Annotated in this window: 111 protein-coding genes, 1 tRNA gene and 1 riboswitch (2 of these 113 running past the window's edge); of the genes, 60 read left to right on the top strand and 52 right to left on the bottom strand. The window is 69.3% G+C overall.

The window, feature by feature from the left end; translation table 11 throughout:
• Both DDE23_RS14390 and DDE23_RS14385 read right to left on the bottom strand, forming a co-directional pair.
• On the bottom strand, positions 1–651 hold the 5' end (the start) of the coding sequence (locus DDE23_RS14390) for a cation:proton antiporter domain-containing protein (protein ID WP_107752440.1). Its footprint begins 1,266 nt before the window's first position; only the first 651 of its 1,917 coding nucleotides appear in the window; the start codon lies at positions 649–651; its stop codon lies beyond the left edge, outside the window.
• A complete protein-coding gene (locus tag DDE23_RS14385) occupies positions 651–1,247 on the bottom strand; it encodes an NAD(P)H-dependent oxidoreductase (RefSeq protein WP_107752439.1) in 597 nt (198 codons plus the stop codon). The genes DDE23_RS14390 and DDE23_RS14385 overlap by 1 nt, the downstream gene beginning before the upstream one ends.
• A 204-nt stretch (positions 1,248–1,451) precedes the next feature.
• On the opposite strand from DDE23_RS14385, the gene DDE23_RS14380 reads away from it, so the two are divergent.
• The 10 genes from DDE23_RS14380 to DDE23_RS14340 all read left to right on the top strand — a co-directional run bounded on the left by DDE23_RS14380 (position 1,452) and on the right by DDE23_RS14340 (position 11,499).
• On the top strand, positions 1,452–2,999 hold the full coding sequence (locus DDE23_RS14380) for a benzoate-CoA ligase family protein (RefSeq protein ID WP_107752438.1): 1,548 nt from the start codon (positions 1,452–1,454) through the stop codon (positions 2,997–2,999).
• A complete protein-coding gene (locus DDE23_RS14375) occupies positions 2,996–3,808 on the top strand; it encodes an alpha/beta fold hydrolase (RefSeq protein WP_107752437.1) in 813 nt (270 codons plus the stop codon). The genes DDE23_RS14380 and DDE23_RS14375 overlap by 4 nt, the downstream gene beginning before the upstream one ends.
• Positions 3,805–4,236, top strand: coding sequence for a DUF309 domain-containing protein (locus DDE23_RS14370; protein WP_107752436.1), 432 nt, complete (start codon positions 3,805–3,807; stop codon positions 4,234–4,236). Before DDE23_RS14375 ends, DDE23_RS14370 begins: the two co-directional genes overlap by 4 nt.
• Positions 4,237–4,375: 139 nt before the next feature.
• Positions 4,376–6,034: a 2,3-epoxybenzoyl-CoA dihydrolase gene (gene boxC / locus DDE23_RS14365; RefSeq protein ID WP_107752435.1), complete on the top strand. Its 1,659-nt coding sequence runs from the start codon at positions 4,376–4,378 to the stop codon at positions 6,032–6,034.
• A gap of 87 nt (positions 6,035–6,121) precedes the next feature.
• Positions 6,122–7,573, top strand: coding sequence for a benzoyl-CoA 2,3-epoxidase subunit BoxB (boxB, locus tag DDE23_RS14360; protein ID WP_107752434.1), 1,452 nt, complete (start codon positions 6,122–6,124; stop codon positions 7,571–7,573).
• A gap of 126 nt (positions 7,574–7,699) precedes the next feature.
• The gene (locus DDE23_RS25130) at positions 7,700–7,855 is read left to right on the top strand and encodes a hypothetical protein (RefSeq protein WP_157958038.1); all 156 of its coding nucleotides are present in this window, start codon (positions 7,700–7,702) and stop codon (positions 7,853–7,855) included.
• A complete protein-coding gene (boxA, locus tag DDE23_RS14355) occupies positions 7,852–9,033 on the top strand; it encodes a benzoyl-CoA 2,3-epoxidase subunit BoxA (protein WP_107752433.1) in 1,182 nt (393 codons plus the stop codon). The genes DDE23_RS25130 and boxA overlap by 4 nt, the downstream gene beginning before the upstream one ends.
• Complete coding sequence (locus DDE23_RS14350) at positions 9,033–9,452, top strand: acyl-CoA thioesterase (RefSeq protein WP_107752432.1); 420 nt, start codon at positions 9,033–9,035, stop codon at positions 9,450–9,452. The genes boxA and DDE23_RS14350 overlap by 1 nt, the downstream gene beginning before the upstream one ends.
• Before the next feature lie 62 nt (positions 9,453–9,514).
• Entirely contained in the window at positions 9,515–10,468 is a 954-nt protein-coding gene (locus DDE23_RS14345) for a helix-turn-helix transcriptional regulator (protein ID WP_337589836.1), read from the top strand.
• A complete protein-coding gene (locus tag DDE23_RS14340) occupies positions 10,465–11,499 on the top strand; it encodes a 3-hydroxyacyl-CoA dehydrogenase family protein (RefSeq protein ID WP_107752431.1) in 1,035 nt (344 codons plus the stop codon). Before DDE23_RS14345 ends, DDE23_RS14340 begins: the two co-directional genes overlap by 4 nt.
• Positions 11,500–11,592: 93 nt before the next feature.
• On the opposite strand, the gene DDE23_RS14335 is transcribed toward DDE23_RS14340, so the two are convergent.
• Entirely contained in the window at positions 11,593–12,291 is a 699-nt protein-coding gene (locus tag DDE23_RS14335; RefSeq protein ID WP_157958037.1) for a helix-turn-helix transcriptional regulator, read from the bottom strand.
• Between the two features lie 95 nt (positions 12,292–12,386).
• Between DDE23_RS14335 and DDE23_RS14330 the strand changes: the two genes are divergently transcribed.
• From DDE23_RS14330 to DDE23_RS14305, 7 genes are all read left to right on the top strand, one after another.
• Positions 12,387–13,958, top strand: a complete 1,572-nt coding sequence (locus DDE23_RS14330; protein ID WP_107752429.1) for an FAD-dependent monooxygenase — start codon at positions 12,387–12,389, stop codon at positions 13,956–13,958.
• Entirely contained in the window at positions 13,955–14,122 is a 168-nt protein-coding gene (locus tag DDE23_RS25325) for a hypothetical protein (RefSeq protein ID WP_170121868.1), read from the top strand. Before DDE23_RS14330 ends, DDE23_RS25325 begins: the two co-directional genes overlap by 4 nt.
• Positions 14,122–15,264, top strand: a complete 1,143-nt coding sequence (locus DDE23_RS14325) for an amidohydrolase (RefSeq protein ID WP_107752428.1) — start codon at positions 14,122–14,124, stop codon at positions 15,262–15,264. Before DDE23_RS25325 ends, DDE23_RS14325 begins: the two co-directional genes overlap by 1 nt.
• 329 nt (positions 15,265–15,593) lie before the next feature.
• Complete coding sequence (gene tsaD, locus DDE23_RS14320) at positions 15,594–16,679, top strand: tRNA (adenosine(37)-N6)-threonylcarbamoyltransferase complex transferase subunit TsaD (protein WP_107752427.1); 1,086 nt, start codon at positions 15,594–15,596, stop codon at positions 16,677–16,679.
• Between the two features lie 30 nt (positions 16,680–16,709).
• Positions 16,710–16,982 (top strand): YciI family protein, encoded by a 273-nt coding sequence (locus DDE23_RS14315; protein WP_107752426.1) that lies wholly within the window; start codon positions 16,710–16,712, stop codon positions 16,980–16,982.
• Complete coding sequence (locus tag DDE23_RS14310) at positions 16,982–17,395, top strand: EVE domain-containing protein (RefSeq protein ID WP_107752425.1); 414 nt, start codon at positions 16,982–16,984, stop codon at positions 17,393–17,395. The genes DDE23_RS14315 and DDE23_RS14310 overlap by 1 nt, the downstream gene beginning before the upstream one ends.
• A 108-nt stretch (positions 17,396–17,503) precedes the next feature.
• Complete coding sequence (locus tag DDE23_RS14305; RefSeq protein ID WP_107752424.1) at positions 17,504–17,899, top strand: DUF1761 domain-containing protein; 396 nt, start codon at positions 17,504–17,506, stop codon at positions 17,897–17,899.
• Between the two features lie 46 nt (positions 17,900–17,945).
• Here the strand turns inward: DDE23_RS14305 and DDE23_RS14300 are convergent, their stop codons facing one another.
• The 5 genes from DDE23_RS14300 to DDE23_RS25125 all read right to left on the bottom strand — a co-directional run bounded on the left by DDE23_RS14300 (position 17,946) and on the right by DDE23_RS25125 (position 22,069).
• Positions 17,946–18,665 (bottom strand): hypothetical protein, encoded by a 720-nt coding sequence (locus tag DDE23_RS14300; RefSeq protein WP_107752423.1) that lies wholly within the window; start codon positions 18,663–18,665, stop codon positions 17,946–17,948.
• A 95-nt stretch (positions 18,666–18,760) separates the two neighbouring features.
• Positions 18,761–19,186, bottom strand: coding sequence for a PaaI family thioesterase (locus DDE23_RS14295; RefSeq protein ID WP_107752422.1), 426 nt, complete (start codon positions 19,184–19,186; stop codon positions 18,761–18,763).
• An 84-nt stretch (positions 19,187–19,270) separates the two neighbouring features.
• The gene (locus DDE23_RS14290) at positions 19,271–20,245 is read right to left on the bottom strand and encodes a ketopantoate reductase family protein (protein ID WP_107752421.1); all 975 of its coding nucleotides are present in this window, start codon (positions 20,243–20,245) and stop codon (positions 19,271–19,273) included.
• Between the two features lie 118 nt (positions 20,246–20,363).
• Complete coding sequence (gene ahcY / locus DDE23_RS14285) at positions 20,364–21,764, bottom strand: adenosylhomocysteinase (protein ID WP_107752420.1); 1,401 nt, start codon at positions 21,762–21,764, stop codon at positions 20,364–20,366.
• A 128-nt stretch (positions 21,765–21,892) separates the two neighbouring features.
• The gene (locus DDE23_RS25125; RefSeq protein WP_157958035.1) at positions 21,893–22,069 is read right to left on the bottom strand and encodes a hypothetical protein; all 177 of its coding nucleotides are present in this window, start codon (positions 22,067–22,069) and stop codon (positions 21,893–21,895) included.
• Positions 22,070–22,169: 100 nt separating this feature from the next.
• On the opposite strand from DDE23_RS25125, the gene DDE23_RS14280 reads away from it, so the two are divergent.
• On the top strand, positions 22,170–23,042 hold the full coding sequence (locus tag DDE23_RS14280; protein ID WP_107752419.1) for a LysR family transcriptional regulator: 873 nt from the start codon (positions 22,170–22,172) through the stop codon (positions 23,040–23,042).
• Here the strand turns inward: DDE23_RS14280 and DDE23_RS14275 are convergent.
• Complete coding sequence (locus DDE23_RS14275; protein WP_107752418.1) at positions 23,039–24,268, bottom strand: MFS transporter; 1,230 nt, start codon at positions 24,266–24,268, stop codon at positions 23,039–23,041. The two genes, DDE23_RS14280 and DDE23_RS14275, sit on opposite strands and share 4 nt — an antisense overlap.
• Positions 24,269–24,613: 345 nt before the next feature.
• On the opposite strand from DDE23_RS14275, the gene DDE23_RS14270 reads away from it, so the two are divergent.
• Positions 24,614–26,338: an autotransporter assembly complex protein TamA gene (locus tag DDE23_RS14270; protein WP_170121867.1), complete on the top strand. Its 1,725-nt coding sequence runs from the start codon at positions 24,614–24,616 to the stop codon at positions 26,336–26,338.
• A gap of 86 nt (positions 26,339–26,424) precedes the next feature.
• Positions 26,425–30,282 carry a translocation/assembly module TamB domain-containing protein gene (locus DDE23_RS14265; protein ID WP_133239575.1) on the top strand — a complete coding sequence of 1,286 codons (3,858 nt, stop codon included), beginning with the start codon at positions 26,425–26,427 and terminating at the stop codon, positions 30,280–30,282.
• 7 nt (positions 30,283–30,289) lie between these two features.
• On the opposite strand, the gene DDE23_RS14260 is transcribed toward DDE23_RS14265, so the two are convergent.
• From DDE23_RS14260 to DDE23_RS14235, 6 genes are all read right to left on the bottom strand, one after another.
• The gene (locus DDE23_RS14260) at positions 30,290–30,886 is read right to left on the bottom strand and encodes a glutathione S-transferase family protein (protein WP_107752415.1); all 597 of its coding nucleotides are present in this window, start codon (positions 30,884–30,886) and stop codon (positions 30,290–30,292) included.
• Positions 30,887–30,943: 57 nt separating this feature from the next.
• Positions 30,944–31,543, bottom strand: a complete 600-nt coding sequence (locus DDE23_RS14255) for a nucleotidyltransferase family protein (RefSeq protein WP_202863266.1) — start codon at positions 31,541–31,543, stop codon at positions 30,944–30,946.
• Entirely contained in the window at positions 31,540–32,565 is a 1,026-nt protein-coding gene (gene holA / locus DDE23_RS14250) for a DNA polymerase III subunit delta (protein WP_107752414.1), read from the bottom strand. The genes DDE23_RS14255 and holA overlap by 4 nt, the downstream gene beginning before the upstream one ends.
• The gene (locus DDE23_RS14245; protein ID WP_157958034.1) at positions 32,562–33,026 is read right to left on the bottom strand and encodes a hypothetical protein; all 465 of its coding nucleotides are present in this window, start codon (positions 33,024–33,026) and stop codon (positions 32,562–32,564) included. The genes holA and DDE23_RS14245 overlap by 4 nt, the downstream gene beginning before the upstream one ends.
• 31 nt (positions 33,027–33,057) lie before the next feature.
• Positions 33,058–35,616 carry a leucine--tRNA ligase gene (gene leuS, locus DDE23_RS14240; protein ID WP_107752412.1) on the bottom strand — a complete coding sequence of 853 codons (2,559 nt, stop codon included), beginning with the start codon at positions 35,614–35,616 and terminating at the stop codon, positions 33,058–33,060.
• Positions 35,617–35,720: 104 nt separating this feature from the next.
• The gene (locus DDE23_RS14235; protein ID WP_107752411.1) at positions 35,721–36,227 is read right to left on the bottom strand and encodes a DUF3576 domain-containing protein; all 507 of its coding nucleotides are present in this window, start codon (positions 36,225–36,227) and stop codon (positions 35,721–35,723) included.
• 349 nt (positions 36,228–36,576) lie between these two features.
• Here DDE23_RS14235 and DDE23_RS14230 point away from each other — a divergent pair, with 349 nt between their 5' ends.
• From DDE23_RS14230 to DDE23_RS14220, 3 genes are all read left to right on the top strand, one after another.
• Complete coding sequence (locus DDE23_RS14230) at positions 36,577–37,503, top strand: porin (RefSeq protein WP_107752410.1); 927 nt, start codon at positions 36,577–36,579, stop codon at positions 37,501–37,503.
• A gap of 195 nt (positions 37,504–37,698) precedes the next feature.
• Complete coding sequence (locus DDE23_RS14225; RefSeq protein WP_107752409.1) at positions 37,699–38,007, top strand: hypothetical protein; 309 nt, start codon at positions 37,699–37,701, stop codon at positions 38,005–38,007.
• A 74-nt stretch (positions 38,008–38,081) separates the two neighbouring features.
• Positions 38,082–38,738 (top strand): YggS family pyridoxal phosphate-dependent enzyme, encoded by a 657-nt coding sequence (locus DDE23_RS14220; RefSeq protein WP_107752408.1) that lies wholly within the window; start codon positions 38,082–38,084, stop codon positions 38,736–38,738.
• Between the two features lie 173 nt (positions 38,739–38,911).
• On the opposite strand, the gene DDE23_RS14215 is transcribed toward DDE23_RS14220, so the two are convergent.
• The 3 genes from DDE23_RS14215 to ribA are packed head-to-tail and all read right to left on the bottom strand — an operon-like array spanning position 38,912 to position 41,186.
• Complete coding sequence (locus tag DDE23_RS14215; RefSeq protein ID WP_107752407.1) at positions 38,912–39,415, bottom strand: L,D-transpeptidase family protein; 504 nt, start codon at positions 39,413–39,415, stop codon at positions 38,912–38,914.
• A complete protein-coding gene (locus DDE23_RS14210) occupies positions 39,412–40,125 on the bottom strand; it encodes a hypothetical protein (RefSeq protein WP_107752406.1) in 714 nt (237 codons plus the stop codon). The genes DDE23_RS14215 and DDE23_RS14210 overlap by 4 nt, the downstream gene beginning before the upstream one ends.
• Positions 40,122–41,186: a GTP cyclohydrolase II gene (gene ribA, locus DDE23_RS14205; protein ID WP_107752405.1), complete on the bottom strand. Its 1,065-nt coding sequence runs from the start codon at positions 41,184–41,186 to the stop codon at positions 40,122–40,124. The genes DDE23_RS14210 and ribA overlap by 4 nt, the downstream gene beginning before the upstream one ends.
• A gap of 174 nt (positions 41,187–41,360) precedes the next feature.
• Between ribA and DDE23_RS14200 the strand changes: the two genes are divergently transcribed.
• Positions 41,361–42,047, top strand: a complete 687-nt coding sequence (locus DDE23_RS14200; RefSeq protein WP_107752404.1) for a response regulator transcription factor — start codon at positions 41,361–41,363, stop codon at positions 42,045–42,047.
• A 303-nt stretch (positions 42,048–42,350) separates the two neighbouring features.
• Here the strand turns inward: DDE23_RS14200 and DDE23_RS14195 are convergent, their stop codons facing one another.
• Positions 42,351–42,857 (bottom strand): hypothetical protein, encoded by a 507-nt coding sequence (locus tag DDE23_RS14195; RefSeq protein ID WP_107752403.1) that lies wholly within the window; start codon positions 42,855–42,857, stop codon positions 42,351–42,353.
• Positions 42,858–42,908: 51 nt separating this feature from the next.
• On the opposite strand from DDE23_RS14195, the gene DDE23_RS14190 reads away from it, so the two are divergent.
• The 3 genes from DDE23_RS14190 to DDE23_RS14180 all read left to right on the top strand — a co-directional run bounded on the left by DDE23_RS14190 (position 42,909) and on the right by DDE23_RS14180 (position 44,935).
• Entirely contained in the window at positions 42,909–43,697 is a 789-nt protein-coding gene (locus DDE23_RS14190) for an exodeoxyribonuclease III (RefSeq protein ID WP_107752402.1), read from the top strand.
• A gap of 94 nt (positions 43,698–43,791) precedes the next feature.
• Positions 43,792–44,505, top strand: a complete 714-nt coding sequence (gene phnF / locus DDE23_RS14185) for a phosphonate metabolism transcriptional regulator PhnF (RefSeq protein WP_107752401.1) — start codon at positions 43,792–43,794, stop codon at positions 44,503–44,505.
• A gap of 25 nt (positions 44,506–44,530) precedes the next feature.
• Positions 44,531–44,935: a VOC family protein gene (locus DDE23_RS14180; protein ID WP_107752400.1), complete on the top strand. Its 405-nt coding sequence runs from the start codon at positions 44,531–44,533 to the stop codon at positions 44,933–44,935.
• Between the two features lie 4 nt (positions 44,936–44,939).
• On the opposite strand, the gene msrA is transcribed toward DDE23_RS14180, so the two are convergent.
• Positions 44,940–45,446, bottom strand: coding sequence for a peptide-methionine (S)-S-oxide reductase MsrA (msrA, locus tag DDE23_RS14175; RefSeq protein ID WP_107752399.1), 507 nt, complete (start codon positions 45,444–45,446; stop codon positions 44,940–44,942).
• Between the two features lie 180 nt (positions 45,447–45,626).
• Here msrA and DDE23_RS14170 point away from each other — a divergent pair, with 180 nt between their 5' ends.
• The gene (locus DDE23_RS14170) at positions 45,627–46,661 is read left to right on the top strand and encodes an MBL fold metallo-hydrolase (protein ID WP_107752398.1); all 1,035 of its coding nucleotides are present in this window, start codon (positions 45,627–45,629) and stop codon (positions 46,659–46,661) included.
• A 9-nt stretch (positions 46,662–46,670) separates the two neighbouring features.
• On the opposite strand, the gene DDE23_RS14165 is transcribed toward DDE23_RS14170, so the two are convergent.
• The gene (locus DDE23_RS14165) at positions 46,671–47,609 is read right to left on the bottom strand and encodes a LysR family transcriptional regulator (protein WP_202863265.1); all 939 of its coding nucleotides are present in this window, start codon (positions 47,607–47,609) and stop codon (positions 46,671–46,673) included.
• Positions 47,610–47,699: 90 nt separating this feature from the next.
• On the opposite strand from DDE23_RS14165, the gene DDE23_RS14160 reads away from it, so the two are divergent.
• Together DDE23_RS14160 and DDE23_RS14155 are read left to right on the top strand one after the other, a co-directional pair.
• On the top strand, positions 47,700–49,175 hold the full coding sequence (locus tag DDE23_RS14160) for a carboxylesterase/lipase family protein (RefSeq protein ID WP_107752396.1): 1,476 nt from the start codon (positions 47,700–47,702) through the stop codon (positions 49,173–49,175).
• Between the two features lie 76 nt (positions 49,176–49,251).
• Positions 49,252–50,478 carry an MFS transporter gene (locus DDE23_RS14155; protein ID WP_202863264.1) on the top strand — a complete coding sequence of 409 codons (1,227 nt, stop codon included), beginning with the start codon at positions 49,252–49,254 and terminating at the stop codon, positions 50,476–50,478.
• Positions 50,479–50,601: 123 nt separating this feature from the next.
• Here DDE23_RS14155 and DDE23_RS14150 read toward each other — a convergent pair whose 3' ends face one another.
• Positions 50,602–52,080 (bottom strand): NAD-dependent succinate-semialdehyde dehydrogenase, encoded by a 1,479-nt coding sequence (locus DDE23_RS14150; RefSeq protein ID WP_107752395.1) that lies wholly within the window; start codon positions 52,078–52,080, stop codon positions 50,602–50,604.
• Positions 52,081–52,159: 79 nt separating this feature from the next.
• Between DDE23_RS14150 and DDE23_RS14145 the strand changes: the two genes are divergently transcribed.
• Positions 52,160–52,948: an alpha/beta hydrolase gene (locus DDE23_RS14145; protein WP_107752394.1), complete on the top strand. Its 789-nt coding sequence runs from the start codon at positions 52,160–52,162 to the stop codon at positions 52,946–52,948.
• Here DDE23_RS14145 and DDE23_RS14140 read toward each other — a convergent pair.
• Positions 52,945–53,373, bottom strand: coding sequence for an organic hydroperoxide resistance protein (locus tag DDE23_RS14140; protein ID WP_107752393.1), 429 nt, complete (start codon positions 53,371–53,373; stop codon positions 52,945–52,947). The genes DDE23_RS14145 and DDE23_RS14140 overlap by 4 nt on opposite strands.
• A gap of 107 nt (positions 53,374–53,480) precedes the next feature.
• Between DDE23_RS14140 and DDE23_RS14135 the strand changes: the two genes are divergently transcribed.
• Positions 53,481–53,915 carry a MarR family winged helix-turn-helix transcriptional regulator gene (locus tag DDE23_RS14135; RefSeq protein ID WP_107752392.1) on the top strand — a complete coding sequence of 145 codons (435 nt, stop codon included), beginning with the start codon at positions 53,481–53,483 and terminating at the stop codon, positions 53,913–53,915.
• Here DDE23_RS14135 and DDE23_RS14130 read toward each other — a convergent pair.
• The 3 genes from DDE23_RS14130 to rlmB all read right to left on the bottom strand — a co-directional run bounded on the left by DDE23_RS14130 (position 53,899) and on the right by rlmB (position 56,352).
• Positions 53,899–54,378, bottom strand: coding sequence for a CoA-binding protein (locus DDE23_RS14130; protein ID WP_107752391.1), 480 nt, complete (start codon positions 54,376–54,378; stop codon positions 53,899–53,901). The two genes, DDE23_RS14135 and DDE23_RS14130, sit on opposite strands and share 17 nt — an antisense overlap.
• Positions 54,379–54,575: 197 nt before the next feature.
• Positions 54,576–55,325, bottom strand: coding sequence for a type I methionyl aminopeptidase (map, locus tag DDE23_RS14125; protein WP_107752390.1), 750 nt, complete (start codon positions 55,323–55,325; stop codon positions 54,576–54,578).
• Between the two features lie 238 nt (positions 55,326–55,563).
• The gene (gene rlmB, locus DDE23_RS14120; RefSeq protein ID WP_107752389.1) at positions 55,564–56,352 is read right to left on the bottom strand and encodes a 23S rRNA (guanosine(2251)-2'-O)-methyltransferase RlmB; all 789 of its coding nucleotides are present in this window, start codon (positions 56,350–56,352) and stop codon (positions 55,564–55,566) included.
• 169 nt (positions 56,353–56,521) lie between these two features.
• On the opposite strand from rlmB, the gene DDE23_RS25120 reads away from it, so the two are divergent.
• Together DDE23_RS25120 and DDE23_RS14115 are read left to right on the top strand one after the other, a co-directional pair.
• Positions 56,522–56,605, top strand: a tRNA-Tyr gene (locus DDE23_RS25120).
• A gap of 217 nt (positions 56,606–56,822) precedes the next feature.
• On the top strand, positions 56,823–57,368 hold the full coding sequence (locus DDE23_RS14115) for a GNAT family N-acetyltransferase (protein ID WP_107752388.1): 546 nt from the start codon (positions 56,823–56,825) through the stop codon (positions 57,366–57,368).
• 72 nt (positions 57,369–57,440) lie between these two features.
• On the opposite strand, the gene DDE23_RS14110 is transcribed toward DDE23_RS14115, so the two are convergent.
• Positions 57,441–58,922: a LysR family transcriptional regulator gene (locus DDE23_RS14110; RefSeq protein ID WP_107752387.1), complete on the bottom strand. Its 1,482-nt coding sequence runs from the start codon at positions 58,920–58,922 to the stop codon at positions 57,441–57,443.
• A 142-nt stretch (positions 58,923–59,064) separates the two neighbouring features.
• Here DDE23_RS14110 and DDE23_RS14105 point away from each other — a divergent pair, with 142 nt between their 5' ends.
• From DDE23_RS14105 to DDE23_RS14075, 7 genes are all read left to right on the top strand, one after another.
• The gene (locus DDE23_RS14105) at positions 59,065–61,212 is read left to right on the top strand and encodes a TonB-dependent receptor domain-containing protein (RefSeq protein WP_272947880.1); all 2,148 of its coding nucleotides are present in this window, start codon (positions 59,065–59,067) and stop codon (positions 61,210–61,212) included.
• Between the two features lie 34 nt (positions 61,213–61,246).
• The gene (locus DDE23_RS14100) at positions 61,247–62,146 is read left to right on the top strand and encodes a siderophore ABC transporter substrate-binding protein (protein WP_202863263.1); all 900 of its coding nucleotides are present in this window, start codon (positions 61,247–61,249) and stop codon (positions 62,144–62,146) included.
• A gap of 69 nt (positions 62,147–62,215) precedes the next feature.
• Complete coding sequence (locus DDE23_RS14095; protein ID WP_202863271.1) at positions 62,216–63,175, top strand: ABC transporter permease; 960 nt, start codon at positions 62,216–62,218, stop codon at positions 63,173–63,175.
• On the top strand, positions 63,165–64,133 hold the full coding sequence (locus DDE23_RS14090) for an iron chelate uptake ABC transporter family permease subunit (protein WP_107752383.1): 969 nt from the start codon (positions 63,165–63,167) through the stop codon (positions 64,131–64,133). The genes DDE23_RS14095 and DDE23_RS14090 overlap by 11 nt, the downstream gene beginning before the upstream one ends.
• A complete protein-coding gene (locus DDE23_RS14085) occupies positions 64,130–64,882 on the top strand; it encodes an iron ABC transporter ATP-binding protein (protein WP_107752382.1) in 753 nt (250 codons plus the stop codon). Before DDE23_RS14090 ends, DDE23_RS14085 begins: the two co-directional genes overlap by 4 nt.
• Before the next feature lie 95 nt (positions 64,883–64,977).
• On the top strand, positions 64,978–66,015 hold the full coding sequence (locus tag DDE23_RS14080; RefSeq protein ID WP_107752381.1) for a zinc-dependent alcohol dehydrogenase family protein: 1,038 nt from the start codon (positions 64,978–64,980) through the stop codon (positions 66,013–66,015).
• 3 nt (positions 66,016–66,018) lie between these two features.
• A complete protein-coding gene (locus DDE23_RS14075) occupies positions 66,019–67,203 on the top strand; it encodes an aromatic amino acid transaminase (protein WP_107752380.1) in 1,185 nt (394 codons plus the stop codon).
• Positions 67,204–67,248: 45 nt separating this feature from the next.
• Here DDE23_RS14075 and tsdA read toward each other — a convergent pair whose 3' ends face one another.
• The 5 genes from tsdA to DDE23_RS14050 form a co-directional block, all read right to left on the bottom strand.
• Positions 67,249–68,235 carry a gamma-resorcylate decarboxylase gene (gene tsdA / locus DDE23_RS14070; protein WP_107752379.1) on the bottom strand — a complete coding sequence of 329 codons (987 nt, stop codon included), beginning with the start codon at positions 68,233–68,235 and terminating at the stop codon, positions 67,249–67,251.
• Between the two features lie 28 nt (positions 68,236–68,263).
• Positions 68,264–69,805: a bifunctional 3-(3-hydroxy-phenyl)propionate/3-hydroxycinnamic acid hydroxylase MhpA gene (gene mhpA / locus DDE23_RS14065; RefSeq protein ID WP_107752378.1), complete on the bottom strand. Its 1,542-nt coding sequence runs from the start codon at positions 69,803–69,805 to the stop codon at positions 68,264–68,266.
• A 98-nt stretch (positions 69,806–69,903) separates the two neighbouring features.
• On the bottom strand, positions 69,904–71,187 hold the full coding sequence (locus DDE23_RS14060) for a TRAP transporter large permease (protein ID WP_238149989.1): 1,284 nt from the start codon (positions 71,185–71,187) through the stop codon (positions 69,904–69,906).
• A gap of 1 nt (position 71,188) precedes the next feature.
• Complete coding sequence (locus DDE23_RS14055; protein ID WP_107752377.1) at positions 71,189–71,680, bottom strand: TRAP transporter small permease; 492 nt, start codon at positions 71,678–71,680, stop codon at positions 71,189–71,191.
• A 55-nt stretch (positions 71,681–71,735) separates the two neighbouring features.
• Entirely contained in the window at positions 71,736–72,743 is a 1,008-nt protein-coding gene (locus DDE23_RS14050; protein WP_107752376.1) for a TRAP transporter substrate-binding protein, read from the bottom strand.
• A 249-nt stretch (positions 72,744–72,992) separates the two neighbouring features.
• Here DDE23_RS14050 and DDE23_RS14045 point away from each other — a divergent pair, with 249 nt between their 5' ends.
• Entirely contained in the window at positions 72,993–73,424 is a 432-nt protein-coding gene (locus DDE23_RS14045; RefSeq protein ID WP_107752375.1) for a MarR family winged helix-turn-helix transcriptional regulator, read from the top strand.
• 53 nt (positions 73,425–73,477) lie between these two features.
• Here the strand turns inward: DDE23_RS14045 and DDE23_RS14040 are convergent, their stop codons facing one another.
• Positions 73,478–74,698 (bottom strand): metallochaperone AztD, encoded by a 1,221-nt coding sequence (locus tag DDE23_RS14040; protein WP_107752374.1) that lies wholly within the window; start codon positions 74,696–74,698, stop codon positions 73,478–73,480.
• A gap of 221 nt (positions 74,699–74,919) precedes the next feature.
• On the opposite strand from DDE23_RS14040, the gene DDE23_RS14035 reads away from it, so the two are divergent.
• Positions 74,920–75,582: a DUF1007 family protein gene (locus tag DDE23_RS14035; protein ID WP_107752373.1), complete on the top strand. Its 663-nt coding sequence runs from the start codon at positions 74,920–74,922 to the stop codon at positions 75,580–75,582.
• Complete coding sequence (locus tag DDE23_RS14030) at positions 75,570–76,484, top strand: nickel/cobalt transporter (protein ID WP_170121866.1); 915 nt, start codon at positions 75,570–75,572, stop codon at positions 76,482–76,484. Before DDE23_RS14035 ends, DDE23_RS14030 begins: the two co-directional genes overlap by 13 nt.
• Positions 76,485–76,491: 7 nt before the next feature.
• Here DDE23_RS14030 and DDE23_RS14025 read toward each other — a convergent pair whose 3' ends face one another.
• From DDE23_RS14025 to DDE23_RS14010, 4 genes are all read right to left on the bottom strand, one after another.
• On the bottom strand, positions 76,492–78,048 hold the full coding sequence (locus DDE23_RS14025; RefSeq protein ID WP_107752372.1) for a copper resistance CopC/CopD family protein: 1,557 nt from the start codon (positions 78,046–78,048) through the stop codon (positions 76,492–76,494).
• Positions 78,049–78,186: 138 nt separating this feature from the next.
• Positions 78,187–78,642, bottom strand: a complete 456-nt coding sequence (locus DDE23_RS14020) for a copper uptake system-associated protein (protein ID WP_107752371.1) — start codon at positions 78,640–78,642, stop codon at positions 78,187–78,189.
• Between the two features lie 61 nt (positions 78,643–78,703).
• Complete coding sequence (locus tag DDE23_RS14015; protein ID WP_107752370.1) at positions 78,704–79,234, bottom strand: YcnI family copper-binding membrane protein; 531 nt, start codon at positions 79,232–79,234, stop codon at positions 78,704–78,706.
• 255 nt (positions 79,235–79,489) lie between these two features.
• Positions 79,490–79,843 carry a hypothetical protein gene (locus tag DDE23_RS14010; protein WP_107752369.1) on the bottom strand — a complete coding sequence of 118 codons (354 nt, stop codon included), beginning with the start codon at positions 79,841–79,843 and terminating at the stop codon, positions 79,490–79,492.
• 129 nt (positions 79,844–79,972) lie between these two features.
• Positions 79,973–80,173, top strand: a riboswitch (cobalamin riboswitch).
• A 183-nt stretch (positions 80,174–80,356) separates the two neighbouring features.
• On the opposite strand from DDE23_RS14010, the gene DDE23_RS14005 reads away from it, so the two are divergent.
• Genes DDE23_RS14005 through DDE23_RS13985 form a run of 5 tightly spaced genes read left to right on the top strand, consistent with a single transcriptional unit; the run spans position 80,357 to position 84,357 of the window.
• Entirely contained in the window at positions 80,357–81,388 is a 1,032-nt protein-coding gene (locus tag DDE23_RS14005) for an ABC transporter substrate-binding protein (protein ID WP_170121865.1), read from the top strand.
• Positions 81,385–82,425 carry a FecCD family ABC transporter permease gene (locus tag DDE23_RS14000; RefSeq protein ID WP_107752368.1) on the top strand — a complete coding sequence of 347 codons (1,041 nt, stop codon included), beginning with the start codon at positions 81,385–81,387 and terminating at the stop codon, positions 82,423–82,425. The genes DDE23_RS14005 and DDE23_RS14000 overlap by 4 nt, the downstream gene beginning before the upstream one ends.
• Entirely contained in the window at positions 82,422–83,183 is a 762-nt protein-coding gene (locus tag DDE23_RS13995) for an ABC transporter ATP-binding protein (RefSeq protein WP_107752367.1), read from the top strand. Before DDE23_RS14000 ends, DDE23_RS13995 begins: the two co-directional genes overlap by 4 nt.
• Positions 83,180–83,596 carry a pseudoazurin gene (locus DDE23_RS13990; protein WP_107752366.1) on the top strand — a complete coding sequence of 139 codons (417 nt, stop codon included), beginning with the start codon at positions 83,180–83,182 and terminating at the stop codon, positions 83,594–83,596. Before DDE23_RS13995 ends, DDE23_RS13990 begins: the two co-directional genes overlap by 4 nt.
• Complete coding sequence (locus DDE23_RS13985; protein ID WP_107752365.1) at positions 83,593–84,357, top strand: class I SAM-dependent methyltransferase; 765 nt, start codon at positions 83,593–83,595, stop codon at positions 84,355–84,357. Before DDE23_RS13990 ends, DDE23_RS13985 begins: the two co-directional genes overlap by 4 nt.
• On the opposite strand, the gene DDE23_RS13980 is transcribed toward DDE23_RS13985, so the two are convergent.
• The 13 genes from DDE23_RS13980 to mdeB all read right to left on the bottom strand — a co-directional run bounded on the left by DDE23_RS13980 (position 84,358) and on the right by mdeB (position 99,573).
• Positions 84,358–84,777, bottom strand: coding sequence for a PaaI family thioesterase (locus DDE23_RS13980; RefSeq protein WP_107752364.1), 420 nt, complete (start codon positions 84,775–84,777; stop codon positions 84,358–84,360).
• A 19-nt stretch (positions 84,778–84,796) separates the two neighbouring features.
• A complete protein-coding gene (locus DDE23_RS13975) occupies positions 84,797–86,098 on the bottom strand; it encodes a TRAP transporter large permease (protein WP_107752363.1) in 1,302 nt (433 codons plus the stop codon).
• Entirely contained in the window at positions 86,085–86,570 is a 486-nt protein-coding gene (locus DDE23_RS13970) for a TRAP transporter small permease (RefSeq protein WP_107752362.1), read from the bottom strand. The genes DDE23_RS13975 and DDE23_RS13970 overlap by 14 nt, the downstream gene beginning before the upstream one ends.
• Positions 86,563–87,414, bottom strand: a complete 852-nt coding sequence (locus DDE23_RS13965) for a VOC family protein (RefSeq protein WP_107752361.1) — start codon at positions 87,412–87,414, stop codon at positions 86,563–86,565. The genes DDE23_RS13970 and DDE23_RS13965 overlap by 8 nt, the downstream gene beginning before the upstream one ends.
• A complete protein-coding gene (locus tag DDE23_RS13960; protein WP_107752360.1) occupies positions 87,411–89,213 on the bottom strand; it encodes an AMP-binding protein in 1,803 nt (600 codons plus the stop codon). The genes DDE23_RS13965 and DDE23_RS13960 overlap by 4 nt, the downstream gene beginning before the upstream one ends.
• On the bottom strand, positions 89,210–90,238 hold the full coding sequence (locus DDE23_RS13955; RefSeq protein ID WP_107752359.1) for a zinc-binding dehydrogenase: 1,029 nt from the start codon (positions 90,236–90,238) through the stop codon (positions 89,210–89,212). The genes DDE23_RS13960 and DDE23_RS13955 overlap by 4 nt, the downstream gene beginning before the upstream one ends.
• Positions 90,235–90,912, bottom strand: coding sequence for an aspartate/glutamate racemase family protein (locus DDE23_RS13950; RefSeq protein ID WP_272947882.1), 678 nt, complete (start codon positions 90,910–90,912; stop codon positions 90,235–90,237). Before DDE23_RS13950 ends, DDE23_RS13955 begins: the two co-directional genes overlap by 4 nt.
• 29 nt (positions 90,913–90,941) lie before the next feature.
• Positions 90,942–92,084 (bottom strand): type 2 periplasmic-binding domain-containing protein, encoded by a 1,143-nt coding sequence (locus tag DDE23_RS13945; protein ID WP_107752357.1) that lies wholly within the window; start codon positions 92,082–92,084, stop codon positions 90,942–90,944.
• 68 nt (positions 92,085–92,152) lie between these two features.
• A complete protein-coding gene (locus tag DDE23_RS13940) occupies positions 92,153–92,701 on the bottom strand; it encodes a MarR family winged helix-turn-helix transcriptional regulator (RefSeq protein ID WP_107752356.1) in 549 nt (182 codons plus the stop codon).
• On the bottom strand, positions 92,698–93,870 hold the full coding sequence (locus tag DDE23_RS13935) for an amidohydrolase (protein WP_107752355.1): 1,173 nt from the start codon (positions 93,868–93,870) through the stop codon (positions 92,698–92,700). The genes DDE23_RS13940 and DDE23_RS13935 overlap by 4 nt, the downstream gene beginning before the upstream one ends.
• Before the next feature lie 90 nt (positions 93,871–93,960).
• Positions 93,961–95,610: a dihydrolipoyl dehydrogenase gene (gene lpdA, locus DDE23_RS13930; protein WP_107752354.1), complete on the bottom strand. Its 1,650-nt coding sequence runs from the start codon at positions 95,608–95,610 to the stop codon at positions 93,961–93,963.
• A gap of 8 nt (positions 95,611–95,618) precedes the next feature.
• Entirely contained in the window at positions 95,619–96,878 is a 1,260-nt protein-coding gene (locus DDE23_RS13925) for a 2-oxo acid dehydrogenase subunit E2 (protein WP_107752353.1), read from the bottom strand.
• A 13-nt stretch (positions 96,879–96,891) separates the two neighbouring features.
• On the bottom strand, positions 96,892–99,573 hold the full coding sequence (gene mdeB / locus DDE23_RS13920; protein ID WP_107752352.1) for an alpha-ketoglutarate dehydrogenase: 2,682 nt from the start codon (positions 99,571–99,573) through the stop codon (positions 96,892–96,894).
• A gap of 122 nt (positions 99,574–99,695) precedes the next feature.
• On the opposite strand from mdeB, the gene DDE23_RS13915 reads away from it, so the two are divergent.
• Positions 99,696–100,163 (top strand): Lrp/AsnC family transcriptional regulator, encoded by a 468-nt coding sequence (locus tag DDE23_RS13915; RefSeq protein WP_107752351.1) that lies wholly within the window; start codon positions 99,696–99,698, stop codon positions 100,161–100,163.
• 5 nt (positions 100,164–100,168) lie between these two features.
• On the opposite strand, the gene DDE23_RS13910 is transcribed toward DDE23_RS13915, so the two are convergent.
• Positions 100,169–100,438, bottom strand: a complete 270-nt coding sequence (locus DDE23_RS13910) for a DksA/TraR family C4-type zinc finger protein (RefSeq protein WP_107752350.1) — start codon at positions 100,436–100,438, stop codon at positions 100,169–100,171.
• Positions 100,439–100,492: 54 nt separating this feature from the next.
• On the opposite strand from DDE23_RS13910, the gene DDE23_RS13905 reads away from it, so the two are divergent.
• The 9 genes from DDE23_RS13905 to DDE23_RS13870 all read left to right on the top strand — a co-directional run bounded on the left by DDE23_RS13905 (position 100,493) and on the right by DDE23_RS13870 (position 108,616).
• Positions 100,493–101,173: a DUF4336 domain-containing protein gene (locus DDE23_RS13905; protein WP_107752349.1), complete on the top strand. Its 681-nt coding sequence runs from the start codon at positions 100,493–100,495 to the stop codon at positions 101,171–101,173.
• A 406-nt stretch (positions 101,174–101,579) separates the two neighbouring features.
• Complete coding sequence (locus DDE23_RS13900; RefSeq protein ID WP_107752348.1) at positions 101,580–103,010, top strand: 1-acyl-sn-glycerol-3-phosphate acyltransferase; 1,431 nt, start codon at positions 101,580–101,582, stop codon at positions 103,008–103,010.
• A gap of 108 nt (positions 103,011–103,118) precedes the next feature.
• Positions 103,119–104,408 carry a crotonyl-CoA carboxylase/reductase gene (ccrA, locus tag DDE23_RS13895; protein WP_107752347.1) on the top strand — a complete coding sequence of 430 codons (1,290 nt, stop codon included), beginning with the start codon at positions 103,119–103,121 and terminating at the stop codon, positions 104,406–104,408.
• Between the two features lie 141 nt (positions 104,409–104,549).
• Entirely contained in the window at positions 104,550–104,714 is a 165-nt protein-coding gene (locus DDE23_RS25110) for a hypothetical protein (RefSeq protein WP_157958032.1), read from the top strand.
• A gap of 84 nt (positions 104,715–104,798) precedes the next feature.
• Positions 104,799–106,058: an NAD(P)/FAD-dependent oxidoreductase gene (locus tag DDE23_RS13890; RefSeq protein WP_238149988.1), complete on the top strand. Its 1,260-nt coding sequence runs from the start codon at positions 104,799–104,801 to the stop codon at positions 106,056–106,058.
• 82 nt (positions 106,059–106,140) lie between these two features.
• Entirely contained in the window at positions 106,141–106,992 is an 852-nt protein-coding gene (locus tag DDE23_RS13885; protein WP_107752346.1) for an isocitrate lyase/PEP mutase family protein, read from the top strand.
• Between the two features lie 132 nt (positions 106,993–107,124).
• Complete coding sequence (locus tag DDE23_RS13880; RefSeq protein WP_107752345.1) at positions 107,125–107,436, top strand: hypothetical protein; 312 nt, start codon at positions 107,125–107,127, stop codon at positions 107,434–107,436.
• Positions 107,437–107,527: 91 nt separating this feature from the next.
• Positions 107,528–108,136, top strand: coding sequence for a LysE/ArgO family amino acid transporter (locus tag DDE23_RS13875; RefSeq protein ID WP_420330167.1), 609 nt, complete (start codon positions 107,528–107,530; stop codon positions 108,134–108,136).
• 9 nt (positions 108,137–108,145) lie between these two features.
• The gene (locus DDE23_RS13870) at positions 108,146–108,616 is read left to right on the top strand and encodes an OsmC family protein (protein WP_107752344.1); all 471 of its coding nucleotides are present in this window, start codon (positions 108,146–108,148) and stop codon (positions 108,614–108,616) included.
• Between the two features lie 131 nt (positions 108,617–108,747).
• On the opposite strand, the gene DDE23_RS13865 is transcribed toward DDE23_RS13870, so the two are convergent.
• Positions 108,748–109,185 (bottom strand): MarR family winged helix-turn-helix transcriptional regulator, encoded by a 438-nt coding sequence (locus DDE23_RS13865; RefSeq protein ID WP_107752343.1) that lies wholly within the window; start codon positions 109,183–109,185, stop codon positions 108,748–108,750.
• 141 nt (positions 109,186–109,326) lie between these two features.
• On the opposite strand from DDE23_RS13865, the gene DDE23_RS13860 reads away from it, so the two are divergent.
• Positions 109,327–110,568: the 5' portion of an FAD-dependent monooxygenase gene (locus DDE23_RS13860; RefSeq protein WP_107752342.1), read on the top strand. 651 nt of this gene lie beyond the right edge of the window; 1,242 of the gene's 1,893 nt are visible here — the first part of the coding sequence; its start codon is at positions 109,327–109,329; the stop codon falls past the right edge of the window.

Below are 110,568 nucleotides of genomic sequence, written 5' to 3'. Positions count from 1 at the left end.
ACGGGTCAGGAACATGCCGCCGGCGATGACCAGCGCAATCGCCCCGGCCGTGACCAGCGCCGCCTGCCAGCCCGCCAGATCCGCGACCAGCGACATTCCCGCGCCGTGCCCGTCCTCGGCCCCGGCGTGATGCGCCCCGGGCATCGCCAGCAGCGGCACCAGCGCCAGAATCGGGATCACGGCGATGTCCTGAAACAGCAGGACCGAGAAACTCGCCTGCCCGCCGTCGCCCCTGAGGAGCCCCTTCTCGGCCAGCGTCTGCAACACGATGGCGGTCGAGGACATGGCCAGGATCAGCCCGACCGCCACGGCGATCCGCCAATCCATCTGAAAGGCGATCAGCACGCCCGCGATCAGCGCGGCCGTCAGCCCCACCTGCAATCCGCCCAGCCCCAGCAGGCGGTTGCGCATTTCCCACAGGCGTTTCGGCTCCAGTTCCAGCCCGACGAGGAACAGCATCATCACCACGCCGAATTCGGCGAAATGCTGGATCGAGACGACATCCACCTCCAGCAGCAGCAGGATCGGGCTCAGCGCGATCCCGGCGATCAGGTAGCCCAGGACCGAGCCCAGCCCCAGCGCGGTGGCGATGGGGACCGCGGCGACCCCGGCGATCAGGAACAGGAAGGCGAGCAGCAGGAAATCCGACATCAGTTGATCCCCATCAGCGGCAGCGTGTCATGGGTGAGAATATCGGCGCTCTCCGCCGCGCGCAGGTCCAGCCGTTCGTCCCTGAGCGCCGTCATCAGCCTGAGGAAGCCCAGCGCATGCGCCTCGGGCTCGGTCTTGAGGGCGCCGTGCAGGACATAGGGTGCCAGAAAGCGCATCTGCGCCAGCCGCGCCGCCTGTTCGAAGGGCGTCAGGAAGGTCCGCAGTTCGTAATGCTGGTAACCCTCGGCGCCGTAGGCCTCCTGCGGGCCGCCGGTGGTCACCGCCAGCATCAGCAGCTTGCCCTTCAGCCGGTCGCCGCCCCGCCCATAGGCGAAGCCATGCTCCCAGACCAGATCCAGCCATTCCTTGACCAGCGCCGGGCAGGAATACCAGAACAGCGGGAATTGCAGGACGATCACGTCATGGGCTAGCAGCCGCTGCTGTTCGTCCTCGATGTCGATATCGTAGCGGGGATATTCCGCATAGAGGTCCAGCGAGGTGATCCCTTCCAGCCCGCGGACCCGCTTCAGCATGGCGCTGTTGGCGCTCGAGGTTCCGGGGCTGGGATGGGCGGCGTAATGCAGCAGACGGGCCATGGCGGCTCCTTGCGGGGAATGCCCTAATCTGAGGCGGATTGCCGGCGGCGGCAATGGCGTCCTTGTGGGGCGCTTGTGCAGGAAAGTGCATCAGCAGAACAAACAACTTGCACATCAGGCGCATATTTGCACTATATCGCACAGCGGCGGCGCGAGTCTGCGCCCCGGCCCGGGAGGGGGCCGTGCCCGCGCGGGAGGATTTTGATGAACGAGAACGCAGCCGTCTATTTCGTAGACCGCCACGTGACCGAAGGACGCGCCGCCAGGACCGCCTTTCGCGAGGCCGATGGCGCGAAGCGCAGCCTGAGCTATGGCGATCTGGCCGCGCAATCGGCGGTCTTCGCCGGGGCGCTGGGCCGCCACGGCGTGCGGCGCGAGGAACGGATCGCGATGATCGTCCGCGACCAGATCGAATTTCCGGTGGTCTTCTGGGGCGCGCTGAAGGCGGGCGCCATCCCGGTGCCGCTGAACACGCTCCTTTCGGCCTCGGTCTACGAGGCGATCCTGAACGACAGCCGCGCCTCGATCCTCGTGGTATCCGAACAGCTGTGGGAAACGGTGAAACCCGCCGTGGACGGCAACCGCTTCCTGCGGGCCGTGGTGGTGATCGGCGCCAAGCAGGAATGCGGCACCGAATGCGTCAGCTACACCGATTTCGTCGCCGGGGCCGAGCCGGTCGAAACGGTCGAGACCCATGGCGATGAGCTGGCCTTCTGGCTCTATTCCTCGGGCTCGACCGGCGTGCCGAAGGGCGTGCGCCACATCCATTCCAGCCTGAAGGCCACGGTCGATACCTTCGGCAATCAGGTGCTGGGCATCCGCGAGGATGATACGGTGTTCAGCGCGGCGAAGATGTTCTTCGCCTATGGGCTGGGCAATGCCATGTCCTTCCCGATGTCGGCGGGCGCGACCACGGTGATCTTCGCCGGACGCCCCACCCCGGACGCGGTGTTCGAGATCCTCGCACAGGAAAAGCCGACGATCTTCTGCGGCGTGCCGACCCTCTATGCCGCGCTGGTGGCCGAGCAGGAGAAGATGGGCACGCCGCCCGTCCATTCCCTGCGGCTCTGCACCTCGGCCGGCGAGGCCCTGCCGCGCGACATCGGCGAGCGCTGGGAAAAGCTCTGGGCGGCCGAGATCGTCGATGGCGTGGGCTCGACCGAGATGCTGCACATCTTCCTGTCGAACCGCCCGGGCGACATCGTCTATGGCACCTCGGGCGTGGCGGTGCCGGGCTATGAGGTGCGGCTGGTCGACGAACACGATCAGGACGTGCCCGAGGGCGAGGTCGGCGAGCTGCTGGTCCGCGGTCCGTCCAGTGCCGAGGGCTACTGGAACCGGCGATCGAAGAGCATGAGCACCTTTCAGGGGCACTGGACCCGCACCGGCGACAAATACGAGCGCACCCGGGACGGCCGCTTCGTCTATTGCGGGCGCACGGATGACATGTTCAAGGTCTCGGGCATCTGGGTCGGCCCGTTCGAGGTCGAACAGGCGCTGGTCGAATATCCCGGCATTCTGGAGGCCGCCGTCGTCGCCCGCGCCGATGACAAGGACCTCGTCAAGCCCGCCGCTTTCGTCGTGCTGAAAGAGGGCGCCACGCTCGATCCCGAGGCGCTCAAGGACCACATCAAGGGAAAGATCGGCATGTGGAAATATCCCCGTTGGGTCACCGTGGTGGACGAATTGCCCAAGACCGCGACCGGCAAGATCCAGCGCTTCAAGCTGCGGGATGCGGAGGTTGTGGCATGATCGACTGGAACGCGGGCAAAGGCTGGCTGACGGCAGGCGGCAAGCGGCTGGAATGGGCCTGCTGGGGTCAGCGCGACGCGGGCCCGGTGATCGTTCTGCTGCACGAGGGGCTGGGGTGTCTGGCGCTCTGGCGGGACTTTCCTGAAGCGCTGGCACGGGCCACCGGCCTCGGCGTCTTTGCCTTCTCCCGCGCCAATTACGGCCAGTCCGATGCGGGCGATCTGCCTTTCCCCATCGACTACATGACCCGGCAGGCCAGGGACGTCCTGCCCGAGGTTCTGGACCAGATCGGCGCGGCCCATTACCTGCTGATGGGCCATTCCGACGGCGCCACCATCGCCGCCGAATACGCCGGCCGGGTCGAGGATTTCCGCGTCCGCGGCATCGTCCTGATGGCGCCGCATGTCTTCACGGAACCCATGGGTCTGGCGGAGATCGCCCGCGCCGGTGCGGCCTTCGGGCCCGAGATGGCGGCCAGGATGGGCAAGTACCATCGCGACCCGGAAGCCACCTTCCGCGGCTGGAACGACGCCTGGCTGAACCCCGATTTCGCCGCCTGGGACGTGAGCGAGGTCATCGACTACCTGCGCGTGCCGGCGTTGGTCATTCAGGGTGTGGACGACCAATACGGCACCATGAAGCAGGTGGCGGAATTCGAGACGCGCTCTTACGCGCCGGTCGACGTGCTGGCGCTGGAGGATTGCCGCCACTCGCCGCAATTCGACCAGCCCGGGGCGGTGCTGGACGCGGTGCGCTTCTTCACCGCCCGCCTGATGGCGCATGAGGCCGCGCAGCCCGAGGGCGTGTGACCCCGCTGCCCCCCGCGCCGCATCTGCCGGGCCGCAACCCGCGCCCGGATCCGGCAATCTTTGCCCATGCCCTCGCGGGTCTTGAGGCGCTCTCGCCCGAGGCTCTGGCCCTCAGCCCCGCCTTTCAGGGCGGGCTTTCGGCCTTTCGCGCTGGCTATTACTGGGAAGCGCATGAATTCTGGGAAGGGATCTGGTCCGCCCTGCCGCAGGCTTCCGCCGAGCGGGAACTCATGCGGGGCCTGATCCAGCTGGCCAACGCCGGGTTGAAGCGCCGCATGGGTCGCGAGGCAGCCGCTGTCCGCATCCTGCCGCTGGCCGAGGCTGCCCTGCGCGAAGGGTTCCGGCGCGGCGGTGAGTCGGTCATGGGGCTGGATCGGCGGCAGGTTGCCGAGCTTGAGGCTCGCATTCGGGCGGAAAATGCACTATAGTGCAAAAATACGGCTGATGGCGGTGGAAATATTTTGCACTTCGGCCGCCGAATCGGCAAAATAGGTATTTACCGCTTACCATGTCGGCATTATTGTGCATCGCAACCAAGGCTGCCGACGGACCCCAGGGAGGATTCCAGTGACCAAGCGCATCAACTTCCAGACCGAGCCGTCCCAGTACCGCCATTGGCGCGTGGACTATGACGGCGCCGTGGCCAACCTGACCATGGACGTGGACGAGAACGGCGGGCTCTTCGACGGCTACCAGCTGAAGCTGAACAGCTACGATCTGGGCGTCGACATCGAACTGGCCGACGTGGTGCAGCGGATGCGCTTCGAACACCCCGAGGTGAAGGTGGTGGTCATGCGCTCGGGCAAGGACAAGGTGTTCTGCGCCGGGGCCAACATCCGCATGCTGGGCGGCGCGACCCATGCGCACAAGGTCAACTTCTGCAAATTCACCAACGAGACCCGCAACACCTTCGAGGCGGCCGAGGCCGACTCGGGCCAGAAATACGTCGCCGCCGTGAAGGGCGCCTGCGCGGGCGGCGGCTATGAGCTGGCGCTGGCCTGCAACCACATCATGCTGGTCGATGACAGCGCCTCGTCCGTGTCGCTGCCGGAGGTGCCGCTGCTGGCGGTGCTGCCCGGCACCGGCGGCCTGACCCGCGTCACCGACAAGCGCAAGGTGCGCCGCGATCTCGCCGATATCTTCTGCTCGCTGGAAGAAGGCATCAAGGGCAAGCGCGCCAAGGACTGGCGGCTGGTGGACGAGGTGGTCGCCACCTCGAAATTCGACGAAACCGTCGCCCAGCGCGCGCAGGAATTCGCCGCGGCCTCGGACAAGGCGACGGGTCAGGGCATCGCGCTGACCCCGCTGAAAAAGACCGTCGATGAGAATGGCTCGATCCATTATTCGCTGGTCGAGGTCGAAGTGGACCGCGAGGGCCGCAAGGCGACGATCACCCTGAACGGCCCCGACCGCGACGTGCCCGCCTCGGTCGAGGCGCTGGTGGCCGAGGGCGACCAGTCGTGGATGCTGCGCCTCGCCCGGGAATTCGACGACGCGATCCTGGAGCTGCGCCTCAACGAGATGGAGCTGGGTCTGGTCGTGTTCCGCACGCAAGGCGACGCCGAGGCCGTGCTGGCGCATGAAGCCTTCCTGCTGGAACACAAGGACCACTGGCTGGGCCGCGAGATCCTGCAATACTGGAAGCGCGTGCTGAAGCGGGTCGACGTGACCTCGCGCTCGCTGGTCGCGCTGGTCGAGAACGGCTCTTGCTATGCCGGTTTCCTGGCGGAACTGCTCTGGGCCTCGGACCGCAGCTACATGATGGAAGGCGAGTTCGAGGGCGACAACCGCCCGGTCGCCACCGTCACCCTGTCCGAAGGCAACTTCGGCCCCTTCCCGATGGGCAATGACCTGACCCGCCTGCAAACCCGCTTCCTGGGCGAGCCCGAGGCGGTCGGCGCGCTGCAGGCCCGGATCGGCGAGGCGATGGAATCGGACGACGCGATGGAGGCGGGCCTTGTCACCGAAGCCTTCGACGACATCGACTGGGACGACGAGATCCGCATCTTCATGGAAGAGCGCGCCTCGTTCAGCCCGGATGCGATGACCGGCATGGAAGCCAACCTGCGCTTCGCCGGCCCCGAGACGATGGAGACCCGGATCTTCGGTCGCCTGACCGCCTGGCAGAACTGGATCTTCAACCGCCCCAACGCCACCGGCAAGGACGGTGCGCTGCAGCGCTACGGCACCGGCGTGCGCGGCGATTACAACATGCAGCGCGTGTGACCGGCATGGTGCGTGCGAGCACGCACCCTACAGACGCAACATCGTAGGGTGCGTGCTTGCACGCACCACCCCCTCGGAGGAGAACCCATGATCGACCTCATCAACGTCAGCTACGACACCCAGATCCCCAACAACGTGGGTCTCTCGAACGACAAGCGCGTGCTCAAGGCGCTGGAGAAATGGCACCCCGGGTACATCAACTGGTGGAATGACCTGATCCCGCAGAACTTCCAGAAGTCGATGGTCTACCTGCGCACCGCCGTGTCGGTCGACCCCAAGGGCTGGGCCAAGTTCGACTATGTGAAGATGCCGGAATACCGCTGGGGCATCCTGCTGGCCCCGCAGGTCGAGGGGCGCGTGATCCCCTGTGGCGAACACGCGGGCCAGCCCGCCTGGCAGGAAGTCCCCGGCGAATACCGCAACATGCTCAAGCGCCTCATCGTCATCCAGGGCGATACCGAGCCCGGCTCGGTCGAGCAGCAGCGCTTCCTCGGCCTGACCGCGCCGTCCCTCTATGACATGCGCAACCTGTTCCAGGTGAACGTCGAGGAGGGCCGCCACCTCTGGGCCATGGTCTATCTGCTGCAGAAATACTTCGGCAAGGACGGCCGGGAAGAGGCTGATGACCTGCTGGTCCGCTCCTCGGGCTCGGAAGAAGCGCCGCGCATGCTGGGCGCCTTCAACGAAGAAACGCCGGACTGGCTGTCCTTCTTCATGTTCACCTATTTCACCGACCGCGACGGCAAGATGCAGCTGGAATCGCTCGCACAATCGGGCTTCGACCCGCTGTCGCGCACCTGCCGCTTCATGCTGACCGAGGAAGCGCACCACATGTTCGTGGGCGAGACCGGGGTCGGCCGGGTGATCGAACGCACTTGTCAGGTGATGGCCGAGAACGGCATCGACGACCCCTTCGAGATCGACCGCATCCGGGCCCTCGGCGTGATCGACCTGCCGACGATCCAGAAGAAGCTGAACCTGCACTATACGCTGTCCCTGGATCTGTTCGGCCAGGAAGTCTCGACCAACGCCGCCAACGCGTTCAACGCCGGGGTCAAGGGCCGCTACATGGAGCACCGCCTGACCGACGACCACCAGCTGAAGGGCGACACCTATCCGGTCTGGGATTTCGTCGACGGCAAGCTGATCCGCCACGAGGTTCCGGCCCTGACTGCGATCAACATGCGCCTGCGCGACGATTACACCCGCGACGCGGCGGGCGGGGTCGGCCGCTGGAACAAGATCATCGAGAAATCGGGGATCCAGTTCGAGCTGAAGCTGCCGCACGAGAGCTTCCACCGCCAGATCGGTGTCTTCAAGGGCAAGGCCTTCGACCCGGACGGGAACCTGCTGTCGGGCGCCGAGTACGACGCGCAGCGCGACAACTGGCTGCCGACCCGCGCCGATGGCGATTTCATCCAGTCGCTGATGAAGCCCTGCTACGAGCCCGGCAAATTCGCCGGCTGGATCGCGCCGCCGAAAGTGGGGATCGACAACAAGCCCGGCGACTTCGAATATGTGAAGCTGCACATGGCGTGAGCCGCGGCGCGGGCGATGGTGGGGTGAAACTCCACCCTACGCCTGCCGCGCTGCTCGCCCGCGACGACGAAGGGCGGGGGCCCTCGGCCCCTGCCTGCCAGCCCGGCAAACGGAAGGGAGGTCCCGATGCCCGTTGAACGTTCCGCCCTGCAAGCCCCGCGCCCACCCCGCAGCGATGCCGCCTGCCTCGGCTGCGCCGATTGCGCCGGCCTGTGCTGGAGCCTTCTCGAACTGAGCCGTCTGCCCGAGACGGTGCTGCATCCCCGGACACACCGCGCATGAACAAGCCCCTGAAACAGCATCTGATCGACCCGGAAATCTGCATCCGCTGCTACACCTGCGAGATGACCTGCCCGGTCGAGGCGATCACCCATGACGACAACAACGTCGTGGTCGATGCCGAAAAATGCGATTTCTGCATGGATTGCATTCCGGTCTGCCCAACGGGGTCCATCGACGAATGGCGCGTGGTCGAAACCCCCTATTCGCTGGACGAGCAATTCGGCTGGCAGGAATTGCCCGCGCAGGCGGAGATCGGCAGCTCGTCGGGCGTCGAGGCGCTGGACGACGCGATGGAGGCCTTGCTGGCCGAGGCCCACAAGGGCGCGGGCGGCAAGTCGAAGGCTCCGGCGACGGCCACCAAGCCCACCGTGAACCTCTATAACCTCGGCAAGCCCGCCACCGCCAAGGTCACCGGCAATTTCCGCCTGACCAGCGGCGAATCCGGCTCGGACGTGCGCCATATCATCCTCGATTTCGGCGCCCAGCCGATGCCGGTGCTCGAAGGCCAGTCCATCGGCATCATCCCGCCCGGCACGGATGCCGAGGGCAAGCCGCACCTGCCGCGGCTCTATTCCGTCAGCTCGCCGCGCGATGGCGAGCGGCCGAATTTCAACAACCTCTCGCTCACCGTGAAGCGCGAGGTGCAGGGGCTTTGTTCCAACTATGTCTGCGATCTGAAGATCGGCGACGAGGTGAAGGTCACCGGCCCCTTTGGCGCCACCTTCCTCATGCCCGAGGACAGCGCGGCGCGGATGCTGATGATCTGCACCGGCACCGGATCGGCCCCGTTCCGCGCCTTCACCATGCGCCGCCAGCGGGCGCAAGCGGGCGGCAGCGGCGACATGATCATGTTCTTCGGCGCCCGCACCCCCGATTCGCTGCCCTATTTCGGCCCGCTCAACAAAGTGCCCGAGCGGCTGCTGAAGAAGCATCTGGTCTTCAGCCGGATCCCGGGGGTCGACAAGGAATACGTGCAGGACCGCATGATGGTCGAACAGGAGGCCGTCGCCAACCTGCTGGCCGATCCGCAGACGCATATCTACATCTGCGGGCTGCGCGGGATGGAGCAGGGCGTCGAGCTGGCCTTCAAGAACATCGCCGAATCCACGGGCCTGGCCTGGGAAGCCACCCGCGACGCGATGCGCGATGAAGGCCGCTACCACGTCGAGACCTATTGATGCCCTACCGGCACGAGATCCGCATCGCCTGGGGCGATTGCGACCCGGCAAAGATCGTCTACACCGCGCGCATTCCGGGTTTCGCGCTCGATGCGATCAACGGCTGGTGGGAGCATCACCTGGGCGGCGGCTGGTTCCAGATGGATCTGGACCGCGACCTGGGCACGCCCTTCGTGCATATGGCGCTCGATTTCCTGGCCCCGATGACGCCGCGCCACCGGCTGATCTGCGAGGTGGCGCCGACAAGGCTGGGCGAGACCTCGATCGACTGGCGCGTCGGCGGGTATCAGGACGGGGTGCATTGCTTCGAGGGGCGCTTCACCTGCGTCTTCGTCAAGGCCAGCGTCTTTGCCAAGGAACCGCCCCCGGCCGAGATCCGCGCGCTGATCCTCGGCCAGATCGAAGCCCCGGCAGGATAATGCACTGACCGGCCGCGATCATCGGATGCCTATTGTTCGGGCTTCCGGCATCGCCTAGGGTTATGCACTATTGTTCCGAAATGATCGCCGATCCCGAGATGTCCGAGATCACCAACTTCCGCGGCGAGACGCTCGCCCCCGATCCCGACAGCCGCGGCGAAGCGGCGGTGCGGGCGCTGATCCTGCGCGTCGGCGAACGGGTGCGCAAGGCGCGCGAGCTGAAGGGCATTCCCCGCCGCGTCCTGTCCGAGGTCTCGGGCGTCTCGCCGCGCTATCTGGCGCTGCTGGAGGCGGGCGAAGGCAATATTTCCATCGGCCTGTTGCAGCGGGTGGCGGATGCGCTGGACCACCGCATCGAATGGCTGGTGGGCGAGGATGACCCCTGGACCTCGGAAGCGCTCAGGGTCGCCGAACTCTACCGCGCCGCCCCGGCCGAGGTCCGGGCGCAGGTCCTCGACCACCTGCTGCCGCAGCCCGAAGCCACCGCGCGGCGCCACCGGATCGCGCTGATCGGCCTGCGCGGGGCGGGGAAATCCACGCTGGGCGCCCGGGCCGGCGCGGCGCTGGGCCTGCCCTTTGTCGAGCTCAACCGCGAGATCGAGGATCAGGCCGGCATGCCGGTGAACGAGGTCATGGCCTTCTACGGGCAGGAAGGCTACCGCCGGCTGGAGGCGCAGGCGCTGGGCCGCGTCATCGCCACGCATGAGGCGATGATCCTGGCCGTGGCGGGCGGCATCGTGTCCGAGCCCGAGACCTTCAAGACGCTTCTGGGGAACTTCCACACCATCTGGGTCAAGGCCGCGCCCGCCGAGCATATGAACCGGGTCCGCGCGCAGGGCGACATGCGGCCGATGGCCGGCAACCCCGAGGCGATGGACCAGCTCAAGTTCATCCTCACCAGCCGCGAGACGCTTTACGATCAGGCCCGCGCCAAGCTCGACACCACCGGCCGCAGCGTCGAGGATTCGCTCGCCGATCTGCTGGCCCTGATCCGCGAGCGCGGTTTTCTTTCGTGACGCCAGAGGCGCATCTGGCAAAGCTGCGCGCCCGCCTGTCGCAGGGCGCCCCCCTTGCCGTGACCCGCGCCGCCGTGGCCGGGGGCAGCCCGCAGGCGCTGGGGCTGGCGGTGGCGCTGATCGACACCGGCGCCGCCGTGACCCTGATCGAGGCTGACGACTGGGACGCGGCCCGCGCCCGCGATGCGCTGAAGCGCAGCGGCCGGGGCGCCGGGATCCGGCTGGCGACCACTATGGCCGAGGCGGAGGGCGCCGATCTGCTGGTCGAGGCCTCGGGCGGGGCGGCGGCGGAGCGGATCGGCTTGTTGAGGGCGCTCCTGGCCGCGGCACCGGGGGCACTGGCTGTCAGCCTCGGCCCCGGGGTGACGCTGGGCGCGCTGCGCGAGAGCCTCGGCGCGCCGGTCGCGCTGATCGACACCGACGCGCCGCCGCCCGCCATCGGCCTGATGGAGATCGTCAAGGGTTCTGACATCCGCGCGCTGGGGCTGGCCTGGCGGCTGGGGGCGCTGCCGGTGGTGGTGCCCGGCTTCAAGGGCGCGCGGCTGGTGGCGGCGCTGGAGGACGAGGCCGAGGCGCTGGTCTTCCAGGGCTCCACCCCCTGGGAGGTCGATGCCGCGGCCGAAGGCTTCGGCTTCACCCTCGGCCCCTGCGCGGCGCAGGATCTGCGCGGGCTGGATCGCGCCTTTGCCCGCCATCGGGCACAGGGTCACCCGCTGCCCCTGATCGACCGGATGGTGCCCGAGGGGCGGCTCGGGCGGAAGGGCGGCGTCGGCTGGTATCGCTATCCGGGCGGCGGCGGGCGGGTCATCGACCCGCTGATCGAGGATCTGGCCCGCGAGGAAGCCCATTTCGCCGGGGTCTCCACCCGGCCGATTGCCGAGGCCGAGATCGTCGAACGGTTGCTGAGGGCGCTGGTCCGGTCGGCGCTGTCGCTGAGGATCGAGGCGGGGATCGTCGACCTGATATCGGTCATGGCCTGCGGTTTTCCCGAGGCAAAGGGCGGCGTCCTCTTCCATCACTACCACCCGTAGGGTGCGTGCTCGCACGCACCTTGGGCGGGATGGTGCGTGCGAGCACGCACCCTACGGCATGGCACGAGCCAACGCGCCGCGCAGGGTGGGATTTCATCCCGCCCCCGGCCCATCGCCCCGGCATAACCCGAACAACGCCCCGCGCGAGGCGATGCCCAGCTTGTGATAGGCCCGCCGCCGATAGGTGATGACCGTCCCGGGGGACAGCCCCAACCCGCCCGCGATGGCCTCGGTCTTCTGCCCGGCCAGAATGCCCAGACAGACCGCCCGCTCCCGCTCGCTCAGCGCCGACAGCGCCGGGGGATAGGGCGCCTCGCCCGCTGCTTCGGCCTGCATCAGGATCAGCTGGCCCACCAGCTCGGCCAGCGCCGCATCGACCGGCGCCCCGGCCTCGTAGAGGTTCACCACCAGCCGCCGCCGCGGCCCGGCCAGCAGGACCGAGGTCTTGCCGCTGAGCCCGGGCCGGGTGAAGAAAAGCTCGCGGTAAGCGTCCTCCATCCCCTCGGCCGTGACCCGCAGCAGTCGCCGCTGCCCGGGCTGCAGCCGCCGCAAGGCCGGGCGCAGCGGGTCGTGCAGATGCCAGCCGTCGAGGTAATCGCCCGCCAGCGCCTCGCCCAACCCCTGCCGCGCGTAGTTCCGCGACAGCAGGCAGCGCGCGCTGTCCGGCCCCAGCTCGAAGACCATCACCTGCCGTGCCCCGGTCCGCTCGGCCAGTTCCAGCAGCCTGAGCGGGAAACCGGGCTGACCGATGGCGTCGAGGCAGGCGCCGATCTGGCGGAAGGCCTCTGTCATGCCGTGCCCTCCCATCCTTGCGTCCCCTGAAAAAGGGGACATATCGAAAGCCGGGACCCGGGTAAACGAGGGCCGGACCCCGGACGGAGCATCGCATGAGACCCCAAGGCCGCGGCGAGCATGACTCGCTCTATTTCACCTATCCCCATTTCGACGCCCCGCCGCCCGGCCTGGACCGGACCAGCCCGGTCCCCGTGGCCATCGTCGGCGCCGGTCCCGTGGGCATGGTCGCGGCGCTGGAACTGGCACGGCACGGCCAGCGCTCGGTCCTGATCGAGGCCCGTGACACCTTCAACGACGGCAGCCGCGCCATTTGCCTGTCGCGCTCCAGCTTCCAGATCCTCGACCGGATCGGCGCCCTGCCGCCCTTCCTGGCCAAGGCGCTGCCCTGGACCACCGGGCGCAGCTTCTTCCGCGGCCGGCAGATCCTCGAATTCACCATGCCCGACAGCGCGGACGAGCGCTTTCGGCCGATGTACAACCTGCAACAGCAATATATCGAGCAATTCCTCTGGCAGGCCATCGAAGCCCAGCCGCTGATCGAGACCCGCTGGCAGACCCGCCTCACCGGGATCGAAACCGGCAGGGAGGGCGCGGTGCTGCACCTGACCGACCCCTCCGGCGCCTATGATCTGCCCGCGCGCTGGGTGCTGGCCGCCGATGGCGCGCGCTCCACCGTGCGGCAGGCGCTGGGCCTGCGCCTCAAGGGCGAGAATTTCGAGGGGCGCTACGTCATCGCCGACATCCGCATGCCGCATGATTATCCGACCATCCGCCGCGCCCTGTTCGATCCCGCCTGCCGCCCCGGCGGGACGGTGCTGATCCACCGCCAGCCCGACGACATCTGGCGCATCGACTACCAGCTGGCCGAGGGCGAAAGCGCCGAGGAGGCGACGCGGGAGGAGAATGTCCGCGCCGGCGTGCAGGGCGTGCTGGACGAGATCGGCGAGGCGGGCGCGTGGGATCTGGAATGGTGGTCGGTCTATTCCGCCAACACCCTGGCGCTGGACGAGTACCGCCACGGCCCCGTGGTCTTCATCGGTGACAGCGCCCATATCGTGCCGATCTTCGGGGTGCGGGGGCTGAACAACGGTCTGGCCGACGCCCAGAACATCGGCTGGAAACTGGCGCTGGTGCTGAACGGGCAGGCGGGCGAGGGGCTCCTTGACAGCTACACGCCCGAACGGCGCGGCGCCACGCTCGACGTCTTCGCCAATGCCTCGAAAAGCGCGCGCTTCATGACGCCGCCCAGCTTCGGCACAAGGCTGATGCGCGACGCCGCCCTGTCGCTGGCGCTGCGCTTTCCCTGGGCGGGCGAGCTGGCCAACCCCCGTCAGATGGCGCCCTATACCTATGCCGAAAGCCCGCTGACCCGGCCCGGCGACCCCGGCCCCGGCCCGGCCCCCGGCGCGCTGATCCCGGATGCCAATCTTGGCGACGGGTTCCTGTCGCAACGGATGGGACCGGGCTTCACCCTCGTGACCCTCGGCCCCGCGCCCGAGGTCACGCATCCCCTGCTCACCACCCTCTCCCTGCCCGCCCTCTGGGGCGCCCCCGAAGGCAGCGCCTTCCTGATCCGCCCCGACCTGCATCTCGCCGCCCGCTGGACCTCGGCCGATGCGCAGGTCATCCTGTCCACCCTGACCGCGATGCTGGAGCGCCCATGAACCCCGCCGAACCCCTTTACGAGGCCCTCGCCGCCCATCTCGACCAATTGGGCGAGGCTCAGGCGCCGCTCTTCCTGGCCAAGGCGGCGCTGGCCCTGGCCGAGGCGCTGGGCGATGGCGAGCGCGCGCTGGGCATATTTCGGGATTGTGCGAAGGATCTGTGATGCGCCTGACCAACACCGATATCGTCGAACTCACCGCCTTCCGTCAGGCGCTGCACCGCCAGCCCGAGGTTTCGGGGCAGGAACGCGAAACCGCCGCCGCCATCGCCCGGGCACTACCCGCCCCGGATGCGCTGGTGACGGGGCTCGGCGGTCATGGGGTGGCGGCGGTCTATGACAGCGGCCGGCCGGGGCCGACGGTGATGATCCGCAGCGAACTGGACGCGCTGCCGATTCTGGAACTGACCGGCCTGCCGCATGCCAGCCAGAGCCCCGGCAAAGGCCATCTTTGCGGCCATGACGGGCATTCGACGATCCTGCTGGGGCTGGCCCGGCTGCTGGCCCGGCGGCGTCCCGCAAGCGGTCGCGCCGTGCTGCTGTTCCAACCGGCGGAAGAGGACGGATCGGGCGCCGCCGCGGTGCTGGCCGATCCCCGTTTCGCCGATTTGCAGCCCGATTGGGCGCTCTCCCTGCACAACATGCCGGGCGTGCCGCTGGGCCGCGCCTGGCTGGCGCCCGGTCCCGCCAATTGCGCTTCGCTGGGGCTGAAGGTCACGCTGACCGGCAGCACCGCCCATGCCGCAACCCCGGAAACCGGCCGCGCGCCCACCGCCGCGCTGGCCCGGCTGATCGACGGGTTGCGCGCCCTCGGCCCGGGCGGCGCCCTGGCGCCGGGCTTCCGGCTGGCCACGATCACCCATATCAGGATGGGCGAACCCGCGTTCGGGATCGCCCCCGGCGCGGCCGAGCTCTGGGTGACGCTTCGGGGCCTGACCGACGAGGATCTGGCGACGCTGCTGACCCGCGCCGAGGCCCTGGTCGAGACCGAAGCCGCCGCCGCCGGGCTGGCCGCAAGGTGCGAGATCCACGACGCCTTCGCCGCCTGCCGCAATGACCCCGACGCCACGGCAATCCTGGCCCGCGCGCTGGACGCCCAGGGCATCGGCCATGACCCCGGCGACCTGCCGATGCGCGCCTCCGAGGATTTCGGCCGCTTCGGGACAGGGGCAAAAAGCGCCATGCTGTTCCTCGGCGCCGGATCCGACCACCCGGCGCTGCATGACCAGTATTACGACTTCCCCGACGCGCTGATCGGCCCCGGTGTCGGCCTCTTTGCCCATGCCCTGGGGGAGCTGCTGGGGTAGGCGACGGAAGCCCGGGGGGCCAGCCCCCTCGACTCCCGGCCGCGCCACGGGCGCGGCGTTCGCGGCTGAAACACGCCACTGGCGCGTTTCCGAGACGCCGCTCACCCCCCGCCAAAGGGGACCCTCGGCCCCCTTTGGAAACCCCCGAGGATATTTTCAGAACAAAGATGAAGGTTAAGAGGTCGCTAACCTGCCATCTTTGTTCTCCAAATATCCTCGGGGGTGAATTGGCCGTCAGGCCAAGAGGGGGCAGAAGGCCCCCTGCCTTCCTTGCCAGCCCGCGCCGCCGATGCTACCCCGCAAGGGACGCCCGCTGCCTTCTGGACCCCATGACCCTCACCGTTCTCGGCATCGAATCGAGCTGTGACGACACCGGCGCCGCGCTGGTCAGGGCGGGCGAGGGCGCGCCCGAGGTGCTGGCCCCCGAGATTCTGGCAAATGTCGTCGCGGGCCAGACCGAGCTGCACGCGGCCTTCGGCGGAGTCGTGCCGGAGATCGCCGCCCGCGCCCATGCCGAGAGGCTGGATCTGGTGGTCGAGCAGGCGCTGGCCCGGGCCGGTCTGACGCTCGGCGACCTCGACGCCATCGCCGTGACCGCCGGGCCGGGGCTGATCGGCGGGGTGCTGTCGGGGGTGATGATGGCCAAGGGGCTCAGCGCCGCGACCGGCCTGCCGCTGGTGGGCGTCAACCATCTGGCAGGCCATGCGCTGACCCCGCGGCTGACGGACGGGATCGAATTCCCCTATCTCATGCTGCTCGTCTCGGGCGGGCATTGCCAGTTCCTGCGCGTCGAGGGGCCCGAGAGTTTCACCCGTCTCGGCGGCACCATCGACGATGCGCCGGGCGAGGCCTTCGACAAATGCGCCAAGCTTCTGGGCTTGCCGCAGCCCGGAGGCCCGGCGGTCGAGGCCGAGGCCAGGCAGGGCGACCCGAAGCGGTTCGCCTTTCCCCGACCGCTGCTGGACCGGCCCGGCTGCGACCTCAGCTTTTCCGGCCTCAAGACTGCGCTGATGCGGGCGCGGGATGCGCTGGTCGCCGAACAGGGCGGGCTGACCCGGCAGGACCGCGCCGACCTCTGCGCCGGGTTCCAAGCCGCCATCGCCGACACGCTGGCCGAGAAATCGCGCCGGGCGCTGACCGCCAGCCCCGGCGTCACCGCCTTTGCGGTGGCCGGGGGCGTCGCCGCCAATGCCACGCTGCGCGCCCGGCTGACCGAGGTGGCGGGCGATCTGCCCTTCGTGGCGCCGCCCCTGTCGCTGTGCACCGACAATGCGGCGATGATCGCCTGGGCCGGGATCGAGCGACTGCGCCTTGGCCATGCCGACGACCTGACCCTCGGCGCCCGGCCTCGCTGGCCGCTCGATCCCTCGGCCGTGCCCCTGATCGGATCGGGCAAGCGCGGCGCCAAAGCCTGACCCCAGACAGCCCGTAACCCCGGAGGAACCATGCCCCTTTTCGCCCTCATCTGCACCGACAAGGCCGAATGCGAACCGCTGCGCAAGGCCAACCGCGAGGCGCATCTGGCCTATCTCAACACCTCGGGCGTCACGCTGATGGCCGGGCCCTTCCTGGACGGCGGCGCCATGACCGGCTCGCTGGTGGTGATCGACGTGGCCGACCGCGCCGCGGCCGAGGCCTGGGCCAAGGATGACCCCTATGCCAAGGCCGGGCTCTTCGCCAAGGTCCGCGTCGAGGAATGGAAGAAGGTGATCGGCTGATGGCCTTCTGGCTGATGAAATCCGAGCCCGATGTCTTTTCCTGGGACGATCTGGTCGCCGTGGGCGAGACGGGCGAGGAATGGAACGGGGTCCGCAACTACCTCGCGCGCAACAACATGCGGGCGATGCAATTGGGCGAGAAGGTGTTCTTCTACCATTCCAACATCGGGCTGGAGATCGTCGGCATCGCCGAGGTCTGCGCGTTGTCGCATCCCGACAGCACCACCGAGGATCCCCGCTGGGATTGCGTCGATATCCGTGCGGTTCAGAAACTGCCGCGGCCGGTGACGCTGAAAGAGGTCAAGGCGACGCCCGAACTGACCGAGATGTCGCTGGTGACCTCGATGCGGCTGTCGGTGCAGCCGGTGACCGAGGCGGAATGGGACCTCGTCTGCCGCATGGGCGGGCTCTGAGCCATGGCCGGTCCCCGGGGCGCGGTCAAATCCGCCCCGGACTTACCGCTTCCCAGCGGCAGAATGTCGCGCTAGCCTGCCGGAAAATGCGGCAAGGGAGCGCAACCTATGGATTTTCTGGCGGTCTTCGTGACGGCGGCGGTGGGTTTTGGCATCGGCGCGCTGTGGTATGGCGTGTTCTCGCGCCGCTGGGTCGCGGCCTCGGGCGTGCCGACGGATGACAAGGGCGCGCCGCGCGACGGCGGCAATCCGGTGACCTATGCCCTCGCCTATCTCTGCATCCTGCTGGTGGCGGGGATGATGCGGCATGTCTTTGCCATGTCGGCCATCACCACGGTCAATCTGGGGGTGATGGGGGGGCTCGGGATCGGCCTCTTCCTGATCGCGCCCTGGATTGCGCTGAACATCCTCTTTTCCCAGCGGCCGAAGATCTTGATCCTGATCGACGGCGGCTATGCCGCCATCGCCTGCGCCATCATGGGGGGCGTGCTGCTGCTGTTCTGACGGCTAGCGGGCCGCCCTCCGGGGGGAGGGGGACGGCCCGGTTCCCTCAGGCGCCCTTGCGGCGCTGCCGCCGGCCGAGGGCCAGCATGACGACGAAGGCCACAACGCCCAGCAGCGCCAGACCCAGCACCGGCATGTTCAGCGGGCTGGAATTGTTCACCGCGACACCGATCAGGGCCCAGATCAGCGCGAGACCCAGACCCGGGGCGCGCAGCACTTTCCATTGCACCGTCAGGCCCAGCACCAGCGCCAGCGCCAGCGCCACCAGCGCGGCGGGTGTGGCCTCCATCACGCCCCATCCCGCGAGGATCAGCCCGACCGAGACCGAGGAGGCAGCCAGCAGCCAGCCGGCATAGGTGGCGACGGGAGCCTGGAACCACCAGCGGTCATGGCGCCGGGTGCGGAAGAGCGCGACCAGCGCCAGTGCCAGCATCGCCCAGATCAGCACCGTGGCAGCGATCACGCTGCGTTCGGCCACCGGCAGCCAGAAGATGCCGAGGCCGAGGCTGGCCAGCAGCCAGGGCCGGGCCGGTTGCCAGGCCGGATCCCCGGCCCGTTTCCACAGGCCGAAAGCCGAGGAGACGATCAGCCAGGTATAGAGCAGGCCCCAGATGGCGAAGGTATAGGGCGCGGGCTGCACCGGGGGATTGTCCTGCGGCACCGGGAACAGCGCCGGGTCGAAGCCCGCGAAACTGGTGACGAAGAGGGGCGAAGCGGCGAAGAGGATCGCGGCGAGCAGCAGCAGGGCGGGTATCAGTCGGGTCATCGGGGTTCTCCCTGGGGTCGCAAGGGGCGGGTGCCCCGGCGTGAGATCATGGTGGCGATGGGCCAACCCGCGCGTGCCGCGCGGAACGGCCCATCCTACGGGGTGCCCGGGCGCTCGGGCGCGACGGCGATGGTGCCCTGCGCGGCGGCGACCAGCTTTTCGACGCCCCCGTCCACGGCGACGATATCGCAGCGGCACACGGCTTGCGAGCGTCCTGCACCGATCGCCTCGGCCCGGGCGATCAGGCGCTCGCCCAGACCCGGGCGCAGGTAATTGATCTTCATCTCCAGCGTCACGATCCGCCCGTCCAGCATGGTGCCCCCGGCGAAAGTCAGCGCGTTATCCGCCAGATAGGCCAGCACGCCGCCATGGGCGAAACCGTATTGCTGGCGCAGATCCTCGCGCAGGGGCAGCGACAGCTCGGCCCGCCCCGGGGACAGCGAGACCAGCTCGGTCCCCAGCAAGCGGCTGAAAGGCTGCGCCTCGAGAATGCGGCGGCCCCGGTCCAGGTGTTCGCTCATCGCCCCCTCCTTCGGCTACCGGAGATACTGCCCGGCGGCGCCCGTGGATCAACCCTGCCGTAGCGGCAGAAGCCTAACCAGAGCTTAACGCCCGTCGAGCCCCAGCGCCGCCATGGTCTGCTCCAGCGCCACGCCGCCGGGTTCGATCCCCTCGCGCAGCATCCGCGTTGCCAGATCCATCATCGCGTCGTTCAGCGGCGTCGGCACGCCATGCAGACGCCCCAGCAGGCAGATCTCGCCGTTCAGGTAATCCGTCTCGATCCCGCCGCCGCGCTTCAGGCTTTGCAGCGTCGAATTGCTCATCGGCAGCTGGCCCGGCACCGGCTTGATGTTGACATAGAGCGCGCGGCGCGGGTCGGCCTGGCTCACATCGGCGAAGGGGATGCCCGCGGCGTGCAGCACCGCCTCGGCCTCGGCCTGCAGGGCCTGGCGCAGCGCCTTGTCGTCGGTCGCGACACCATGCGCGGCGCCCGAGATATTGCCGAGGTTCAGCAAGAGCTTGCCGTGTTTCGACCGCATCACCTCGCGGTCGGCGAAGGCCGCGAAACCCGCCGTGGTCAGCAAGGCCGCCAGATCCTCGTCCGCCTGATCGGCGCCCTCGGGATAGCGCCCGATGTCGAACATGCCGAATTTCGGCGAGCAATAGGAGATGACCTCGCCCGGCGTCAGATAGGTCGCGGGCAGCATCACCGTGATGCCATGGACATTGGGCAGGACCCGCAGCGCCAACCGTTCGTTGGCAACCGAGTTCTGCATGCAGAAGACCGGCTGGTCGCGCACCCCGGCCAGCCGCAGCGCCTCGAGCGCGGGGAGCGTGTCCTGAGTCTTCATGCACAGGAGGATCGCGTCATCCGGGCGAAAGGCGATGTCCCCGGGCGCGGCCACCACCGGCACCGGGACCGTCACATCGACATCGGGGCTTATCAGGCGGAGGCCCTTGCCCCGCACCGCCTCCAGCATCCGGCCGCGGGCGATGCCGATCACTTCGGCGCCCGAACGCGCCAGTGCCGCGGCGACGATCCCGCCGATGGCCCCCATCCCGTAGACGATCACCCGCATGCCAGACTCCCTTTCCCGTTGCGCGGATCAGACCCGATCACGCGCCGGGATTCAACCGCCGTTTCAAACGCATACGGGGGCCCGAAGGCCCCCGTGTCCGATCCCGATGCAGGCGGGGTCAGTAGCGGTAGTGATCGGACTTGAAAGGCCCCTCGACCGTCACGCCGATATACTCGGCCTGTTCCGGCTTCAGCTCGGTCAGTTTCACGCCGATCCGGGCGAGGTGCAGGCGCGCGACCTTCTCGTCCAGATGCTTGGGCAGGATATAGACGCCGGGCGCGTACTCACCCTGCTTGGTGTAAAGCTCGATCTGCGCCAGCACCTGGTTGGTGAAGGACGCCGACATCACGAAGCTGGGGTGCCCGGTCGCGTTGCCGAGGTTCAGCAGCCGCCCCTCGGACAGCAGGATGATCCGGCTGCCCGAGGGCATCTCGATCATGTCCACCTGGTCCTTGATGTTGGTCCATTTGTGGTTCTTCAGCTGGGCGACCTGAATCTCGTTGTCGAAGTGGCCGATGTTGCCGACGATCGCCATGTCCTTCATCGCGCGCATATGCTCGATGCGGATCACGTCCTTGTTGCCGGTGGTGGTGATGAAGATATCGGCCGAGCCGGCCACATCCTCCAGCGTCACCACCTCGTAGCCGTCCATGGCGGCCTGCAGGGCGCAGATCGGGTCGATCTCGGTCACTTTCACCCGGGCACCGGCGCCGCGCAGCGAGGCGGCCGAGCCCTTGCCCACGTCGCCATAGCCGCAGACCACGGCGACCTTGCCGGCCATCATCGTGTCGGTGGCGCGGCGGATGCCGTCGACCAGCGATTCCTTGCAGCCGTATTTGTTGTCGAATTTCGACTTGGTGACGCTGTCGTTGACGTTGATCGCCGGGAAGGGCAGCTGGCCCTTCTTGTGCAGGTCATAGAGGCGGTGAACGCCGGTGGTGGTTTCCTCGGAGACGCCCTTGATTTCGGCGCGCTGCTTGGTGAACCAGCCGGGGCTGGCGGCGAGGCGCTTCTTGATCTGCGCGAACAGCGCCTCTTCCTCTTCCGAAGTGGGCACGTCGATCAGGCCGGTTTCACCGGCTTCGACGCGGGCACCCAGCAGGATGTAGAGTGTCGCGTCCCCGCCATCGTCGAGGATCATGTTGCAGGTGCCGCCCTCGCCGCCGAACTGGAAGATGCGGTCGGTGTATTCCCAGTATTCCACCAGCGTCTCGCCCTTGATGGCGAAGACCGGCGTGCCGCTTGCCGCGATGGCCGCGGCGGCGTGGTCCTGGGTCGAGAAGATGTTGCACGACGCCCAGCGCACATCGGCGCCCAGCGCTTTCAGCGTCTCGATCAGCACGGCGGTCTGGATCGTCATGTGCAGGGAGCCGGCGATCTTGGCGCCCTTCAGCGGCTGCGACGCGCCGAATTCCTCACGGCAGGCCATCAGGCCCGGCATTTCGGTTTCGGCGATATCCAGCTCTTTGCGGCCGAAATCGGCGAGCTTGATGTCCTTGACGATGTAATCCGCGGCCATGCCCGGCTCCTGTTCATACCCTGAATTTGCTGCCGAGATAACACTCGGGCCATTCCGCGGCAATGCCAGCCCGGAGTCAGGGTTTGCAGGGGGAAAACGCGGCGCCGGGCAGGGTTTTGGCACCCGGATCAGAACCTGTCAGTCCAGCTTTCACCCGGCCTGAGCCCGGTGCGCGGGTTGCACGGGGTCTCGTCGAACCAGGGCAGCAGCGGGCGGCTCGCGCGCTTGACCGGCGGCTTCTCCGCATCCGGCCAGGAATCAGAGCGGGTGGCGACGCGGAGGGTGGCGTTGAGGATGCCGAACATGGGAAACTCCTTTCGGTTTCTGGCCTCCACTCTGCCAGAAACGCCGCCCCGACCGAAGTTCGGATGGTTTTTTGCCTGTTACCTGTGCTAACATCCGGGGATGGATTGGAAGGAGATCCCCTCGCTGGCCTCGCTCCGCGCGTTCGAGGCGCTGGCGCGTCACGGCAGCCTTTCGGCCGCGGCGCGGGAGCTGAATGTCACCCATGCCGCCGTCTCGCAGCACCTGCGCCAGCTGGAAGCGGATTTCGCCGAACCGCTGGCGCTGCGCGAGGGGCAGGGGATGGCGCTGACCGAGGCCGGGCACGAACTGGCCGCCGCGCTGGGCGAGGGGTTCGCGATGATCGCCGAGGGTGTGGCGCGGATGCGGGCGAGGCGCGAACAGCGCCCCGTCGTGGTGGCGCTGACCCCCTCGTTTGCCGAAAGTTGGCTGATGCCCCGCATGGGCGGCTTCTGGGCCGCGCATCCCGAGGTGGAGGTGCGGCTGGTGCCCGGCATCGCGCTCTCGGACCTGCGCCGTGACGGTATCGACCTGGCGATCCGTTTCGGCGGCGGCACCTGGCCCGGGGTGGAGGCCGAGATGCTGACCGCCAACCGCTTCGCCGTGGTGGCGGCGCCCGGCTATACCAAGGCGCGCTCGCTCGAGGATCTGGGCAAGCTCACCGCGCATGACTGGTTCTTCTCTACCGGCGCCAGCGAGCAGCGGCTCTGGGGCGCGGTGGTCGGCGTCGATTTCCAGACGGTCGGCGCGCGCGAGATGGCCAGCAACGGCATGGTGGTGAGCGCGGTGCGCGCGGGCCTCGGCCTGTCGATCCAGGCCCTGGCGCTGATCGAGCCCGATCTGCAATCGGGCCAGTTGATCGCCCTGCACGAAGGCGACGCGGCGGGGCTGGGATACTACATCGTCACCCGGCCCGAACCGCTGTCACCCGGCGCGCAGATCTTCCGCCGCTGGCTGCGGCGCGCCGCGGGTTAGGCCGGATCCTGCCCCAGCCGGGGCAGGAAGGCGGCCAGGATCCCCAGCGCCGGCAGGAAGGCGCAGAGGTGATAGACGAACTCGATGCTGGTCGCATCGGCCACCAGACCCAGCGCCGCCGCCGCGATCCCGCCGATCCCGAAGGAAAGGCCGAAGAACACGCCCGCGATCAGGCCGACCCGGCCCGGCACCAGCTCTTGCGCGAAGACCACGATGGCCGGGAAGGCCGAGGACAGGATCAGCCCGATGAAGACGGTCAGCACCCCGGTCCAGAAGAGGTTGGCATAGGGCAGCGCCAGCGTGAAGGGCAGCACGCCCAGGATCGACACCCAGATCACCGCCCGCGTGCCGATCTTGTCGCCGATCGGCCCGCCGAAGATCACCCCCGCGGCCGAGGCGGCGAGGAAGATGAACAGCATCATCTGCGCTTCCTGCGTGCTCAGCTCGAACCGCTCGATCAGGAAGAAGGTGTAATACGAGCTGATCGAGGCGATATAGGCGTTCTTGGTGAAGACGAGGAAGGCCAGCAGGGTGATGGTGATGACCACCGTCCGCTTCGGCAGCCCATGGGCGCGGGCAGGGGCCACGGCCTTTTTCGTCCGCCGATGGTTGGCGTGCCAGCGCCCGACCTGGCTGAGGATCGCCATGCCGACCAGCGCCAGCAGCGCGAACCAGGCGACCGAGGCCCGGCCCGAGGGCACGACGATGAACGCGGCCAGCAAGGGCCCCGCGGCATGGCCCGCGTTGCCGCCGACCTGGAAGAAGCTCTGCGCGGTGCCGAACTTGCGTCCCGCGGCGGCGCGGGCGACGCGGCTGGCCTCAGGATGGAAGACGGCCGAGCCGATGCCGATCAGCGAGGCGCCCATCAGCAGGAAGCCGTAGCTCGGCGCATTGGCCAGCAGCAGAAGGCCCAGCATGGTCGAGCCCATGCCCAGCGTCAGCGATTGCGCGAAGGGGTAGCGGTCGGTGATCGTGCCGACCAGCGGCTGCAGGACCGAGGCCGTGCCCATGAAAGCCAGCGACATCAGGCCGATTTGTGTGAAGCTCAACGAGAATTCGTCATGAAGCAGCGGATAGCTTGCCGAAAGCACCGACTGCATCACATCGTTGATAAAATGGCACACAGCAATCGACAGGATCACCAGATACTGGGTCTGAACCACCGCCTGCGCCGATTGCGGGGACGGGGTGCCGATGGTGGGCTGAGGGACGGTCGAGTCGGCCATCGCAGCTTCCTTCACATGTTCACGGGTGAACTGAACCTCGGCGCCCTTTCTGTCAAGCGTCTGGCAGGCGAATCCGGCAAGGCGCCTTTCCGCCACGGCAGGCGCCGGGCCGCCAAACCGGGGCAATCGGGTGTTGTCCGCTGGGGGGCTTTGTGCGACATCTTGAAAAAAGGCGGTACGACAAGAGGACAGCGCGTGGGCAACGCGACGGCAGGACGGCGGGGAAACCCGGGCGCCGCCGGGGTGGCAGGGACTCCGGGATTCCGGGTCGGTGGCTCCCGGTTGTCTTGGTTTTTTGCCGTCGGACTGATCGCTTTGCTGCCGCTGAGCACGCCTGCCAAAGCCTTGGAATCCCTTGATCTCAACGTCCCGGGCGCCTCGGACGCGCTGCGCGAGACGCTGGAAGCCAGCTCGCTGCTGATGACCGCGCAGGCGGCCGAGCGGACCGCGCCGCTGGACCTGATGGCGGCGGCACGGGCGGAATACGGGCGGCTCATCAACCTGCTCTACGAGGAAGCCTATTACGCCCCGGTGATCCATGTGCTGGTCGACGGGCGCGAGGCGGCGGATATCTCGCCCCTCTCGAACCCGTCGCGGATCGACCGGATCGTCATCAACATCGAGCTCGGGCCCGAATTCACCTTCGGCACGGTCTCCATCGCGCCGCTGGCCCCGGGCACCGACTTGCCCGAAGAATTCGCCGCCGGCCAGCCGGCGCGTTCGACCGTCGTGCGCGCGGCGCTGGGCGCGGCGATGGATGCCTGGCGCGATCAGGGCTACGCGCTGATCGAGCCGACCGGCCAGCAGGTGGTGGCCAACCACGCCGCGCAGCGCCTCGATGTGCGGTTGTCGCTGGCGCCGGGGCCGCAGCTGCATGTCGGCAGCGTCATCCCGGCCGGGAACGAGCGCACGCGGGGCGAGCGGGTCGTCGATATCGCCGGGCTTGACCGCGGCGAGCTGCACACGCCCGAGGCCATCTCCGAGGCCGAGACGCGGCTGCGCCAGACCGGCACCTTCTCCTCGGTGGTGCTGGAAACCGCCGAACGCGCCAATCCCGACGGCACCATCGACGTGACCGCCCGGGTGGACGAGGCCCTGCCGCGCCGCATCGGCTTCGGGGTCGAGGTGGACAGCGAATCCGGCGTGCGGCTCAGCGGTTTCTGGCTGCACCGCAACCTGTTGCGCGGGGCCGAGCGGCTGCGGCTTGAGGCGGCGATCGACGGGATCGGCGCCCGGGTCGGCGGCATCGGCTTCACGCTGGACGCGCGCTATACCCGGCCCGCGACCTTCAACCGCGACACCGATCTGGAACTCGGCCTCAACGCCGTGCGGCTGAACGAGCGCGACTACGAGGCCGACGCCTACGAGGCCTCGGCCCAGCTGGTGCGCCGTTTCGGCGAGGCGTTCAGGATCAGCGGCGGAGCGGTGCTGCGCTTCGAGAACGCGGCATTTTCCGGCGTGGACCGCAATTTCGGCACTTTCGGCCTGCCGGTCGCCGTGACCCGGGACACCCGCGACGAGGCGCTCGACGCCACGCGCGGCCATTACCTCTGGGCCGAGGCGATGCCCTATTTCGGTTTCGCCGGTGCGGACAGCGGATTGCGGCTGCGCTTTGACGGCCGGGTCTATCTGGGGCTGGGCAGCGAGAACCGGATCGTGCTGGCCGGGCGCGGGCAATTGGGCGCGGTGATCGGCCCCGATATCGACGCCACGCCCCGCGGCTTCCTGTTCTATTCCGGCGGCGGCGGCAGCGTGCGCGGCCTGCCCTATCAATCGCTGGGCGTGGCCGGGCCGCCGCCCTCGGGCGGGCGGGGTTTCGCCGCGCTCTCGGGCGAGGTGCGGGTGCGGGTCAACGAAAGCTGGCAGGTGGTGGGTTTCGCCGATGCCGGCGCGGTTTCGTCCGAGGTCTTCTCCGGCGCCACCGGCTGGCACGCGGGCGCGGGCTTCGGCATCCGCTACGCCACGCCGATCGGCCCCCTGCGGCTGGATCTGGCCGTGCCGGTGCGCCGCAACGCGGGGGTCACCGGCAACAATCTGCAGATCTATCTCGGCATCGGCCAGGCGTTCTGATGCGGGAACGGCGCGCTTTCTCCCGGGCTGCGGAGCGCCCCCTCCGCCGTCATCGCTGGCTGCTTGCCGGGCTTGTGGCGCTGCTGATGCTGATCGCCGCCCCCCTGCCGATGGCCGCGCAGGACACCAGCGAGGATGTCGGCATCCTGGCCGGCACGCTGCAGGACCTGTTGTCCGATGCCGGGCGCGACGTGCGGATCCGCGGCTTCGAGGGGGCGCTGTCCTCGCGCGCCACGGTGCGCGAGATTTCCATCGCCGACGATCAGGGCATCTGGATCACGCTCACCGATGTGGTGATCGACTGGAACCGCTCGGCGCTGCTCAACCGCCGGGTCGAGATCAACGAACTCAGCGCCGGGCGCATCGACATCGCCCGCCTGCCCAATACCGCGCCCGCCGACAACAACCTGCCCAGCCCCACCGCGCGCGAGGATTTCTCGCTGCCGGAACTGCCGGTGGCGCTGCTGATCGGCGAGGTGCGCGCGGGGCTTGTGCATCTGGAACCGCCGGTGATCGGGCAGGTGGCCGAGTTCACGCTGACCGGATCGGCGCAATTGCAGGGCGGGCAGGGCGTGGCCCGGTTCGACGCCCACCGCACCGACGGGCAGGAGGGCGCCTTCCGCTTCGCCGGGGATTTCGACAACGAAAGCCGCAACCTGACGCTGGATCTGGAACTGACCGAGGGCGGCGGCGGCATCGTCGCCACGCTGCTCAACATCCCCGAGCGTCCGGCGCTGGGCATGCGGGTGCAGGGCGCGGGACCGATCAGCACCTTCGGCGCCGACATCACCCTCTCGACCGATGGCGAGGAGCGCGTGACCGGCCGTTTCGCCGTGGTCGACGATTCGCCGGAAACCGGCGTGCTGTCGGGCGGTGGCTTCTCGCTGGATATCGAGGGCGATTTGCGGCCGCTGCTGGTTGCCGACCTGCATCCGTTTTTCGGCGCAAGCTCCCGCCTGCGCGCCACCGGCACCCGCTCGGACGAGGGCGAGATCGACCTGCCGGAACTGACCATCTCGACCCGGGCGATGCGGGTGAACGGCAGCGCCGCCTTCAGCGCCCAGGGCGTGCCGCGCATGGTGCAGCTGACCGCCGGCATCTCGCGCGAGGATGGCGAGCCGGTGCTCTTGCCCGGCACCTCGGGCGCGGGGCATCTGCGCAGCGCCAACCTGACCATTGCCTATGACGAAAGCCAGTCGCGCGACTGGCAGGTCCGGGCCGAGATGGACCGGCTGGACCTGACCGACCTGACCATCGCCACCGCCACGCTCAACGGGCGCGGGCGGCTCAACGCCACCGAACAGGCGCCCCTGCCCGGTGACGCGCAGGTGCCGCTGTTCGAGGGCGTCTTCGAATTCCAGGCGCAGGGCGTCGATGCCGCCGATCCTGCTTTGCAACAGGCCATCGGCAGCAGCTTTTTCGGCCTTGCCAGCCTCAACTGGCCCGGCGCCGACAGCCCCATCGAACTGACCGGCCTTGCCTTCGAGGGGCAGACCGTCTCGCTCACCGCCTATGGCCAGCTGACCGGGCTGAATTTCGACGGCTATGTCGAATTCGAGGCGCCGGATCTGTCGGCCTTCAGCGCGCTGGCCGGGCGGCCCTTGGGCGGGCATGCGCTGGCCAACATGCAGGGCAGCGTCAACCCGCTGACCGGCGCGCTGGACCTGACGTCCAACCTGACCACGCGCGACCTTTCGGTCGGTATTGCCGAGGCAGACGCGCTGCTGGCCGGTCAGGCCGGGATCGAGCTGTCGATCCGCCGCGATACCGAGGGCACGACGCTGCGCTCGCTCAGCCTGACGGCGGGCACGCTGCAGCTTTCGGCCGAGGGCTCGCTGGAACCCGGCGCCGCCGATGTCAGCGCGCGGCTTGTCGCCTCGGATCTCTCGCGGCTGGGCGCGGGCTATGGCGGGCAGGCGGCGCTCGATGCACGGCTCTCGACCACCGCCAGCGCCACGCGGGTCCAGCTGGACGGCACCGTCTCGGATCTGGCACTGGCCGATCTGCCCGCGGCCGGGATCCTGGGCGGGATCTTCACCGGCACCAACCGGCTGCTGGCCGATCTGGTCATCGCCGATGGTGTCACGCAGGTGGTCCAGGCCTCGCTTCAGGGCCCGCGGCTGGAGATGGAGGCCGAGGGCGCCTATTCCGCCACCGCCCCCGACCTGACGCTGAGGATGCTCAGGCTCGATCTGGCGGCACTGACCCCGGGCGGGCGGGGCGCGATCAGCGGCCGGGCCGAGATGAACGGCGCCGCAGGCACCACCCGCTACGCGCTGGCGGTCGAGGGTGAGGGGCCGCTCGCCACCGGCATCGCCCAGGTCGATGCGCTGATCGGCAGCGGCCTGTCGCTGATGGCCCGGGCCACGGCGACCGATAGCGGCGCCATCGCCATCGACAGCGTGCAGCTGACCGCCGACGGGCTGCGCGCCAGCGTGAGCGGCGTGCAGCAGGCCACCGGCGCCGCCCGCTTCACCATCGACGCGGCGATCGAGAACATCGGCCGTCTGGTGCCCGGCATCGGCGGGCGGGTGACGCTGGGCGGCGACGTGACGCGCGGCGCGGGGGCCACGGCCTATGGCGTCGATCTGCGGCTGGCGGGGCCCTCGGGGCTGAACGCCACCACCACCGGGCGGATCAACGACGATTTCACCGTGGCGCTGGCTTTCAACGGTCAGGCCGACAGCGTGCTCCTGAACCCGATGCTGGAACCTGCCAGCGTCTCGGGCGTGGTGCGGTTCGACGGGTCGATGAACGGTCGCCCGGGGCTCGAGGCGCTGCGGCTCACCGCCAGCCTGGGCGGCGGGCGCTATTCGCTGCCCGCGGTCGGCGTCGCCTTCCAGGATATCGAGGCCAGCGCCCGGCTGAACGGTGCCAGCGCGCAGATCGAGCTGTCGGGCAATTCGCTGTCGGGCGGGCGGGCGACGATCTCGGGCGGGATCCGGCTGGACCGGGGCAGCAGCGCCGACCTCAGCATCCGGGTCGACGATCTGATGGTGCAGCAGCCGCGGCTCTTCGATGCGCGGGTGTCCGGCACCTTCCGGCTGAACGGCCCGCTCAGTGCCGGGGCGCTGGTCTCGGGCGATGTCACGGTGAACGAGGCCGAGATCCGCATCCCCAATTCGCCCCTCGGCCGGGCCGGGATCGGCCTGCAGGGCCTGACCCATGTCGCCGAGGACGCCGCCAGCCGCCAGACCCGCATCAACGCGGGCATCGCCACGGGCACCCGGGTCGGCGCGGCGCCGGTGCCGCTCAGGCTGGACCTGCGGCTCAATGCGCCGGGGCGGGTCTTCGTGCGGGGCCGGGGGCTGGACGCGGAACTGGGCGGCACGCTGACCCTGGGCGGCAACACCCGGACCGTGGTGCCCGCGGGCAATTTCACCCTGATCCGTGGCCGTCTGGACCTCTTGGGCAACCGTTTCACCCTGACCGACGGCTCGGCCAGCATGGTCGGCAGCTTCATGCCCTTCATCCGCCTGACCGCCACCACCGAAAGCGACGGCGTGCTGACCTCGGTCACGCTGTCGGGGCAGGCGGACAGTCCTGAGATCAGCTTCTCCTCGGTCCCCGAACTGCCCGAGGACGAGGTGATGGCGCGGCTGATCTTCCGCCGCTCGCTGACCTCGCTCAGCCCGTTCCAGGCGGCGCAGCTGGCCATGTCGGTGGCCACCCTGACCGGGCGCGCGGACAATTCCATCCTGTCCCGCACGCGTGAGGCGATGGGCCTCGACGACCTCGATTTCACGGTGAATGACGCGGGCAATACCCAGCTCAGGGCCGGGCGGCATATCGGCGACCGGCTCTATACCGATGTCAGCGTCGATTCGACCGGGCAGGGCCAGGTGACGATCAACCTGGACCTGATGCCCAATGTCACGCTCCGGGGCCGCGCCGATACCTCGGGCGGCTCCGGCGTCGGCCTGTTCTACGAACGCGACTATTGAGGCGGGCTCAGCCCTTCATGAACACCCGCCGGAAGGCCGGACGCTCGGCAATGCGCCTGGCATAGTCCTGCAGCGCCGGTTCGGTGATCTCGAATTTCGCCGCCCGCGCCCAGATCAGGCAATGCGCCAGCACGATATCGGCCACGGTGAAATCGTCGCCCGTGACATAGGGCCGCTCACCCATCCGCCGCACCAGCGAGGCCTGGTTGACCGAGAATTCCCAACGCAGCGAATCCTTCACCTCGGGCACCCGGCGCTCGGCGGGCAGGATGAAGCTGTGCCGGGCCGAGGTCCAGAGCACCGCGTCGAATTCGTCCAGCAGCAGGTGCAGCATCGCATCCTGCCGCGCCCGGTCCAGCGTTCCGGCGGCGGCGGTGAAGCGGCCATGCGCATCGGCCAGATACTGGATGATCGCCGTCGAATCGGTCAGCGGCTCGCCATCGACCAGCAGGACCGGAACCTTGCCGCGCGGGTAGTGGCGGGTGACTTCCTCGGCATGCGGCTTCACGCCGACATGCTCATAGGGCACGCCCAGTTCTTCCAGCATCCACAGCGCGCGGCCGGCGCGGGTGCTGGCGGCACCGATCAGCGTGTATTGGGTCATCTTGCGTCCTCCCTTGGCGTTGCCGCATCAAGACACGCGCCCCGGGTGCCCGCAAGCCTATGGCCAGGGAATCACCGTCAGTTCCGGCCAGTGACGTTGCTGTCGCTCGGCCTTGGCCGCATGCGTGGCGCGGTTGTCGAGCCGCGTGTTCGGCTCCAGCCGGAAGGCGAAGATCGGCTCCAGCCCGTAGGGCGCGTACAGGGTCAGGCTGTCGTCCGCTTCCAGCCTGAGCCCCACGCAATGGGTGGTGCAGGCGAAAAGGTCGATGGCCCCGGCCGAGGTCCGGATCGCCGGATAGGTCCTGCCGAAATGCGCCGGATACCAGAGCGGCACGCGCGCCTGATTGCGCAGCTCCACCGGCGGGGCGGGCGGGAAGAGGGCGGCGGCGCGGCGGATCTGCCGGTCCTCGGCCGCGTAGCTGGTGTCGGGGTCGAAATAGAAGAGGTCGATGTCCTTGACCCCGTGCATTTCGGGTCGATCCGTCAGGGCGTTCCAGACCTGCCCGTAGATCGCCCCCGAGACCAGCCACCAATCGGGCAGCGCCATGTCCCGGGCCAGATGCAGGGTCCGCATCAAGACCGGGCTGTCGCCCACGATCCCGAGGAGCGCGGCGCGCTGGACCTCGGGGTCCGCGCCCTTCAGCCGCAGATGGCTCACCGCCGCGCCGCCATCCGCGCCAGCCTGAGAAGCGCGCGTTCGGCCACCGCCTGCAACGGCGCCCGCGTGGTGGAGCGCAGCGTCAGGTCGGTGGTGGTCAGATCCTTCAGCGCCTCTTCGACCCGGGGCAGGGTCCAGCGCTGCGCCTGCCTGAGCAGCTTGTCGCGGCGGGGGCCGAAGACCGGCGGCTTCAGCGTGCCGATCCCCTGCGACGGCCCCCCCGGCGCGCTGAGCAGCGCGTGCAGAAGCCGCATGTGGCGGGTGGCGGCGATGCAGATCGTGACCGGCGTCACCCCCTGCGCCGCCAGCCGCGACAGGATCGGCGCGAGGTCGGCAACGCGTCCCTCGGCCAGCGCCTCGATGATGTCGTCAACGTCCGCCTCGCTGCTTTGCGGGGCCAGCAGGGCGACCTCGGCCGGGGTCAGCGGCTGCGGATCGTTCAGCTTGTAAAGCGCGATGCGGGTCAGGGTCTGGCGGAAATCGCCGGGCTCCAGCAGCTGCCCCAGCGCCACCAGATCTCCCAGCGTCTGCGGCGGCACATCGCCCAGCCCCTCGGCGCGGAGCATCCCTTCGATCTCGGCCCTTCCCGGGGGATCGTCGTAAACGGCAAGGCAGAGCGCCCGCTTGTCCCCCTCGAAGAGCTTGCGCAGTTTCGAGCCCGGCGTCAGCGCCCCCGCCGTCACCACCAGCAGCGCGTCGCCCTCGGCCCATTCGGCCAGCGCCGCCTTCAGCGCCTCGGCCGCGGTATCGGTCGCGTCATCCACCACCACGGCGCGCGGCCCGGGGAAGAAGCCCTGCGCTTTCAGCGCATCGACTGCGGCGGCGGCGTCGCGGCGCAGATCGCTGCCGGGCATCCGCGTCAGCCGCATCTCGGTGTCCGCGTTCGGGCCGACATGGGCGCTGACCACCGTCACCCGCCGTTCGCTGACCCGCATCGCATCGGCGCCGTAGATCAGCAGTCCCGGGACCCTGGGATCGGGGCGGTTCAGAAAACCCGCCGCATCGCGGGGCGAGAGTTTCATGCCGCGGGAAGGCCCGGCTCGGTGTAAAGCCGCGTCACCAGCGAGTCGGCCAGCATCCGCATCAGCCGCAATTCGGCATCCTCGGCGGCGGTGGAGCTGGCGAATTGCGTGCCGGTGGTGGAATAGGCGGTGTTGCCCTCGACCTGGCCCTCGGCCAGCGTGGCGCCGGTGGCGATCTCGGTCAGGGTGAAATGCAGCGTGCCGAAGACCTGGATCCGGGTGTCGCCGAAGTCCTTCACCGCGCCGCCGCCGTCCTCGCGCGTCTCGATCCGGTAGGACAGCGCGAATCGCGGGGCGGCGGGACGGCCCAGCCGTTCCTCGAAGGCGTGCAGGAACTGGAAATCGGCACGGGTGACGGGATCGTCGGCGCGCACCGCGTTCTGCAGCACCCGGCCCGCGCCGCCTTCGCCATAGACCGGGCGGAAGCCGCAACCGGCCAGCGCCATGAGGCCCCCTGCCATCAGGAAGCCCCGCCGGTTCAAGCCCTTGGTCTCAGACCACCACATTCACGATCCGCCCCGGCACCACGATCACCTTCTTGGGCGTGGCACCTGCCAGACCCCGGATGACAGCTTCGTCGGCCAGCGCGGCTTTTTCAACCTCTTCCTTGCTGGCGTCCTTGGGCACGGTGATCTCGGTCCGGCGCTTGCCGTTGAACTGGACGGCCAGCGTGACCATGTCGTCGACCAGCAGCGCCGGGTCCGCCTTGGGCCAGGGAGCCAGCATCACCAGCCCCGCGCCGCCGAGGCGATGCCACAGATCCTCGGCCAGATGCGGCGTCATCGGCGACATCAGCTGCGCCAGCACCCGCGCCGCCTGTTTCTGCACCGCGCCCGAGGCCTTGGAGCGGCTCAGGATATTGGTGAATTCATAGAGCTTGGCGATGGCCTTGTTGAAGGCGAAGCCCTCGATCATCCGCGTCACGTCGTCGATGGCCCGATGCGTGGCCCGCAGCAGGTCGTCGTCGCCCTCGCCCGGCGCCGCCGCGTCCATCGCCCCGATCCGCTCGCCCAGCGACCAGACCCGGCCGAGGTGCTTGTGCGTGGCCTCGGCCCCGGCAGCGGTCCATTCCACGTCCCGCTCGGGCGGGCTGTCCGACATCACGAACCAGCGCGCGGTATCGGCGCCGAATTGTTCGATGATGGCGATGGGATCGACCACGTTGCGCTTCGACTTCGACATCTTGGCCGAGGGGATGATCTCGACCTCGCGCCCGTCTTTCAGGAAGCCCTTGCCGTCCCGCAAGTCGACTTCCTCGGGGAAGTGATAGACCGGGCGGCCCTTCGCGTCGCGGGTCTGGAAAATGGCATGGGTGACCATGCCTTGCGTGAACAGCGCGTTGAACGGCTCGATCGACTTGACCGGCAGGTGGCCGGTCTTGTTCATCGCCCGGGCGAAGAAGCGCGAATACAGAAGGTGCAGGATCGCGTGTTCGATGCCGCCGATATACTGGTCGACGTTCATCCAGTACTCGGCCTCGGCCATGTCGGTGGGCGTCGAGGCATGGGGCGCGGTGAAGCGCGCGAAATACCACGACGAATCGACGAAGGTGTCCATCGTGTCGGTTTCGCGTTTGGCGGGCGCGCCACAGGTCGGGCAGGTGCAATCGCGCCAGGTCGGGTGACGGTCCAGCGGGTTGCCGGGCTTGTCGAAGGTCACGTCATCGGGCAGGCGGACCGGCAGGTTTTCCTTTTTCTCCGGCACCACGCCGCAGGCGTCGCAATGGATCACCGGAATCGGGCAACCCCAATAGCGCTGGCGGCTGAGGCCCCAGTCGCGCAGGCGGAACTTGGTCACGCCCTGGCCGATGCCCTTTTCCTCGCAGAGCGCGATGGCGGCATCGACCGCCGCCTCGCCGGTCTGCACCGCGTCCCCGGCCAGCAGGCGGACATAGCGCACGGGCTCGGTCTTGGCGGGCACGAAGGCCTCGGTCAGCGGGGCTTCCCCCGCGTCCTTTTCCACAAAGACCGGCGGGATCGGCAGCGCGTATTTGGTGGCGAACTCGAAATCCCGCTGGTCATGCGCCGGGCAACCGAAGATGGCGCCGGTGCCGTAATCCATCAGGATGAAGTTGGCGACCCAGACCGGCAGCTGCCAATCGGGATCGAAGGGATGGGTCACCGTGAGGCCGGTGTCGAAGCCCTTCTTCTCGGCGGTTTCCAGTTCTTCCGCCGTGGTGCCGCCCTTGGCGCATTCCTCGCGGAAGGCCTGCAGGGCGGGATTGCCCGCCGCCAGCTCCTTGGCCAGCGGGTGGTCGGGCGAGATGCCGACAAAGCTCGCGCCCATCAGCGTGTCGGGGCGGGTGGTATAGACCTCGATCTGGCCCTTGCCATCGGTGCGGTCGAAGGCGAATTGCAGCCCGCGCGACTTGCCGATCCAGTTGGCCTGCATCAGGCGCACCTTTTCCGGCCAGTCCTTCAGCCCGTCGATGGCATCGAGCAATTCCTCGGAATAATCCGAGATCTTGAAGAACCATTGCGTGAGTTCGCGCCGCTCGACCTCGGCGCCAGAACGCCAGCCCTTGCCGTCGATGACCTGCTCGTTGGCCAGAACCGTCATGTCCACCGGGTCCCAGTTGACCACCGCATTCTTGCGATAGACGAGGCCCGCCTTCAGCATGTCGAGGAACAGCGCCTGCTGCTGGCCGTAATATTCGGGGTCACAGGTGGCGAATTCGCGCGACCAGTCGATCGACAGGCCGAGGGGCTTCATCTGCCCCTTCATCACCGTGATGTTGTTGTAGGTCCAGGTGCCCGGATGCCCGCCCTCGGCCATCGCCGCATTCTCGGCCGGCATCCCGAAGGCGTCCCAGCCCATCGGATGCAGCACGCTGAAGCCCTGCGCCTTCTTGTAGCGCGCCACCACATCGCCCATCGTGTAGTTGCGCACATGCCCGATATGGATGCGCCCCGAGGGATAGGGGAACATCTCCAGCACGTAATATTTCGGGCGCGCCGGGTCGGCCTTGGCGGCGAAGCAGCCCTCGGCATCCCAGGCGGCTTGCCAACGGGGCTCGATCTCTTGCGGCGAATAGCGGGCGTCAGCGGACATGCGCGTTTCCTGAAATGAAAAGGCCGGGCTTTCGGGGCCCGGCCGTGTCTTACTCTGCTGCGGGCGGGGATTCCAGCCCGCCGAATCGGTCCGGGCCTAGGGGATCAGAGCCCAAGCTCGCGGATGCGGATCTGCCGGGCGCGGGTCAGGATGGCGTTTTCCACCGCGCGCACCGTCTCGGCGCTGGCCGGGCCGTTGCGGGTCATCAGCGCCACGTTGAGCGAGCGCGCGTCGAGCGCGGCATCGGTCACGGCGATGGTGGCGCGGTAAGGGCGCCCGCCGCCGGGGGGCGTGCCGAAGCCGGTGGTAATCACGCCCGAGAAGGGATCAACCTGCTCGACCGGCAGGAAATCCAGCGTCTCCAGCGCGGCGGTCCAGATATAGCGGTTCACCGTCAGGACGGTCGAGGGGTCCTCGCGATTCGAAAAGAGGTTCCAGATCGAATCCGTGGTGCCGGTCTCGGTCTGGCGCTGCCGGAGGGATTCGCGCTCTGCCGCTGCGCGGTCGCCCGAGTTGTCGCCGCCGAACAGCCCGCCGCCGCCGCAGCCAGCCAGCGCGCCCGCCATGCCCAGCGCCAGCAGCGACCGTCGTGTCACCCGTGTTTCCACCATCCGTCGCTCCTGATCCTCGCGCGGTCTTTCTGAACGGCGGGCCCCTTGTTGCCCGGCGTCCGGTCGGGCCGTGTCTAGCCGAGCGGCGCGATCCGAACAAGCGCTTTGCTCCCCGCGCACCGGGCCGTGACCTCCGTTCGGCGTGCCTGCGCCCGCGCGCGCGAGAAGGAGGGGAGTTTTGGGCCGGTCCCGGGGGCGTCCCGGGGTGTCGTGGCAAATCTGCACCACAAAACGGCAGAGTTTGGACGGGCTTGGCGGTGAACTTGCATTGAGCCAACGAAAAAACGAAACAGAGCAAGACCCAGCTTGTTGGCAAGGTGGGCAAGATTTTACGTCAACGAGGGAAACCATGAAAAAGCTTCTTCTTGCTACGACCGCCCTGGCCCTGTCGGCTGGTCTGGCCCACGCTCAAGGCGTGACCATCAACGGTAACGGCCGTATGGGTCTCGTCTACACCCGTACCGCTGCTGGCGTTTCGACCACCGTGATGGAAAACCGTCTGCGTCTGCAGTTCAACGTCGCGATCGAAGCTGACCACGGCCTGACCTTCGGCGCCTTCGTTCGTACCCAGTCGGGCATGAACAACGGCCTGGCCTACGCTGGTGCGCTGGCTTCGTCGCGCGTCTGGGTCGAATCGAACGGCCTGCGCCTGACCTTCGGCAACCAGGACGGTGCGATCCAGACCCGCCTCGTCGGCGCCCAGACCGTTGGCTACACCGGCGGCACCTTCGTCGGCAGCTCGGCTGGCATGTTCGCGATCCCGCAAGGCCAGACCTCGAACGGTCTGCCCGGGCCGGCCGGTCCGAACCAGCGCGTTGCGGTCCAGTACCAGGCCAACGGCTACTACGTGCACGTGTCGCATGACCGCGCTTGGCTCGGTGCCAACGCCGGTACCGAAATCGCCGTCGGCGGCACCTTCGGTCAGTTCAGCGTCATGGCTGGCTACGCCAACGCCTCGGGCGCCGGCTACGCCGCTGGCACCTCGATCAGCACCATCGCCGGCGCCTACAATGGCGGCAGCTGGGGCGTGAGCGCCATCGTCGCCCGTGTTGAAAACACCGGCACCAACTGGATCATCGGCGGTAACGTCGCTCTGGGCGGTGGCACTCTGAACGGCTACGTCGGCCGCTATGTCGACGGCGTTGTTGCGACCAACGACAACACCTACGGCCTCGGCTACTCGTACGGCCTGGGTGGTGGTGCTCGCGTTGCCGCCGGCATCGAGCGCACCAACGACGCGACCCGCGCCGAAGTCGGTGTTGCGTTCAACTTCTGATACGGTTCCTACCGGATCGGCAAAGAGCGGGCTCAGGCCCGCTCTTTGTTTTTTGGCCAAGCCTCCCAGGTTTCCGGGGTAGGGCCACAGCGTGCGGTTGTCACCGGATCGGCAAGACTCCGCCCATCACGGCCGCGTGCCTTCCCGGCCGGGTGCCCGCGTGATAGCGTTTTCAAAACAAACGCGATTTCACTGATGAAACCCTCTTTCTCCGGCCTCCTGTCCGCGCTTTTGCCTCTGGCCCTTTCAGGGCCTGCGCTGGCTGATGTCTCGCATTCGATCCAGGGGCGCTTCGGCGTCGCCTATACGCAGGGTCCGGGGGCGAGCCGGGGTCAGGCCGAGCCGCTGTTCGAGGGGCGGTATACGACGACGATCGACCACCAGGCCGACAACGGGATGCGCTTTCGCTTCGAACTGGGCGTGATGTTCGGCAATCTCGATCCCGACCGTCGCCCCCTCTCGCCCTTCGAATCGCGCGCCAGCGCTGCCGACCGGCGGAACTGACTTTCCTTTTCCGGCCTGCTGTGGCTCTTTCGGCCCGAACCGCCCGTTGATCCTGGCGCGGAGGAGGTAAGGCCATGTCCCTGCAATCCATCACCGAACGGCTGCACGCCGCCGAAGCCCGCGCCGGGCGCGCGCCGGGTTCGGTCACGCTGATCGCCGTGTCCAAGGTGCAGCCGCCCGAGCGGGTCGAGGCCGTGCTGGCGGCGGGTCAGCGGATCTTCGGCGAAAACCGGGTGCAGGAGGCGCAGGGCCGCTGGCCGGATTTCCAGGCGCGCTACGAGGGGATTTCGCTGCACCTGATCGGGCCGTTGCAATCCAACAAGGCCCGGGCGGCGATGGGCATGGTCGACGCGATCCATTCCGTGGACCGGGTGAAACTGGCCGAGACGCTGGCGCGCCTTGCCGACGAGATCGGCCGCTGCCCCGAGCTTTTCCTGCAGGTCAACACCGGCGAGGAGCCGCAGAAAGCGGGCGTCCTGCCCGGCGAGGCCGATGCGCTGGTCGCCCGGTGCCGCGCCCTGTCACTGCCGGTGGCGGGGCTGATGTGCATCCCCCCGGCGGACGAGGACCCGGCCCCGCATTTCCGCCTGCTGGGCGAGATCGCGGCGCGGAACGGGCTGAGCGGCCTGTCGATGGGCATGTCCGAGGATTTCGAGACGGCGGTGGCGCTGGGGGCCACGCATGTGCGCGTGGGCTCGGCGATCTTCGGGACCCGGGTGGCGCCGGTCTGAGGGCCGCAGGGGGCGCGGCTCGGGGGCATCGAGCCCCCTCGCCGCGCCGGGGGGCCGTCGGCCCCCCGCCGGCCCTCCGCTTTCGCTCCGGGCGTTCGGGCCTGACGACGCGCCACAGGCGCCTCGTCCGGGCGGCCCTCACGCCCGCGGATATTTCCAGCGCAAAGAAGAGCTCAGGGGCGGATCAGGATCCGGGCGCCCGGCGTCACGCGCTGCGCGATCCAGAGAAGATCCGACCGTGCGAAGGCGAGGCAGCCCGCCGTCGGGTAGCCGGGGCGGCGCCAGCTATGGAGGAAGATGGCCGAGCCCCTGCCGGGGATGGCCTCGGGGAAGTTCCAGTCGGTGGTCAGGATCAGGTCATAGAGCGGATCGGCCCGGCGCAGGCTTTCATGGCTGGGTTTGAACGGGGCGCGGACCGGCAGGTTGTAGGCCGGATGCGCCGGGTCGTCGCACCACAGGTCCCGCAGGCCGATCGGCTGTGCCCAGCCGGGCAGGGCGCGGGCGTTCAGCCGGTCGGGGCGGTAGAGCATCCCCGTCACATGCAGGATCCCGGCGGGCGTGGCGCCGTCGCCCTCATGCTTGTCACGGGTGATGCCGCCGCGGCCCAGCGTGCAGGGGATCAGGCGGCGCCGGAAGCGCAGGCCGAGGCGGGTGAGAAGCAGGTCGTCGGGGCTCAGCGCAGGATCTCCTTCGCCAGGGACAGCCAGGTCGTGTCGAGCGCGTCGAGTTCGGTCAGGTCGACGCGCCGGGCCACGTGATCGTAGCGCCCGGTCGGGGTGTCGTAGCCGAGCCGCGCCTCGGTGGCCAGAGGGGCGGCGAGGTCGGGCGGGGCGAGGGGTCTTTCGTTGGCGAGCGCGGCCAGCGTGCTGCGGGGAAAGACCAGACGGCTTTCCCCCGCCGAGAGGTTCACGCAGGCGCAGCCCCGGGCGGCGGCCAGCAGCAGCAGGCGGGCGGATTTCGCCTCGAGATTGCGCAATGAGAGATCGGCGCGCAGCGGGTCGGGCTGGCCGGTGCCATAGAAATGCGTGGGGCCGGTGGCGGGATAGACCAGATCGCAGCCGAACCAGGCCAGAACCCGGGGCTCCAGCGCCCCCAGCGCCCAGTAACCGGCGGTAAAGGCCATGGTCGCCCCGGCAAGGAGGAAGCCGCCGTAGCGGTTCTGCACCGGCACATACTCGGCGGCGGTGACGATGCGCTGGCCGGGATCCAGCCTGCCGGGCAGACGGTCCGGCGGCAGGTCCTCGGGGTGGATCAGCACCTGCCAGTCGGGGCAGATCCGCCAGGCGTTGTTGATCGCCAGCAGCGTTCCGGGCAGGGGGCGGGGCCAGTCGACAGCCTGCACCGCGGCGGGTGCGCTGCCGAGGATGACCACCACCCCGCCGGTCACAAGAGGTGCCCCGACTTGGCGGCCTTGGTCGCCAGATAGGCGGCGTTCTCGTCCGTGAGGCCGACCTGCAGCGGCACCCGCGCGACCACCTCGATGCCGCCTTTTTGCAGCATCGCCACCTTGCGGGGATTGTTGGTCAGCAGCCGCACCTGTGAAAAGCCCATCTTGCGCAGGAGTTCGGCGCCGAGGCGGAAATCGCGCTCGTCATCCTCGAAACCGAGGCGATGGTTGGCCTCGACCGTATCAAAGCCCTGATCCTGCAGCGAATAGGCGCGCATCTTGTTGGCAAGGCCGATGCCGCGCCCCTCCTGGTTGAGGTAGAGCAGCACGCCCGATCCGGCCTCGTGCATCGCCGAAAGGGCCGCGTGCAACTGCGGGCCGCAATCGCATTTCAGGGAGCCCAGCACGTCGCCGGTGAAACAGGCCGAATGCAGCCGCGCCAGCACCGGGGTGTCGCGCATCGGGCGGCCGACCTCGACCGCGTAATGCTCGATCCCGCCATCCTCGGGGCGGAAGACATGCAGCCGCCCGGCGCCGGCCAGCCGCATCGGCAGCCGGGCGGCGATCACCGGGGTGAGGCGGGTCTCGGGCGTCGCCGTCTCGGCGGCGGAAAGCTGCGTCAGCCCCTCGGGCGCCGTCACACCGGTCACCACCAGCGCCGCGGGCAGAAGCTGCGCCGATTTCACCAGCCGGAGCGCGGCGCGGTGCAGGTCGGCGCGGCCCTCACGCTGGCTGAGGAGCGGGCCCTTCATCGGATGGGTCAGGTCGTCGGCCGGATCGGCGAGGGCCTCTATCCAGGCGACGCCCTCGCCCTTGGGCAGCAGGATCCGCGCCAGATCGCCGTCATAGGCCCGCGCCTTCAGCGTCGCCGCCCGATGCGCGGTCAGCGCCACCACCGGCTGGCCCAGCGCCCGGATCGCGGCCAGCCGGTCGGCATCCAGCGTCTCGGCCGCGGCGACCAGCGCCACCTCGGCGCCATCGGTCAGGACCACGGGCAGGCCCACGCGTAGGTCGGCGCGGGCACGGTTCAGGCGTTCGAGAGGGCCGGGAGTGAGCGACATATCCGCCTGCGGTCTGAAACAATTCACCCGAGGATGTAAGACACCCGGGGGGAAATTGAAACATAACCCGGTATGGCGACACGTCCGCGTGAGAAAACCCGCCCTTGCTTGAACCTTTCGCTGCGCTGCAACACCTTATCCGTGAAGACCCCGTGAACGACGAGGACCCGAGTGATGGGAAAACTGAACAAGATCCTGCTGGTGGACGATGACGAGGACCTGCGCGAGGCGCTGGCCGAGCAGCTGGTCGCGACCGAGGATTTCGACACGTTCGAGGCCGGCGATGGCGCCTCGGGCATGGAGCGCGTGCGCGAGGAACAATACGACCTGGTGATCCTGGACGTGGGCCTGCCCGCTACCGACGGGCGCGAGCTGTGCAAGCGGATGCGCAAGGCGGGCGTGAAATGCCCGATCATCATGCTGACCGGGCAGGATTCGGACGCGGACATGATCCTGGGCCTCGATTCGGGCGCCAATGATTACGTGACCAAGCCCTTCAAATTCCCGGTGCTGCTGGCCCGCATCCGGGCGCAGCTGCGTCAGCACGAGCAATCGGAAAACGCCGTCTTCCAGCTGGGCGAGTACCAGTTCAAGCCGGCGCAGAAGATGCTGGTCGATCCGAAAGAGCGCAAGATCCGCCTGACGGAGAAGGAGACCAACATCCTGAAGTTTCTCTACCGGGCGCCGGATGGGCTGGCCCCGCGCGAGGTGCTGCTGCACGAGGTCTGGGGCTACAACGCAGGGGTGACCACCCACACGCTGGAGACGCATATCTACCGCCTGCGGCAGAAGATCGAATCGGACCCCTCGAACGCCCGGCTGCTGGTGACGGAACCGGGGGGCTACCGGCTGGTCCCGTGACTGTTTCCCGGCCGGGGTCGGATTGTTGCCGGATTTACCCGGTATAAAGATTCTTCTGGCAGGCTGTGACTGTCAGAGGTTTTCCCTCCCCTGCGTGTCGGGGTCATGACACGCTCCTCCCTGTTGGACTGGCCCGGGCTTTGCCCGGGCCTTTTTTCGCCCGCCGCGCATGACCCTGCCGCCCGGGCTTGATCTGCATCAAAGCCACATCCGGCAGGCAGGTTTATCTGATGATCTCTCCCTGTTGGACTTGGGCCCCGACGCAGATCCTGCGCGGGGCCTCTCTTTTCCCGGGGGCGGGCCTCAGTCCAGCGGGCCGGTCGAGGGCGCGGGCGTGGGGGCGAAGTTCAGGGGCGCCAGCGTCACGTCGAAATCGACGCGGATCCCGGCCTCGGCGCTTTCCGCCACGCCCCTCAGCCGCAGGTTCGACCCCCTGAGCAGCAGCCGCGACAGCCGCAGCGTCACGCCCGGCGCATTGCCCAGCCCCGGCAGCCCCGGCGCGAAGAGAAAGCCGTCCCCGGCCTGCCCGTCCTCGACCGTGCCCGAGACGCTGTAGGTGCCGTCCGGCCCCTCGGCGTCGATGTTGAAGCGATAGCTCCCGTCGCCGCCGTCCCAGCTGGTGCGGAAGCCGCGGGTGGCGGGGTCGATGGTCAGCTCGTGCCTCTCACCGTTGCGGGTCAGCGTGACGCTTTCCGAGGCGGCGGGCGCGGCGAGGGGCGCAAGCCCCAGAGCCAGGCCGCCCAGAAGGCCAGAACCTCCCAGAAGAAGACCTCCCATAAGGATCGTGCGGCGGGTCGGACGGTCGGTCACGGGTTTCTCCGAAACGAGGGGCGGTGTAGAGGGAAGGGGAAAGGAAACCCCATGAGCTTCACCCTCGCTACCTGGAACATCAATTCTGTCCGTTTGCGGAGCCCTCTGGTTCAAAAGTTCCTCATCGACCACGCGCCGGACGTGCTGTGCCTGCAGGAATGCAAGAGCCCGGTCGACAAGATCCCGCTCGCCGATTTCGCGGCGCTGGGCTACGGCCACATGGTTGCCCGCGGGCAGAAGGGCTACAACGGCGTGGCGATCCTGTCGCGCCTGCCGATCGAGGATGCGGGCCATATCGACTGGTGCCAGAAGGGCGATGCGCGCCATGTCGCGGCAAAGCTGTCGAACGGCGTGACGGTCCACAATTGCTATGTCCCCGCCGGCGGCGACATCCCCGACCGCACGCTCAACGACAAATTCGGCCACAAGCTGGATTACGTCGAAGAGATGCGCACCCTCTTCCGCGATTCCCGCCCCGAGAAGGCGATCCTGGTGGGCGATCTGAACATCGCCCCGCGCGAGGATGACGTCTGGAACCACAAGGCGCTGCTGAAAGTCGTCAGCCACACGCCGGTCGAGGTCGAGGCCTTCGAGGCCGCGCGCGAGGCCGGTGGCTGGGTCGACGTGACCCGCCAGGACATTCCGCAAGGCCAGCTCTATTCCTGGTGGTCCTATCGCTCGCCCGACTGGGACGCGGCCGACAAGGGGCGCAGGCTGGACCACATCTGGGCCTCGGCCGATATCGGCAATGCCGGGCATTCCTCGACCGTGCTGCGCCATGTGCGGGGCTGGGAGCAGCCCAGCGACCACGCCCCGGTGCTGGCGAGCTTCGACCTCTGAGCCCCCGCCGGGCCTGCCGGGCAGCGCCTTGGCAGGCCCGGCCCCGGCGCCTATAACCGGGAAACCCCACCCCAACAGCGGCGCGCGGCATTCCATGGCAGGGACGGACAGGGCCCTCTGGCAGCAGATCGAAGGGCGGCTCCGGCAGGAGATCGCCGAAGGGCACCGCCCCGGCGATCGCCTGCCGACCGAGGCCCAGCTTGCCGCCCGCTTCGGCGTGAACCGCCACACCGTGCGCCGGGCGCTGGCCGCGCTGGCCGAGGAAGGCCTTCTGCATTCGCGTCGCGGCGCCGGGGTCTTCGTCGCCGCCCGTCCCACCGAATACCCGCTCACCCGCCGGATGCGGTTCCATAACGCCCTCTCGGCCACCGGACGGGTGCCGGGGCGCCGCGTGCTCAGCATCGACCGCGCCGCCGCCAGCCCGGCCGAGGCCGAGGCGCTGGCCCTTGCCCCCGGCGCGCCGGTGCTGCGGGTCGAGGGGCTGACGCTGTCCGACGGGACGGTGATCGGCCATTTCCGCTCGGCCTTTCCGGGCGAGCGGCTGGCGGGGCTGGAGGCGCCCCTGCGCGCCGGCGAGGGCGTCACCGCCTCGCTTGCGCTCTGCGGCGTGCCGGACCACCTCAGGGCCTGGACGCGGCTGACCGCGGCGGCGGCGGATGCGCTGCTGGCCGGGCATCTGCAGATCCGTCAGGGTGCCCCGGTGATGCGGGCGGAATCGGTCAACACCGACCCCGAGGGCGTGCCGGTCGAATACGGCATCATCCATTTCGCGGGCGAGCGCGTGACGCTCAGCGTGATCCCCGAATGATCCTGTTCTGACGAAAGGACGGCTGATGCTGCTTTACACCACCCTCGGCACCAACGACCTGCCCCGCGCGGCCCGCTTCTATGACGCGATCATGGGGGTGCTGGGGCAACCCCGCCTCGATACCGGCAGCGAGGATTGGGTGGCCTGGGGCCGGGATTACGATCAGGGCTTCGGCCTGTGGCTGACAGCGCCCTTCGATGGGGCGCCCGCCACGCCCGGCAACGGCGCCATGCAGGCCTTCAAGGCCGAGAGCGCGGCGCAGGTCCGCGACTGGCACGCCGCGGGCCTGACGGCAGGCGGGCGGGACGAGGGTGCGCCGGGCACCCGCCCCGCCTATGGCCCGGGCTTCTATGTCGCCTATCTGCGCGACCCGGACGGCAACAAGCTGGCCTGCGTCTTTCACCGCCACGACCCGGCCGTCGCCGCCTGAGGCCCTATTCGGCGGCGTTGCGCCGGGGCAGGACCCAGTTCGGGCGCGGGAAATGGCAGGTATAGCCGTTCGGGATCCGCTCCAGATAATCCTGATGCTCGGGCTCGGCTTCCCAGAAATCGCCCACCGGCTCGACCTCGGTCACCACCTTGCCGGGCCAGAGGCCCGAGGCCTCGACATCGGCGATGGTGTCCCGCGCCACCTGCGCCTGCTCCGCCGAGGTATAATAGATCGCCGAACGATAGCTCATGCCGCGGTCGTTGCCCTGCCGGTTCGGGGTGGTCGGGTCATGGATCTGGAAGAAGAATTCCAGAAGCCGCCGGTAGCTGATGACCGAGGGATCGAACAGGATCTCGATCCCTTCGGCATGGGTGCCGTGGTTGCGGTAGGTGGCGTTCTTCACATCGCCCCCGGTATAGCCCACGCGGGTGGCGGTGACGCCGGGCAGCTTGCGGATCAGATCCTGCATGCCCCAGAAACAGCCCCCCGCCAGTACGGCGCGTTCGCTCATCGCTGATCCTCCTGTTGATCGCGGCGGCCCGGTATCCGGGCCGCGATGCCCCTCAATGTGGGGTCTCGCAGGGCGCTTGGCCAGAGGGGCGATGACGGGAGGATGACCGGACGTCCGGGCTTCATTGTCCCCGGGGACGGGTCTATAGCTCGGTCAATCCCGCCGAACGCGAGCCCTCCGATGCCCGATATCGCCCTCGATTTTCCCTTCGCCGACCCGCCCGCGCCCGGCGCCGTGATCGAGGTCGCGCCCGGCATCCTCTGGGCCCGGCTGCCGCTGCCCTACCGGCTGGATCATGTGAACGTCTATTTCATCGAGGACGGCGGCGCCTGGGCCATCGTCGACACCGGCATCGGCGACGAGGATTGCCGCGCCGCCTGGGAGGCGCTGCTGGCGGGCCCGCTGGCAGGTGCGCGCTTCAGCCGCCTGATCGTCACCCACCACCATCCCGACCATATCGGGCTGGCCGGATGGCTCTGCGACCGGCTGGGCGTGCCCTTGCAGACCAGCCTCAGCTCGTATCTGGGCTGCGTCAACATCTCGCTCAGCCCCGGCGCGATGGAGGCGCAGACCTATCGCGATTTCTACCGCAGCCATGGCATGAGCCGCGATGTGGCCGATGCCGTGCTGACCCTGGGCCACGGCTATCTGCGCATGGTGACGCCGCTGCCCGCCAGTTTCCGGCGGCTGGTGCAGGGCGACAGGCTGACCATGGGCGGGCGCGATTTCGAGGTGATGACCTCGGAAGGCCATGCGCAGGAACAGGTCATGCTGCATTGCCGGGCCGCCAACATCTTCCTGCCCGCGGACGAGGTTCTGGCCCGCATCACCCCCAATGTCAGCGTCTGGGCCGTGGATCCCGATGGCGACCCGCTGGGCCTGTTCCTGCGCTCGCTGGCGATGATCGAGCGCGAGGTCGACGCGGAGGCGCTGGTCCTGCCCGGGCATCACCTGCCGTTCCGCGGCCTGCACAAACGCACCCGCGAACTGGCCGCGCATCATGTCGAGCGCTGCGCCCGGATCGCCGAGGCCTGCACGGCAAAGCCGCAAAGCGTGGCCGATCTGGTGCCGCTCCTGTTCCCCAAGGTGCAGGACGTGCACCAGCTGGGTTTCACCTTCAACGAGGTCCACGCCCACGTCAATTACATGATCTACCGTGGCGACCTGCATCAGCGCAGCCACAACGGCATCGAACGGGTCGAGGCGGCGCGCTGACCCCGCCCCTCAGCCGAGGAACAGCAGGCTCTCGGGCCGTTCGCGCAGCACCTCGGGCAGGCGCTTGACCAGAAGGTCGAGGAAATTGCGCGTCGCCGCGGTCAGCGAGCCGCTGCTGGGATAGATCGCATAGAATTTCACCGGCGTCGGTTTCCACTCGGGCAGGACCGGCGCCAGCCGTCCGGCCCGCAGTTCCGCGGCACAGAGGTAGACCGGCAGCGAGGCCACGCCGAATCCCCGCTGCACCGCCTGCAGCAGCCCGGTCGGCAGGGTGCTGGAAAACACCGGATCGAAGCGATGGGTGACCTGCTCGCGCCCCCGTTTCAGCACCCAGCGCCATTCCGACCCGCGCCCGCCCAGCCCCAGGCAACGGACGGATTTCAGATCCTCGGGCGTCTCGATGGGCCGGGCGCGCAGGAGGTCGGGATGCGCCACAAGCTGATAGGGCGAGGTGAAGAGCTTGCGCGCCACCAAGGAGGAATCGGGCAGGTCGCCGAAAGCCGGGTAGATCACCAGATCGGCCCGCACCGTGCGCGGGTCGTAGATCGAGGCGGTTTCCTCCAGATGCAGCCGCACCTCGGGCGAGGCTTCGGCGAACTCGACCGCGATCCCGTCGAGCAGCATCGCCGCCAGCACCGGCGGGCAGACCACATGCAGCGTGCCCACCGGGGTCTTCCGCGCCCGCTCGGCCATGGCCAGCACCCGGTCGGCCTGCACCGCCATCCGGGCGCAATGCGTGTAGCACTCGGCGCCGAAATTGGTCAGCGTGAACTCCCGCGCATTGCGCAGGAAAAGCTGCGCGCCCAGTCGCTTCTCCAGATCGGCGATGCGCCGCGAGACGGTCGAGCGCGGGATCGACAGCTGCCGCGCGGCGCCGCTCAGCCCGTTGCAATCGACGATGCTGCGAAACAGGTACATGTCGTCCAGACCCAGCATTTGACCGTCCATATTCGGGCATCTCGTTGCCCGATCATAACCGGTATCCGCGGGAAATGAATCGCTATCGTCAGGGGATCGACCACAGACCGGACGCCAGCGATGCCAGACCAGATTCTCCGCCAGACCCCTTTCGGCAGCCTCGGCGGCGTCGCCGCCGAGGGCGTCACAAGCTTTCACCGGGTCCCCTATTCGGAGCCGCGTCTGGGCGTCGAGCGTTTCGCGCGCCCGACCGAGCCTCCGGTCTGGCCCGGCATCCGCGACGCAACCCGGCCCGGCCCGGTGCCGCCCCAACTGCCCTCGCGGCTGGACGGCGTCATGGGGGTCTACGACTGCGCGCAGGACGAGGATTGCCTGCATCTCGACATCTGGCAGCCCGAGGGGCTGAGCGCCCCCGCCCCGGTGCTCGCCTTCATCCACGGCGGCGCCTTCATGACCGGCGGCGGCTCGATGCCCTGTTACGACGGCGCGGCGCTGGCCCGGGCGACCGGCTGTGTCGTGGTGACGATCAGCTACCGGCTGGGCATCTTCGGCTTCCTGCCGGTCGAGGAAGAGGGCGCGCTCAATCCCGGCCTGCACGACCAGATCGCCGCGCTGCGCTGGATCCGGCGGGCGATCGGCGCCTTCGGGGGGGACGCGGGCAATGTCACGGCGATCGGTCAATCGGCCGGGGCCTTTTCCATCGCCGCCTTCATGGCCCTGCCGCTGGGGCCGTCGCTGTTCGACAAGGCGGTGCTGATGAGCGCGCCGCTGGGCATCCGCCTCAGGATCCCGGCCGAGGCCGCCGGGATCCGTCACGCCCTGCTGCGGGAACTGGGCGGCGCGCCCGGGGATCTGGCGCCGCTGCGCCGGGCGCCGGTCGGCGATCTGCTGGCGGCGCTCGAGGCGCTGGGCCGCAAGGCCCCGCCGCCCGCCGAGCCCGGCACTATCACGCCGCCCTTCATGCCGGTGCTGGACCCCGAGCTGATCCCCCGCGACCCGCTCGAGGCGCTGGCCGAGGGCGCCGGTGCCTGGTGTCCGGTGGTGATCGGCGTCACGCGGGAGGAACACGCGTCCTTCCACATGGCGGGCAGCCCGCTCGACACGCTGACCGAGGCCGATCTTGTCGCCCTCTTCACCCGCGAATACGGAGCCGAGGCGCCGCAGCGGCTGGCACGGGCCCGCGCCCGTCGCAGCCCGGCCACGCCGCGCACGCTGGTCATCGACCTGCGCGGCGAGCTGGATTTCGGCGCCGCCGCCTGGACAGTCGCCGCCGCGCAGGTGCGGCACGGGCAGGGCGCCAGCCACGCCTATCGCTTCGACTGGCAATCGCCGATGCCGGGGCTGGGGGCGGGGCATTGTCTGGACCTGCCCTTCCTCTTCGGCACCCCGGCGCTCTGGCAGGCCATGCCGATGGTCCGCGGCGCCGACAGGGCCGAAGTCGAGGGCCTCTCGACCCTTTTTCAGGGCGCCATCGCCGCCTTTGCCCGCAGCGGCAGCCCCTGCGGTCCGGCCCTGCCGCCCTGGCCCGCCTTCGGGCCGGACCGCACCATCCTGCAGATCGACCGGCTGACCACGGCCACCCGCCTCTGCGACTGACGCCGCCCGCCTGCGGGGGGCCAAGACGAGACCGCGCCCGAACGCGGCACCCACATCAACCAGCAACGGGGAACCCATGACCGACATCGCCTCGCCACCCGGCAGCGCCAGCGCGCGCCTTGCCATCATCGTCACCTGCTTCATCCTCGTCGTGCTCGACGGGCTGGACACGATTTCCATCACCTTCGTGGCGCCCCGTCTGGCCGCGCTCTGGGGGCTGCATCCCTCGGCCATGGCGCCCGCCTTCCTCGCCACCAGCCTCGGCGCGGTGGTCGGCTACCTGATCGCCGGCCGCGTCTCGGCCCAGCTGGGCGAGCGGATGGCCATGATCCTCGCCGCCGCCCTCTTCGGCCTCGGCACGCTGGCGACGGCGTGGTCGGGCGGGATCGTCATGCTGTCGGTGCTGCGCTTCGTCACCTCCATCGGGCTGGGGGCGGCGCTGCCGGTGGCGGTGGCGGTCGCCTCGTCGGTGGTGGCGCAACGCCACCGCACCGGCATCGCCATGCTGGTCGCGCTGGGCCTGTCGACGGGCGGTGTGCTGGCGGGCATCCTGGGCGGGCCGCTGATCGCCGCCTATGGCTGGGAGGCGGTGTTCCATGTCGGCGGAGTGCTGCCGCTGCTGATGATCCCGGTGATCCTGGCCCTGATCCCGGGCCGCATCGCCGCCGCGGCGCCCGGTGCCGGGACCAGCCTGGTGAAGGCGCTGTTCGGTCCGGGTCTGGCGTTGCCGACGGTTCTGCTCTGGACCTTCGCCTTCGTGATCTTCGTCAATGCCTATGCGCTGCTGTTCTGGATCCCGACGCTGCTGCAAGGCATCGGCCTGCCGCCCGAACAGGTCCCGGCCAGCGCCGCCGCCTTTGCGATGGGCGGCCTTGTCGGCGGGATCGTCATGATCTTCTTCGTGGCGAAATGGGGCATCGCCCGCACGCTGATCGGCTACGCGCTGTTCACCATCGCCGCCGTGCTGGTCTTCTCGCTGGGTCATTTCGCGCCCGCGCAATTGCTGCCGCTGGTCTTCGGACTGGGGCTGGGGCTGCTGCCCTGCCTCAGCGGGCAATCGGGGATCTCGGTGGCGATCTACCCGCCGGCCCTGCGCACCACCGGCATCGGCTATGCCGCCGCGGCCGGGCGTATCGGCTCCATCGCCGGACCGGCGGTCGGGGGGATCATGGTAGGGCTCGGCTGGACGCCGCAGAGCTTCGTCCTGATGACCGCGCTGCCGACGGCGCTGTCGCTGGTGCTGTTGTTGGTGATCTACCGCGTCTCGGCCACCACCCGCAGCGGAGCAACCGCCACGGCCTGAACCGACCCCGCGAGGGTGGTGAAAGGCCCGCATCGCTGTCAGGCGCGAACGGCCGGAAAACCAACGCAGGGCCGCAGGGAAAAGGGGGGCGAGACAGCCCCCCTTTGTCGGTTCGTCCGATCCTCAGATGCTGAGGCAGACGTATTTCAGCTCCAGGAAATCCTCGATCCCGTGGTGCGAGCCCTCACGGCCAAGGCCCGATTGCTTGACCCCGCCGAAAGGCGCCACCTCGGTCGAGATGATCCCGGTGTTCACGCCGACGATGCCGTATTCCAGCGCCTCCTGCACCCGGGTCACGCGGCCGACGTTTTGCGCGTAGAAATAGCAGGCCAGACCGAAGATCGTGTCGTTGGCATACTGGATCGCCTCCTCTTCCGTCTCGAACCGGAAGAGCGGCGCGAGGGGCCCGAAGGTCTCTTCCTGCGCGACCTTCATGTCCTGGGTGACGCCGGTCACCACGGTCGGCTGGAAGAAGGTCCCGCCCAGCGCGTGCCGCTTGCCGCCGGTCATCAGCGCGCCGCCGTGGTCGAGCACGTCCTTGATATGCTCCTCGACCTTCTCGACCGCCTTGGCGTTGATGAGGGGGCCGGTGGTCACGCCATTCTCCAGCCCGTCGCCGACGTTCAGCTTCTCGACCGCCGCGCGCAGCTTTTCGGCAAAGGCATCATAGACCCCGGCCTGCACATAGATCCGGTTGGCGCAGACGCAGGTCTGGCCGTTGTTGCGGAACTTCGACATCATCGCGCCCTCGACCGCCGCATCCAGATCGGCGTCGTCGAAGACGATGAAGGGCGCGTTGCCGCCCAGTTCCATCGAGCATTTCATCACCTGATCGGCGGCCTGTTTCAGCAGGATGCGCCCCACTTCCGTGCTGCCGGTAAAGGTCAGTTTCCGCACCGCCGGATTCTCGCAGAATTCCTTGCCCACCTCCGAGGACCGCGACGAGGTCACCACCGACAGCAGCCCCTTCGGCACGCCCGCGCGTTCGGCCAGCACCGCCATCGACAGCGCCGAGAGCGGCGTTTCCGCCGCAGGACGCGCCACGAACCCGCAGCCCGCGGCCAGCGCCGGGGCGACCTTGCGGGCGATCATCGCATTGGGGAAGTTCCAGGGCGTGATCGAGCCCACCACGCCGACCGGCTGCTTCAGCACGGTGATGCGCTTGTCGCGCAGATGGCCGGGGATCGTTTCGCCATAGATGCGTTTGGCCTCTTCGCCGAACCATTCGACGAAGGCCGCGCCATAGAGGATCTCACCCTTGGCCTCGGCCAGCGGCTTGCCCATCTCGGCGGTCAGGATCGTGGCCAGATCGTCGGCATTCTCGACCATCAGATCGTACCATTTGCGCAGCACCGCCGCGCGTTCCTTGCCGGTGCGCTTCGCCCAGTCCTTCATCGCCGCCTCGGCCGCGGCGATGGCGCGGGCGACTTCGCCGCGGCTCAGGTCCGTCACCTCGGCGATGACGTCGCCGCGGGCGGGGTTGGTCACCGCGAAGGTCTTGCCGTCATCGGCCGCGACCCATTCGCCCGCCACGAAGGCGCGGGTTTCCAATAGCGATGGGTCCTTGAGAAGGCTGCGCAGGTCGGTAGTCTGGTCCAGCATGGTCTTGTCCTCCTTCGGCCGGTCCGGGGGCGGAGCGACCTGAGCATGAATTACTTAACAACGCAAGGAATGAGGCAAAGTGCACGACGACCTGAGCTTGGCCTATGCTAACGCCGATTTCATTCCCGACGCCGGGTCGTTCCCGCCGCGCTGGGCGGCCGAGGCCGGGGCCTTCCGCGCCGCGCTGGGGGACCGCGCAAGGCTGGGTGTAGCCTATGGGCCCGCGCCGCGCCAGACTTTCGACCTGTTCCTGCCCGAGGGTGCGGTGGCCGGGCTCATGGTTTTCGTCCACGGCGGCTATTGGATGGCCTTTGACCCGTCGGTGTGGTCGCATCTGGCGGCAGGCGCGCTCGCCCGCGACTGGGCGGTGGCGATGCCGGGCTACACGCTGGCGCCCGAGGGGCGGATCCACCAGATGACCGATGAGGTCGAGGCGGCGATCGGTGCCGCAGCGGCCATCGTCGACGGGCCGATCGTGGTGACCGGCCATTCGGCGGGCGGGCATCTGTCGGCGCGGATGGCCTGCACCGACCGCCGGGCAGACTGGGGCGACCGGCTGGCCCGGGTGGTGCCGATCTCGCCGCTGGCGGATCTGAACCCGCTCAGGCAGACCGGGATGAACGCCAAGCTTGCCCTCGACGCGGCCGAAGCGGAACGCGAAAGCCCCGCGCTTCTGGCGAAACGCGGGGATGTCGATTGCACGGTGTGGGTCGGCGGGCAGGAGCGGCCCAGCTTCCTGTGGCAGGCCCGGACGCTCAGCGAGGCATGGGCCTGCCCCTGGCATGTCGCACCGGGGCGGCACCATTTCGACGTGATCGACGAACTGGCCGATCCCGAAAGCCTGCTGATCCAGACCCTGCTGGATTAGACCAGCGTCAGGGTCACGTCGATATTGCCCTTGGTCGCGTGCGAATAGGGGCAGACGAAATGCCCGGCATCGACCATCTTCTGCGCCAGCTCGGGCTCGACCCCCGGCAGGGCGATCTTCAGCTCGACCGCGATGCCGAAGCCGCCATCGCCGCGCGGGCCGATGCCGACATCGGCGGTCACGGTCGCATTGTCCGGGACCGTGCCCAGCTTCTGCATGCTGGCCGCGGCGCGCATGGCGCCGAGGAAACAGGCGGCATAGCCCAGGGCGAACAGCTCTTCCGGGTTGTGGCCCTTGCCGGAACCGCCCAGCTCTTTCGGGGTTGCCATGGTCATGGTCAGCATGCCGCTGGCGAGGCTGGCGCTGCCGTTGCGGCCGCCGCCGGTGGCCGTGGCTTCGGTGCGGTATTTGACGTCGACGCTCATCATGCTCTCCTATCGTTTCCGATTATGTCGTGTGCGATATAACTACCGCGAGTCGGGCCGGCTGTCAATCGCTTGCGTTTCTATCGTGCGCGACTTATCTCTGAGGCATGCCCATCGCCCCCGTCGACATGCTCTGCTTCTCGCTCTACTCCGCCCAGCACGCGATGCAGGCGGCCTACAAGCCGCTGCTGGATCCGCTGGGGCTGACCTATCCGCAATACCTCGTGCTCTCGGCTCTCTGGGTGCAGGACGACCAGACCGTCGGCGCCCTCGGCCTGCAGCTGGCGCTGGAGACCAATACGCTGACACCGCTGCTCAAGCGGATGGAGGCGGCCGGGCTGATCGCCCGCCGCCGCGACAGGGCCGACGAGCGGCAGGTGCGCATCACGCTGGCGCCCGGGGGCGAGGCGCTGCGCCAGAAGGCGGCGCATGTCCCGGCCTGTTTCCTTGAGGCGACCGGCATGAGCCTGCCCGAGGTCGTGGCGCTGCGCGATCAGGTGAAGGGGCTCAGGGACCGGCTGAAGCTCAGAGCTTCGAGCTGATGACCCCGGTGTTGAACCCGCCCATGCGCAACTCGCCGAACAGGCGCTGATACTCGATCTTGGGGCAACGGTTCTGCACGAAGGCCACGCCGCGCTCGGCGCACATCGCCCGCGCCTCGTCGCTGGTGACGCCGATCTGCAGCCAGACCAGTTTCAGCCCCGGCAGATGGTCCAGCGCCTCGCGCACGATGGGCGCGACATGCTCGGACCGGCGGAAGACATCGAGCGTATCCACCTCGGCCGGCAGGTCGCGCACACCGGCCACCACCGTGGCGCCCAGCAAGGGCTCGCCGGCATGGCCCGGGTTGACCGGGATCACCCGCATGCCACGCAGCCCCAGATAGCGGGCCACGAAATAGCTGGGCCGCACCGGGTTGGGCGAGACGCCGACAACGCCGACGACACGCATCCCCTGCAGCAGGCGGCGCAACTCGGTATCGTCGGGGGCATCGGCAGGCGTCATGCGGGTCTCCTTCGCTCCGGCAAGACTTAGCGTCGTGCAAAATGCAAACAAGGGAAAAGAAAAGGCGCCCGGCACGGGGCCGGGCGCAGAGGGACGAGGGGGACAGTATCGGCCGCGGGTCTCCGGGACAGGCGCGGCCCCGGCCATCCTGCCAGCGCGAGGCGACGATTCGGTGTCAGCCCCCATCTGGCCGTTCTTCAACCCGGCAGCGTCAGCACCAAGGGCCCGCGATCCGTCGCCACCACGGTATGTTCGTATTGCACCACCGCCGCGCGCGGCTCGCTGTAAAGCGTCCAGCCGTCCCGCCCCTCACTGGCCCAGAGGCCGCCGCGCGACAGGAAGGGTTCCACCGTCAGCACCAGCCCGCGGTTGATCCGCCGCCGCTCGTTGCTGACCGGCCAGGTCGGGATCTCGCCCGGTTCCTCGTGCAACGACCGACCGACGCCATGGCTGGCAAGGTTGCGGATCAGCGTGTAGCCGTTGCGCTCGGCGAAGCGGCCGATGGCCTGACCGATCCCGGCCAGCGGCCGCCCGCTCGCCACCTGCGCCACGCCGATCTGCATCGCCTTGCGCCCGTCACGGCACAGCTTCTCCAGCGAGGGCGCGACCCGCCCGACCCGGAAACTGGCGCCGGTATCGGCGAAATACCCGTCCTTCGAGGCCGAGACGTCGATATTCACCAGATCCCCGGCCCGGATCACCCGCGCGCCCGGGATGCCATGGGCGATTTCCTCATTGACGCTGATGCAGGTGGCGCCGGGGAAATCATAGACCGCCTCGGGCGCGGGCAGGGCGCCCTCGCGCTCCAGCAGCGCGCGGCCGATGGCGTCCAGTTCGGCGGTGGTCATGCCGGGCTCCAGCGCCCGGCCCATAGCCTGGAGGGTATCGGCAACGATCCGGCCGATGATCCTCAGCGCCTCCAGTTCCTCGTCCCGCGTGATGGTCATGGCGTCTCCGTCCGGCTGGTCCCGTGGCGCGCCGACGCTATCTGCGGGGCAGCGCGCGGCGGGGACCATAGGCGAAAAGGGCTTGAAGAAAAAGCGCCCGGTCGTCTGGACCGGGCGCAAGGTGGGAACGAGGGACAGTGGAGGAAACGCGAGAGTTCCGGCTCAACGCTTCATGTGACAATATGAGCGCATTTCCGGGAAAAAAAAGACCTGTCGCGATTTCGTGATAATGGAACGGTTAACGCGCGAAGCGTCCCGTGGTCGCGGCATAGAGCGACACCGCCGCCGCGTTCGACACGTTCAGCGAGCCGAACCCGCCGCCGAAGGGGATCCGCACCAGCGCGTCGCATGTCTCGCGCGTTTTCTCGCGCAGGCCCGGGCCCTCGGCCCCCAGTACCAGCGCGACCGGCCGCGTCCCGGCCTGTTCAAGCCCGGCCTCCAGCGTCAGTTCCGCGTCGCCGTCCAGGCCAAGGATATGGAATCCCATGCGTTTGAGGCTGTCCATCGCCTCGGCCAGATTGGTCACCCGCAGATAGGGCTGCCGCTCCAGCGCGCCCGAGGCGGTCTTGGCCAGCGCCCCGGTTTCCGGCGCCGAATGGTGGCGCGGCGCGATCACCGCGCGGGCGCCGAACACCTCGGCCGAGCGCAGGATGGCCCCCACGTTGTGCGGATCGGTCACCCGGTCCAGCAGCACGACCACCGGCGCCCCGGCCCCGGCGGCGCAGACATCCTCGAACCGGCCCCAGTCCAGCGCCTTGACTTCCAGCGCCGCGCCCTGGTGCACCGAATCGCTGGCGATGGGCGCCGAGAACTTGCGCGCATCCTCGATCTCGGGCGTCATGCCGCTTTCGGCGATCGCCTCGGCCAGCTTGTCGGCGGCGTTCCGGGTCACCAGAAGCCGCAGCTTGACCCGCGCCGGGTTCACCAGCGCATCGCGCACCGCGTGCAGGCCGAACAGCCACACGGTTTCCGCCGCCGACGCCCGCTTGGCGCGTTCCTTGTCGATCACCCAGGTCGGTTTCTTCATGGCCAGCCCCTCGTTTTCCCCTCTCTGCGCTGGCGCGGCGCCTGACGCAACCCGCCCCCCTTCATTCTGCCCAAAATACGCCCTTGCGACATTGCCCCCAAGCGGGCGATTTCCTGTTGCGACAGCCCTTGACGCCCCCCCGCCCCTTCGATATTCCCCGCCCAGCGTCGGGCGACGAGCTGCAAGGTGCGGCAGCGGACTGTAACTCCGCCGGGGAGACCCACGCCTGGTTCGATTCCAGGGTCGCCCACCATCCCCCTCTCTCCTCCGGGAAGACACGGTGATGGTGTCCCGCCTCCGACGCAGCGGTCTTATCTCACGGTCAACAGGGCAGTGCGACGGGCATCAGTGCTCAGCGCGGGCGCGTCGCCGAAAACCCGCCGGTCGGTGACCGGATCGTCCTGCCCGGCTGGTTGCCGGGTCCCGGCTGGGGTATCGCTGGGGCGACCTCTGACAACCGCCTTCCCTCCATGACCTCTGACCTTCCCACCCGGACACTCACCACGCGCCGCTTCCTTCTGCGGGCCTTGCGGCGCCCGGATGCCGCGGCGCTTTACGGCACGCTGTCGGACGAGGGCCAGTGCCGCTATCTGTCCCGCCCACATTTTACCTCGGTCGAGGAACTGGCGGACTGGCTGACCGATCCTGACTGGCCGGGCCGGACCTGGGTTGCCATCGACAGGTCGGACGGCACCCTGGCGGGGCGCTATGTCGCCTATCCCGGGCGGGATGAGGGGGTGCTGGAACTGGGCTACATCACCGTTGCCGGGTATCAGGGGCAGGGGGTTGCGGCGGAATGCATGAAGGCGCTGATCGATCACCTCGTCGCGGAAGGCGCCCATCGCCGCCTTTACGTCGAGATCGACGCCGAAAACCTCGCCTCCGTGCGGCTGGCCGAGCGTCTGGGCTTCACCCGCGAAGGGTGCCTGCGGCAGCATGAGACGACCCACAAGGGCCTGTGCGATCTGCTGGTCTATGGCCTGCTGCGCGGCGAATGGCCGGGGGCGGCGGGCTAGACCCGGGGCCGGCTGGGCCCGGCGCGCACCGGGCCCTCGCCGGGTCCGCGCCCGGGACCGCCGCGCCCGGCCTCACGCCCTTTCGTCCCAAAGCCGCGCGGCCTCGGTCTGATGCGTGGCGAAGGGCTGGTCCGGGCGCAGCGCCAGCAGGCCCAGCGCGGCCGAGTCGCGGATGATCGTGGTGATCGCCGGATCGCGCTCGCGCCCCTGCCAGAGGGCGGTCAGCATGGCGTCCGGGCCATAACCCGGCGGCAGGCCCTCGGGCGCGCTGGTCAGGCTGGGGGGCACATGGGTCAGCGTCTCGCCCTCGGGACCCGACAGGGCCAGCGTCATCCAGCGATGCGGCGTCGCCTGGGCCACGTCGCGCTGGCTGAGCACGCTGAGCAGATGCCCGTCCCTCAGATGCGTGAGCGCCGAGGTCATCAGCCCGCCGCCGCCGCTGAACGGCACCCCGCCCAGCGTCAGCCCGAAGCGCAGCGGATCGAGCAGCCGCAGGCCGATCTGGGCCACGGTCCGCATGCCCAGCACGGCATAGAGGCTGCAAAGCGCGGCCATCTGCGGTGCGACCGCCTCGATGCGCAGATAGGCGATGCGGCCCCGGTTCAGCGCTGTCAGCGCCTCGGGCAGCGATTCGACCTGCGGGATCTGCAGCGCGTTCAGCAGCATGGCCACCGGGCCGGGCTGCGGGGTGAAGCCGTGCAGCAGGATCGGCGTCCCGGCATCGGCCAGCAGCTTGGCCCCGGCCAGGAACCAGGCCGGGCGGCGTTGCCGGGGCGAGGGATAGACCGGCCAGTCGAGCCCCGGCGCATTGCCCTGCCAGCCCTGACCCGGCCGCAGGGCCCGCGCCGCCGCCACCAGCCCGGCCAGTTCGGGACCGGCGATGCCGCGTTGCTGGATCCCGGCCAGCAGGGCGCCGATCTGCACCGCATCGGCCTCGCCCCGCAGCACGATGTCGAAAGCGTCCCGCGCCTGGCTGGCGCTGAGCGAGGCCGAGGGACCGCCCCCTCCCGAGAGCCGGGCGATATGCGCCGCCAGCCGGTGCCGCGGGCGGTCGCTGTCGCCCGCCCCGTCCAGCCGCAGCAACAGGGTATCGGCGCCGGGCTCGCCCTCGGCCCGCTCTGGATCGCTGACGCGCAGCGGCAGTCGCGGCGCCTCGGGGAAGGGCAGCAGCGCGGAGGGCGCCTCGGGCAGGGGGGCGGCCTCCTGCGCCGAAAGCAGCAGCCGTGCCTCGCGGCTCAGTGCCGCGACACGGCGCCGCAGGGTGGCAGCAAGGGGCGAGGGCACCATGCGCCGCCCCTCGCGGATCAGGATCGGATCGTCGTAATGCGCGCGCAGCTGTGCCAGCAGGCGGCTGGCGGCCGGGACCGACATTTCCAGCTCGGCCGCGGCACCGGAAACCGAGCCCGCCCTGAGCAGCGCGTCCAGCGCGATCAGCAGGCGCAGTTGCGACAGCGTGACGGCGGCGCTGTCCGGGCGGCTTTTCGGTTCCTCTTCAGCGGCTTGCGGGGCGCCCTGGCCCAGGCTTCGGTCCAGGTTCCGGTCCAGGCGGGTCATCGCTTCTGCCCCCGTCGGCCCGCCGCAACCACCGGGCTTTTCACTTTCCTGAATTTGGAATCGTTCTCAATCATCGCGGTTGTCCCTGTCCGCCCCTCGTATAGCTGATCGAAATAGTCAGAATTACCTGAGGGACAAGGAAATGTCGCAGCTTCGTCGCACAACGCCGGATCACGGGCCCCGCATGTCGCGCCGGGCCGGGCGCCCGGGCCTTTCGGCGGGCTGCGCCGTTGCGGCGCTGGCTGTGGCCTTTCCGGCGGCTCTGGGGGCGCAGACCCCGGCGGGCACCACCGGGTCGGTCGTCGATCTGGGCCGCATCGTGGTCACCGCCGCGGGGGTCGAGCAGAACATCGCCGACGCGCCCGCCTCGATCACCGTGATCTCGCGCGAGGAGCTGGAATCGGGCGCCTATCGCGACCTGTCCGATGCCCTGCGCGAGGTTCAGGGGCTGGTCACCACCGGCGTCGCCAACGAGCAGGACATCCAGATCCGCGGCCTTCCCGGCGAATACACGCTGATGCTGATCGACGGCCGCCGCGTCTCGACCCGCGAATCGCGGCCCAACGGCAGTTCGGGTTTCGAGCAGCGCCATTTCCCGCCGCTCAACATGATCGAGCGGATCGAGGTGGTGCGCGGGCCGATGTCCTCGCTCTATGGCGCCGATGCGATGGGGGGCGTCATCAACGTCATCACCCGCCCGGTCGCCGCCACCTGGTCGGGCAGCGTGACGACCGAGGGCACGGTGCAGCAGCACAGCGACTACGGCAATTCCGCCGCGCTGTCGTTCGAGGCGAGCGGGCCGATCATCGCCGACCGGCTGGGCGTACAGCTCTGGGGGCGCCTCTACCGGCGGACCGAGGACAGCCTTCTGGGCGGGATCCAGGGGGCCGAGGACAGCAATCTGGGCGTCCGTTTCAGCTTCACGCCGAGCGACGACCATGAATTCACCGTCGAGGCCGGGCGCTCGCGCCTGAGTTCCCGCGGGACCGCCGACCGCACGCTGGCCCCGGGCAGCGACGGCAGCGAGCGCGAGAATGACCGCGATTACGTGGCGCTGGGCCATACCGGGCAATTCGGCGAGATCGAGACGCAGCTGACCCTCCAGCACGAGGAAGCGGCGCGCTTCACCTATGGCGAGCCCTTCGGCACCGGCACCCGGGTGCTGAACGACCGGGTGCCGCGGCTGGCCAATACCACGCTCGACGGGCAGATCACCGTGCCCTGGGAACTGGGTGGCGCCCATCGCACCGTGGCCGGGTTCCAGTTCAGCCAGGCCCGGCTGACCGACCGCGGCCATACCACCACCGACCAGACCATGGAGATCCGGCAATGGGCCCTCTTTGCCGAGGATGAATGGCGCATCACCGACAGTTTCGCGCTGACCGGCGGGCTGCGCTTTGACCGGCATTCGATCTATGGCGGCCATTTCAGCCCGCGGCTCTATGGCGTCTGGCATGTGAGCGAGGCGCTGACGCTGAAGGGGGGCGTCTCGACCGGGTTCACCGCACCGACCATCCGGCTGGTCGCGCCGGGCTATTACTACCCGACGCAGCGCGGCGCCGGGCTGATCGCGCCGAACCCCGCCCTCAGGCCCGAGACCAGCACCAGCTTCGAGCTGGGCGCGGTCTGGGAACAGGGGCCGCTCAGCTTCAGCGCCACCGCCTTCCGCACCGAGTTCGAGGACAAGATCTCGAACATGAACACCGGGATGCTGGTGAACCCCGATACCGGCAGCATCATCGACCCCTTGGGCGGCGCGGCCTGTAACGCCGCGGCGATCGGCGCCTATCCGGGCTATTCCTGCCTGTGGCAGGCCTTCAACATCGACGATGCGGTGATCCAGGGGCTGGAACTGGCCGGGTCCTGGCAGATCGACGACACCTGGTCGATGCGCGGCACCTATGCCTTCACCGACAGCGAGCAGCGCACCGGCGATTACGCGGGCTTCCCGCTCCAGCGCACGCCGCGCCACCGCGCCACGCTGCGCCTCGACTGGGAGTCGGTGGACAGTTCGCTCGCGCTCTGGGCCGCGGCCACCTATCATGGCGAGGAGATCGCCGCCGGGCCGCGGATCGGCACCAACGGGCGGCCGGTCCTCATCAACGGTGTCGAGGGGCGCGCCTATGACCCCTACACCACCGTGGATATCGGCGGCTCCTACGCCATCAACCGCACCGTCAGCCTGAACGCCGCGGTCTACAACCTCTTCGACCAGATCGTGGATTCCACCGACAACAACGCCGCTGGCGAGGGCCGCAGGCTCTGGCTCGGCCTGACCGCGACTTTCTGATCCTTCCCGTTTCCCTGTCTGAAAGGACGATATGATGGCGATCCGCCTTCTTTGCACCGCCGCCGCGCTGGCGCTGACCCTGGCCCCCGCGCCCGCCATGGCCGAGACCGTGACCCATGCCCAGGGCCAGACCGAGGTTACCGGCACGCCCGGGACCGTGCTGGTCTACGACATCGCCACGCTCGACAACCTCGACGCGCTGGGCGTGCCGGTGGCGGGTGCCCCGGGCCAGGCGCTGCCGCCGCATCTGGCGCAATACGCCGCCCCGATCGGAACGCTCTTCGAGCCGGATTTCGAGGCGGTCAATGCCGCGGCGCCCGACCTCGTGCTGGTCGGCGGCCGTTCGGCCGCGCAATACGCCGCGCTGTCCGCCATGGTGCCGACGCTGGACCTGACCGTGGCGCGTGAGGGCTATATCGACAACGTGGCCGCCAATCTGCGGCTTCTGGGCGGCCTCTTCGACCGCGAGGCCGAGGCCGAGGCGCTGGTCGACGCCCTGCGCGCCGATGTCGCCGCGCTGCACGAGGAGGCCGCCGGAGCGGGCCGGGTGCTGGTCGTGCTGACCACCGGCGGACGGATGAGCGCGCATGGTCCGGGCTCGCGCTTTGCCGTGGTCTATGACGATTACGGTTTCACCCCGGCGGTCGAGGGGCTGGATACCGGCACCCATGGCCAGGCGATCTCGTTCGAATTCATCCGCGAGACCAACCCCGACTGGCTGTTCGTCGTCGACCGTGACGCGGCCATCGGGCGCGAGGGGCAGGCGGCGGCCGAATACCTCGACAACCCGCTGGTGCAATCCACCACCGCCTGGCAGCAGGGGCAGGTCGTCTATCTGGACGCGCAGGCCTGGTATCTGACCGGCGCCGGTGTGCAGGCCCTGCGGTCCAGCATCGCCCAGCTGCGCGACGCCCTCGCCGCGGCGCGGAACTGACGGATCGCACCCTTGCCTGAGCCGCAGACGCCAAGGCCATCCTCCCGGCAGCCGGGCCCCGCCGCCCGGCTGCTGTTTCCGCTTGCGCTGGGACTGACGCTGGCGATGGGGCTGGCCAGCCTTTTCGTCGGGGTCAGCAGCGTCAGCCCCGGGCTTCTCTGGGCCGAGGGCGGCACGGGTCCGGCAACCGAGGTGCTGCTCACCTCGCGCCTGCCGCGGACGCTGGCGCTGGCGCTGGCGGGCACGGGGCTGGCGCTGGCCGGGCTGGTCTTGCAGGTGCTGGTCCGCAACCGCTTTGTCGAGCCCTCGACCGTGGGGACGACTGAGTCCGCCTCGCTCGGTATCCTGCTGGTCATGCTGCTGGCGCCCGGCCTGCCGGTGCCGGCGCGGATGGCGGTGGCGGCGGGGTTCGGGCTGGCCGGGACCGGGCTGTTCCTTCTGGTCCTGCGCCGGGTGCCCCAACGCTCGCCCTTGATGGTGCCGCTGATCGGGCTGCTCTTGTCGGGCGTGATCGGTGCCGTCACCACCTTCATCGCCTATCGCACCGACATGCTGCAAAGCCTCGGCGCCTGGAGCACCGGCGATTTCTCGATTGTCCTTCAGGGCCGTTACGAGCTGCTGTGGATCGTCGCCGGTCTGACCCTGGTCACCGCCGTCTTCGCCGATCAGATCACGCTGGCGGGGCTCGGCCGTGACATGGCCATCGGGCTTGGCGTCAATCACGGGGCGATCCGGGCGCTGGGGCTGGTGCTGGTGGCGCTGCTCAGCGCGGCGGTGATCGTCACCGTCGGGATCGTGCCCTTCCTCGGCCTCGTGGTGCCGAATGTCGTGAGCCTCATCATGGGCGACAACCTGCGCCGCACCCTGCCGGTGGTCTGCCTGTCGGGCGCTGCGCTGGTCATGGCCTGCGACATCGTCGGGCGGCTGGTCGTGCGCCCCTACGAGATGCCGATCGGCCTGACCATGGGCATCGTCGGCAGCGCCGCCTTCCTGTGGCTGCTGACCCGGAGGCGCGGCCATGGCGCCTGAGATCCGCAAGCGGCAGATCGCCCGGCGCCTGGCGCTGCTGACGCTTCTGGCCGTGCTGGCCGCCGCTGCCTTCCTGCTGCTGAACGCGCGGGGCAGCTGGGACTTCCTGCTGCCCTTCCGCGGCCGGAAACTGGCGGCGCTGGCGGTGGTGGCGGTGGCCATCGCCCTGTCCACGGTGGTCTTCCAGACCGTCACGCAGAACCGCATCCTGACCCCCGCCATCATGGGCTTCGACGCGCTCTATGTGCTGATCCAGACCGGGCTGGTCTTCGGCCTCGGCGCCGGGCGGGTCTCGGCGCTCGATGCGCGGCTGGTCTTCGGGCTGGAACTGGGGGCGATGGTGCTTTTCGCGCTGCTGCTGTTTCGCTGGATGTTCGGCCCCGCTGCCCGCAACCTGCACCTGCTGATGCTGGTGGGGATCGTGCTGGGGACGCTGTTCCGCTCGATCTCGGGCTTTTTGCAGCGGATCATCGACCCCGACAGCTTCACCGTGCTGCAAGACCGGCTCTTCGCCAGCTTCAACGCGGTCGATCCCGGTTTGCTGACCCTCTCGGCGCTGATCGTCGCGGGGCTGGCGCTGGTTCTGTGGCGGCTGGTGCCCGAACTCGACGTGCTGGCCCTGGGGCGCGAGGCGGCCATCGGCCTTGGCGTCCCGCAAGAGCGGCTGGTGCTGGGTCTGCTGGTCATCGTCACCATGCTGGTCGCGCTGTCGACGGCGCTGGTCGGGCCGGTCACCTTCCTGGGGCTGCTGGTCGCCAACCTCGCCTATCTGCTGATGCCGACCGCGCGGCATGCCGTGCTTCTGCCCGCCGCGGCGCTGATCGCGCTGATTACCCTGATCGGCGGGCAGACGCTGCTGGAGCGCGTCCTGCATTACGACACGGCGCTGGCCGTGGTGGTCGAATTCGCCGGGGGGCTGGTCTTCATCCTTCTGGTCATCAGAGGAGTTGCGCGATGATCGAGGTCGAAGGCGTCGAGCGGCGCTATGACGGGCTTGCCGTCCTGTCCGAGGTCACGCTGAGCCTGCCCCGGGGCGGTCTTACCGCGATCATCGGGCCGAATGGTGCGGGCAAGTCGACGCTGCTGTCGGTGATGGGACGCTTGCAGAAACCCGACGCCGGGCGCGTGACGCTGGAGGGGATGGACCTGGCCCAGGCCTCGGGGCGGCTGGTGGCGAGGAAGCTGGCGCTTCTGCGGCAGGACAACCACACGGCGGCGCGGCTGACGGTGCGCGACCTCGTGGCCTTTGGCCGCTACCCGCATTCGCGCGGCAATCCGGGCCCCGAGGATCACGCCCAGGTCGCCAGGGCGCTGGCCATTCTGGGGCTGGAGCCGCTGGCCGACCGTTTCCTCGACCAGCTCTCGGGCGGGCAACGGCAGCGGGCGCATATCGCCATGGTGCTGGCCCAGGATACCGAGTGCATCCTGCTGGACGAGCCGCTCAACAACCTCGACATCAGCCATGCGGTGCGGATCATCACCCTGGTGCGCGAGGCAGCGCAGGCGCTGGGCAAGACGGTGGTCGTGGTGCTGCATGACATCAACATGGCCGCCGCGCATTGCGACCGGATCGTGGTGATGAAGGGCGGTCGCATCCTGCGCCACGGCCCCCCGGCCGAGCTGATGCAGGCCGAGTTCCTGTCCGCGGTCTACGAGACCCCGATCAGCGTGCACGAACTCGCCGGGCGGCTGGTCGCGGTCTACTGACCGGCCGGGCCACGGATCGCATTGCGACGCCGCGCGGAATCGGTCACCTTGCGCGCGACTGCCCCCTCGGCCCGCCCCAGCATCCGGAAGACCTCATGAAAGCCGTCCTGTTCGAGAAATTTCAGGAAACCCCGAAATTGGTCACCCTGCCCGATCCGACGCCCGCCCCGCATGGCGTGGTGCTGAGGGTCGCCGCGACCGGCGTCTGCCGCAGCGACTGGCATGGCTGGATGGGCCATGACAGCGATATCGAGCTGCCGCATGTGCCGGGGCACGAACTGGCCGGCGTGGTCGAGGCCGTGGGCCGCGACGTCACCCGCTGGAAGGTCGGCGACAAGGTGACCGTGCCCTTCATCTGCGGCTGCGGCGCCTGCCCGGAATGCCATGCGGGCCATCAGCAGGTCTGCCTGCATCAGGAGCAGCCGGGCTTCACGCATTGGGGCTCGTTCGCCGAATATGTCGCGCTGCATCAGGCGGACCTCAACCTCGTGGCGCTGCCCGAGGGGATGGATTTCGCCACCGCCGCCAGCCTCGGCTGCCGCTTCGCCACCTCGTTCCGGGCGGTGATTGACCAGGGGCAGGTGCGCGCCGGGCAATGGGTGGCGGTGCATGGCTGTGGCGGCGTGGGGTTGTCGGCGGTGATGATCGCCGCGGCCGCCGGGGCCAATGTGATCGGCGTCGACCTCGACCCGGCCAAGCTGCAACTCGCCCGGGATCTCGGCGCCAGCGCGGTTATCAACGGGCGCGAGGCCGATGTGCCGGGCGCGATCCGCGAGATCACGCGGGGCGGGGCGCATGTCTCGCTCGATGCGCTTGGCCATCCGGTGACGATGACCAATTCCATCCTCTGCCTGCGGCCGCGCGGCAAGCATGTCCAGGTCGGCCTGATGCTGGGCGAGCACGCCGCCCCCGCCATTCCGATGCCCAAGATCGTGGGCCAGGAGATCGAGATCCTCGGTTCGCACGGGATGCAGGCGCATCGCTACGGTGCGATGCTGGACATGGTGGCCAGCGGCAAGGTCGATCCCTCGCGGCTGGTCGGCCAGCAGATCAGCCTGGCCGAGGCGCCCGAGGCGCTGATGGCCATGGACCGCTTCCAGTCGGTCGGCGCCACCGTCATCACCCGGTTCTGAGCCATGTTCGAGCGTGTCGAGGACTATCCCGTCGACCCGATCATGATCGGCGCCGAATATTTCGCCCGTGACCCGCGTCAGGACAAGCTGAACCTGACCGTGGGCATCTATCAGGACGCCCAGGGCCGGACCCCGGTTCTGGAGGCTGTGAAGCGGGCCGAGGCGCGGCTGGTCGAGACGCAGGCGACGAAATCCTACCTCGCGCTGACCGGCGACGCGGATTATGGCCGGCTGCTGGGGGCCGAGATCCTGGGCCCCGCGCACGGGCCGGGCTGGGTCACGGCCCAGACCTCGGGCGGGGCGGTGGCGCTGAGGGTCATGGCCGAGCTGCTGGCCCAGATGCCGGAGCCGCCGACGATCTGGTTGCAGACCCCGACCTACGGCAATTACGTGCCGATCCTGACCGCCGCCCGCGCCCGCTTTGCCACGGTGCCCTATTACGACCCGCTCAGGCGCGAGATCACGTTCGAGCGGATGCTCGACGGGCTGAAGGCGGCGCGGCGGGGCGATGTCTTTCTGTTCCAGGGCGTCTGCCACAACCCGACCGGCGCCGACCTGAGCCCGGACCAGCTGGCGGCGCTGCTCGACGTGCTGGAAGAGCGCGGCATCGTGCCCTGGCTCGACCTCGCCTATCTGGGCTTCGCCGAGGGGTTCGAGGCCGATTGCGCCGTCGCCCGGCAGATCGCCGAGCGGTTCGACGAAGCCGTGGTCTGCGTCACGCTGTCCAAGTCCTTCGGCATCTACCGCGACCGGGCCGGGGCGCTGTTCGTCAAGGCCCGCGCGGCGGATCGCGAGCGGATGCACCGCGCCGTCTCGGCCATCGTCCGGGCGGGGTCGTCCCATGCGCCGGACCATGGCGCCTCGGTGGTGCGGGTGATCCTGGGCGATCCCGCGCTGAAGGCGCTGTGGCTCGCGGAACTGGAGGCGATGCGGGCCCGAGTCGCCGGGGTCCGCGCCCGGATCGTGGCGGTCGAGGAGGCGGAATTCGGCACCGGCAGCCTCGGCTATCTGGCGGGCCAGCGGGGCATGTTCTCGCTGCTGCCGCTGACGGAAGCGCAGGAGGATGCGCTGACGCGCGACCACGGCATCCATGTGGTGAAGGGCGGGCGGGTCAATGTGGCGCGGCTGGGCGACGGGGATATCCCCTGGCTGATCCGGGCGGTGCGGGATGTGACCCGCGCCCCCTGATCGACGCCCCGCCCGGATCGCCTCCGGGCGGGGTTGTCGTGTGGCTCAGCCCAGCTTGAACAGCTTCTGCGCGTTGGTGCGGCCGATCTTGCGGCGGTCGGCCTCGGCGATGCTGGTGGCGTTGAACCAGTCGCTGGCGTGATCCACGTTCTCGAACGGCCAGTCGGTCGAGAACAGGATCCGGTCCGCGCCCAGTTCCAGGATCGCGTCGATCAGCGTCTGGGTGCGGAAATTCCCCGAGGTGGTGATGTGGAAATTCTCGGTGAAATACTCCGCGAATTTGCGCTTGGCCGGGTATTTCGGCGGGGTCTTGACCCAGGCGTTGCGATGGTCGAGCCGCCACAGCATGTAGGGAATGCCCTCGCCCATATGGCCCAGCACGATCTGCAGCGAGGGGTGGTCGTCGAACAGCCCCGAGGCCATCAGCCGCAGCGCGTGGACGGCGGTTTCCTGCGCGAAGGCCCAGGTCGGGCCCAAGAGCCAGGGGTGTCCGTCATAGATCCGCGCATCACGGGGCAGCGGGTTGCGGGGGTGCAGGTAGAAGGGCACGTCCAGCTTGGCGACCTCGGCCCAGAACGGGCGGTATTGCGGCAGGTCGTAATAGAGCAATTCCTCGCCGCCGCCCTGTTCGGCATCCTGCGAGAAGCCGTTGATAAGCGCGCCGACGAAACCGAGGTCCGTGACGCAGCGGTTCAGTTCCGCCGCCGCCGCCTCGGGGTCCTGCAACGGCAGGGCGGCGAAGGCGCGGAAGCGGTCGGGCCGCTTGGCGCATTCCTCGGCCAGCACGTCATTGGCGCGGCGCGCGATCTCGATGGCGCGCTTGCGGTCGGTGATCGCCTGCACCGCCGGGGCGTTCAGCGACAGGATCATCGTCTCGATCCCGTGCTTGTCCATTTCCTTCAGCCGGGTGTCCTGGATGTCCAGCAGCCGGTGTTCCAGCTCCTTCCAATAGGAGGGCGGCACGAAACCCGCCGAATCCATCAGGGTTTCGGGGATGGCGAAATGCTCTTCGAGCGCGATCTTGCCTTGCATGGTCTCTCTCCGGTCTCGGTCTGTGGGGTCAGGCGGTGGGGGCGAGCGCGCCGAGGGCGGCGAGCACTTGGGTGAGCAGCGCGGGCAACTCCCCGGCCGTGGCGGCCAGGCCGTAGACATGGCTGTCGGGGCGGACGATGGCGGCCTGGGCGCCGGTCGCGTCGAACCAGCGCTTGTAGACGCCGTTGGTGTCCGAAACGGGCGCGCCGCCGACCATCTGGCCGATGGCGAAATGCAGGCAGCGGCCGCCCAGCGCCTCGAAGGCGCGGCGCTCGGCCTCGCCCAATGCCGCCAGCGCCGCCTCGTTGCGGGCCACGATCAGCCAGCCGGTGCCGGCGATCTCGTCAAAGAGCGCGGTGCGCTCGGCGGTCGACACCAGGCCCTGCGGCAGCAGCGCGCCGTGATTGGCGATCAGCCCGCCGGTCAGCGCCGGATAGACCAGCTTGTCGGGCTTCTGGTTGGCCTTGCGCGCGGCGATCATCGCCGCGTCGCGTTCGCGCGCCATCTCGGGGTCGCGCATGGTCTGGGCGCGGCCCAGTTCGATGGCGCGGCCGGTGATGAAGCGCACATGCGGCTCGCGCTCGGGCTGGTAGCTGTCCAGCAGCGAGTCCGGCGCGCCGTCCAGTACCATGCCCAGCTTCCACGCCAGATTGCGCGCGTCGCGGATGCCCGAGACCATGCCCTGCGCCAGGAACGGCGGCATCTCATGCGCGGCATCGCCCGCCAGCAACACCCGGCCCTTGCGCCATTCACCGACGATGCGCGAGCGGAAGGTGTAATTGGCGACGCGGATCAGATCGGCATCCTCGGGGGTGAGGAAGGCCGCGACCCGGCGCCAGACGGTTTCCGCCGCGGTGACGGAATCGCGGGTGTCGCCCGCCTCCAGCCGGAACGAGAAGCGGTGGTGATGCGGCCCGATATTGACGATGGAGACCGGCTGCTCCGGCCGGCAGACCTGCCGGAACGAGGGCAGGGTCGGCACCTCGCGCTTCATCTCGAAATCGCAGACCAGCCAGTTCTCGTGGAAGCCGAGGTCTTCTAGCGTGCCCCCCAGATGGCCGCGCACGAAGCCGTTGCCGCCGTCGCAGCCGATGACATAGCGCGCCTTGACCTCGACCGGGGCGCCGCCCTCGGTTTCATGGCCTGTGACGGTCACGCCGTCGCCGCTGTCGTCAATGCCGGTGACGGTGACGCCGTGGCGCAGCTCAACCCCCGGCGTGCGGCGGACCAGCGCGTCCAGCGTATCCTCCAGATGCGGCTGGTACATCATGTATTGCGCGGGCCAGCCGCAGGGGCCGGGGTTGTCGTATTCGATGTCGAGCAGCACCTCGTCCTGGCCGTTCACCCAGACATAGCCCGCCTGGATGTTGGTCCCGGGCAGCACCGTCTCGGCGATGCCCAGCTTCTGGAAGGTGCGCATCGTCTCATCGTCGAAAGCGGCGGCGCGCGGCAGGTTGTAGAGCCCGGCGTAGCGCTCCAGCACCACGACCTTGCGCCCGGCCTGCCCCAGCAGCGCCGCCAGCACCATCCCCGTGGGGCCATAGCCCACGATGGCTGCATCGAATGTCATGAGGTCCTCCTCCGTCCCGGTTATCTTGCGTTGGCAAGTTTTGAAAATGCAAATGTTGGTTCGTGCGCGGGCCCTGAGCGGGCCCGTGCGGTGGCCCCTCAGGGGCCGATGAGCAGGCGCACGCCCGAGAGCGAAATCGCCGGAATATAGGTGATGAGCAGCAGCGCGATCAGATAGATCGCCAGGAACGGCACGATCCCGCGGTAGATCTGCTTCAGCGGGATCCCCGACATGGTCTGCATGACGAAGAGGTTGATGCCGAAGGGCGGGGTGAACAGCCCGATGGCCAGATTGACCGTGACGATGATGCCGAAATGCACCGGATCGACGCCGATCGCGCCCGCCAGCGGCACCAGCAGCGGGGTCAGCAGCAGGATGGCCGACAGCGGGTCGATCAGGCAGCCGACCAGCAGCAACAGCAGGTTGATCGCCAGCAACAGCAGCCAGCCGGGCAGGGCCATCGCCTCGATCAGCGCGACCAGCTGGACCGAGACCTGGTTGACCGTGATGAGCCACGAGAAGACGCCGGCGCAGGCCATCACCACCAGGATCTGCGCGGTGAAGGACACGGTGCTGCCGGCAGCGGCCATGAGGTCGCGCAAGGTCATCTCGCGCATCACCGCCCAGGAGACGATGAAGGCGTAAAGGCAGGCGACGGCCGCGGCCTCGGTCGGCGAGAAGACGCCGCCATAGATCCCGCCCAGGATCAGCACCGGCACGCCCGCCGCCCAGACGCCCCGGCGGAAGGCCGTGCCGAAGCCGCGCAGGGTGAAGCGGTCGGCCTCGGACCCGCGGTTGCCGCGCCCGACCCAGAGCGCGTGCAGCGCCATCATGCCGACGATCAGCAGCCCCGGCACGATCCCGGCCGCGTAAAGGCGCGGGATCGATTCGTCGGCCGCCGCGGCATAGACGATCATCGGGATCGACGGCGGCAGGATCACCCCCACCGCGCCGACCGAGACCATGAGCCCGCCGGAATAGCGGTCGGCAAAGCCCTCGTCGCGCATGGCGGGCAGCATGACCTTGCTGATCGTCGCGACCGAGGCCGCGCCGACGCCGGTGATCGCGCCGAAGACCGCGCCCGCGCCGATGGCGGTCAGCGGCACCTTGCCCGGCACGCGGCCCATGCTGGCCCGCATCAGCCCGACCAGCCGCCCGGCCACGCCACCCCGGTCCATGATCTCGCCCGCGAAGATGAAGAAGGGCAGCGCCAGCAGGGCATAGGCGTTGATCGAGGAGAACAGGTACTGGTGCAGCGCCATCAGCGGCACCTGCATGGTCAGCGCCATGGTCGCGGCCGCGGCGGCGAGCAGGATCAGATAGATCGGGAACCCGGCCAGCATCAGCAGCAGCGGCAGGCCCACAAGGGTCAGGATCATCATGTTACTTGCGTCCCTGCATCAGATGTCCGGCCAGCTGCGCCAGCGCGACCAGCGCCATGCCGGTCAGCCCGACCAGCACCGCGCCGTTGATCAGCCACAGCGGCACCTCGGCCATGTTGCTCAGCGTGCCCCGGGTCCAGAGCCGCTGCGTGACGGCCAGCGAATACCAGGCGGTGAAGCCCAGCACGCCCGCGGTCAGCGCCAGCTCGATCAGCCGCAGCGCCCAGGCCGAGCGGCCCGACAGCGCGCGGGTCAGCAATTCCATGCGCAGGTGGCGGTTCTGGATCGAGACGGTGATCGTGCCCAGAAAGGCCAGCACGATCATGCCGAAGACAAGCGTCTCATCGGCCCAGAGGAGCGAGACCTGCCAGATGTAGCGCAGCGCGACATTGACGCAGGCCAGCAGCACCATGGCGATCAGCGCCAGCGACAGCAGCAGCGTGAACCCCGCGGCGAGGCGCGAGACGAGGGGGGAGGCTTTGGCGGTGTTCATGGGTCAAGGGGGGCGGGGCAGGGGCCCGGGGGCCGCCTGTCCCGCCCCGTCTCCGTCACTCGGCGGCGTGGCGCTGGGCGACGCCGCGCAGGAAGGCGAGTTCCCCGGCCAGCGCGGGGTTCTGCGCCTCGGCCTCGGGCAGGACGGCGGCGACGGCGTCGAGATAGGCCTGCGCATCGGCTTCGGGCAGGGTGACGAGGCGCCCGCCGTTTTCTTCCCAGATACCCTGCACCGCCTCGACCGCGCCGAGGTTCCAGCTGTTGGTATCCTCAAGCGCGCCGCGCGCGGCGGTGCGGACGGCCTCGGCCAGATCCGCGCCGATCGTGTCGAGGAAGGCGCTGGAGGCCACGGCGGTGACGATCAGATAGCTTTCCGGCACCACGGTCAGATCCAGCGCCACGTCATAATAGCGCCCGGTGGTGAAGACCGGCAGACCGGCGATCAGCCCGTCGACGACGCCGTTCTGCATGGCCGGCAGCACTTCGCCCAACGGCAGCGAGATGGGCGAGGCCCCCAGCGCCGAGAGCGGCCCGGTGGCCAGCACGGTCGGCCCGGCCACGCGGATCCGCTGGCCCTGCAACGCGGTGGCGCTGTCGAAGGCCCGGACGCTAACGATGCCGAGGGGGCCATGCGGGAAGGCGGCGATGGTCTCCAGCCCCTGATCCTGGGCATAGCTGGCCAGACGGTCCAGCACCTCGGGGTCGGCCAGCGTCGCCTGGGCATGGGCCAGGTTCTGGAACAGGCCCGGCACGTCCAGCACCTCGAACCGGCGGTCGTATTGCACGAAGAAGCTCGACGCGGGCGCCGTCACCTCGATGGTGCCCATCGCCGCGCCTTCGATGGTGGCGGGGATCTGGCCCAGCTGGTTGGCGGGGAAAAGCTGCACGTCGATGGCGCCGTCGGTCGCGGCCTCGAGCCGGGTCTCGAAGCCCTGCATCCAGCGCAGGATCGCGTCGTTGTTGGTGGGCGACGACACTTTGAGCGTGAAATCGGCAGCCAGCAGCGGCGTGGCAACGGCACAGGGCAGCGCAAGGCACAGGGCCGCGAAAGTCGGTCTGAACATCCAATCCTCCCAGATGATGTGGCGCGGGGCAGCGCGACTCGGACCGTATCAGACGACTTTTGCAAATACAAATGTTTCGTAAACATCTTTTGTGAGAGAAAAGTTTGGCCTGGAAAACATCGCGATCTGCTGCCCCGACCGGCCGCCGGCCCTTGCGCCCCGCGCCTCATCCGCCGTAGATACTTGCAACTGAAACATTTGCGCGCCGACAAATCCCGCCGTCGCGCAAGGCGCCATCCCTGGGGACGCATGGACTATTGGTTCACCGATTCGCTGCCCTATCTGCTCAACCGGGCGGGTGTCGCCCTGGGCGAGACCTTTTCCAGGCGCATCGCGCGCTATGACGTGACGCTGCCGATGTACCGGGTGCTGGCCATCCTGCGCCAGACCGGGCCCAAGTCGCTGGGCGAGCTGTCCTCGCTGGTCTCGGTCGAGATGTCCACCCTGTCGCGGATGATCGGCACGATGGCCAAGGCCGGGCAGGTCACGCGCATCCGCCCGCCGGAGAACGGCCGCGTCGTCTCGATCGAGATCACGGCCAAGGGCGCGGCGCTGGCCGATGAGCTGATGCAGATCGCCATGCAGTTCGAGCGCGGGATTCTGGGGGACATGGACGCCGCCGCGGCCGAGGAGCTGAAGACCCTGCTGCGGCAGATCAGCCAGCGGATCGACAGGCTCTAGCGTCCGGTCAGTCCCGCGCGCGCTGGCGCGCGGGATGCCGTTTCTTCGGTCATTCAGTGGCTGTGGCCGCTCGCTGCCACCACGGCGATGGTGTAGGGCGCGCCGCCAACCGTGACATTGCCGCGATCCTCCAACGTGGCGGCGTCGATCCGGCGCACCAGCCCCTCGCGCGGGTCGGTAATCAGCACCTCGTCCCCCGCCATGGCCAGCCGGGGCCGCGGATCGTTCCAATGACCGTCCATCGAATAGGGCTGCGTCACCGGGGCGCTGCCATCAAGGCTGGCGGCCAGCAGGTCGATCCGGTGCAGCGTACCGTCCTCGGTCAGCACGAAGCCGCGGGCCGGTTGCATCAGGTCCAGCACGAAATCGACACGGCGGAAGGGCAGGGCGATCAGGCGGAAATGCGGCGCCTCGGCCGGATCGACCACCACCAGCCCGTCGCGGCCGTAATTGCCGAGGAAGACCTGCATTCCGGTCGCGCCCAGAAGCGTCCCGGTGGTGTTCCCGGCGGGCAGATCGGCCGGATAGGGGAGCATGGCATAGACGATACCCTCGTCACCGCTGCGGGCGGTCAGCACCCCCTCGGCGCAGCCCGCGGCGAGATAGAGGCCCGAGAAAGCCTCGCCGTGGATGCCGGTGCAGGTGGCAAGATCACTGGCCGGGGTGCCCTCGGCGGTGAAGGCCTGCAGGCCCAGCCGGGGCTGCGGCTCGGCCCCCTCGGCGGGGGGCGGCGGCGCGACACTGCTCAGCCAGAGCGATCCCATCGGCGTGACGAAGCCATGATGCGGGACCGATTGCGGGAAGCGGCTGGTCTCCAGCGCCCCCCGGGCCAGCGCCGCGCCGTCGATGATCTCGGCATAGCCGCCCTGATCGAGGTTGATGGCGATCCGCTGCCCGTGGTCGATCAGATGGAAGGGGCGGGGGCCGTCCAGCCGGTGCGGCAGGGCCGAGGGCTCGGTGACCTCGATATCCTGATGATCGCCGTGATCCTCCAGCCGGATGCCGCTGGACAGGAACTGCACCGTGTTGGCATCGGATTGCACGGCCACGACCGCGCTGCCCTCGGCCACCGCATAGAGCCTGGCCTGGCCGATGGTGTCGAAAAGCCAGGGGCGATCCGGCGCGGAGAGGTCGAACGCGGTGATCCGCGGCGCGGCATGGTCGCCGACGAAGACGCGGAACACCGTCTCGCCGCCGGAAGTGTCCGCCTGCGCCAGCGCGGCGGGTGCCAGAAGCAGGGCCAGCGCGGTGGCGCCGGTGAGGGGTTTCAGCATGACAGGGTCTCCTTGATGGGAAGCGTTTCTGCATCCGGGCCAAAGGTTTGCGCGGCGAACCGCTGGCGCCGGCGGTCCGGGCTTGCAGATTGTTATGATATTACATATCAAGATTGGCAGGGCAACCGCGCCCCCGCAAAAACCGCGGCGCTCGCCCCCACCTTGCGCGGAACACCATGATGTGATTGGATTTAATCCCCGTCCTGACCCAAGCGAAGACCATGTCTCGCGCGCTTTCCCTTGTGATGGCTCTGGCCCTGCTGGTGCTACTGCCGCTTCGCGCGGGGGCGCATCCGCATGAATTCGTCGATGCCGGCCTCACCTTCGAGATGGACGCCGAAGGGCGGCTCGCCATGGTCCATGTCGTCTGGCACTGGGACGAGCTGATGTCGCTGCTGACGCTCGAGGATCTGGGCCTCGACCCCGACCGTGACGGCGCGCTCTCGGCCGGGGAACGCGCCACCCTGTCGCAGCGCTTCAGCGCCTGGCCCGAGGATTTCGCCGGGGACATGCAGTTGCAACACGCGGGGCGGGATGTGGCCCTGAGCCGCCCTCAGGGCATGGATGTCGATCTGCGCGAGGGGCGCTTCGTGCTGGATTTCCGCCGGGCGCTGACCGAGCCGATCCCGATGGCGGGGGCTTCGGTCCGGGCGCAGGCCTTCGACCCGACCTATTTCATCTATTACGAGGTGCCGGATCAGCCGGGCATCACCGGCGCCGACACGTGCGAGGTGACGCGGATCGAGGCCGATCTCGGCGCCGCGCGCAGCCTCTACGAGCGGCTTCTGGGCGATCTGACCGAGGAACAACTCATGGAGCCGGGGCAGGAGCCGCTGGTTGGCAGCGCCTTCGCCGATACGTTCGTGCTGTCATGCCCCGGATAGTCCGCTGGGTGCTGCTCCTGCTGGCGCTGATCGCTCTGGGGCTGGCGCTGGCCGGCCTGCAGGGCTGGATGGCCGAGGCGGCGCTCGGCTTCCAGCGGCAGGCGCAGGACGCGCTGGCCGGGGCGCTGCGCGCCCTGCGCAATGGCGAGCCGGGGGCGGTGGCGGGGTTCCTGACGATCTGCTTCCTGCACGGCTTCCTGCATGCGCTGGGTCCGGGCCACGGCAAGGGGGTGATCGCCGCCTATGCCGTGGCGGCCCCGGTCGCGCCCTCGCGCCTTGTCGTCATCGCCGGGCTGTCGAGCCTGGCGCAGGCGGTGACCGCGATCCTCGTGGTCTATGCCGGGGTCTGGCTGCTGGAGGGCGCCCGCGAGGGCGTCGAGGGGCTGGCCGCGGCGATCGAGCCCCTGTCCTTCGGTTTCGTGGCGCTTCTGGGCCTGATGCTCTGCATCCGGGCCTGGCGCCATTTCCCGCGTGAGGGGGCGGGGCACGGGCATCACCACGACCACGACCACGACCACAACCATGACCACGGGCCGGAATGCGGCTGCGGCCACAGCCACGCCCCGGACCCCGAGGCGCTTGCCAAGGCGGGCTCGGCGCGCGAGGTCGCGGCGCTGGTCGCGGGCGTGGCGCTGCGGCCCTGCACCAGCGCGCTGTTCCTCCTGATCCTGACCTGGCGGCTGGGACTGGATGCGCTGGGCATCCTCGGCGCGCTGGTCATGGGGGTGGGGACGATGGCGGTGACGCTCTCGTCCGGCCTGGTGGCCGGGATGGCGCGGCGCGGGCTGATCGGTATCGCCCGGGAGGGCGGAGCGCTGGCCCGGGGGCTGGTTGCGGCCGAATTCCTGCTGGGCGCCGCGATCCTGATCTTTGCCGGATCGGCGGCGCTGCGGCTGCTCTGACCGGGGCTCACTCGCGCAGGGTCAGGGTCTCCCGCAGTGTCACGCTGTCGAAATCGCTGACCAGCACCCGCAGGCTCAGCGCCCAATCGCCGCCGAAGGGCAGGACCGCCGGTTCGGTGCGCCAGATGCCGTCCTCCCCGGCCCGGGCCCGCAGGCGCAGGGGTTCCAGCCGTCCGTCGGCGGGGGCCAGCGCCAGCGTCACCTCGCGTGGTTCCAGCGGTGAGAAATCGCCGGTCTGAAAGGCCAGTTCCAGCACCACCGGCCCCGCGGCGCCGGGGCTGAGGCGCAGGTCGGCCATCACGCGGTCGCTATGCAGATGCGCCAGGATCGGCGGGGCGGTGTCGATCATCGCCCGGGGCGGCGGTGTCAGGCGGAAGAGCGCGGCGATCAGCAGGACACCCAGACCCAGCAGGATCTCGGCCCGGATCGACACCGCAAGCGGTGCCACCCGTCCCCGGGCCAGAGCGGGCGTCAGCCGCAGGCGGTTCAGCCCCGCCAGCGCCAGCAGCCCGGCAACCAGCGCCAGTTTCACCAGCAGCAGCTGGCCCCAGCCGGTTTCGGTCAGGCGCGACAGCACGCCGCCGCTCTGCGCCCAGGTCAGCCAGGCGCCGCTCAGCACCAGCAGGGCGACCAGACCCAGGGCGGGCGTCGAGAACCGCTGCAGCCGCAGCATGGCCTCGGGATGGCGCAGATCCGCCAGAAGGGGCGGCAACAGACCCATCCACCAGACCAGCGCCACGCCGTGAACCGCGACGGCGAAGGTGGAAAGCGCGGCGGGCGGGGCGGTGACCGCATGGCCAGACCCCGCGAAGGAGAGCCCGGCGCAAAGCCAGGCGAGAAGGGCGAGGCCGCGCGGCGGACGCGGTTGCCGCAATGCCAGCGCCGCCAGCAGCAGCGCCAGACCGCTCAGCGCGATGGTCCGCGCCAGCGGCGCCATCAGCGCCGCGCGGAACGGGGCGGCGCTCAGCCCTTCGCCCGGGGCAAGGCCCAGAAGGTCGAGGCCGTGGCTCCAAAGAAAGACCCCGGCGAGGCCCAGACCGGCGAGCGCGGCGCCAAGCCCGAGGCGCCGCCGCCCCAAGGGCGCGGCGGTCCGGGCAATGAAGGCCGCATGCAGGGCGAGGCCGAGGGCGCCCAGCATCGCCAGCGTCAGGCCAAAGCGCGCGGCGGCGGCAAGCCGGGCACCGGTGGCCGCAGGCGGGGCCGCGCTGTGCATCGACGGGGCGCCCAGATGCAGCGTCAGCACCCCGCCAACCGGGTGACCGTCGCCGGACATGACCCGCCAGGACAACAGATAACTCCCCCGTGCCCGGCCTTGGGGGGCCGGAACCGCGAGGCCGGTGTCGCGCGCCTCGCCCTGCACCTCTTCGGCGCTGCCGTCCGGGGCGACCCAGCGCAGCACCAGCGGCGCCACGGCCTCGCTGAAGGTCAGGGTGACCGACGGCGGGAAAGCCTCGACGATGCTGCCGTCGTCCGGGGTCGCGGCCACCAGCTGCGCATGGCCGAAAGCGGCCAGAGGCGACAGGATCAGAAGCAGGGACAGGCACAGCGCGTGAAGACGGGGCATCCGGGTTCTCTCGAAGTCAGGGCAGGCACCCGGGTGGTCCGGGTGCGGCATCAGAGGGTGAGGATCAGGCGCCGTGCCCGGCAACGGCTCTGCCTCTCCTCGTGCAGAGCGACGCCGCCGGGCAGGCGGTCCGGTCTGTCAATGGCCAGCCGGGGCGTGGTGCCCCTCGCCGGGACCGATCAGGACCACGCCCTCGAAAGCATCGAGGCGGGCGATCAGCGCGGCGCCCAGGCCGGTTTCCGCCCCGCGCGCGGCCTCGGTCAGGCTTTGAGCGGCCGGGCCGTCGACACCGTGATGCGCCAGGAATTGCGGATCGAGCACTTCCTCCCCGGCGCAGAGAACGATCACCCAGCCCTCGGGCCCCTGCCGCAGCAGCGCGCGGCCCGCCATGTCGCCCTGCCGCCATCCGGCGATCGCGCTGTCGCCGCTGATGGTGATGGGCTCGACGGTCAGGGGGGCCTCGGGACGGTCGAACTGGGCCATCATCAGATGGGTGATCGCGCCGGTTTCGGCGCTGGACATCGGGCCATGGGCCAGAACGGGCGTGGCAAGGCTCAGCGCGGCAACCAGCGCGAGGCGGGACAGGAAGGGCATGGGCTTTCTCCGAGGCAAAAGGGAAGGCGCCACCGCCGCAAGGGGCGGTGGCGCGGAAGGATCAGTGGCCGTGGCCGGCCGAGGGCGCGACGACCATCACGCCCGGCGCCGGGCCTTCCAGATCATGGGCATCCTGCCCCTCGGCCGGGATCTCGATCCAGCGTTCGGCGCCGTTCGCGCATTCCTGCACCACGGGGATGTACAGCATCTGGTCCAGCGGCACGGTGTCGGTGACGCGGGCGCGGAACACGAATTCGTCGTAATGGGCGTTGGGCAGCTCGCCCGACCAGACGATCTCGCGCACGCCTTCGGTCAGGGTCCGGCCGTAATACTCGTAGGGCTGGGCATAGGCGCCCGTCACCGTTTCGAGCTCCCATCCGGCGTGGACCATGGGCTGGGCCGCGATCAGGCCTTCGGGGACCTGCACGCGGACGCGCTGGGTCGCCTCGCCTTCGCAGCCATGGCCGATGCGGATGGTCAGGCGGGCGGTCTCGCCCTGGACGACCTGGGTTTCGGCGAAGGTCGCGTGGGCCGCGGCCTGGGTGGCGAGCGACAGGGTCAGGGCGGCGGCGGCGGTCATCAGGAGTTTCATTCGTTGGTCCTTGTTGCTGTGCGGAAGCGGGCGCCCGGGATCGGGCCACGCCGTTGAGGTGGGAAAGGGCCCGCCCGACGCTGCGGCGCAGCCGTGCCCGGGCGGGCGAGTGACAGCGGATCGAAGGGAACGCAGAAAGATCCGCCGTGACGGCACGGTCCCCGCAACGCGGGAAGGCGCCGGCATGCCACTGCTGCCGAAGGATGTCGGCAGCGTCTCCGCCACCGGAAAACCGGTGGGGAGGGATAGACGGGATCAGACGGAGGGTGGCCCGCGCGAGGGGGGCGGTGCGGCCTCGGTCGAGGCCAGAAGATGGCGCGCCGCGACCGGGGGCCGCACGCGCAAGGTCAGATTGGCCGGGGCGACGGCGCCCTCGATTGCCGCTGCCAGATAGAGCCCGGCGACCAGATGGCAGACCGGGCACGAGGTGGCGGCCCGAGGCGCGCCCTCGTCATCGGTGACGCAGAATTCGGCGCCATAGAGCTGGGCGAATTGCGCCCGCTCAAGGTCGCTGGCCGAGGCGAAGCGATGCCCGAACCCCGCCATGGCCAAGGCCATCGCGAAGACAAGAACCAGCCCACGGGCCAGAAGGGGGGCACCACGCTTCATCCCTTCTTGTTATCCGCTTCACGAAGCCGTGCAAGTCGGGAAATGCCGCCTGCGCGCTGTTGTCGCCCCGGGGTCGCCGCGCCGGCCCGGAGGCCCGGCAGCCAAGGTCTTGCCAAGTCCGCCCCTGACCGCTACGCAGGCCCGGTCGGTTCCCGCAAGGGATCAAAAGGGAATTCGCCGCCGGTCCGCCGGCGAACCGAAACTGCCCCCGCAACTGTAGGCGGTGAGCGCGCAGCAACCAGCCACTGTGATCCGGTCCGCCGGGACATGGGAAGGCGCTGCAGGCCACGACCCGCCAGTCAGGAGACCTGCCGACATCGTCAGCAACGCGGCCCGGGCGGGGTGTCCGGGGAGGTGTCTCATGGTGTTTTCCCCAGCGCGCGCAGCCCTGCGCGCCATCGCCAGCCCCCGATCCGTTGCCCCTGCGGCCGGGGCCGGGGTCAGCCATGGGGCGGGCCAGGTGCTCTGCCCTTCCCGTCCCCCTCCGGCCCTTTTCCCAACCGGAGACCTTCGATGCCGAACCTTCCCCTGATCCCCCGCCGCGGCCTGCGCGCGGCCCTGATCGCGGCGCCCCTCGTTGCGGCGATGCCCGCTTTGGCGCAGACATCCTATCCGCTGCACCTGTCGAATTGCGGCGTCGACCTGACCTTCGAGGCGGCGCCCCAGAGCGTGGTGAGCGTGGGCCAGGCCGCGACCGAGATCCTCTATGCGCTCGATCTGGGCGACAGGGTGCTGGGGACCTCGGTCTGGTTCTCGTCCGTGCTGCCGCAGTTCGAGGCGGTGAATGCCGGGGTGCCGCGCCTGGCGGACAACGATCCCAGCTTCGAAAGCGTGGTCGCGCTGCGTCCGGGGCTGGTGGCGGTGCAATACGAATGGCACATCGGCCCGCAAGGCATCGTCGCCACCCGTGAGCAATTCGCCGATCTCGGCATCCCGACCTATACCCTGCCCTCGGATTGCGTCGGCAAGGACAATTCCACGGGATCCGACGGGACGCGGCTGGACATGTACACCATGGACAGCCTCTATCAGGGGGTCGAGGAACTGGCGCAGATCTTCGACGTGCCCGAGCGCGGCACGGCCATGGTCGCCGCCCTGCGCGAGCGCGAGGCGGCGGCCATCGCCACGGCCGGGGCGCTGGCGCTCGACGACGCGTCGGCGGTTTTCTGGTTCTCCTCGGCCGAGATGGATATCGACCCCTATGTCGCCGGGCAGGGTGGCGCGCCCGCCTACATGATGCAGGCGCTGGGCCTGCGCAATGTGGTGGAAAGCAACGAGGAATGGCCGGTGGTCGCCTGGGAGACCATCGCCCGCGCCAACCCCTCGGTCATCGTGCTGGCCCGCATGGACCGCCGCCGGTTCGAGGCCGATGACATCGAGCGCAAGCTCGAGTTCCTGCGCACCGACCCGGTGGTGAGCCAGATGGAGGCCGTGCGCGAAGGCCGCATCGTCATCCTCGATGCGCATGGCATGGACCCCTCGATCCGCAACATCGACGCGCTGGAAACCCTCTCTGCCGCGCTGGCCGGGTTCGACCTGCAATGACCCGGCGGGCCGCCCTCTCGGCGCTGGCTGTCCCCGTGCTGTCGCGCGCGGGGCTGGGGGCGGTCCTGCTGGCGCTAGCGGTGCTCGCCGGCGTCACCATCGGCGAGGTGGCACTGCCCCTGGGGCTGGTCGGCGACCTGCTGGCCGTCAAGCTGCTGGGGATCGAGCGCGCGCTCGATCCCATCGAGGCGGGCATCCTGTGGAGCTACCGCCTGCCCCGCACGCTGGTCGCCGCCGCCTGCGGCGCCGGGCTGGCACTGTCGGGCGTGGTGCTGCAGGCGCTGGTCCGCAACGCGCTGGCCGATCCCTATCTGCTGGGTGTCTCGGCCGGGGCCGGCGCGGGGGCGGTGGCGGTCACGCTGCTGGGCCTCGGCGGCGGGGCCATCGGCCTGTCCGCCGGGGCCTTCGGCGGCGCGGCTTCGGCCTTCCTGATCGTGGCGCTGCTGGCAAAGGCGGCGGGCGGCGGACCGGCGCAGCTGGTGCTGGCCGGGATCGCCGGATCGCAGCTTTTCAACGCGCTGACCTCGTTCTTCATCGCCAAATCGGCCAATGCCGAACAGGCCCGGGGGTTGATGTTCTGGCTGCTGGGCAACCTCTCGGGCGTGCGCTGGCCCGATGTGTCGCTGGCGCTGCCAGTGGTGGGGCTGGGGTTCCTCGTCTGCCTCGCCCATGTCCGGCCGCTCGATGCCTTTTCCTTCGGGTCGGGCGCCGCGGCCTCGCTGGGGATCGCCGTGCGCCGGGTGCAACTGGTGCTGATCGCCGCGGTCACGTTGATGACGGCGACGCTGGTCAGTCTGGTCGGCTCCATCGGCTTCGTCGGGCTGGTGATCCCGCATGCGATGCGCTTTCTCGTCGGCCCGCGGCATGCGCGGCTGATCCCGGCCTCGGCGCTGGCGGGGGCCGTCTTTCTGATCGCCGCCGACATCGCCGCGCGCGTGCTGATCCCGGGGCAGGTCGTGCCCATCGGCGTGGTCACCGCGCTGGTCGGTGCGCCGGGCTTCGCGCTGATCCTGATCCGCAACCGGAGGCGATCATGAGGATCGAGGCCCGCAACCTCGGCTGGCGCGAGATCGTGCGCGGCGTTTCGGTCGAGATCCGCAAGGGCGAGACCTTCGGTCTGGTCGGCCCCAACGGCTCGGGCAAGTCGACGCTGCTGAGGCTGCTGGCCGGGCTGATGCCGCGCGCGGCGGGCGAGGTGTGGCTCGATGGCGCGCCGCTGGCGCAGCTGAGCCGCCGCCAGATCGCCCAGCGCCTCGCTTTGGTCGAGCAATTCGCCGACACGGGCGAGGCGCTCAGCGTCCGCGACGCGGTGGACCTGGGCCGCACGCCCTGGCTGTCGCCGCTCTCGCCCTTCGGCCCCGAGGACAGGCAGATCGTTGACCGGGCGCTGGCGGCCGTGGGCATGGAGGGGATGGCGGCGCGCGCCTGGGCCACGCTGTCTGGCGGCGAGCGGCAGCGGGTGCATATCGCCCGGGCGCTGGCGCAGGAGCCGCGGGTGCTGATCCTCGACGAGCCGACCAATCACCTCGACATCCACCACCAGCTGGCGCTGCTGGGGCTGGTGGCGGCGCTGCCGGTGACGGTGGTGATGGCGCTGCATGACCTCAATCAGGCGATGATGTGCGACCGGCTGGGCGTCATGTCGGACGGGCGGATGGTCGCCTGCGGCAAGCCCGCCGAGGTACTGACACCCGACAACCTCGCCCGGATCTTCCGCGTCCGGGCCCAGCCGATGATCGACCCGAGCGATGGCTCGACCCTGTTCCGCTTTCTGCCGATGGAGACCTCGACATGATCCGCCTTGCCCTGCTGCTGTCCGCCCTCGCCACGCCCCTGCTGGCCGAGACGCATGAGGTGCGGATGTATTCCCGTTCGGACTCCGGGCCGATGGTCTATGAACCCTCGTTCCTGCGCATCGAACCGGGCGACAGCGTGCGCTTCCTGCCCACCCAGCCCGGTCACAACGCGGCGACCATCGACGGCATGCTGCCCGAGGGGGCCGAGCCCTTCCGCAGCCAGATCAACGAGGATGTCACCGTCACCCTGTCGGTGCCGGGGCTCTATGGCATCAAGTGCAGCCCGCATTACGCCATGGGCATGGTCATGGTGATCGAGGTCGGCGAGGGCGCCGCGCGCGACCTGCCGGACGACCTGCCGCCCCGCGCCCGCCAGCGGTTCGAGGCGATCCTGGAAGCGGCGGCGCCGTGAGCGCGAACCACGATCTGGTCGAGGATATCCGCGCCTATTGGTCGGAACGCTCGCGCAGTTTCGACGCGGATTTCGGCCATGGCATCGCCCCGGGGGCCGAGGCCCGGGCCTGGGCCGCGCCGATGCGCGCCCATCTGCCCCCGGCCCCGGCCGAGGTTCTGGAACTGGCCTGCGGCACGGGCGAGGTGACGCGGCTGGTGCATGACCTCGGCCATCATGTGACCGCGCTCGACTTCTCCGAGGCGATGCTGCGGGTCGCGCGGGCCAAGCACGCGGGCAAGCCGCGGCTCAGGTTCCTGATGGCCGATGCCGGGCGGACGATGGAGCCCGACGCGCGCTATGACGCGATCCTCTGCCGGCATCTGGTCTGGACCCTGACCGAGCCCGAGGCGGCCTTTGCCGATTGGCACCGGATCCTGAAACCGGGCGGGCGGCTGCTGATCTATGACGGCAACTGGGCGGCGCCGAGGCCCGGCGGGCGCTGGGCGGCGGCGGCTCTCAGGCTGTGGGAGCGGCTGGCCGGGGGCTCGCTGGTCGATCCGCAGATGGCGGCGGCGCATGAGGATATCATGCGCCGCCTGCCCTTCGGCGCGGGGCTGACCTATGACCGGCTCGCCCCGATGCTGGAGGCCGCCGGGTTCCGCGACCTGCAACGCCTGTCGCACGACCCGATCGCCCGCGCCCAACGCCGGGGCTGCGGGCTGCGCAACAGCCTGAAGACCCGGGTCTATGACCGTTTCATCCTGCTGGCGCGCAAGTAATCACGCCTTCACGGGCTCGGGCGCCGCGGTGTTGAACGTGCCGCGCCCCAGCGCGTAGGCCGTGCCCTCGGCGTCGCGGATTGTGACATCGGCCACGCCCAGCGTGCGGCCGATGCGCCGCGCCTCGGCCTCGGCATAGAGGTCGCAGCGCGCGGGGGATTTCAGGTAATCCACCCGCAGATTGGCGGTCGGCGTCGGCTGACCCTTGACCACCGAACAGGCCATGGTCCCGGCCACGTCGATCAGGCTGGCGATGATCCCGCCATGATAGGTGCCCGCCTTGGCGAAGATCGTATAGGCCTCGCGATACGGCAGTTTCAGGGTGAGGCGGCCGTCCGGCTCGACGCTCACCACCTCCATCTCCAGGAATTTGTGGAATTCGGCCCGGGCCAGCAGCGCCCGCAATTGATCGGCGTTCATGGGATCTCTCTTTCGGTTTTCAGTTGGACAGGGTTTGCGGCAGCCACAGCACCACGCCGGGGAACAGGATCAGCACCGCCATCACCCCGACCTCGGCCAGCAGGAACCAGCTGACGCCCCGGAAGATGGTGGTCAGGGCGATACCCGGCGGCGCCACCGATTTGGCGGCAAAGACATTGAGGCCCACGGGCGGGGTCAGCAGCCCGATCTCGATCAGCTTGACGATGATGATGCCCAGCCAGATCAGGTCGAAGCCCTGCTGCTCGAAGGTGGGCAGCAGCACCGCGACCGACAGCAGCATCACCCCGAACGGATCCAGCACCATCCCCATGACGACGAAGAGCAGGGTCGAGCCCAGGATCAGCGTCAGCGGCGAGACGGACCAGCTGTCGACCAGAACCGCCAGCGCGTCGGGCATCCCGGTCAGCGCCATGGTTCTTGTCAGCAGGAAGGCGGCCATGGCGACGGTGATGATCGCCGCGGTCTGCCGCGTGGCCTCGGCCAGCGCGTCGACAAGGCCGCGCCAGCCGAAGCCCTTCTGCGGCAGGGCGAGCACCAGCGCGCAGAGCATGCCGACCGCCCCCGCCTCGTTCGGCGAGAAGAGGCCGCGGTAGATCCCCAGCAGGATCACCAGCGCCAGCAGCGGCAGGGCCAGCACCCGCCAGCTCAGCGGCGGGCGTGGCTGGTCGCGCGGCGGGGGCGGCGCGAGGCTGGGGTTCAGATGGCAGCGGATCATGATCATCGCCGCATAGGCGAAGGCAGTCAGCAGCCCCGGCACGATCCCGGCGAAAAAGAGCTTCGCCACCGAGGTCTCCGACAGGATCCCGTAGACGATCAGCGGGATCGAGGGCGGGATCAGCGCCGCCAGCGTCCCGGCCGAGGCGACGGTCGCCGTGGCCAGCCCCGGGTCGTAGCCGCTGCGCAGCATCTGCGGCACGGCCATCCGGCCCAGGGCCACGGTCGAGGCCATGCTCGACCCCGAAACCGCGCCGAAGCCCGCGCCGGTGAGGTTCGTGGCCACCGCCAGCCCGCCCGGCGCCCGGCGCAGCCAATGCTCGGCCAGCGCCATGATCTCCTCGGCCAGTCCCGAGCGGGTGATGACCGCGCCCATGGCCAGGAAGAGGGGCACGGCGGCGAATTCCCAGCTGGCGGCGAATTCGAAGGGCAGCCGCGCGGTGAGCGACAGCGCCGCGGGCAGGGGCAGGATCGACGCCGCGCCGGCGAAAGCGGCCAGTCCCAGCGCCAGCGCGACGGGCAGGCGCAGCAGCGTCAGCGCCACGGCGCCCAGCAGGACGGCGACACCGATTTCAACGGGGGACATGGCGGCCTCCGCGGAAAAGCCGGATCAGCGCGGCCAGCGCCAGCAGGGCGAAACCCGCCGTCACCGCCATCTTGCCGGGCCAGCCGGGGACCGCCAGCGTGCCGATCTCGATCCGCTCGCCAATGCGCAGGGCACGGGCGGCGAGGCCCGCGGTCTTCCAGGCCTGCGCCCCGGCGGTCAGCGCCAGAACCAGCTCGATCAGCCGGTCGAGCAGCCGCAGCGCCCCGGGCGGCAGCCAATGCGCGATCAGATCGACGCGGATCTCGGCGCCCGCGTGGTAATGGCCCGCCAGCGCGCCGAAGACGATCAGCGGCATGTAGAGCTTGGCCACCATCTCGGCCGCGCCGCTGATGCCGATCCCGGCCAGTTCGCGCAGCACGATCGTGGCGCCGACCTGCAGGATCATCGCCGTCAGCGCCAGGATCGCCACCCCGTCGGCGGCGCGGATCAGCCCGTCCCCCAGCTTATGCATCGGTGCCCTCCGAATAGAGCAGGAAGCACCCGGCCGCCTGCGGGGCGGGGATCAGCGTGCCGCCGGGCGTCTCGACGGGCGTGAACCCCGCCGCCCGGGCGATTGCCACCGCGCGCTGCGCCTGCGCGACACGGATCGTCATGCCCTTGATCCCCGGCGCCGCGCTGCTGTCGCTGCCGGGCAGCGCCGCCTCCAGCACCTCGGGCGTCAGCAGGCGCAGGGCGGGGCCGTGGCCCAGCCGGATGTCGCTGCCATCCCAGTCCGCGCCCCAATAGTCGACGTAATGGCGGGCGGCGGCTTCGGGGTCGGGGTCGGTGGCCCAGACCCGGGTGATGGCCAGTGCCCCGTTCGCATGGGCGGTGAATTCGGGCCGCACGTAAAGCTCGGGCGTCTTGTGCTGGCAGAAGTTCCAATAGACCGGCGCCTGGCCGATCTCGGGGATGGCGACGCGAAAGCTGGGGGTGATCGTGGTGCCATCGGGCAGGTGCCAGTCGCGCGCCAGATCCAGCGCCGGGCCCAGCCGCAGGCCCTGCCCGCGCAGCCGATCGACCATCGCCGCGGCGTCGGTGACGCTGAGCACGGTCGAAACGGCGCCCATCGCGACCAGCAGCTGCGGCATCGGCGGCGGGGCGCGCAGCGGATCTTCCAGCTGCATCAGCTCGACGTAATTGCACACGCCCGCGCCGGTGTCGGTCCGGGGGAAGCAGAGCAGGCGGTTCGACAGGCCCGGCATGCCGCTTTTCGGCGTGGCGACGAAGCCCAGCCGTTCGAAAAGGGCGCCTGCGGCCTCGGCATCGGGAACATGGACCATCACATGGTCGAGGGCGAGCATTCGGTCGGTCATTCTGTGGCTTTCGTGTCAGCAAGAAGATCAAGGCCGAGGCCGGCCAGCACCAGCGCGGCCTCGGGCGGAAGCGGAGAGAGGGCGACGGCGATACGCCCGCCCGCGCGGGTCTCGGCCCGCATCTGATGGCCGGGATAGACCTCGCGCAGGACGCCGAGCGCGGCGTCCCGGCGCAGCGCCAGCTTGTCGACCTTGCCCACCGCGGTGAGGGGCATCCGCGCCAGCACCCTGACCACCCGCGGCCGGGCGGCGCGTTCGGCGATGGCGGGCAGGGCGCGGGCCGCCAGAGCCTCGGGCGTGGCCCGGGCGCCGGGGACCAGCGCGACATAACAGACCGGCAGTTCGCCCAGCCTTGCGTCGGGGGCGCCGACGGCAGCGGCGACCTGAACCTCGGGCAGGGCCATGAAGGCCTCTTCGATCACCGCCGGGTCGATGTTGTGACCGCCGCGCAGGATCAGGTCCTTGGCCCGTCCGGTGAGGAACAGATAGCCGTCGGCGTCGATCTGCCCGACATCCCCGGTGTCCAGCCAGCGGCCCGGCCCCAGATGCGGCGCCTCGCACAGCCCGTCGCCCGGCTGGCCGAGGTAGCCCGCGAACAGCCCCGGCGATTGCGCCAGCACCAGACCGGGCTCGCCCGGGGCGGCGGCGCGGGCAGGGTCGCCCAGCGATTGCAGTGCCAGCCGGCACCAGGGCAGCGCCAGCCCGACCGAGCCGGGGCGGCTTTCGCCCCCGGGCGGGGTGAAGGTCAGCACCAGCGAGGCTTCGGTCAGGCCCCAGGCCTCCTTGATGGGCAGGCCGGTGATGTCGGTGAAGCGGCGATGCGCGGCGGCGGGCAGCGGCGCGGCCGAGGAGACCCAGTGCCTGAGCCGGGGCGGCGCGGGGGCGGTGAAACCCTCCAGCGCGGCCATGGCGATGGTCGGCGGGGCAAAGAGGATATCGGCCCCCTCGCGCGCCGCGATCCGCCAGAGCGCCCCGGTCATCGCCGGGTCGCGATAGCCCGCGCGGCCCAATTGCACGACGCTGGCCCCGGCCCAGAGCGGCGCGAGGCCGCCGAAGATCAGCCCGCCGACGTGGAACAGCGGCATGCCGCAGGGGATCGTGCTGTCCGCGCGGATGCCGCCGCCAAAGGCGGTGAGAAAGGCCATATAGGCAAGGTTCGCATGGGTCAGGCGGGCGATCTTCGGCAGACCGGTGGTGCCGCCGGTGTGGAAACAGGCGGCGATATCCCCGGGGCCGGGCAGGGGCGCGGGCGGGGCGTCCTTGCGGGACGCCAGCCAATCCTCGACGCGGTCCGCTTGGCCCTCGGGCTCGCCGCAGATCAGGATCCTCAGCTCCGGCAGCGCGGCCCGGATTGCGGGCAGCTTGTCCCAGACGCCCTGCGCGCCCGAGGGCCCTTCGGCCAGCAGGAAGCGGGCGCCGGTGCGGGTCAGCATGTGCAGGATCGCGTCCGGCTCCAGGAAGGGATTGACCGGCAGGCAGGCCCCGGCGGACATCGCCCCCAGCAAGAGCGGCAGGGTCAGCGGCATCCCCGGCAACAGGCTGGCGACGACCGGGCGCGGCGCCTCGGCGGCGAAGGCGGCGGCGATGCGGTCGGTGCGTGCCGCAACCGCCGCAAAGCTCTGGTCCACCGGCGCCGCATCCGGCGCCTCAAGGAAGCGATGCGCGCGCCGGGTGCCGTAGCGCTGTGCCGCGCCGCGCACCAGCTCGGGGATGGTCCGTCCCCGCAGCCAATGCGCCAGCGGCTGAGCCTCGATGACGCGCACCGTTGCGGCCCCGTCGAAAAGGGGCAGGTCGCTCATGCATCCCCCCCAAGATTGTCCGGCACGACGATGATCTTGCCGAAGACCTTGCGGTCACGCAGCATCGCCACACCCTCGGCCGCGCGGCTCAGGGGCAGGGTCAGGTCGATCACCGGATCGAGCCGCCCTTCGGCGACCAGCCCCAGACAGGCGGCGATATCCTCGGTGGTGAAGCCGGTCGAGCCGCGCACATCCATCTCGGCGGTGAAGATGAAGCGCAGGTCGGTCTTGGGGTCATAGCCCGCCGTCGCGCCGCAGGTCAGCAGCCGCCCGCCCCGCTTCACCGCCCTGAGCGAGGGCGCCCAGGTCTCGCCGCCGGTGAAATTCACCACCACGTCGAACCCGCCCCCCCGGAACAACGAGCCGGTGGTGCGCCGGGAATAGGCGTCGACAGGCTCCTGCGAGTAATCATAGCCGTGGTCCGCCCCCAGCGCGATCAGCCGCTCGCCCTTGGCGGCCGACCCCGCGCCCGCCGTGACCGTCAGGCCGAAGAGCTTGGCCAGCAGCACGCAGGCCGTGCCGACCCCGCCGCTGGCGCCGAGGATCAGGATCGACTCGCCCGCCGCGATCCGGCCGCGCGTCACCAGCATTCGGTAGGCGGTGCCATAGGCGACGGGGAGGGCCGCGGCCTGGGCGTCGGTCACAGGGTCGGGGATCGGGATCAGCTGGCTGACCCTTGCCACGACATATTCGGCCAGCGCCCCGGGGCGGGTTTCGCCCAGCATCTCGAAATGGCCGGACCGGTCGTCGATATGCGCGGGGTTCACCAGCACCCGCTGGCCGGGGGCGAAGCCCTGACCCTCGCCGTTGATCTCGACGATCTCGGCCGCGCAATCGCCGCCGGTGACCATCGGGAAGGGCACCTTGATCCCGGGCATCCCGCGCAGGGTGAAGACGTCGAGGTAATTGAGCGCCGCGGCGCGGACCTTGAGCAGCGCCCAGCCGGGCGGGGGCGCGGGGCGCTCCATCTCGCCGTGAACAAGCGCGTCGGCATCGCCATGCGCGGTGAAATAGAGGGCTTTCATCGTGTCGTCTCCGTCAGGGATAGCGCCAGATCGAGGTGGGATTCGACCCCGTCGATCAGGGGAATCGGCGCGTTGGGCCGCGGCAGCAGCAGCGGCAGTTCGGTACAGGCGAGGGCGGCGGCATCCGCCCCGGCCCGGGCAAGCGCCGCGACCGCCCGGTCGAGCGCCGCCCCTGCCTCGGGGGTCGCGCCCCTCAGCGTCAGGTCCTCGGCAATGGCGCGGTCGAGCGCCCCGGCTTCGGCGGCGGGCGGGGCGAGAACCTCGATCCCCGCGCGCCTGAGGCTGGCGGCGATATGCCCCGCCCCGGTCATCCGCGCCGTGCCCAACAGCCCCACGCGGCGGAAACCCCGCGCGCGGCAGGTGCGGGCCAGCGCCTCGCCCGCATCGATGAAGGGCACGTGCAGCTCGGCCCGCAGCCTGTCGGCGGCGAAATGGGCGGTGAAGGCGGCCAGCATCACCGACCCCGCCCCGGCCCGTTCAAGCCCCAGCGCCGCCTCGGCGATCACCGCGCTGGCGGCGTCGGTGCCCTCGGCCTCGACCCGCGCCAGAAGCGGGCCGAAGGACAGGGACGCAATCAGGCACTCGGCGTTCATGTGAACTCCGTTCCGGGCTTCGCTGAGCAGGTTGAGGGTGCGGTAGTAATGGACGGTCGAGTGCCAGCTCATCCCGCCCACGATGCCGAGGGGCCGGGAAACCCCGCCCGTCACAGGTCGATACGGTCGAAGATGCGTTCGTTGGCGATGCGGATGAACGCCTCGCGGTCACCGGCGAATTGCGGCAGCAGGTCTTCGTGCCAGACGCGGAAGGTCTCCATGATCCGGTCGATCAGCGCGTCGCTGTCCGCGATCCCGCGTTCGGCCGCCAAGGCGCGCAGCGCCGCAGCCTCCCCGGCGGAAAAGGCCTGCCAGGCCTCGGCCAGCGCCGTGTCGCCCGGGACAAAGGCGATCCGGTCGGTGAGCGCCGCGCGGGTTTCGCCGTCGGGCGTGACATAGGCGTTGCTGACGTAATCCCAGAGCGTCGCCGCCATCAGCCCGCGGATCGCTGCCCGGTCGGCATCGTCCACCGCCGCCCAGCTATCGGCGTTGAACGCCAGCGGCACCGCCCCGGCGATGATCCCCTGCGGCATCTCGATCACGCCCTTGATCGTGTCCTCCAGCCCATAGCTGCGGATCCACGAGGTGCCGATGATCGCGCAATCGGTCATGCCCAGTTGCAGCGCCGACAGCAGGTCCGAGATCGCCGTCTGCACCGGCACCATGCCCAGTGCCGTGGCCCAGCGCATCTCGGGCCGGCCGATGGTGGCGACGCGCAGCCCGGCCAGATCGGCGGCGCTGGCCACGGGCTGGGTGCATTGCATGGTCAGGGGCGCTGCCGATTGCAGCAGGGCAGGCACCACGCCCAGCGCCGCGAAATCGTCGCGGCAGGCGGCGCAGTCGACGAAATAGGCCTCGTTCAGGGCGCCCATCGTGGCGAAGGGATCGGTGCCGAGCCCGGTCAGTTCCGACATCAGCGCCGCGGCGGGCAGGTCGGAGGGGTAGAACTGGGTGATGAGGAAACCGCTGTCGACCACGCCGTCGGCAATCGCCTCCAGCGCGCCGGGGATCGAGACCAGCTGCCCGCCGAGGATCGGCGTGAACGACACCCGGCCTTCGGTCGCGGCGGTGATCGCCTCCAGCAGCGGCAGCACGCCCTCGCGGTTCGCGGCCGAGCGTTCGGGCACGCCCGAGCCATAAGTCAGCTCCTGCGCCGGGGCGCTGCCCGCCGACAGCGCGCCAGCCAGCAGCAGCGACAGCGGCAGGGCCGCGCGGCGTCCCTGGGCCGCCTTGGTGATGGATTTCCCGGTCATGTCGTCCTCCTGTTCCCAGCGCTTTCTGCGCCTTGATGAGGGGACTGTGGCCGAGTTCCGGCAATCCGTCAACTATATTGACGACTTTGGGCGCGACGACGTCTCCAGACGCCCGATTGCTCGGCGGGACGGTCGGTTTTGCGCAAGGCACGGGCAAGAAGATCGCGCAGGGTCTCGCGTTCTTCCGCGGAAAGGCCGGTGAAATAATCCTCCTCGGCCCGTTTCAGCGCGCCCAGGCCCACCGCCAGCAGCTTGCGCCCTTCCGCCGTGGCGTGGACCAGTTTCGTCCCGGTCCCCTCGACCGGGCGCCATTCCAGAAAGCCCTGTGATTCGAAATAGCCGACCAGCTTGCTCATCGCCTGTTTCGAGATCCCGGCCCGTTCGGACATGGCGGTCAGGCTTTCGCCCTCGACCTGCATGGTGCGCAGCACATGGGTATGGGCGGCCGACATGCCGGGATAGCCCGCCTCGTGCAGATAGCTCAGCGCCAGCCGGTCGAAGCCGACATGAACCTCGTCCAGCAGTCGCCCGAGGTTGCGCAGGCGCAATTCGGCCAGTGTCGCGTCGTCCCAGTTTTCGGGCTCGTCCTGCGCGGGATCGGGGGCAGGGTCACTCATGGTCTTTCCTTCGCCATGTCTGGGGCCGTCTCGGGCGTCAGCAGGGCATCGAAGACCCTGAGCGCCAGCGGAATCAGCCGGTCGTTGAAATCGTATCCCGGATTGTGGACCATTTCACGGTGCTCTCCGTCCTGCTGGCCCAGGAGGACATAGGCCCCCGCACAGGCGTCCAGCATATAGGCGAAATCCTCGGCGGCGAGGAGCGGCGGGAAATCGTCGCGCAGCGCCTGCGCCCCCAGGGCTTTCTGCACCGCGCCGCGCAGCAGATCCGCCGCCGCCGGGTCGTTGACCAGAACCGGGAAGCCGTGGTGCACCTCGATCTCGCAGGTGACATTGCGGGCCGTGGCGATCCCCTCGCAGACCCGGCGCAACCCGGTTTCCAGGCTCACCCGGGCCTCGCGGTCCAGCGTCCGGATCGTGCCCGAGAGCCAGCTGTCCGCGGGGATCACATTCTCGGTCGTGCCGGCGTGGATCTGCGTGACGCTGAGGGCGGCGGCGATATGCGGCCCGACCTCGCGCGCGATCAGCCCTTGCAGCGACACGGTCGCCTCGGCCACGGCCAGCACCGGATCGCGCGACAGATGCGGCATCGCCGCATGGCCGCCCTTGCCCCGGAACCGCACGCGGAAATCGTCCTGCGAGGCCATCGAGGGCCCGCCCCGCACCGCCGCCGTGCCCAGGGGAAGCAGCGGCATGTTGTGGAACCCATAGACCCGCTCGCAGGGGAAACGGTCGAAGAGCCCTTCCTCGACCATCACCCGGCCGCCGCCCAGCCCCTCTTCGGCGGGTTGGAAAATCAGCACGATCCGTCCGGCGAAGCGGCGGGTGCGGGCCAGATGCGCGGCCAGTGCCAGCAGGATCGTCGTATGGCCGTCATGCCCGCAGCCGTGAAACACACCCGGGGTGCGCGAGGCCCAGTCGCGCCCGCTGGCCTCGGTCATCGGCAGCGCATCCATGTCGGCGCGAACACCGATCACCGGTCCCGGCCCGTTGTCGAGCGTGCCGACGATGCCGGTTCCGGCCAGCCCGGACGTCACCGCCCAGCCCAGCGCCTGCAGCCGCTCGGCGACGATGGCGGCGGTGCGTTTTTCGGCGAAACCCAGTTCGGGATGGGCGTGCAGATCGCGGCGCAGAGCCTCGAACGCGGCCAGATCGGGGGCGGAGAGCATGGCGGATCCTATGTCAACTTTATTGACATAGGCGTAGCCCCACCCCCTGCGGAGGTCAACCGCATGCATCGCCCCCCGGATCCGCCCCGCCTAGAGATCCGTCAGCGTCCCCAGATGCGCCTCGGCCGCGAAGGCGACGGTTTCGGACAGCGTCGGATGGGGGTGGATGGTCAGGGCGATGTCATGGGCATCGGCGCGCATCTCGATGGCCAGCGCCACCTCGGCAATCAGATCGCCCGCATTGGCGCCGGTGATGGCGCCGCCCAGCACCCGCCCGCTGTCGGGGTCGAACAGCAGCTTGGTCAGCCCCTCGCCGCGCCCCATCGACAGCGCCCGGCCGGACGCCATCCACGGGAAACTCGCCTTGCCGACCCTGATGCCGTCCTGCTTCGCCTGCGCCTCGGTCAGGCCGACCCAGGCGATTTCCGGGTCGGTATAGGCGACCGAGGGGATGCAGGCGGCCTCGAACGCGACCGTCTCGCCGCAGGCCGCTTCGGCCGCGACCTTGGCCTCATGCGTGGCCTTGTGGGCGAGCATCGGCTGGCCCACGACATCGCCGATGGCGAAGATATGCGGCTGGCTGGTGCGCATCTGGGTGTCGACCGCCAGGAACCCCTGCGGGGAAACCGCGATCCCCGCCTGCTCGGCGCCGATCCGGTCGCCGTTGGGCCGCCGCCCGACAGCCACCAGAATCCGGTCGTAGCTGTCGCTGAAATCGCCCTTGGGCCCGGTGAAACGCGCCTCCAGCCGCGCACCCGCCGTGACCGCGGTCACCCTGGTATCGGTGTGGATCACGATCCCCTTCTCGCGCAGACGCCTGGTCAGGGGCGCCACGACATCCTTGTCGGCGCCGGGGATGATCTGGCCCGTGGCCTCGACAATCTCGATCCCCGCGCCCAGCGCGTGATAGATCTGCGCCATCTCCAGCCCGATGATCCCGCCGCCGATGACCAGCATCCGCGTCGGCACCTCGGCCAGCGCCAGCGACCCGGTGCTGTCGATGATCCGCGGATCCTCGGGCAGGAAGGGCAGGCGGACGGGTTCCGAGCCCACGGCGATGATCGCCTGATCGAAGCCGAGGCTCTGCGGCCCGGCCTCGGTGTCGATGCTCAGCCGGTTCGGCCCGGTGAAACGCGCGGTGCCGCGGATCACCCGCACCTTGCGCCGCCTGGCCAGCCCTTCGAGCCCCGAGGTCAGCCGACCGACCACCCCGTCCTTGAAGGCCCGGATCTTGCCCAGGTCGATCTCGGGCGCGGCGAAACCCAGCCCGTGGTCGCGCGCGGCCTCGGCCTCGTCAATGACCTTGGCGATGTGCAAAAGCGACTTGGAGGGGATGCAGCCGACGTTCAGGCAGACCCCGCCCAGCGTGGCGCGCGGGTCGATCAGCGTGACCTCCCGCCCCAGATCGGCGGCGCGGAAGGCGGCGGTATAGCCACCCGGCCCGGCGCCGATCACCACCAGCGGGCTGTGATCCGCGTCCGCGGCGGGGGGCGGCGCGGCAACGGTCTCCGTTTCGATCCGCAGGATGATAGCACCCGCGCTGACCTTGGCGCCGAGCGACACCAGCACCTCGCGGACAATGCCGCTGACCGGGCTGGGCACGTCGAGCGTCGCCTTGTCGCTTTCCAGCACCAGGATCGAGTCGTTCTCGGCGATGGTATCGCCGGGCGCGACGAGGATCTCGACCACCGGCACATCGGTGAAATCGCCGATGGCGGGCAGGGGAATGTCCTTTATCATGGCGGCCCTCAGATCGAAACGCGCCGGAAATCGCTGAGGATCCGGCAGACATGTTGCAGGAAGCGCGCCGCGGCGACGCCATCGACCACGCGGTGATCCCAGCTGAGGCTGAGCGGCTGGATCAGGCGCGGCTGCACGCTGTCCTCACGCCAGACCGGCTGGATTTCGGCGCGCGTCATGCCGAGGATCGCCACCTGCGGCGCGTTGATGATCGGCGTGAAGCCCGTCCCGCCGATCCCGCCGAGCGACGAGATGGTGAAGCTGGCCCCCGACATGGCGGCGGGCGAGAGTTTCCCGGCCCGTGCCTGCGCCGCGAGGTCTGCCATCTCGGCGGCGATCTCGGCGATGCCCTTCTGGTCGGCGGCCTTGATGACCGGGACGACCAGCCCCTCGGGCGTGTCGGCGGCCACGCCGATGTTCCAGTAGCGTTTCAGCACCAGCGCGTCGCCGTCGAGCGAGCTGTTGAACTTGGGGTAGGCCTGCAGGGCCGCGACCACCGCCTTCACGGTGAAGGCCAGGAGGGTGATCTTCGCCGCGTCCGGCCTGGCCTCGGCGTTGATTTCCTTGCGGAAGGCTTCCAGCTCGGTCACGTCCGCCTTGTCGAAATTGCACACATGCGGGATGACCATGGCGTTGCGGGCCAGCGCCGGGCCGGAGATCCTGACGATCCGGCTGAGCGGCTGGCGGTCGACGGGGCCATGCTTGGCGAAATCCTCGGTCGGCCAGTCGGGCAGGCCCGCGACGGGCGAAGCGGCGGGCGCCGGTGGGGCAGTAAGCTGCGCCTTGACGAAGCCCTCCACATCCTCGCGCAGGATGCGGCCTTTCGGGCCGGTGCCTGCCACCTTGGCCAGCGCCACGCCCAGCGTCCTTGCATAGCGGCGGATCGAGGGCGAGGCATGGACCGAGGCGTCGGCGGGCGTGATCGCGGTCGGGGCAGGGGCCGCCGACGGTGCCGGTGCCGCGACCGGGGCAGGAGCCGCCGCAGGGGCCGCCTGCTCAGCCGCCGGGGGTGTCGCGCCTGCGCTTTCGGCAATCTCCAGCCGTGCCACCAGCGTGCCCGCGCTGACCCGGCTGCCGTCGCTGACCAGCAATTCCACGATCCGCCCGGCCTCGGTCGCGGGCACGTCCAGCGTCGCCTTGTCCGATTCCAGCACCAGCAGCGTGTCGTCGACCTGCACCAGATCGCCCACGCCGACCGGCATCTCCACAATGGGCACGTCCTTGAAATCGCCGATATCGGGGACGTGGATGTCGATGATCCTGCTCATGTCCGTCCCCCGCTCACAGCGTCCAGGGCGCGTCGGCGCCCGTGTCGATGCCCAGATCCGCAATCGCCCTGGTCAGCACGGATTCCTCGCACGCGCCCCGCCCGACCAGCGCCTTGATCGCGGCCAGCGCGATATGCTGGCGGTCGACCTCGAAGAACCGGCGCAGCGATTGGCGGTTGGCCGAGCGGCCGAAGCCGTCCGTCCCCAGCAGGGTCAGCGGCGCCGCCACGAAGGGCGCGATCTGGCCCGGGAAGGCGCGCACGTAATCGCTGGCGGCGATCACCGGCAGGTCACCCGGCAGCATCCGCGCCAGATGGCTTTCCTCGGCGTTCTTCACCACGAAACGGTTGCGCCGCTCCACCGCCATCGCGTCCCGCGCCAGTTCGGTGAACGAGGTGGCCGAGAAGACATCGGCGCCGATCCCGTACTCCGCGGCCAGGATCTCGGCCGCGGCCATCACCTCGCGCAGGATGGTGCCCGAGCCGATCAGCCGCACCCGGGTCTCGACCCCGGGCAGCGTGGCGCTGAGCCGGTAGAGGCCGCGGACGATATCGCCCTCGACCCCCTCGGGGATCGACGGCTGGGCGTAATTCTCGTTCATCACGGTGATGTAGAAGAATTCGTCCCGCTTCTCGTCCAGCATCCGTTCCATGCCGTGTTCCATGATGACGGCCAGCTCATAGGCGAAGGCCGGGTCATAGGCGCGGCAATTAGGGATGGCGGCGGCGGCCAGATGGCTGGAGCCGTCCTGATGCTGCAACCCCTCGCCCGAGAGCGTGGTGCGCCCGGCGGTGGCGCCCAGCAGGAAGCCCCGCGTGCGCTGGTCGGCGGCGGCCCAGATCAGGTCGCCGACCCGCTGGAAGCCGAACATCGAGTAATAGATATAGACCGGCAGCAATTCGGTATCATGCACCGAATAGGCGGTCCCGGCCGCGGTCCAGGAGCTGAGCGCGCCCGCTTCGGTGATGCCTTCCTCCAGAAGCTGGCCGTTGGCCGCCTCCTTGTAGAACATCATCGAGCCCTTGTCCTCGGGGTCATAAAGCTGGCCCTGCGGTGCATAGATGCCGATCTGGCGGAACAGGTTGTCCATGCCGAAGGTCCGCGCCTCGTCGGCGACAATCGGCACGATCCGGGGTCCGAAAGCCTTGTCCTTCAAGAGGTTGCCGAGGATCCGCACCGCCGCCATGGTGGTCGACATCTCCTTGCCGTCCGCCGCGAGCGCGAAGCCCGCGTAGCTGTCCGGCTGCGGACGCGCCGGGATCGGGGTGCTGGCCGCCTCGCTTCGGCGGGGCAGATAGCCGCCCAGCGTGGCGCGGCGGTCCTTCAGGTAGCGGATCTCGGCGCTGTCCTCGGCGGGTTTGTAGAACGACAGGCTCTCGACCGCCTGATCGCTCAGCGGCAGGTCGAAACGGTCGCGGAAGGCGAGCAGCGCCTCCACATCCAGCTTCTTGGCCTGATGCGCGGTCATGCGCGATTCGCCCGCGCCGCCCATGCCGTAACCCTTCTTGGTCTTGGCCAGGATCACCGTGGGCCGCCCCTTGTGGGCCCTGGCCGCGGCGAAGGCGGCGTAGAGCTTCTTCAGATCGTGCCCGCCGCGCTTCAGCTTGTGGATGTCGTCATCGCTCATGTGCCGCACCAGCGCGGCGGCTTCGGGGTCGAGGTCGAAGAACTTCGCGCGGTTGTAATCGCCCGCCTTCGAGCCCAGATCCTGATAGGCCCCGTCCACGGTTTCCGCGAAACGGCGCAGCAGGACGTGGTTGGTGTCGGCCGCGAACAGCGGGTCCCATTCCGAACCCCAGAGCACCTTGATGACGTTCCATCCCGCGCCGATGAACAGCGATTCCAGTTCCTGAATGATCTGGCCATTGCCGCGCACCGGCCCGTCCAGCCGCTGCAGGTTGCAGTTCACGATGAAGGTCAGGTTGTCGAGGGTCTCGCGCGCGGCCAGCGTCAGCCCGGCGATGGATTCGGGCTCATCCATCTCGCCATCGCCGAACACGCCCCAGACATGACGCCCCTCGGTCGGCGCCAGCCCGCGCGCGTCCAGATAGCGCATGAACCGCGCCTGATAGACCGCGCTGAGCGGACCGATCCCCATGGAACCGGTGGGCACCTGCCAGAAATCCTTCATCAGCCAGGGATGCGGATAGGAGCACAGGCCCTTGCCCGCGACCTCCTGCCGGTAATTGGCGATATCGGCCTCGTCCAGCCGCCCCTCCAGAAAGGCGCGGGCATAGATGCCGGGCGCGGAATGCGGCTGGAAATAGACCAGATCGCCGGCGAAATCCGCCGTGCGGGCGCGGAAGAAATGGTTGAAGCCGACTTCGAAGATCTCGGCCGCCGAGGCATACGAGGCGATATGCCCGCCCAACTCGCCATAGGCCCGGTTCGCCCGCACCACCATCGCCAGCGCGTTCCATCGGATGATCGAGGTGATCCGCTCCTCCATCGCCAGATCGCCCGGATAGGCCGGTTGCTGCGCGACGGGGATCGAGTTGCGATAGGCCGAATAGGGCAGGCCGCTGGTGGTGACGCCGATCCGCCGGGCATGGTCCAGCACCCGGTTCAGCACGAAATTGGCGCGTTGCGGGCTGGCCTGACGGGTCAGGCTTTCAATCGCGTCGATCCATTCGGCGGTTTCGGTCGGGTCCGAATCGTCGGTTCTGCGGGGCTGGGCGGGCGGTGTCAGGGTCATCGGCATCTCCTTTGCGCGGAGATTAGGCGAAGACCCACGCCGGATGTTGCCAAATTGGCCAAGATTGATAGTTTATTTGGCTGACAACTGTCAGTCTTGCGAAGTTCTTGGCGGAAACCATCATGAATTCACCGCTTATTGATGCAATCGACCGCAGGATCCTGAGCGAGCTGCAACGCGACGCGCGGATCTCGATGCAGGATCTCAGCGCCCGCGTCGGCCTCTCGCCCAGCCCCTGCGCGCGGCGGGTGCGGATCCTCGAGCAGGCCGGTGTCGTCCGGGGCTACACGCTGGTTCTGGACGAGGCGAAGATGGGGTTCCCGATCAGCGTCTTCGTTTCGGTGAAGCTGGACCACCAGATCGACGACCGGCTGCGCAGTTTCGAGGACGCGATCCGCAAATTCCCCGAGGTGACGGATTGCTGGCTGATGACCGGCGACCGGGATTATCTGGTGCGGGTGGCGGTGGCCGACCTGCATGAATTCGAGCATTTCCTGACCGGCAAGCTGACCAAGGTGCAGGGCGTGGCCTCGCTCGAATCCTCGCTGCCGATCCGGCGGGTGAAGGAGACTTCGGCGCGGCTGGTCTGACGCGGCTATTTCAGCTGGCTGTCCTTGCTGCCGCGCCGGTTGATGCCGGGCCGGTGGCGGAAGGCGCGGTCGCGGTCCTCCTGACACTCGCGGCAGAGGGTGACGCCGGGGATCGCCTCGCGCCGGGCTTCGGGGATCGGCTCGTCGCACTCGACGCAATGGCTGCGGCTTTCGCCCCCCGCCCGGTTGCGCAGCCTGAGGCGGGCCAGTTCCTCGCCGATCGAAGCCTCGATCTGCTCATTGACCGCGCCGTCCTTCGCCCAGCCGCCTGCCATGTTGTCCTCCTGCCCCGACGGGCCTAGCCTGCCCCGAATGTAGGGAGACAGGACATGGCCTTGCAAGACTTCGGTCCGGGGCTCTGGCTGGCCGAGGGCGCGCCGGTGACCGGGGCGGCGGGGTTCCGCTTCCCGATCCGCATGGCGGTGCTCAGGCTGGGGGATGGCGGGCTGGTGCTGTGGTCGCCGGTTCAGGCCGCGCCCGGGCTGGTGGCGGCGGTGGGGGCGCTGGGGCCGGTGCGGGCGCTGGTCGCGCCGAACCGGCTGCATCACAGCTTCCTCGGCGACTGGGCGGCGGCCTTTCCGCAGGCCGCGGTCCTTGCCGCGCCGGGCTTGGCGGCGAAACGGCCGGATCTGAGCATCACGGCCGAGATCGGCGAGGGGTTGCCGGACGCGTGGGCCGGGCAGATCGAGGGGGTGCTGGTCGACAATTCCATTGCCCCCGAAGTGGTCCTCTTCCACCGGGAAAGCCGCACGGTGCTGATCTGCGACCTGTTGCAGAACATGGCGATGGACTGGTTTCACGGCTGGCGCGGGCTGGTCGCCCGGCTCGACCGGATGGTCGGCCCGGAACCAGCCATGCCGCGGAAGTTCCGGCTGGCCAGCCGGGGGGCGGGACCGGCCCTGCAGCGGGTGCGGGACTGGCCGGCCGAGCGGGTCGTGGTGGCCCATGGGACGCCGGTGTCGACGGGCGGTCAGGCGTTCCTGCGGCGGGCCCTGGGCGGGATCGGCTGACCTGTCCCACGCGTGGGACAGCCCGTCGACCCCGGAGAGTCCAAGGGGTTGAGACCTCCCGTTCATCTTGCGTCAACATTGCCCCCTGGGTTGCCCGGGCCGATAAAACAGGCCGATAAAACAGGGCTGGGAAAGCACGCTCCCGCCCGCCCACCCCGCGTGCGTTCCCAGCCCTTTCATTCTGCCGGAAATACGCCCTTTTGGAGCCGGCATCCCCACCGGCCGGACGGCGTCATCCGAGCGGTACGCGGGAGGCAGCCGTGCCCCGAAGGGCGTATTTCCGGCAGAGTGATGAGGCGGGCGTCCTGGCCCGGCATGAGGTCGCGGGTCTTGCGTAGGATGGGCGATTCGCCCATCCCCGGCGCCTGTCCTTGCCCAACGGCGACGGGGGTGCCACATAGAGGCCATGTTCCAGCGCGTCGAACTGCCTCTGTGGCTTCTGATCCTCATCGTGCTCTTCGCGGCAGTGGCTTTCCTGTCGCATTTCCTGTTCCCCTCGGTCCGCTGGTTCCTGCGCCGCCGGATGGAGCGCGCGGTCGAGGAGCTGAACAAGCGTCTGGAGCGCCCGATCCAGCCCTTCAAGCTGATGCGCCGCCACGACCAGATCATCCGGCTGGTCTATGACCCCGAGGTCATGCAGGCGGTTGCCGATTACGCCCGGGACGAGAAGATCCCCCGCTCTGTCGCCTTTGAACGCGCCCGCGCCTATGCGCGCGAGATCGTGCCGAGTTTCTCGACCGCCACCTATTTCGGCTTTGCCATCAAGGTGGCGCGGGGACTGAGCCGCCTGTTCTACGAGGTGCGGCTGGGTCCGGCCGAGGCCCGCACCCTGCGCGGCATCGACCCGAAATCGGCGGTGGTCTTCGTCATGAACCACCGTTCGAACATGGATTATGTGCTGGTCACCTGGCTGGCTGCCGACCGCTCGGCGTTGAGCTATGCGGTGGGGGAATGGGCGCGGGTCTGGCCGCTCAGGGCGCTGATCCGGGCGATGGGGGCCTATTTCATCCGGCGGCGGTACTCCAGCGCGCTCTATCGGGCGGTGCTGGCGCGCTATGTGCAGATGTCGATCGCCGAGGGCGTGACGCAGGCCATCTTCCCCGAGGGCGGGCTCAGCCTGAACGGGGCGGTGGGGCCGGCCAAGAAGGGCCTTCTGCATTACATCGTCCGCGATTTCGAGGTGGCGGGCGAGCAGGACGTGGTCTTCGTCCCCGTGGCGCTGAACTACGACCGGGTGCTGGAGGACGAGGTGCTGGTCAAGGCGGGCCAGACCGGCGACCGGCGCTTCCGGCTGAAACTGACCGAGGCGGCGGGCTGGTTCTTCTGGATCATCGGCCAGAAGCTGATGCGGCGGCGCTCGACCTATGGCCATGCTGCGGTCTGCTACGGCGAGCCCCTGTCGCTGCGCCAGTATGTCACCGGCCAGCCCGGCGCCTCGACCGAGACGCTGGCTGCGGATCTGATGGGCCGGATCCGGGCGGCGGTGCCGATCCTGCCGGTGCCTCTGGTCGCGGCGGCGCTGGTTCGGGCGGGCGGCGCGTTGCCCGCGCCCGATCTTGAGGCAGGGGTGGCGGCGCTGGTGGCCGAGGCGCGCGCCAAGGGGGCAAATCTGCATCTGCCGGGGGCCAGCGCCGAGGGATCGGTGCGATTCGCGACCGAGGCGCTGGTCCGCCATGGTATCGTGCTGCGCGAGGGCGACGGGTTCCGCATCGCCCCCGGACAGGAGGCGATGCTGGGCTATTACGCGGCCTCGGTCCTGCAAAGGCTGGGAGAATCGGGCGAAACACCCGTCACAGGGACGGTCAGCCTGACGCTGCCTGAAGTGACCGAGACATAAAATTACAATTTCAGAACTCAGGGGATTGCATTGTTGCGTGGCCGATTCTATTGATGCTGCAACTGCCGCATTCTTTCTGCGTTGCGGCGGCATGATCAGGAGAGACAGATGGCCCTCGATGTGAACGCCGGAATCGTGAAATACGACGCCCCCGAGAAAGACCTCTACGAGATCGGCGAGATGCCGCCCCTGGGCTATGTGCCGCCGAAAATGTACGCTTGGGCGATCCGCCGCGAGCGTCACGGCGAGCCGGACAAGTCCTTCGAGGTCGAGGTCGTCGATACCTGGGAGATCGACAGCAACGAGGTGCTGGTCCTGGTGATGGCGGCGGGCGTAAATTACAACGGCGTCTGGGCCGGTCTCGGCGTGCCGATCAGCCCCTTCGACGGCCACAAGCAGCCCTATCACATCGCCGGCTCCGATGCCTCGGGGATCGTCTGGAAGGTCGGCGACAAGGTGAAGACCTGGAAGGTCGGCGACGAGGTCGTGATCCATTGCAACCAGGACGACGGCAACGACGAGGAATGCAACGGCGGCGATCCGATGTTCTCGCCCTCGCAGCGGATCTGGGGCTACGAGACGCCGGACGGCTCCTTCGCCCAGTTCACCCGGGTGCAGGCGCAGCAATTGATGCCGCGGCCGAAGCATCTGACCTGGGAGGAATCGGCCTGCTACACGCTGACGCTGGCCACCGCCTACCGCATGCTTTTCGGCCATCATCCGCATGAGCTGAAGCCCGGGCAGAACGTGCTGGTCTGGGGCGCCTCGGGCGGGCTGGGGTCCTTTGCCATCCAGCTCATCAACGCGGCGGGGGCCAATGCGGTCGGCGTCATCTCGGACGAATCGAAGCGCGACTTCGTCATGGCGCTGGGCGCCAAGGGCGTCATCAACCGCAACGATTTCAAGTGCTGGGGCCAGCTGCCGACGGTCAACAGCCCGGAATACAACGACTGGCTGAAGGAAGCGCGCAAGTTCGGCAAGGCGATCTGGGACATCACCGGCAAGGGTGTCAGCGTCGACATGGTGTTCGAGCATCCGGGCGAATCGACCTTCCCGGTCTCGGCGCTGGTCTGCAAGAAGGGCGGCATGGTGGTGATCTGCGCCGGCACCTCGGGCTTCAACTGCACTTTCGACGTGCGCTACATGTGGATGCACCAGAAGCGTCTGCAGGGCTCGCATTTCGCGCATCTCAAGCAGGCTTCGGCCGCCAACCGCCTGATGATCGAGCGCCGGATCGACCCCGCCATGTCCGAGGTCTTTCCCTGGGCCGAGATCCCGCAGGCGCATGTGAAGATGCGCAAGAACCAGCACAAGCCGGGCAACATGGCGGTGCTGGTGCAGGCGCCGCACACGGGGCTCAGGACCTTCGAGGATACGCTGGAAGCCAGCCGCCGCTGATCCCTCGCAGCGCGCGCGGGAGACGGGGCTGCCCTGAAAGGGGCGGCCCCGTTGCCCGTTTCCGCGGGGGGACGGGTGTGGTGCAACGATTTCTCAACCATGTCTGCCCAACCTGCTCCGGACGCGGAAAGGAGCGCCGGGGTGACGCACGAACGGATGATTCGGGATCTTGAGGTCCTGCGGCTCTATGCCCGCGAGAACGGGCTGCCGGCGCTGGCCGAGCATCTGGATCAGGCGGTGCTGCTGGCGATGACCGAAATCGCCAACCGGCGGGAGGAGGCCGGGGCGCAGGGCCCCCGGCATTGAGGGCGGCGCGGTCGGGGTGGCGGCGGATTGCGGCGGCGCCGGGCTGGGCATAGCCTGCGGGCGCAACCGACCCGAGGGCCTGACGTGCTGCGCTATCCCGATACCTATTATTTCCGCACCCTGGCCGAGCGTCGCGAGCGTCCGGCGCTGAAAGGGCGGCTCGCCGTCGATTGCGCGGTGGTGGGCGGGGGTTTTGCCGGGCTCTTCACCGCCCGGGCGCTGGCCCGGGGTGGGATGCGGGTGGCGGTGCTGGAGGCGGAAGCGGTCGGTTTCGGCGCCTCGGGCCGCAACGGCGGCTTTGTCAGCGACGGCTTCGCGGCGGGCGATGCCTCGATCCGCCGCCGGGTCGGAGCGGCCCATGCGGCGGCGCTGCAGGACCTCTCGGCCGAGGGGGTGGAGATCATGCGCGCGCTGGTCGCGGGCGGGCAGGTCCCGGGCGCGGCCAAGGTCGACGGGCTGCTGCGGCTGCGCCGATTCGACCGGGGCGCGGATCTGGCGGCGCAGGCCGGGCCGGATCTGGCCTATCTGGACCGCGCCGCCATCGAAAAGCGTCTGGTTTCAAGCCGCTACCGCCACGGGCTGGAGGAGCGGCTGGCCTTTCACCTCCATCCGCTGAACGTGCTGCGGGGCCTTGCCGCCGAGGTCGAACGCGCGGGCGGCGTGATCCATGAGGCGAGCCGTGTGACCGGCTGCGACCTCGGCGGCCCGGTGAAGCACCTGACCACCGCCGAAGGCCGGATCGAGGCGCGCGCGGTGGTGATCGCCACCGGCGGCTATAGCGGGGGGCTGGTCCCGGCGCTGCGGCGGGCGATGCTGCCGATTGCCACCTATGTCATGGCCTCGGAACCGGCGCCTGCGCTGCTGGCCAGCGCCATCCGCACGCCGATGGGCATCGGCGACGACCGGCGGGCGGGGGATTATTACCGGCTGGTGGAGGGTGGCGCACGGCTCTTGTGGGGCGGGCGGATCACCACGCGGGCGGCGGATGTGCCGGGGATCGTCCGGCAACTGAGGGCCGAGATGACCGGCGCCTATCCGCAGCTGGCGGGGCTGAAGACCGAGGTCGCGTGGTCCGGCCTCATGTCCTATGCCCGCCACCGGATGCCGATGGTCGGGCGGCTGGGACCCGGGCTCTGGCATTGCTACGGTTTCGGCGGGCACGGGCTGAACACCACGGCGATCGGCGGCACGGTGCTGGCCGAGGCGATGCTGGGGCAAAGCGACCGGCTGGCGCTGTTCGCGCCCTTCGGGCTGGACTGGGCCGGGGGGGCCGCCGGGCTGATGGCGGCGCAGGGCACCTATTGGGCGCTGCAGGTTCAGGATTGGTGGCGCGAGCGGCGCTGAGGATGGGCGAATCGCCCATCCTACGACATGTTCCCTTTATGTTCCGTTCGGTCTAGGCTGGCCCGATCAACGGGAGGGAACCATGGACCAACGCGCGAAATTCGAGACGTTCAAGGCGCTGCACGCGCGCGAGGGCGCCTTCGTCCTGGGCAATCCCTGGGATGCGGGATCGGCCCGGGTGCTGGCCCATCTGGGGTTCGAGGCGCTGGCGACGACCAGCGCGGGTTACGCCTTTTCGGTCGGGCGGCGCGATTCCTTCGCCGGGCTCAGCCGCGACGAATTGCTGGAAAACGCCCGGCAGATCGTCGATTCCTGCGACTTGCCGGTCAGCGCCGATCTGGAGGACGGCTTCGGCCCCGCGCCCGACACCTGCGCCGAGACGATCCGGCTGGCGGCAGGCATCGGGCTGGTCGGCGGCTCGATCGAGGATGCGACGGGCGATCCCGAGGTGCCGATCTTCGACCTCGGCCTCGCCGTGGCGCGGGTGCAGGCGGCGGCCGAAGCGGCGCGGGGCCTGCCCTTCCTGCTGACCGCGCGGGCCGAGAATTTCCTCTGGGGCCGGGCGGATCTGGGCGACACCATCGCCCGGTTGCAGGCCTTTTCCGAGGCCGGGGCGGATGTGCTCTATGCCCCGGGCCTGCCGGATCTGGCGGCGATCAGGACGGTCTGCGCCGAGGTGGACAGGCCGGTCAATGTGGTGATGGGCCTCTCCGGCCCGCGCTATTCGGTGGCGGAACTGGCCGGGGCCGGGGTGCGGCGGATCAGCGTTGGCGGCTCCTTTGCCCGGGCGGCCTTTGGCGGGTTGCGCCGCGCCGCCGAAGAGGTGCTGGGCGCGGGCACGTTCGGCTATGCCGACGAGGCCATGTCGGGCCGGGAACTGACCGCGCTGATGTCGGACACCCGCCCGCCACGCCGGGTTTCCGGGCCGTCCTAGGCACAGGCAGGGGGGGGGCGGGGATCTGCCGGGGCCGGGCGGAAGTTGACGGGCGATTGAACCATGCAGCGGGCCGGGGCGACCCAAGAGCACCCACGTTGTGGGTTTCATTTCAAACCAAGGATACTTTGCATGATTCGTTACATTGCCATCGCCACCACCCTCACCCTCGGCATTTCCACCGGTGTCAGCGCTGCCCATGCCGCGCCGATTACCACGCTGGAACAATGCTATACCGCCGTCATCAACTGGTGCAACGAGACCTTCCCCGACCATGCCGATCAATGCGGCAGTTCCTCGGGGCTGGACGATTGCGACGAGGAATTCGGCAACCAGACGGCCTCGACCCCCGCGCGCGCCTATCTGCGCAATGGTCCCGTCGTGCCGCCGCGCACCTTCGAGCGCCTGCTGGCCGGGGCGCGGACCATGCGCGTGACGCGCTGATCGCAGGGAAGTCTCGCGCCGCCGGATCCCGGGTGTCCGAGCCCGGATCCGGCGGCTTTACTTTGCCGCGTGGCCGGTGTCCAAAAGCGGCATGATGACGCCCTTCGTCGCCGGGTTCCTGACCGGCCTGTCCCTGATCGCGGCCATCGGTGCGCAGAATGCCTTCGTGCTGCGGCAGGGCCTCAGGCGCGAGCATGTCGGCGTGGTGGTGGCGCTGTGCGCGCTGTCCGACGCGCTGCTGATCGTCGCCGGGGTGGCGGGGTTCAACAGCATGGCCGAGCGGTTGCCCTGGCTGGAACCGGTGATGCTGTGGGGCGGGGTGGTGTTCCTCATGGTCTACGGCGCGCTGCGGTTTCGCGCCGCGCTGCGCGGGGGCGAGGGGCTGTCGGTCGCCGGGGGCGGGGCGGTGCCGCTCAGGCGGGTGGTGCTGACCTGTCTGGCACTGACCTGGCTGAACCCGCATGTCTACCTCGATACGCTGGCGCTGCTGGGGGCGCTGTCCTCGCACTACGCGCCGTTCGAGGGTTGGTTCGGGGCGGGGGCCGTGCTGGCCTCGGTCAGTTTCTTCGCCGCGCTGGGCTATGGCGCGCGGCTGCTGGCGCCGGTGCTGGCGCGGCCGGGCGCCTGGGTGGCGGTCGAGGCGCTGATCGGGGCGGTGATGTGGATGATTGCGGCGAGCCTGCTGGTGCAGGCTCTGTAGGAGGACGGAATGGGTGACCACAGCTACACCAGCGCAATCCGCTGGACCGGCAACACCGGCGAGGGCACGGCGCATTACCGCGCCTATGCCCGCGACTGGGAAGTGGCGGTGCCGGGCAAGCCGGTGATCCCCTGTTCCAACGATCCCTTGCTGGGCGGCAACAAGGGGTTGATGAACCCCGAGGATTTGCTGCTCAGCGCTTTGGCCGGGTGTCACATGCTGTGGTATCTGCATCTGGCCTCGGAGGCGGGGATCGTGGTGACGGCCTATGAGGACAGCCCCGAGGGGATCGGCGAGGTCGGGCACGGCGGCGCCGGGCGCTTCGTCAGGGCGGTGCTGCGGCCGCGGATCGTGGTGCAGCCGGGGGCGGATCTGGCCGAGGCCGAGGCGATCCATCACCGCATCCACGAGGTCTGTTTCATCGCCCGCTCGGTGGCCTTCCCGGTCGAGATCGAGGCGGAATTCGTCATCGAGGGGTAGGGGGCGGTGCGTGCGAGCACGCACCCTACGGGCGGCGGAGAAGAGCGTATTTTTGGCAGAATGAAGGGGCGGGCGCCGGGCCTGAGGGCGGGGCGTCTTTGCGGCACGGTGCGGGCGCGGCCGGTGAGCGGTCAGGCGTCCTGCACGGGATCGACGGCGAGGGCCTTGCGGGCGAGGGACAGGAAGGCGGCGCGTTCCCCGGGCGAGAGGGGGCCGAGGATCTCGTCCTGAAGGGCGCGGACCAAAGGCAGGAGGGCGGCGAAGACCGCCTCGCCCCCGGGGGTCAGGCGGACCTCGCGGGCGCGGCGGTCGCGGGCGCTGATGCTGCGGGCCACCCAGCCCTTGCCGATCAGCCGGTCGATCACCCCGCCGATCGTCGCCCGGTCATAGGCAATGAGCGCCGCGACCCCCGCCTGGTCGATGCCGGGATGGCTGCGGATGGCGTCCATCGCCGCGAATTGCACCGAGGTCACGTCGAAACCCGCCTCGCGCGCGTGCTGGCCGAAGACCTGAGTCGATTGCTGATGCAGGCGCCGGATCAGGTGCCCGGCCATGGCATAGGCTTCCATCCCGCGTGCTTTCCTCCCGGTTTGCCTGTCCGAACAGTAGTTTGCGGCAAATAGAATGTACACATATCTTTTTCCTTGCCGGAAATGATATGTATAGCTATTAATTCCTTCATCGCCGTTCGGGCGCCGAGGGAGAGAGACATGCAGTACCACCGCAACGGATTCCGCGCCGGCGATCCCGACATTCTGGCCCCGGGGCCGCGGGTGCATGACCGCAGCGCCGGTCTGCCGCGCGCGGTGGATGTGCTGATCGCCGGTTGCGGTCCGGCTGGCCTGTGTCTGGCGGCGCAACTGGCGCTGGAGCCCGGCATCCACACGATGATCGTCGAGCCGAAGCCGGGGCCGATCGAGAAGGGGCAGGCGGACGGGATCTCGGTCCGCTCGATGGAGATGTTCGGCGCTTTCGGCTTTGCCGAGAAGATCAGCCGGGAAGCGGTCTGGATCAACGAGACGACCTTCTGGACGCCGGGCGGCGCGGGGATCCAGCGGGTGGCGCGGGTGCAGGACGTGCCGGATGGCATGTCCGAAATGCCGCATGTCCTGATCAATCAGGCGCGGATCCACGACATGTATCTGGATATCATGAAGAACTCGCCGACCCGGCTGGTGCCGGATTACGGGCTGAGGGTCGCGGATCTGGTGGTCGGCACCGAGGGCGAGTACCCGGTCACGGTGACGCTGGAACACACCGCGCCCGGCCGCGAGGGCGAGACGGAGGTGGTGCGCGCCAAATATGTGGTGGGCTGTGACGGGGCGCGCTCCTCGGTCCGCCGGGCGATCGGCGGGGCGCTGCACGGGGACGCGGCGCATCATGCCTGGGGGGTCATCGACCTGCTGGCGGTCACCGATTTCCCCGATTGGCGGATGAAGGCCTTCGTGCGCTCGGAGGCCGAGGGCACGCTGATGGTCCTGCCGCGCGAGGGCGGGCATCTGGTGCGGCTTTACGTGGAACTCGACCGGCTGGGCGAGGATGAGCGCGCCGCCGACCGGGGGATGGACGACAGCCATATCATCGCCAAGGCGCAGCGCATCTTCGCGCCCTATCGGCTGGACGTGAAAGAGGTCGTCTGGTGGTCGATCTATGAGGTGGGCCACCGGCTGACCGACAAGTTCGACGACGTGCCGCAGGGTGAGGTCGCGACGCGTGCGCCCCGGGTGATGCTGGCCGGCGACGCCTGCCACACGCACAGCCCCAAGGCCGGGCAGGGGATGAACGTGTCGATGGGCGACACGTTCAACATGGGCTGGAAGCTGCGCCATGTGCTGACCGGGCGGGCGGCGCCCTCGCTCCTGCATTCCTATACCGAGGAGCGGCGGGCGGCGGCCAAGGGGCTGGTGGATTTCGACCATGAATGGGCGCGGATCGTCGGGGCGAAGACGCAT

Source organism: Pararhodobacter aggregans, assembly GCF_003075525.1.
Classification (GTDB): Bacteria; Pseudomonadota; Alphaproteobacteria; order Rhodobacterales; family Rhodobacteraceae; genus Pararhodobacter; species Pararhodobacter aggregans.
This window is presented reverse-complemented; position numbering and strand designations above follow the sequence as displayed.

Coding starts and splice junctions, on each gene's coding strand:
- DDE23_RS14085 (WP_107752382.1), top strand. CDS start 64,130: ATGATCGAGGTCGAAGGCGTCGAGCGGCGCTATGACGGGCTTGCCGTC.
- DDE23_RS14055 (WP_107752377.1), bottom strand. CDS start 71,680: ATGAACACCGCCAAAGCCTCCCCCCTCGTCTCGCGCCTCGCCGCGGGG.
- DDE23_RS13990 (WP_107752366.1), top strand. CDS start 83,180: ATGATCCGCCTTGCCCTGCTGCTGTCCGCCCTCGCCACGCCCCTGCTG.
- DDE23_RS14165 (WP_202863265.1), bottom strand. CDS start 47,609: ATGGACGGTCAAATGCTGGGTCTGGACGACATGTACCTGTTTCGCAGC.
- DDE23_RS14140 (WP_107752393.1), bottom strand. CDS start 53,373: ATGAGCGTCGACGTCAAATACCGCACCGAAGCCACGGCCACCGGCGGC.
- DDE23_RS14105 (WP_272947880.1), top strand. CDS start 59,065: ATGTCGCAGCTTCGTCGCACAACGCCGGATCACGGGCCCCGCATGTCG.
- DDE23_RS14280 (WP_107752419.1), top strand. CDS start 22,170: ATGGATTGGAAGGAGATCCCCTCGCTGGCCTCGCTCCGCGCGTTCGAG.
- DDE23_RS14245 (WP_157958034.1), bottom strand. CDS start 33,026: ATGGCAGGGGGCCTCATGGCGCTGGCCGGTTGCGGCTTCCGCCCGGTC.
- boxA (WP_107752433.1), top strand. CDS start 7,852: ATGAACAAGCCCCTGAAACAGCATCTGATCGACCCGGAAATCTGCATC.
- DDE23_RS14225 (WP_107752409.1), top strand. CDS start 37,699: ATGAAACCCTCTTTCTCCGGCCTCCTGTCCGCGCTTTTGCCTCTGGCC.
- DDE23_RS14190 (WP_107752402.1), top strand. CDS start 42,909: ATGAGCTTCACCCTCGCTACCTGGAACATCAATTCTGTCCGTTTGCGG.
- DDE23_RS14170 (WP_107752398.1), top strand. CDS start 45,627: ATGCCCGATATCGCCCTCGATTTTCCCTTCGCCGACCCGCCCGCGCCC.
- DDE23_RS25325 (WP_170121868.1), top strand. CDS start 13,955: ATGAACCCCGCCGAACCCCTTTACGAGGCCCTCGCCGCCCATCTCGAC.
- DDE23_RS25130 (WP_157958038.1), top strand. CDS start 7,700: ATGCCCGTTGAACGTTCCGCCCTGCAAGCCCCGCGCCCACCCCGCAGC.
- DDE23_RS13935 (WP_107752355.1), bottom strand. CDS start 93,870: ATGCTCTCCGCCCCCGATCTGGCCGCGTTCGAGGCTCTGCGCCGCGAT.
- holA (WP_107752414.1), bottom strand. CDS start 32,565: ATGAAACTCTCGCCCCGCGATGCGGCGGGTTTTCTGAACCGCCCCGAT.
- DDE23_RS14335 (WP_157958037.1), bottom strand. CDS start 12,291: ATGACAGAGGCCTTCCGCCAGATCGGCGCCTGCCTCGACGCCATCGGT.
- DDE23_RS14025 (WP_107752372.1), bottom strand. CDS start 78,048: ATGCCCCGTCTTCACGCGCTGTGCCTGTCCCTGCTTCTGATCCTGTCG.
- DDE23_RS13965 (WP_107752361.1), bottom strand. CDS start 87,414: ATGACCGACCGAATGCTCGCCCTCGACCATGTGATGGTCCATGTTCCC.
- DDE23_RS13875 (WP_420330167.1), top strand. CDS start 107,528: ATGATGACGCCCTTCGTCGCCGGGTTCCTGACCGGCCTGTCCCTGATC.
- boxB (WP_107752434.1), top strand. CDS start 6,122: ATGATCGACCTCATCAACGTCAGCTACGACACCCAGATCCCCAACAAC.
- DDE23_RS14350 (WP_107752432.1), top strand. CDS start 9,033: ATGCCCTACCGGCACGAGATCCGCATCGCCTGGGGCGATTGCGACCCG.
- DDE23_RS14220 (WP_107752408.1), top strand. CDS start 38,082: ATGTCCCTGCAATCCATCACCGAACGGCTGCACGCCGCCGAAGCCCGC.
- DDE23_RS13870 (WP_107752344.1), top strand. CDS start 108,146: ATGGGTGACCACAGCTACACCAGCGCAATCCGCTGGACCGGCAACACC.
- DDE23_RS13885 (WP_107752346.1), top strand. CDS start 106,141: ATGGACCAACGCGCGAAATTCGAGACGTTCAAGGCGCTGCACGCGCGC.
- DDE23_RS14000 (WP_107752368.1), top strand. CDS start 81,385: ATGACCCGGCGGGCCGCCCTCTCGGCGCTGGCTGTCCCCGTGCTGTCG.
- DDE23_RS13910 (WP_107752350.1), bottom strand. CDS start 100,438: ATGGCAGGCGGCTGGGCGAAGGACGGCGCGGTCAATGAGCAGATCGAG.
- DDE23_RS13955 (WP_107752359.1), bottom strand. CDS start 90,238: ATGAAAGCCCTCTATTTCACCGCGCATGGCGATGCCGACGCGCTTGTT.
- DDE23_RS13945 (WP_107752357.1), bottom strand. CDS start 92,084: ATGACCGGGAAATCCATCACCAAGGCGGCCCAGGGACGCCGCGCGGCC.
- DDE23_RS13940 (WP_107752356.1), bottom strand. CDS start 92,701: ATGAGTGACCCTGCCCCCGATCCCGCGCAGGACGAGCCCGAAAACTGG.
- DDE23_RS14380 (WP_107752438.1), top strand. CDS start 1,452: ATGAACGAGAACGCAGCCGTCTATTTCGTAGACCGCCACGTGACCGAA.
- DDE23_RS14100 (WP_202863263.1), top strand. CDS start 61,247: ATGGCGATCCGCCTTCTTTGCACCGCCGCCGCGCTGGCGCTGACCCTG.
- DDE23_RS14385 (WP_107752439.1), bottom strand. CDS start 1,247: ATGGCCCGTCTGCTGCATTACGCCGCCCATCCCAGCCCCGGAACCTCG.
- DDE23_RS13905 (WP_107752349.1), top strand. CDS start 100,493: ATGGCCTTGCAAGACTTCGGTCCGGGGCTCTGGCTGGCCGAGGGCGCG.
- ribA (WP_107752405.1), bottom strand. CDS start 41,186: ATGTCGCTCACTCCCGGCCCTCTCGAACGCCTGAACCGTGCCCGCGCC.
- DDE23_RS14050 (WP_107752376.1), bottom strand. CDS start 72,743: ATGTTCAGACCGACTTTCGCGGCCCTGTGCCTTGCGCTGCCCTGTGCC.
- DDE23_RS14015 (WP_107752370.1), bottom strand. CDS start 79,234: ATGAAACTCCTGATGACCGCCGCCGCCGCCCTGACCCTGTCGCTCGCC.
- DDE23_RS14325 (WP_107752428.1), top strand. CDS start 14,122: ATGCGCCTGACCAACACCGATATCGTCGAACTCACCGCCTTCCGTCAG.
- DDE23_RS14160 (WP_107752396.1), top strand. CDS start 47,700: ATGCCAGACCAGATTCTCCGCCAGACCCCTTTCGGCAGCCTCGGCGGC.
- map (WP_107752390.1), bottom strand. CDS start 55,325: ATGACCATCACGCGGGACGAGGAACTGGAGGCGCTGAGGATCATCGGC.
- DDE23_RS14115 (WP_107752388.1), top strand. CDS start 56,823: ATGACCTCTGACCTTCCCACCCGGACACTCACCACGCGCCGCTTCCTT.
- DDE23_RS13915 (WP_107752351.1), top strand. CDS start 99,696: ATGAATTCACCGCTTATTGATGCAATCGACCGCAGGATCCTGAGCGAG.
- lpdA (WP_107752354.1), bottom strand. CDS start 95,610: ATGATAAAGGACATTCCCCTGCCCGCCATCGGCGATTTCACCGATGTG.
- leuS (WP_107752412.1), bottom strand. CDS start 35,616: ATGTCCGCTGACGCCCGCTATTCGCCGCAAGAGATCGAGCCCCGTTGG.
- DDE23_RS14275 (WP_107752418.1), bottom strand. CDS start 24,268: ATGGCCGACTCGACCGTCCCTCAGCCCACCATCGGCACCCCGTCCCCG.
- DDE23_RS14135 (WP_107752392.1), top strand. CDS start 53,481: ATGCCCATCGCCCCCGTCGACATGCTCTGCTTCTCGCTCTACTCCGCC.
- DDE23_RS14090 (WP_107752383.1), top strand. CDS start 63,165: ATGGCGCCTGAGATCCGCAAGCGGCAGATCGCCCGGCGCCTGGCGCTG.
- DDE23_RS13880 (WP_107752345.1), top strand. CDS start 107,125: ATGATTCGTTACATTGCCATCGCCACCACCCTCACCCTCGGCATTTCC.
- DDE23_RS14075 (WP_107752380.1), top strand. CDS start 66,019: ATGTTCGAGCGTGTCGAGGACTATCCCGTCGACCCGATCATGATCGGC.
- DDE23_RS14330 (WP_107752429.1), top strand. CDS start 12,387: ATGAGACCCCAAGGCCGCGGCGAGCATGACTCGCTCTATTTCACCTAT.
- rlmB (WP_107752389.1), bottom strand. CDS start 56,352: ATGAAGAAACCGACCTGGGTGATCGACAAGGAACGCGCCAAGCGGGCG.
- msrA (WP_107752399.1), bottom strand. CDS start 45,446: ATGAGCGAACGCGCCGTACTGGCGGGGGGCTGTTTCTGGGGCATGCAG.
- DDE23_RS14010 (WP_107752369.1), bottom strand. CDS start 79,843: ATGAAGCGTGGTGCCCCCCTTCTGGCCCGTGGGCTGGTTCTTGTCTTC.
- DDE23_RS14030 (WP_170121866.1), top strand. CDS start 75,570: ATGCCCCGGATAGTCCGCTGGGTGCTGCTCCTGCTGGCGCTGATCGCT.
- DDE23_RS14200 (WP_107752404.1), top strand. CDS start 41,361: ATGGGAAAACTGAACAAGATCCTGCTGGTGGACGATGACGAGGACCTG.
- DDE23_RS14230 (WP_107752410.1), top strand. CDS start 36,577: ATGAAAAAGCTTCTTCTTGCTACGACCGCCCTGGCCCTGTCGGCTGGT.
- DDE23_RS14305 (WP_107752424.1), top strand. CDS start 17,504: ATGGATTTTCTGGCGGTCTTCGTGACGGCGGCGGTGGGTTTTGGCATC.
- DDE23_RS13900 (WP_107752348.1), top strand. CDS start 101,580: ATGTTCCAGCGCGTCGAACTGCCTCTGTGGCTTCTGATCCTCATCGTG.
- DDE23_RS14060 (WP_238149989.1), bottom strand. CDS start 71,187: ATGATGATCCTGACCCTTGTGGGCCTGCCGCTGCTGCTGATGCTGGCC.
- ahcY (WP_107752420.1), bottom strand. CDS start 21,764: ATGGCCGCGGATTACATCGTCAAGGACATCAAGCTCGCCGATTTCGGC.
- mdeB (WP_107752352.1), bottom strand. CDS start 99,573: ATGACCCTGACACCGCCCGCCCAGCCCCGCAGAACCGACGATTCGGAC.
- DDE23_RS14080 (WP_107752381.1), top strand. CDS start 64,978: ATGAAAGCCGTCCTGTTCGAGAAATTTCAGGAAACCCCGAAATTGGTC.
- phnF (WP_107752401.1), top strand. CDS start 43,792: ATGGCAGGGACGGACAGGGCCCTCTGGCAGCAGATCGAAGGGCGGCTC.
- DDE23_RS14295 (WP_107752422.1), bottom strand. CDS start 19,186: ATGAGCGAACACCTGGACCGGGGCCGCCGCATTCTCGAGGCGCAGCCT.
- tsaD (WP_107752427.1), top strand. CDS start 15,594: ATGACCCTCACCGTTCTCGGCATCGAATCGAGCTGTGACGACACCGGC.
- DDE23_RS14130 (WP_107752391.1), bottom strand. CDS start 54,378: ATGACGCCTGCCGATGCCCCCGACGATACCGAGTTGCGCCGCCTGCTG.
- DDE23_RS14310 (WP_107752425.1), top strand. CDS start 16,982: ATGGCCTTCTGGCTGATGAAATCCGAGCCCGATGTCTTTTCCTGGGAC.
- DDE23_RS13865 (WP_107752343.1), bottom strand. CDS start 109,185: ATGGAAGCCTATGCCATGGCCGGGCACCTGATCCGGCGCCTGCATCAG.
- DDE23_RS13995 (WP_107752367.1), top strand. CDS start 82,422: ATGAGGATCGAGGCCCGCAACCTCGGCTGGCGCGAGATCGTGCGCGGC.
- DDE23_RS14180 (WP_107752400.1), top strand. CDS start 44,531: ATGCTGCTTTACACCACCCTCGGCACCAACGACCTGCCCCGCGCGGCC.
- DDE23_RS13980 (WP_107752364.1), bottom strand. CDS start 84,777: ATGAACGCCGATCAATTGCGGGCGCTGCTGGCCCGGGCCGAATTCCAC.
- tsdA (WP_107752379.1), bottom strand. CDS start 68,235: ATGCAAGGCAAGATCGCGCTCGAAGAGCATTTCGCCATCCCCGAAACC.
- DDE23_RS14045 (WP_107752375.1), top strand. CDS start 72,993: ATGGACTATTGGTTCACCGATTCGCTGCCCTATCTGCTCAACCGGGCG.
- DDE23_RS14110 (WP_107752387.1), bottom strand. CDS start 58,922: ATGACCCGCCTGGACCGGAACCTGGACCGAAGCCTGGGCCAGGGCGCC.
- DDE23_RS13925 (WP_107752353.1), bottom strand. CDS start 96,878: ATGAGCAGGATCATCGACATCCACGTCCCCGATATCGGCGATTTCAAG.
- DDE23_RS14265 (WP_133239575.1), top strand. CDS start 26,425: ATGCTGATCGCCGCCCCCCTGCCGATGGCCGCGCAGGACACCAGCGAG.
- DDE23_RS14040 (WP_107752374.1), bottom strand. CDS start 74,698: ATGCTGAAACCCCTCACCGGCGCCACCGCGCTGGCCCTGCTTCTGGCA.
- DDE23_RS25125 (WP_157958035.1), bottom strand. CDS start 22,069: ATGTTCGGCATCCTCAACGCCACCCTCCGCGTCGCCACCCGCTCTGAT.
- DDE23_RS14035 (WP_107752373.1), top strand. CDS start 74,920: ATGTCTCGCGCGCTTTCCCTTGTGATGGCTCTGGCCCTGCTGGTGCTA.
- ccrA (WP_107752347.1), top strand. CDS start 103,119: ATGGCCCTCGATGTGAACGCCGGAATCGTGAAATACGACGCCCCCGAG.
- DDE23_RS14345 (WP_337589836.1), top strand. CDS start 9,515: ATGCACTATTGTTCCGAAATGATCGCCGATCCCGAGATGTCCGAGATC.
- DDE23_RS13970 (WP_107752362.1), bottom strand. CDS start 86,570: ATGCATAAGCTGGGGGACGGGCTGATCCGCGCCGCCGACGGGGTGGCG.
- DDE23_RS14260 (WP_107752415.1), bottom strand. CDS start 30,886: ATGACCCAATACACGCTGATCGGTGCCGCCAGCACCCGCGCCGGCCGC.
- DDE23_RS14375 (WP_107752437.1), top strand. CDS start 2,996: ATGATCGACTGGAACGCGGGCAAAGGCTGGCTGACGGCAGGCGGCAAG.
- DDE23_RS14300 (WP_107752423.1), bottom strand. CDS start 18,665: ATGACCCGACTGATACCCGCCCTGCTGCTGCTCGCCGCGATCCTCTTC.
- DDE23_RS14290 (WP_107752421.1), bottom strand. CDS start 20,245: ATGCGGGTGATCGTCTACGGGATGGGGGCCATCGGCGGGATCGTCGCC.
- DDE23_RS14235 (WP_107752411.1), bottom strand. CDS start 36,227: ATGGTGGAAACACGGGTGACACGACGGTCGCTGCTGGCGCTGGGCATG.
- DDE23_RS13960 (WP_107752360.1), bottom strand. CDS start 89,213: ATGAGCGACCTGCCCCTTTTCGACGGGGCCGCAACGGTGCGCGTCATC.
- DDE23_RS14020 (WP_107752371.1), bottom strand. CDS start 78,642: ATGCCCTTCCTGTCCCGCCTCGCGCTGGTTGCCGCGCTGAGCCTTGCC.
- DDE23_RS14315 (WP_107752426.1), top strand. CDS start 16,710: ATGCCCCTTTTCGCCCTCATCTGCACCGACAAGGCCGAATGCGAACCG.
- DDE23_RS14150 (WP_107752395.1), bottom strand. CDS start 52,080: ATGCTGGACCAGACTACCGACCTGCGCAGCCTTCTCAAGGACCCATCG.
- mhpA (WP_107752378.1), bottom strand. CDS start 69,805: ATGACATTCGATGCAGCCATCGTGGGCTATGGCCCCACGGGGATGGTG.
- DDE23_RS14155 (WP_202863264.1), top strand. CDS start 49,252: ATGACCGACATCGCCTCGCCACCCGGCAGCGCCAGCGCGCGCCTTGCC.
- DDE23_RS13975 (WP_107752363.1), bottom strand. CDS start 86,098: ATGTCCCCCGTTGAAATCGGTGTCGCCGTCCTGCTGGGCGCCGTGGCG.
- DDE23_RS14005 (WP_170121865.1), top strand. CDS start 80,357: ATGCCGAACCTTCCCCTGATCCCCCGCCGCGGCCTGCGCGCGGCCCTG.